Below are 111829 nucleotides of genomic sequence, written 5' to 3' on the forward strand. Positions count from 1 at the left end.
GGTCGGCGCATTGCGGCGTAACCAGTACAGCGTCGACACCGATCGCCGCAGCTGACCTGAAAACGGCACCAACGTTCGTATGATCGGTCAAGTCCTCCAGGACCGCGATTCTCGACCGATGCGGTGTCTTGGAACACCCCACGTTGGTGGGGTCCACAGTGTCCTCCGGGGCCGCCACGCCCCGGGCGCCCGCAAGCAGTTCCGGCAACGGGACCGGCGCCGGGCGGTGCATGGCTGCCATGGCGCCGCGGTGCAGGTGGAATCCGGTGATTTCCTCCAGAAGGCCGGCGCTGCCGATGTACGCGGGAACGTCCGGGTACTGCTCGAAGATGTCCGTGAGGTCCGCAACCCACTTCTCGGCCAGGAAGAAGGACCGCGGCCGGTGCCCGGCGGCGAGGGCCCGCCGCAGGACGCGGGAGGATTCGGCGATGTACATTCCCTCGGCGGGTTCGCGGAGTTTCCGCAGGTGCACGTCGGTCAGCTGCGTGTAGTCGGCGACGCGCGGATCCGCGGCAGACTCGAGGTAGTGGAAAGTCACCGGCAGTCCTTTTACTTATCCGTTGAGCAGGTTGGCAACCATGACGCCGAGCGCCACCAGTCCGAGGGTGAAGATCACGCCGCGCAGTACCGGGGGTGAGAGCCGGCGCCCAACCTTTGCGCCCACAAAGCCGCCAATGAGGGAGCTGACGGCGATGAGGGCCACCACGGTCCAGTTGATCCGGCCGAAGGCGAACAGCAGGTATGAGGCGGCCGCAAACAGATTTACGCCCAGCACCAGGATGTTCTTCATGGCATTGGCGTTCTGGATGGTGCCGGTCATGAAGACGCCGAGGATGCCCACCAGCAGGATGCCCTGCGCCGCGACGAAGTAGCCGCCGTAGACCCCGGCCAGGTAAACCAGCACCACCAGCAGGATGCCGTGGTGCTTGTCCCGCAGCGCGTGCTCGGGGTTTTCTTCGCGGTTCCGCACCCACTGCTGGAGCTTTGGCTGGAACACCACCATCAGCAGGGCCAGGACAATAAGCGCCGGCGCCGCGTAATGAAACACCTGCTCCGGCAGGTGAAGCAGGAGCCAGGCTCCGCTGATGCCTCCCAGCAGGGACGCCGGAAGCAGCCGCAGGAGCTGGCGGCCGCGGCCCTTCAGCTCGCGCCGGTAACCCCAGGCGCCAGCGGCACCGCCGGCAACGAGGCCCATGGCATTGCTCATGGAGGCCGTCACCGGTGCGATGCCCAGGGCGATCAGCACCGGGAAGGTGACGAGGGTTCCTGAGCCTACAACGCTGTTGATGGTGCCGGCCCAGAGGCCGGCAAAGAACACAATAATCCCGCTGAGAAACTCCACGCTGTGCAGGCTGCCCCGCTAGCGGCGGGCGGTTGCCGTGTAGCGGCCGGCGTTCACGGAGACGTCCAGGGGCAGGCCGAACGTCTCGCTCAGGTTGCCTGAGGTGAGCACCTCGTCGACGGGACCGGCAGCCACCACTTCGCCGTCGCGCATGAGCATTGCGTGGGTGAAGCCCGGCGGGACTTCCTCGAGGTGGTGCGTGACCAGCACGATCGCCGGCGCATCCTCGTCCATGGCCAGCTGGCTAAGGCGGTGCACGAGGTCCTCGCGGCCGCCAAGATCCAGGCCGGCGGCGGGCTCGTCGAGCAGCAGGAGTTCGGGGTCGGTCATCAGGGCCCTGGCGATCTGCACGCGCTTGCGCTCACCCTCGGAGAGCGTGGAGAACTTGCGGTTCAGGAGAGGGCCCATCCCCCAGTCGTTCAGGAGGGCGAAGGCGCGGCGCTCGTCGTCCTTCTCGTAGCCTTCGCGCCAGCGGCCGGTCACTCCATAGGCGGCAGTGACCACCACGTTGAGCACGTTCTCATATTCCGGGATCTGGGTGGCCAGTGCGGCGGAAGACAGGCCGATCCGCGGCCGCAGTTCGAAGACGTCCACCTTTCCGAGGCTTTCGTCCAGGATGCCGGCGATGCCGCTGGTGGGATGGAGCCGGGCGGCGGCAATCTGCAGCAGAGTGGTCTTGCCAGCGCCGTTGGGGCCGAGGATGACCCACCGTTCGCCTTCCCTGACCTGCCAGTCCACCTTGCTCAGGAGCGTTTTGGCTCCGCGCACAACGCTGACGGCGGCCATTTCAAGAACATCACTCATAGAAGTAGACACTAGGACAAAACAGGGTGTGACTGATAACTGGCCTGGCCGCCGTCGCGGGGCCCTCCTGTTTGTGTCATTATATGCGTATGAACGCAGATAAGAAGGCTTGCAGGCTCGACGTCGATAGCCAGTATGTGGAACTGGCGGTGGAGATCTTCGCGATGCTTGCGGACGCCACGAGGGTGCGGATCATCCTGGCGCTGCGTGAGGGTGAAATGGCCGTCGGGGCGTTGGCGCAGGTGGTGGGCAAGTCGCCGGCAGCCGTGTCACAGCATCTGGCCAAAATGCGCCTGGCGCGCATGGTTTCCACCCGCCAGGAAGGAACCAAGGTCCTCTACCGGCTCGAAAACGAGCACGCCCGCCAGCTCGTCGCGGATGCAATCTTCCAGGCCGAGCATGCGCTTGGCGGCCAGCCGGCCCACCACCGCACGAAGGGAACGGAATCATGAGTGAGCGCACGCAGACAACCGGACTGCCAGGGGGCGGAAACGCTCCGGAACACCATGACCGCGACCAGCCGCACGGCCACCACGGGCATGTCCATGACAATGACTACGGGCACGAAGCCCATCATGACCATCACCACGGCGACCACGGCCACGGCCATGGGCATGACCACTCACATGACCATGGGCGCACGCATCACAAGGGCCTGAAGGGCTGGCTTTACGAGCTGTTCATCCCGCACACCCACGATGCGGCCGACTCTGTGGACGATGCCCTGGAGGCAAGCTCGCAGGGCATCCGGGCCCTGAAGATCAGCCTGCTCATGCTGCTCGGAACAACGGTCCTGCAGTTCCTGGTGGTTCTGGTGAGCGGTTCCGTCGCATTGCTGGCGGACACCATCCACAATTTCTCCGACGCGCTGACCGCCGTTCCGCTGTGGGTGGCGTTCGTCCTGGGCCGGCGCGCGGCTACCCGCCGCTACACGTACGGCTTCGGCAGGGCGGAGGACATGGCGGGGCTGTTCATTGTCGCCGTCGTGGCACTCTCGGCGGTGGTGGCGGCGTGGCAGTCGGTGGACCGGCTGATCCACCCGCAGGCGCTCCAGAATCTTGGCTGGGTCATGGCCGCGGGACTGATCGGCTTTGCCGGAAACGAAGCAGTGGCGATCTACCGCATCCGGATCGGGCGCCGGATCGGTTCCGCTGCACTGGTGGCCGACGGCGTTCACGCGCGGATGGACGGTTTCACCTCCCTGGCTGTGGTCCTTGGCGCCGGCGGCGTCATGCTCGGCTTTCCCCTGGCGGACCCGATCGTTGGCCTGCTGATCTCGGCGGCCATCATCATGCTGCTGTGGGGCACGGTCCGCAGCATCGGACGCCGGCTGATGGACGGCATCGAGCCCGAACTCGTGGACCGTGCACGCGGCGCCCTTGAGGGAACGCCCGGTGTTGTGGAAGTGAGGCGCGTGCAGCTGCGGTGGGTCGGGCACCGGCTCCAGGGCGCGGCCACCATCGGGCTCGACGGCGGCAGCAGCCTGGCCTTGGCAGAACAGACCATGCGCGAGGCCCAGCACCGGCTTCGGCACGCCCTGCCCAAACTCGACGACATGGCTCTCACGCCCACGGCCGCGCTCAAGCGCCCGTCAGCTCAAGCGCGCCCCGCCCGGTAGCGCCGGACTGCGTCAGCGTTGCCGCACCGGGCTGAACAGTATGTCCGGTTTCCGCCGCGGCTCGTGTCGGCGAAGACGCGGTGGCGGTCCCGCCAGGCGCAGACGCCGAGCCGCTCGCCGGCGGCCTCGGTCATGAAGATGGCCAGTCCGCCGGCAGTGACCGCGCGCACCCTTTCAACCAGCGTTTCGCTGGCGTCCGCGAAGTGAAGGTGCGGGAGCATGTCGTCGTGGGTGGTGAGGAACACGCGCCGCACACCCGCCGCCAGCAGGGCGTTGACCGCTGAGCAGCGGGCCGCCTGGTCCCCGGCGGCGAAGACTGTCTGCAGCCGGACTGTCCACTCCCGGAGCTCGTTCCGGGACGCGGGTGTGACCCGGGGCGAGCGGAACAGGTGGTTTGCCAGGAGCTCCTGCAGCGCGTCGCTGCCCCACTGGCCGTCGGCAAGCATGTTGACGAGGGATTCCGCCAGCCGCACGCCGTGCATGTTGTCATGGTTGAACTGCATAAACCCATGACATCACAGTTGTCCTGTGGAGCTTTCCACAACGAGGACCTGCCCGAGGGGATCACACAAGTTGACCAGCACCGCCGAAGCAACCCGTTCCATCCAGCGCCGCATGGTGCGGACCTTGTCGGTCGCACAGATTTTCTCCGGCCTGGGCAGCGGCTCAACCCTTGCCCTGGGCTCCATCCTGGCTGTGGAGCTGTCAGGGTCCGAAGCATGGGCCGGCTCCGTGAACACCGCCCTGACCCTGGGCACCGCGGCCACGGCGATTCCGCTGTCCCGGCTGGCTCTGCGACGGGGACGCCGGGTTGCCCTCACCACCGGTCTGGCCGCGGCGATCGCCGGCACCTTCCTGATGGTCAGCGCCGTGACTTCCGGACTGTTTGTGCTTCTGCTCGGCGGGGCCTTCCTGGTGGGACTGGCGTCCGCGGTCAACCTGCAGGCCCGCTTTGCTGCCACCGACCTGGCCGAGCCGGAACACCGCGGACGGGACCTGTCGCTGGTGGTGTGGGCCATCACCATCGGCGCTGTCGCGGGGCCCAACATGGTGGCTCCGGGGGCAGTCCTGGCCGGCTGGCTGGCCATTCCCGCGTCTGCCGGGCCGTTCCTGATATCAGCGCTGGGGATGGTGGTCGGGGCCGCTATCGTGGTGCTGGCCCTGCGCCCGGATCCGCTCCTGACCCGGCGCGCGCTCGACGGCGGGAACCCGCTGCCGGGTGCACAGCGCTCCGGCACTTGGCGGGAAGGATGGCAGATCGTACGGCAGCACCCCAGCGCCCGCGCAGCGGTGATCGCCGTCGTCGCGGCCCACGCGGTGATGGTCGCCGTGATGTCCATGACGCCGCTGCACATGCAGCACCACGCCGGCCACACCGCGGGTAACCCGGACACCATCGCCCTGATCGGCCTGACCATCTCGCTGCACATCGCGGGGATGTACGCCCTCTCGCCGCTGATGGGCGTCCTGACCGACCGTCTCGGACCGCGGACCGCCGCGCTCGCGGGCCTGCTGACTTTGCTCGGCGCCGTTGCCCTGACCGGACTGGCATCGCAGAGCATGGGTTCGGTCACGGTAGGCCTGGTCCTGCTCGGGCTTGGCTGGTCGGCCACCACCGTTGCCGGTTCCACCTTGCTCGTCGCCACGCTCACCCCCGCTGAGCGCGTCCCGGTCCAGGGGTTCTCGGACGCCACCATGTCCCTGGCCGGCGCGGTGGGAAGCGCGCTGTCAGGACCCGTCATGGGCCTCACCGGCTACTCCGGCATCAGTGCCTTCGCGGCTGCAGTCATCGCTGCGGCGGGCGTGGCGTTGCTACGCCTGCGCGTCCGGAGTTGACGGATCAGCATCCGCCGAACTGCTGGGTGGCAGGCTTTCGGACGTTTTTTGATGCAGCCTCGCAGAGCCGTGCCGGGCCACATCGGTGAACATTGCCACCGCTGCCGCAGCGAGTGCCACGCCGAAGGACGCCACGACGTCGGTGAGCCAGTGATAGCCCAGATACAGCCGGCTTAAGCCGACCAGCGCCGTAACTGCAAGGGCCCCGGAGAACCCAAGCACCGCCGTCGTACGCGTTCCTGAGCGTGACACCACAAGGTAGGCGAGCACCACCGTGATCACGCCCACTCCCACGGTGTGCCCCGAGGGGAACGAGAGGGCATCGTCCGGGCCGAGCAGGAAGTCAGCAGCGGGCGGACGTGACCGGCTGACGAGCTGCTTGATGAGGGTGGTGAGGACCACGGCCAGCACGATGGCCCCCATGAGCACAGCAGGGCGCCACAGCTCACGCTTCCAGACGGCCCATGCCAGGGCGAACGCCGCACCGGCGACGGAAAGCACTTCCGGCGCGGTCACGGCGGACACGACCGAAAACAGCGCGGTGGCGGCAGGATTGCGCGAATCCACCAGCAGGCTGTGCGCAGTGCCGTCCATTGCTGCCAGCCCCGAGTGCGACTGGACGGCTGCGAACATGAGCCAGAAAACCGCGTCACCAACCACCAAAAGAGCCCCGGCCCAGCAGAAAAGTACCTGCTGCGACGCCCGTGGCAGGGGGCCCGGGCGCAGGCGGGCAGTCAGGGCAGAGATCATCAGACCATTCTGCCGGAATCCGCTCCCCGTTTGCCGGATGTCTGCTGGGAGCCGGCTGGGAAGGGTCGGGCGCAATGGATTCGGGAGGCGGGCCCTCGCTCGATAAGATTGTAGTCATGACTTCGAACGTGACTGCGGTCAGCTATGGCCCGAAACTGTCCCCCTCGGAACCGGAGAACCTGCGGTCCCTGCTGGCGGACTCCGACGCCGCCTTCGGAGAAACCTCAACCGCCGGCGACGGACGGTTCGAAGTCTGCACCTTGGACTTTTCCGTTCCTTCGGGGTCAGCCGCGGATATCGCGCGCCTGCGGCACGTGATTGCCGCCGCCAAGGAGAACGGTGGGCGCGCAGGAGTGGACACCGCCATTGTTCCCGCAGAACTGCGGCAGGCGGAGCGCAAGCTGCTCATCATGGACGTCGACTCCACCCTGATCCAGCAGGAGGTCATCGAACTCCTCGCCGCCTACGCCGGCAAGCGCGACGAAGTCACAGCCGTCACGGAGGCCGCCATGCGCGGTGAACTCGACTTCGCCCAGAGCCTGCACGCCCGGGTGGCCGTCCTGGCCGGGCTGCCTGCCGACGTCGTCGACTCCGTTTACTCGGAGGTGACGCTGAGTGAGGGAGCCGCCGAGCTGGTGGCCGCGTTCAAGGCCGCAGGCCATCCCGTGGCAGTGGTGTCCGGCGGCTTCAACCAGATCCTGCGCCCCATCGCCGAGGACCTCGGCATGGACTACTGGATCGCCAACGAACTGGAAATCGTGGACGGCGCACTCACCGGAAAGGTTGTCGGCGACGTGATCGACCGCGCCGCCAAGGAAAAGTACCTCCGCGAATGGGCCGCCGCTGAAGGCATCGCACTGGAGCACACCATCGCGGTGGGCGACGGCGCCAACGACCTGGACATGCTCGGCGCCGCGGGCATCGGGGTGGCCTTCAATGCCAAGCCCGCCGTCCTCGCCGTCGCCGACGCCGCCGTCAACATGCCGTACCTCGACGCGGTGCGGCACATCGCCGGCGTCTGATTTGGGCTAAAAACCCGACGGCGGCGTGAACTGGCTGGCCGTGAACACAGCCCCGCCGGGGTCCCGGATGAGGGCGGTCCGTGTCCATTCGGTGTCCTCCTGTCCGAGGACGTGGCCGCCGAGGCGCTCCGCCTCCCGGACAGCCACGTCGCGGTCGGCAACCGTGAAGGTGACATGCCAGTGCGGCCGCTCGCCCTGGGCGGCCGGGGCAAGCCAGCCCACAGCATCCTCAAAACCTGCGGGCACGGCGTCTCCCGATTGGCGGGCGCTGATGCCGGGGTCGATGGTGGCTTCCAGATGGTCGCCGTATCCGGGCCGGCGGATCATGGTGCCGAAGTCGAGCCGGTCGAACTGCCAACCAAAGGCCCTGGCGTAGAAATCTGCCGCCGCATCCGTGTGCGCTGTATGGAGGTCGCTGAAGTTCCAGCCGCCTGGCACATTAACCGCCTGGGCGCCCGGCCTCTGCAGTGGCTGCCAAAGGCGGAACTCCACTCCTTCGGGGTCGGCCAGCACGGCCCGGACCCCTCCGGCCCCGGTATCGGCAGGAGCGGATTTCAGGGTTGCGCCGGCGGACAGCAGGTGCCGCACCGCGGAGTCTGCATCCTCGACGGCGATGTACGTGTTCCACGCGGGCACGCCGTGGATGCCGGTTCCCAAACCGGTGATGGCGCCGGCCTCCTGGCCGGCGAGCCGGGCAATTACGTAACTGCCGCCGTCCCCCGGCGGTGCCGTACCGGCGTCGAACTCCCACCCGAACAATCCGCCGTAGAACCTCGTGGCCGCTTCGACGTCGGGTTGCTGGCTGTCCACCCAGCACGGCACGCCGGCCGGATAGGTCCGCTTCGGTAGCGCTGAATCCTCTGCCATGGCTATGACCCTAGGCGTCACGGGCCGCCCGGACAACGCCTGCGCGGCCTCAACTTGCGTGCTACTAGGGGACAGCGAAGGCCCGGCGCTGCTGCACACCGGGCCTTCGGAGATTTGCGGCAGGACCGCGGACAACTGCTTCAGTAACTAGCCGGCGTTCTTGCCGAAGTAGTCCGAACCGCCGGCGTATTCCGTGTGGCCGGACTCGACGTCTGCGGTAGCCATGCTGGCGACCACGGCGGCGAACTCCTCCACCGAGTACAGCTTGCCGGCCTCGGCGCGGCGCGCCTCGATGGCGCCCGGGTTGGAGCGGTCGAGCAGGGTGGCGGTCACGGTGCCCTCGATCATGTCGCCGGACACGACCACTAGGGAGATGCCCTTCTCAGCCAGGTTCGGCAGCAGTTCGCGGAGAGCGTCCTCGCCGGCGCGCTTGCTGCGGGCCACGGGCTCGTACTCGGGCATGGTGGGGACCGAGTTGATGAAGTGCGCCTGGTGGCTGGTGACGAACACCACGCGGGAGCCTTCCTTCATGAGGGGCACGGCGGCGTTAAGCATGTTGACCTGCGCGTCGCGGTTGAGCTTGAGGGCGTAGCCCTCCTCCATGCCCGTTTCCATGCCGCCCGAGGCGTTGAGGACCAGGATGTCCAGCGAACCGAAGTTCTCCATGGCGGCGCTGGCCAGCGCCTGCACGCCTTCCTGGGTGGTCAGGTCAGCACCGACGGCGACGGCACGGCCGCCGTCGGCCTCGATGCCGGCCACCACTTTGTTGGCGCGCGGCGCCTTCTGGCGGTAGTTAACGACGACGGCGGCGCCTTCGCCGGCGAGGATCTTGGCAACTTCGGCGCCGATACCGCGCGAAGAACCGGTGACGATGGCAGTCTTATTGTCGAGCTGTCCCATGTGGGCTCCCTATTCTCAGAGTCAAACTCTGTCTTGTTCTCAGAGTCAAACTCTGTCTTGAAACCTGTTGTTTTGTTCGAAACGTCTAATGCTTGGTGGCCTGCAGTCCATCATGCCAGCGGGAATGCCGGTTTCCTTTGTCGGAAGGCGACAAAGAAGCCGGTGCGCGCCGGAGGCGGAAGCAGGCAGGGATGGTGCGGGAGCCTAGTGGCCCATGCCCAGTCCGCCGTCGACCGGGATGACGGCGCCGGAGATGTAAGCAGCCTCGTCGCTGGAGATCCAGCGCACCACGTTGGCCACTTCCGAGGCGTCGGCGAAGCGTCCGGCGGGGATGCTGGCCAGGTAGTCCTTCTGCGTGGCCTCTGGCAGCTCAGCCGTCATGTCCGTGTTGATGAAACCGGGGGCCACGACGTTGGCCGTGATCCCGCGCGATCCGAGTTCGCGGGTCAGCGAGCGGGCGATGCCCACGAGGCCCGCCTTGGATGCGGAGTAGTTGATCTGGCCGGGTGCCCCGTACAGGCCGGAGACGGAGGAGATGAGTACCACGCGGCCCTTGCGCAGCCGGATCATGCCCTTCGACGCGCGCTTGATCACGCGGAAGGCTCCGGTCAGGTTGGTGTCGATGACGGACGTGAAGTCGTCCTCGCTCATGCGCAGCAGCAGCATGTCCTTGGTGATGCCGGCGTTGGCCACCAGCACCTCAACGGGACCGTGGGCGGCCTCCACCTCGGCGAATGCAGCATCAATGGAGGCTTCATCGGTCACATCGGCCTTGACCCCCAGGACACCGTCCGGCAGCTTGGATTCGCTGCGGTAGGTCACGGCCACCTTGTCCCCGTTGGCCAGGAATGCCTCCGCGATGGCCAGGCCGATGCCGCGGTTTCCGCCGGTGATGAGGACGCTGCGGGCCGTGGTTGCTGCTTCAGACATGTGTGCTCCGGATTTCCGCGGAGCATGGCTCCGCTATGGTGGCTGGATTTTGAACTGCCTCCGATCTTATCGTCCGATTGGGAGCCTCCTTCGGATGGTGAGAGAATTGGGGTAGCCATTGGAGCGTGATGAGACAGTCGTGACACCTGAAATCCAGCCCGGACCGCAGACGCCCGGGAAGCGTGACTCCACCGCCGGCCATCCGGAAGTCATCAGCATTACGGATGCCGCCGCAGCGCATTCCGAAGATATGCGGGAGCGCATGATCAAGTACGCCCTCGCCATGGGCATCCGCATGGTGTGCCTGATCCTGATCTTTGTGGTGGACGGCTGGTTCAAGCTGGTTGCGGTGGCGGGGGCGGTTTTCCTGCCGTGGATCGCGGTGGTGATCGCCAACGGTTCGGACAAGGCGGAGGTCCACAGCGAGGCGCTGCTCGACTACACGCCGTACGCTGAACTGGGAGCGGCTGGGGATTCCCGAACCGCGGAAAGCGGCGACACCGCGGATGAACCAACGGTGCTCCAAGGCGAGCTCATTGCTGATGACGAAGAAGACGACGACGGCCGGGGACAGAAAGCTTCATGAACATTTTCAACCTGGGTGGCGGCAGCGGGGATTTTGCCGGGCAGGCCTCCGCGGCCACCTGTTCCCGCAAGGCCTGCCGGGCTGACGCCTCGTGGCAGCTGCTCTGGAACAATCCCAAGATCCACACGCCCGAGCGCCGCAAGGTGTGGCTGGCGTGCGGTGAGCACAAGGCGTGGCTGGAGGACTACCTGCAGACCCGCGGGCTCTGGAAGGAAACCGTGCCCTTCGAGGCGGCGGAGCCAGGCGGGAACGGCTGAATGTACAAGTTCCTGTTTTCCAGCAAGTGGCTGGGCTACCTGCTGCTGGCCGCAATCTTCGCCACCGGCTGCGTGTTCCTGGGCCGCTGGCAGATGGACCGCCGGGCCGAAACGCTGGCGGAAATCCAGCGGGTCACGTCCAACTATTCGGCCACTCCGATCACATTTGCCGAGGCCCGCGGCCAGTTCGACCAACTGGACCCGTCCCGAGAGTGGACCCAGGTCCGGCTCCAGGGCACTTACGACGTCGACGGGCAGCGGATCGTGCGCAACCGCCCCCTGAACGGGCAGCCCGGCTATGAAGTGGTGGTGCCGTTCAAGCTCGCATCCGGCGAGACCGTGGTGATCGACCGCGGCTGGCTGCCGATCGGCAACAAGACGCCCGGCCGCCCGGATTCCGTTCCTGCACCGCCGTCCGGGCAGGTCACTGCAGTGGTGCGGCTCAAGCATAGCGAACCCACGCTGCAGCGCGGCGCACCGGAGGGCCAGCTGGCTTCCATTGACCTGCCCGCTTACGCTGCCGAACTCGGCTATCCGCTGCTGACGGGCGCCTACGGGCAGCTCGCCTCGGAGACACCGCCAGCCGCGGTCACGCCGCAGCCGTTCCCCGTGCCCTCGATGGACGAGGGGACGCACCTGTCCTATTCACTGCAGTGGTTCGCCTTTGGCATCCTCATGTTCGTGGCCTTTGGTTACGCGGCCCGGCAGCAGGCGCGCAACGCCGCGCTGGATGCCGAGGACGCTGAAGCGGCGGACGGCGAGCTTGCCCACACCGCCGCGGGAGCCCGCCGTCGTCCGCCGGCACCCCGAAAGCGCAAGCGGCCGACGGCGGAAGAAGAGGAAGACGCGATCCTGGATGCCCAGGGCTACTGACGACAGGAGCACGGAGATGCTTGCCGACCCCGTGGCCAACGTGCGCCGCGCCCTGACCGCAGCCGGTGCCCGTGACACAGTCACGGTTCTACCCGGAGCGGTTCCGACGGCGGCTGCCGCGGCTGACGCGCTTGGCTGCGACGTCGCTGCCATCACGAACAGCCTGGTGTTTGAAGTGGACGGCACTCCCCTGCTGATCCTCGCCAGCGGTGCTGCCAAGGTCGACGTCAGGCTGGTCGCCTCCCAGCTGGGCACGGGGCGGATCCGCCGTGCCGCGCCTGAGTTCGTGCTGCACCATACGGGCCAGGAAGTGGGCGGCGTTGCACCCGTCGGGCATCCGGCCAGGATCCGCACGCTGCTGGACGCTTCGCTCGAGGAACACGCAACGCTCTGGGCCGGGGCCGGCGACCACCACTCCATGTTCTCCATCAGCTACGGCGAGCTGCAGCGCATCACGGACGCGCACGCGCTTCGCGTGCGGTAGGGGCACAGGTCCTGGTCCTCGCCTGCGGATGGAGTCAGGCGTGAAGGGTGGGCCGGTAGATGAGCTCCTGGGTGTGGCCGTCGAGCGTCCGGCTCTCGATCAGCTCAAGGTCGAAATCGGCGGCGCCTTGGAAGATTGGCTCTGCCCCGGTCTGACCGGTGATTACAGGGAAGACGGTTACCTGGACACGGTCGACGAGTCCGGCGGCCATCAGTGCCCGGTTCATTGACAGGCTGCCGTGGGAGCGCAGCGGCACCTCTGACTCTTCCTTGAGCCGGGCGACGACGTCGACCGCGTCACCACCTACGAGGGTCGCGTCCGGCCAGTCGAGCGGTTCCTGCAGTGTTCTCGACACCACCGTTGCCGGCAGATTCGTCATCCGGGTGACCCATGGATCTCGGACCTCGGACGTTTCGCTGCTCGCGGCCAGCATCCGCTCGAACGCCCGGTATGTGTTGGCCCCAAAGACCATCCGCTGCTCCTCGCCGTACAACGCGAGGCGGCGCTCGAGCAGTTCGGGGCCTTGCTTGCCCCAGTAGCCGCCCCAGTTGCCGGTGTGGGAGCCGAAGCCGTCGAGGCTGCAAAAGACGTCGAAGGTGTAGGTAGCGGCCATGGTGCTCTCCTCGATTGCGTCAGATCGGGCTTGGAAATGCTGATGTCACAGCGGGACGAGCCTAGCCACCGAATCCATGGCTGGCCACCACGCTCGGTCAAGGTTTACGACAGGCGCAGCATCGGGCCCCTGGGATTGCCCTCCAGCCAAGGCCACCCCCTAGGGTGCCGCCACGCTGCAGTCCACCGGCAGGGTGGTACTGCGGCACAGATCTGACCCCCGATTTCGGGGAGTCGCCAGGCGACAGCCCCTGCCAGCCCGATTGCCTGGCGGCCGATCTAAGTCTTCCCCGCTCTGGCTTCGAGGAACCCATCTGTGAAGCCAGCAGGAAGCTCAGTCCCGGTGGGGTCGTGAGCGGAAGTATTGGTTGCGGCGGGGTTTTCGTCCCGGGTCGAGTTCTGGTGGTGGTTTGAACCAGGGGACTTCGTTGGTGACTTCGATGGTCCAGTTTTCCTTATGGATCAGGTGGTGGTGATAGCTGCAGAGGAGGACGCCGTTGCCGGTGCTGGTGGGTCCGCCGCGTGACCAGTAGGTGATGTGGTGGGCTTCGCACCAGGGTGCGGGCATGGTGCATTGCGGGAACGCGCAGCCTTGGTCGCGGGCCATGATGGCTTTGCGGATGTGGGGCGGGAAGATCCGTGAGGCGCGGCCGACGTCGAGGATGCGGCCGCCGGTGCCGAGGACGACGGGGATGAGGTCGGCGTCGCAGGCGATTTTGCGGATCGTGGCCGGGTTCACCGGCCCGCTGAACGCGAACAGGGCTGTGCCGTCGCCGGTTCGGGCGGCGTTGAGCGGACCGGCGGAGGCTGGCTGCAGATCCTGATCGCCTTGGGCCCACTGTGTGTCCAGCGCTCCTTGGAGACTGGCGGTGCTGGGCTGGCCCAGCCATTGCTCGACTCTGGCGAGCAGGTCGCGGTAGTCGATGGTGACCAGGATCTGCGGGCGGTGCCGCCGTTGGCGGGCAGGGCGTCGGTGGTGAGGGCGGTTTGGCAGGCGCCGACGAGCCCGTCGAGGCGTTTCTGCCCCTGCGACCGGTGATCCAGGTCGATTTCCGGTACACCCGGGCTGTCCCACCGGGCAAGGACAGCATCAGCATCCGCCGCCCGCTCCCGTCGCCGCCAGCACCGTGGCCGCCATCGCCGTGGCCCCCGTTCCCGCCATCGCCGTCGCTGCCATTCCCGTCTGCGTGTTCCGGGGCCGGGGTGCGGGGGTTGGTGGCGGTGTTCATGGCGGTGGTGAGGGTTTCGAACTGTTCGGGGGTGGCGAAGATTTCCAGGTGGTGCAGGCCGTGTTTGGGGCGGCGGATGAAGGCGCCCTGGATCTGGCGGAGCGCGGGTTCGGAGGGTTCGGGGCCGTCCTGGTCGATCGCCTCGGCCCAGTGCCGGGCGACGCGCGTGACGAAGTCGGCGTCATTGTCGATCGCCGTTTGAGTGAGTTCGTGTTCCATCGCGGCGGTGCGGGCCGGGGTGGTGAAGTGCCGGGCCCGGTCCAGGGCGAGGGTGATCGTGGTCGCGGCACGGGAGCTGACCTGGGCGGTGCTGACCGCCGTCGCGAGTTCCCCGTAGCGGGGCGGTAGCTGTTGGCCGCCGAATCCTGCCCTGGGAAGGATGGAGTCGGCCAGGGTGAGGCGGCGGCGGGCCTCGCAGGCGCTGATGCCCAGCCTGGTCCGAAGGAAATCCACGGTATTCCGGGAACCATCAGCATTGGGGTCCGCATCCGGGACGGGAACGGCGTCGGGGACCAGGGGTGCCGCGGCGGCGGTGAGGGCCGCGGTGCGGGACCTCTCCACGGCACCGGCGGCGACTACCTGCAGATGCTCCACCCTCCGGGAGAGCCGCTCAACCCGGTCCGCGAAATCAGCAGACCGGCCAAAGCTCCACAAGGCGGTGTCCTCGGCGGTGATCGTTTCCGAGTCCAGCGCAGCTATGGCCTGGTCAACCGCGTCCAGCTCAGCAGGGACGCTTTGAAGGGCGGTCGCGCCAATGGAAGCCGGCCCAGGGCTTTGGGCGGAAGCGAACCTGCGGGCGCCGGGCTGCTCGGCCCGGTCTGCGGCGAATCCCCCAATGGCTTCCATAAACCCATTCTGATCGGGGGGTCTGACATTAATAGACCCGCCGTCCGGCGCCCAACCGTCGGGTGAACCGCCGTCGGAAGCCCCAGCAGTGAGCCAGCCACCGCCGTCGTTCCCCGAGACGGAAGCGAACGCACCGGCACCGGGCCCTAAGGCCCGGTCTGCGGTGAATCCCCCAACGGCTTCCATAGAAACAGTCTGATCCGGGGGTCTGACATTTAAGGGCGCAGCGTCAGTCCCGCCACTGCGAAGGCTACGCCAGCGTGATGAGGTCCAGGTAGTCCTCGTTCCACAGGTCCTCAACGCCGTCGGGCAGCAGCACCACGCGCTCGGGGTTGAGTGCCTCGACGGCGCCTTCATCGTGGCTGACCAGGACGACGGCGCCGGTGTAGTTCCGCAGGGCGCCCAGGATCTCGGCGCGGCTGGCGGGGTCGAGGTTGTTGGTTGGCTCGTCGAGGAGGAGCACGTTCGCACTGGAGGCCACGATGGTGGCCAGGGCCAGACGGGTCTTCTCACCGCCGGAGAGCACGCCGGCGGGCTTGTCGACGTCGTCGCCCGAGAACAGGAACGAGCCCAGGATGCCGCGGACCTCCGCGTCCTTCATGTCCGGCGCGGCGGAGCGCATGTTTTCGAGGACGGTGCGGTCGTGGTCCAGGGTTTCGTGCTCCTGGGCGTAGTAGCCCACCTTGAGTCCGTGGCCGGGAACGATGTCGCCGGTGTCCGGCAGGTCCACGCCGGCGAGCATGCGCAGCAGGGTGGTCTTGCCGGCACCGTTAAGGCCGAGAATGACCACCTTGGAGCCGCGGTCGATGGCCAGGTCCACGTCGGTGAAGATCTCCAGCGAACCATAGGACTTGCTCAGTCCTTCGGCCGTGAGAGGCGTCTTGCCACAGGGCGACGGATCCGGGAACCGCAGTGCTGCCACGCGGTCCTGCTCGCGGACGGCCTCCAGGCCGCTGAGCAGACGCTCGGCGCGCTTGGCCATGTTCTGCGCGGCAACGGCCTTGGTGGCCTTGGCCCGCATTTTGTTGGCCTGGTCCATCAGGACCTGGGCCTTCTTCTCGGCGTTGGCGCGTTCGCGCTTGCGGGCGCGCTCATCCGTCTCGCGCTGCTGCAGGTAGCGCTTCCATCCCATGTTGTAGAAGTCGATCTGGGCCCGGTTCGCGTCCAGGTGGTAGACCTTGTTGACGGTTGCTTCCAGCAGCTCTACGTCGTGGCTGATCACGATCAGGCCACCCTGGTGGTTCTTAAGGAAGTCACGGAGCCAGGAGATGGAATCGGCGTCGAGGTGGTTGGTGGGCTCATCCAGGAGCATGGTTTCCGCGCCGGAGTAAAGGATGCGCGCCAGTTCCACACGGCGGCGCTGACCGCCGGACAGTGTCTTCAGCGGCTGGTTGAGGATGCGCTCCGGCAGTGCGAGGTTGGAGGAGATGGCGGCCGCTTCGGCTTCCGCCGCGTACCCTCCCCCGGACAGGAACTCCGCCTCGAGCCGGTCGTACCGGCCCATGGCCTTGCGCTGGACCTCCGGGTTGTCGCTGGCCATGTCGGCCTGCGCCTTCTTCAGCTTGCCGACGACGACGTCCAGTCCGCGGGCGGACAGGATCCGGTCCCGCGCCAGCTGCTCCATGTCCGGTGTGCGTGGATCCTGCGGCAGGTAACCGATCTCGCCGCTGCGGGTCACCTTGCCGGCGGCAGGCAGGCCCTCGCCCGCGAGCACGCGGGTCAGCGTGGTCTTGCCGGCACCGTTGCGGCCCACCAGTCCGATCTTGTCACCCTTGTCGATCCGGAAGCTCACCTGGTCCATGAGCAGGCGGGCGCCGGCACGGAGTTCAAGTTCCTGAACGGTAATCACAGCAGGTAAGGCCTTTCACAACAGGGAATGCCGCAGCACGGCGGGTTGCATGCCGCGGGCCACAAAGCAAGGAACACCGGGGATGCCGGCCGGAGAACGGCCCGTTCAAGTCTACCGGCCTGTGCAACACGCCCAGAACCGGATTCCGTGAGGAGGGGCGGAGTAATTGTGCCCACGGCTAGACCCGCGGCGGTCCCTCTTGTAGAACAGCAACAAAATGCACCTGTTGGCGGACCAGTAACGTCGACAGGAGCCGATAATTGTTTGTACCCCTTCGACAGGACTTCCCATGACCCAGACACCCTCCGCCGGCGCCCTGCACCCGGCCAAGCGCCGCCGCTGGAACGCCACCGACCTCGGCCTCATTGCCGTCTTCGCCGCGCTCGTGGCAGCCGCAGCACTGGTTGCGGCCATCCCGGTGGGTGGCCTTGGCGTTCCGATCACGCTCCAGACCCTCGCAGTCATGCTGACCGGGCTCGCCCTCGGCCCCGGCCGCGCGTTCGCCGCCGTCGGCCTCCACACCCTGCTTGGGCTCGCCGGACTTCCGATCTTCAGCGGCGGACGCAGCGGCCTGGGAATTTTGGCCGGACCGTCGGCCGGCTACATCATCGCCTTCCCCCTCGCTGCCGCGGCGGTGGGCTGGCTGGCCGCCGTCATTATCCGTCGCACCGTGAAGTTCCGTGCCGCCCTGCTGTTTGCAGCCGCCATGGTGACCAGCATTGTGCTGATCCACGGCCTGGGCATCGTAGGCATGATGGTCAACGCCAAGCTGGACTTCGCCAAGGCGTTCCTGGCCGATCTCCCCTTCTACCCCGGCGACATCCTCAAAAACGTGCTCGCCGTCGCGGTGGCCATCGCCCTGCACAAGGCCTTCCCCGACCTGCTGGTCCGCCGCGTCCGGCCGCTCCCCCAGACGCCGGTTACGCAGCCCTCCGCAACGCAGCCGCCGGTGACGCAGAAGCCCGAGGCACAGAAGGCCGAGACGCCGGAAGCCTCCACCCAGCAGTGAGCACCATCTCTCTGAGGAACGCAGGGGTCAGCGTGGCCATCGACGGCCAGGCTGACCCCAAAGTTCTGCTCCAGGACATCTCACTGGAACTCACCGAGGAGCGCATCGGTGTGATCGGGGCGAACGGTTCCGGCAAGTCGACGCTCCTGCGCATGCTCAACGGCCTCGTTGCCCCGACGGCAGGGACCGTGACCGTCAACGGTGCCGACACTGTCCGCAACGTGCGCGCGGTGCGGCAGCAGGTGGGCTTCGTCTTCACCGACCCCCTCTCCCAGCTGGTCATGCCCACGGGGCGGGAGGATGTTGAGCTGTCCCTCCGGCGTTCGGTGCGGAACGGGAAGGAGCGGCGCGCGCAGGCAACCGCCGCCCTCGACCGGTTCGGGCTGCTGCCGCTGGCGGACCAGAGCATCTACGAGCTCTCCGGCGGTGAGCGTCAGCTCCTTGCCCTGGCGTCAGTGCTCGCGGTGGAACCCGATGTGCTCGTGCTGGACGAGCCTTCCACGCTGCTGGACCTCCGGAACCGCGAGCTGCTGCGCCGCACCGTAGCCGGCCTCAGCCAGCAGGTGATTATGTCCACGCATGACCTGGAACTGGTGCTGGACATGGACCGGGTACTGGTCGTTGAGTCCGGAAAGATTGCGTACGACGGCGGTGCTGCCGCCGCCGTCGAGCATTACCGCTCGCTTTCCGTTCGGAGCCTGTCTGGCGGGGATTTTCTGTGAGGGGTCACGGCTTCCTGCTCGCCAACTATGTGCCGGGCACTTCCCTGATCCACCGGATGCCGCTGTGGCTCAAGTTCCTCCTCGTCCTGGCCTGCGGAGCCGCCTCGTTCCTCATTGTCGATTGGCGGCTGGCGGCCGCAGCACTCACCGTTCTCTGCGTTCTGTTCCTGCTCAGCGGCGCCGGGGCTGTGCGCCTTTACCGTGCCGTGAAACCGCTGCTTCCCATCCTGCTGGTGATCGGGGCCTTCCAGTGGTGGCAGCTGGGCGCGCCCGTTGCCGCGCGGATCGTTCTGAACATTCTGCTGTGTGTCGTGGCGGCGTCGCTGCTGACCGCCACCACGCCACTGCACCGGCTGCTCGACGGCGTCGTCTCCCTGGCGCGCCCGTTCCGGCGCTTTGGCGCTGATCCCGAACGTTTCGCCCTGACCATTGCCATCATGCTCCGGAGCATTCCGTTCATTGCCGGGGCCTTCGCGGATGTCCGGGACTCGGCCCGGGCACGCGGACTGGAACGCAACCCGCGGGCCCTGGTCCTGCCGGTGTTCATCACCACCGTGGCGTATGCCCGGCACACGGGCGAGGCGCTGGCCGCCCGCGGACTGGGCGAACCGGAGGACTGACGGGGTCATCCCCCAACTGGGTCGCAGCACAGGGCGTTCCGAGCGCTCAGAAACCTCACAGCTGCGACCACGTTGGTTTACCGCCGGGCAGGTCCGGTGGACTGCCCTTCCTCGAACCGGCAGATCACCACGGCCTGGCGCATCGGTTCGCCCCGTTCCTCGAGCTGGTCGACGAGGGTCTCCACGCCCATCCGCCCCAGCTCAGTACTGGGCAGCGTGAGGACGGTCATCCTCGGATCCGTGGCAGCCACGTCCGGCGTTGAGCCGATGAGCAGGACCGACATATCCCCGGGAACGTCGATGCCGTGCTTCTCCAGGCCATTGATGAACCCGAACGACGCGTTGTCGTTCATGAGGATCACGGCCGTCGTGTCCGGGGCTGTGGCAAGGAGCCTTTCGGCGGCGTCCTGGCCGGATACTGGCGACTCCTCACACGAGATGTGGATGGATTCCAGCCCGCGGCGCTCCACCTCCGCGGCAAAGGTCGCCCGGCTCCGCACGACCGGACCGTAGCCGCTCAGTGCATGCTCGGCCCCGCCGCTGTCCACGAAGCAGAACCTGCGGTGGCCGAGGCCCTCAAGGTAGGAGACCGCCTCGACCATCGAATTCTCAAAATCTACGTCCACGTAGGGCAGCTGCTCCGGATGCCGCGTCCGCCCAATCAGTGCGAACGGCATGCTGGAACGCTGCAAAGTTGGATCCGAAGCCGCGATGAGAGGAATTAGGCCACCCCTGATCCGCTCAACGTTCCGCACATCGGCAGGGACAACGTCCTATCGGTGTACTACTCGAACGTGCCGGCCGTCCTGGTCGGCGCAGCGTCCCCGGTAGTCAGCGGCGGCCCCAAGAATCGCCTGTGGGCGGATTCGTTCTCAGATAGGACCCCCAACGGACGCAATGCCCTGTTGACTTCGGTCATGCAAGAATCGCCGCATGGATGAGGATGAGCGGCGGATAAGGGACCACTTGATGATCGTCGATGCCCTGGTGCGGGCGGTGAATCGGCGTGACGAGGTCTTTCAGGTTATTGAGGATTCAGAGGACGTGGACGAAGCAAGACGTCGGGTGGGTCAACTGTTGGGTGTGGGAGAGTTGGGCAGCCGGGCTGTCCTTGACATGCAGGCTAGAAGATTCACCCGCGACCACCGTCAGCTGCTCGCTGCCGAGGCAGAACAACTTAGATCAAGGTTGCCTGATGGCCGCTGAGGACCTCCTGTTCTCCCTCGATCACTGGTTCCTCGTCCTCCGACATAGATGCTGCGGCTCAGCCATTCGACTTCCCGCTTCCCCCTTTTGGAGTAGACCAAGGAAACTGGACTGGTTGAGGTTAAACAGTGGACGCCCGGCCGTGACCGAGGGCCTGGCTTACCTGGGTCGGCCTCGCCGCCCAGAACAATGTGCCTGAAAATGGAGGTACCACCATTGCCCACTCAATCCCGTCTTGCCTCTCTTGAAGGTAAGGAATGAAGGGAACAGATATGGCGAAATGTAAGTGGCATGACGACTGGGTGCTGTACCTGATACCGCCAACCCTCTTCGCGATGTTCCTGGTTTGGCTCATGAGGGACGTCTGGCGCTGGTTCTGACAAGGGTCCATAAAAGGTCTAGTTCTCGGCTGGCGGAGCGGATACCGCTTCCCGGACCTTTTCCAGCGTGGCAGGACTTGCGGCGATTTCGATGGTGCCGGCGTCAGAGCTCAACCTCATGGCTTGGAACAGGAACTGCGTCACATGTTTCTTGTCCTGGCGGTTGAGGCTCCTTGGCACGGTTGTAACCTCAAGCCCCGTGAGGACAGTGCTACGCCCGGAGGGTTCGAGGGTGTCGTAGACCGACGGCTGAAAATGAATGGATCCCGGTGCAAGCGTTGCAGTGCCCATATTCCAGATTCCGCTCAATGATCCGGGGCGGCTTCAGGATACCGGAGGTACATCAACACCTGCCCTGCTTCCGCCAGCCTCTCCTCGGTCTTCTTCCGTCTCCTTACGAAGACGTACCCAACGGCCGCTACGCTGATCGCCCAAAACGTAGCACTCACGGCCGCCTCATCAAACGGGTCCCCAAAGGCGAGCTGGACCATCAAGACAAAACCCCATCCCAAGGCCAGTACGAGGATGGTGAGCAGAATGGGATGCTTGTTCCACCAGGCGATCATGATGGAAATACTAAGTGCCAGGGAATCCCCGTTCCTGCTGCCAACGTGGTGATAATCGACAAATTGGCGTGGGTCCGAACCATCTGTATATATAAACGTGATTCAAGACTGCTACGACGGCTTGGATTCACGACCACCCCAAGGTAGAGACAAGGGCTCACCGCGAATCCATGCGGGTTCCTTGCGGTATCCTGTCGGTCAATTGTGGCGACTGGTTTCCCCCCGATACCTCTTGTGCCAGATGCGAGTAGAGATGCTGAAAACCACGAAGGCCAGTACCGCCAGAACAAATGTCAGCCAGTAAATTACTACGTTGAGCGGCCCTCCTCCATGAAGCACGCTGGACAGCAGGGCCCAGCCGGTAATCCCGGAAATCGCCATCAGCACAAGGAACCACCAGGATGGCAAGTTCGAAAAGCGTCCCAACATGCCCAAAGCATATGGCCCTTCACGTCGACAATCTATGGTTCGGGTGGAGGTGCCGATCGTCTGCTAAACGACCGCGGACGTCCGCGGACATCCGCGGTCGTGGGTGCACTGGTAGTTGGCTACTGCGTGCTATATCTTCTGCAGTAGAACGTGCGACTGCTGATCGGTCCCACGCTGACCAGGGGACACGCACAGTGAATAATTCTTCTATCCTGCCCGGACGCTCACGGCAGGTAATCGCTGCTTTTTGCACCGTTTTGACGACGCTAATTTTCTTCTCGCCGACGGCTCCTGCCGCCGCCACCACCGCAAACGCTCCGGCGGTCAACGAGACCTCCGCAGCGCCGTCGATGAGGTTCGAGGGCGAGGCTGTGGTCGGACGGACCCTGAAGCTCGTCGCGGACGTTGACTGGAGCACGCACTGGGAGAGGATCAGCTACGAATGGCTGGTGGACGGCCGGTTCTACGCCCACGCCGGCGCTTCAACAATAGTGTCGGAGTCGCATTTCGGGCGCCGTATCTCGGTTCGTATGACGATGAAGGAGTTCGGCGCTGATCCGGTCGTATACGTGTCTGAGGAAACACCTCCCGTCCGTGGATCCTTCTACGCTTCAAGGGGTTACGCTGCGGAACCCGTGTTGGGTCGAGCCATTTCCGCCAGCCTTAGCCAAATGATTCCACAACCTGCTCTTGCCTCCGGGCCGGAGCGATCTTACGTGTGGTCGCGGAACGGACTTCCGATCCCGGGAGCGGTTTCAGCGTCGTACACCGTCACCGAGGAGGATTTGGGGGCAGAACTCACCAGCACGGTTACCCTATCAGCGCCGGAATACCTGACTTGGAGCCGAACAGAATCACATGGTGCAGGTTTCCGCGGACACCTGGAACTGGCATCAGATCCAACTATCACCTGGAACCGCACAGCACCCTCCAACAACGTTCCCACCGGCACCGTGCTGCAGGCCTCCGCCCCGCCGGTCACCGGTACCGCGCCAGCTGACCTGACCTATGCGTACCAGTGGTATGCGGGCGACTGGATGACCGAAGCGATTCCCGGCGCGACAGGGTCGACGTACATCGCTGCCCCGGAGTACATCGGCAAGACCATTAATGTCGGCGTCACACCAGTCGCTGCTCATTACAAGGGCCGGGAAAGGGGCGTCGCATCCAACCTGCGACCATACGTCTGGGGCAAGTTCACAGGAGTCACCGCCCCGACTGTCAAAGGCACGGCCCTACCCGGTGAAGTCGTCACCGCCGTTCCTGGGACCCCCAGTCCTGCCGCTGAGACCGTCATGTACGAGTGGTACCGGGACGACGAGAGGCTCACCGGCTGGAGTGCCGACCCGACGTATATGGTCACCCGGGATGATCGAGGACATAGGATTTCGGTGCGCGCCCGATACCACCGTGCCCACTATTACGACAGTACGACGGCCATATCCAGGCCGATAGCACCGACCTTCGACGCCCGGGCTTTCATGGACTTCACCGGCGACGATAAATCGGACATCCTGGCGCGTGACAAAGCCGGTGTTCTGTGGGTTTACCCTGGCAACGGGACCGGCGGATGGAAACCCCGTTACCAGCTTCAAAACGGACACGAAGGCTACCTCGGCCTCATCAGACCGGGCGACTTCAACGGTGACGACATCCCTGACTATCTCGCCCAGGACGTCTGGGGAAAGTTGTGGATGTCCGACGGGCCATCCGGCTCGTTCGTCGGAACCGGCTGGAACGGATTCACCATCATCTCCCCTGACGACTTCAACGGCGATATCGAACCCGATGTCATGGCCCGGGACAAGTACGGGGCCCTCTACCTGTACCCCGGTAACGGGACAGGCGGCTTCAAGCCCCGGGTAAAGATCGGCTCAGGCTGGCAGAACTTCACCACCATCCTCGGTCCAGGGGATTTCAGCGGCGACGGGAAGGCCGACGTCATGGCCCGGGACAAGTACGGGGCCCTCTACCTGTACCCCGGTAACGGGACAGGCGGCTGGAAACCCCGGGTGAAAATCGGCTCAGGCTGGCAAAACTTCACCAGCATCAGCGCCGCGGGCGACTTCAACTGCGACGGGAAGGCCGACGTCATGGCCCGCGACAAGTACGGGGCCCTCTACCTGTATCCGGGAAACGGGACAGGCGGCTGGAAACCCCGGGTGAAAATCGGCTCAGGCTGGCAAAACTTCACCAGCATCTTCTAGCCGCGAGGCTTACCCAGCTTTCGAAATGATGCGACCGCTCATCACAAACCTGCCCCCGACACTGGTATAGATCGTTGCGGGAAGGACGTCCCGGTCCTCCGCCCCAAGCCACATCAAAACGCGGTCACGGTGATCAACAGCTATTCCCGTCGCACCCCTCGCGAGCAGTGCCCAGCCGAGAGCGGGACGACCGTCGACCCGCAGGTTATAGGAGCTGCCCTGGACCAAGGCGATGGACCTGGCGACGTCGGCAAAGCCTGAAAGTACCCGTGTTCCGGCGAAATCGGTCAATTCATCAGCTAAAGCCGTGATGAGGAATGCGGCATGATAAGGGCCGGGGCGTGCGGGCTTGAACGTCACCAGGCACTCGGATACTTCGGCGCCAGAAGCGGGTCCTGATGCTATGACAAAGTGGGCGATGACCGCCTGGCCGGCCGCAGCCCGCTTAGGCCGGACACACTGTTCGACTCGATCCCCTCCGTGCCTGTACGGGCGGCATAGGCTTCGAGCTCGGCCGAAATCCGCCCCGGCAGGGAAAGATCACCGGAGGTACCGGCCCTGCGAGCATACATAGATCCGCCCATGGCGCTATTCTCCGACCGTCTCCGTGCCGCGGCTATCCCCTCCCTGTCTCCCCCGGCAAACGGCTCTCAAATGACTCATCCCTGGATGAGTGTCAACGGCAGCCTAGAAATGACCGGTGGCGGCATGTTGGTTTGCCCGTTGGCGGCAGGTGATTGACCGGTGGCGGCAAGTATTTTTGGACAGCGTCAGGTGCCCCGGGCGTGCCGGGTTGGTGGGGGCGCCTGACCGGTTTTGGGTTAGTTCATGGGGCGGGTTCCTTTCCCGTTTTGGGCTTGCATGAGCCGGACGGACTCGCCGCTGGTTTGGCAGAGGTGGGCGTGGTGCATGAGCCGGTCCACGGTTGCGGTGGCGATGGTTTTGGGCATGAGCTCGTCGAATCCGGAGGGGTGGATGTTCGAGCTGATCGCCAGGGAGCGTTTCTCGTAGGAGGCCTCGACGACGCGGTAGAAGCCCTCGGCGGCGTCGGCAGAAACCGGCAAGAGGCCTATGTCGTCAATGCAGATCAGGTCGACGTTGGTGGCCCGGGTGATGGCTTTGTTGACGCTGTCATCGATGCGGTGCCGGCGGACAAGGGCGCCGAGGTCTTCCATGCTGAGCCAGGACACGGACATGCCTTGGTCGATGGCTTGCTGGCCGAGCGCTTCCAGGAGCAGGGTCTTGCCGGTGCCGGAGGGCCCGCAGGCAATCAGGTTTTCACGCCGCCGGACCCATTCCAGGGTCCGCAGAAACGATGTTGTTGCCGGCGGGAGGGTGGAGAGGGCTTCGTCCCAGACGTCGAAGGTCTTCCCGGTGGGGAAGCCGGCGCGTTTGCGGCGGGTGGCGAGCATCGAGGCGTTCCGGCCGGTGGCTTCGGCTTCGAGCAGGACGCGCACGACTTCGGTGGGGTCCCAGCGTTGGGCTTTCGCGGTGGCCAGGACGTCGGCGACGACAGCGCGGGCGTGCGGCATCCGGGTGGTGCGCATCAGCGCGATCACGTTCTCTACGGACGTGTCGGCCAGGGGCGGGGTCATGGTGTTAGTGCTCATCGATGGCTCCTTCAAGGTCTTCGTCACTGGTGGCGGCGATGGGTGTGGTGCCGAAGCTGGCCCATGCGCTGGTGCCCTGGCTCAACCACCGGTCCTGGTCTGTGACGGTGTGGGTGGTGCTGGTTGTGTGGCCTGCCGCGCTGCCGGTGTTGACGATGGAGAGCAGGTCCTCGTGGGTGAAGCGCTGATGCACTGCTGCCGCGCCGAGGCCTTTGTCGACCTCGTCGGCGCCGAGGACCTTGGCCAGGGTGACGGCGCGTTCCATTTTGTGCCTGATCTTCTGGGTTCCGGCGGCGGCGGCTTCCTTGAGCCAAAGCGCGGCGCCGGCGCCGAGGGCCAGGAATTCTTCCTCGGCAGTGTTCGTCGGGCGGATCACCCGCTCCAGGGCGCCGGCGGGGGCGGGCGGGAAGTGGTCGTCGATAATCGCGGGGGTTCCGGGACGGGTGAGCTTGTGGCGTGCGACCTCGACCGGTCCGGTCGCATCTACGTGGACGATGATCACTTCGGTGTCGGTGCCGCGCACCCACACCATCTGCCCCATCAGGGTGTGCGGGACCGAATACCGGGACTGGGCGAAGGTGATCATGGGCGTGTTCGGCGGAACCTGACGGGTCTGGCCGAAACTCGCGGTCACCGGGGTCGCCGGGACCGGATGCAACCTGGGGCCTTCGATCACCTGCAGCATGTCCTTCGGGATCTCCAACGTGGCCCGGTGCACCCGCGAGTTCACCTCCTCCATGAATGCCTCACATGCAGCCTCCAGCTCGCCGAACGACCGGTATTCGGGCAGCAGGTTGGTGTCTTTGGGGACGAGATCGGCCTTGGCGATCTTGACCGCATTCTCCACCCCGCCCTTGGAGGCAGGGTCTGCCGGCAGGCAGGTCTGCAACGACGTCGAGTAATGCCTGGTGAACGCCACGATCTGGTGGTTGCGGACAGGGATCCCGGCGACGTGCTCGACCGTGACGGTCTTCTCGTTATCGGTCAAAATGTAGGTCGGAACCCCGCCGATCAGGCGGAAGGTCCGGTCGAGGGCGGCGAACACACTCGGCATGGTCTTATCCCGCAACGCGATCACGACCCGGAACCGTGAGAAGGCCAGCCAGGCCACGAACAAAACCGTCTTCACACCACCAACGACGGGCCCGTCGCCGTAGTCATACTCGAGCCAGAGACCCGGCTCCGGCGTCCACGGCCGGTGCACCCGCACGCTCCGGGCCCGGTATTTCGCCTTCAACTCAGCAAGAGTGGTCCTGGTCGTCCGCTCACACCCGGTGAACCCCAAAGCCCGGAGCTTCTCATGCACGACATCCCCGCGGATCTTTCCGCGGGACTGCTCAACCCAAGAGATCATCTGAGGCAGGAACGGGTCGGTCATCCGGCCGCGTTGCCGGGCCACCGGCGCCTGCGCGCCTTCCTGACGGGCTTTCACGTAAGAGCGCACCGTGTTGTGTGAGACGCCGCAGATTTTCGCGGCATCCCGGTATGACCGGGTCAGATCGTAAGCAGCTAATATTTCCATGAACTCTCCTGGAGACTTCACAACGAGCCCCCTCCTTCCCGCAACGGGTGAAATACACGATTGGCATCGCCATTTCACCGCGGAAGGAAGGGGCTCTCCCCGTAACGACACGAGGGATGGACAAGAGGAATCCCAGCACGCCCAGCCACCCACGGGTGGCCCGCTACTGTCCAAAAATGCTTGCCGCCACTGGTCAAAACCACTGCCGCGAACGGTCAATCAAATTTGCCGTCTCCGGTCAGTTTAAAGTTGCCGCTTACAGATGAGCCCAATCTGTCCGGGGCCGGGTTCGGTTGATGACTCAGCTGGCCCCGCGGCTTAGATGATTCCAATTTCAAATGTTGAACTTGAGGGCCAGCAAACCGTGCCCATCCGGCGCCCGGTCCGGCCAGGCTCCACCTTTCTCGGGCGCTGCCGACACCACACCGAGGGTTTGCCCTGTTCAGGCAGGAACTGGCTGTGTAACACTTCAGCATGGATGATCCCAGAAGCCGGATTCTGCCACTCCTTCGCCAGGGCGAACGGCTCCTCTGGGTTGGTCAACCCGACCCCAGGGTTCGTTTTACAGGCGCTGATGCGTTTCTCGTGCCTTTCAGTATTCTCTGGGGTGGATTTGCCGTCGTTTGGGAAATCATGGTCATCACCAGATCCGAGTCACCTTTGTTCGTTATTTGGGGAGTTCCATTTGTCCTGGTGGGCCTCTACTTCATTTTCGGCCGTTTTATTGTCAAAAAACGGCGAAAGGCCGCCACAGCGTATGGACTGACAGACAGCCGGGCAATCGTTTGCACAGGCAACAGGTCAGTCGCTGATACTCCCGTCAGGGCTATGCCAACCAAGGTGGACAGGTCCAAGGATGGCCGGCATGTGAGCGTGACTTTCGGGCATCAGGGCGCCATGGGCATGTTCGGCACGTACCAGAACACGGGGTTGGACTTCTTCAGCCTGGGCCTGGGTCAGAGTGTCGCTTTTTTTGACGTTCCAGACGCCGACGGCCTGCTGAGGGCTTTGGACCAGGTCCATGCGGGACGGGGTGCAACCGATCCGTCGGGCTAGAGCATGCGGGGGGACCTGTCGTCGTGGCAGACGATTCGGCTCACGGGAAGATGAAGGAATGGGTAGTTTCAATGCGATGGTTCGCTGTGCACAAGTCGTCCTCCGGGAACGGGCCACGTAGCAAAGAGGATTCTCAGATTGGGACACACTCATGTCGCGGTCGGCAAGAATAGTCATGTGCCTCCGATCCCCGAGTCTCACCATGCAGCTTTTGACGGCTTGGTGACCCGTGCACGGCAGCTTTTCGGCAATGCGGTTGAGGAAAAACTGATCGCTCCCGATAGCTATCGGCTTCCAACGTTTAGAGTTGGCCAGCTGTCCATGATTGGTGAGCAATGGCTCGTCGTTGAGGTCGAGCCTGGTCCGTACTCGCGGCACGGCCACCAGCGGTGGGAACTTGATTGGAACGCTGACCTCGAGAAAGCAATGGCGCTGCTTGAGAAGTACCACGCGCGGCAGATGCTCGCTCCGGGTTCAAGTGACGTTCTCCTTGCCCGGCTCATCGCCCTAGTGGGAGACGACGGTGACGTCACCGTCTCAACCGAGCGAGCTGAGTTCGACCGGACCGCCACTGTCACGCCTCATCATCACGGCACACTGCCATTCGACGTCCTCATCACCAGCGGCTACGTTGTCGTCATCAACGGACCCGACTTCGGATGGTGGACCTTTGGCGGGGACTACGAAGATGACGGAGTTAACGAGGCGCAGACAGTGCTAGAGCACCTGATAATCCGGGGAGGAACCATCCATATCACCCGACGCAGCAGTCAACTCCTCGACATCGACGGCGGCATTGTCAGCGGCCCCCACCGAGATGCAGTCCGCACACGCCGTACCAACAACCTGCGCTTCCTGCCCTATCGTCAGCCGGTCTGATTCTCAGCCCAAATACGGGGACCACTACTGCAAACTTGAGCGACGACGAAGCGTCCGTAGGAGCAGGTTCCTTGGGCACTCCAGTGGCGGCCAAGGAGGTCAGCGGCCTCTTGCTCTGGTGCTGGCGGGGCTGACGTCGTAGGCTCTGAGCAATCGCGCCAGCCAGCGGTGAAAAGAGGGATCACCACACCAGGACACGGTCCCCGCAGGCCGGCCCTGAACGATCCGAACATCGTCGGCGTGCGCGATGCTGCGCCCGCCAGCTCGCGGCCTGGCGGCTCAGTTTCCGGAACGAGCCCGCGAAAACCCGCGGGCAGGCCGGCACAGCTGAACGGGATCCAGCCATGAAAAGTAGCAACACTTCAGCCGCCCTCACCATCGCAGCAGTTCTTACTCTCACAGGCTGCGGCGGCTCCGACCAAACAAGCACGACCCCGCCGCCCGAGGCCGCGTCCTCATCCACGTCGGCCGCCTCAGCGCCGGCCAAGGCTTACAGCAACGAGGACCTCAACGCAATTGTCGCCGGCCTTAAAGATGCCCAGGGAAATGCCCTGACCGTGGTCCCGGCCGCCCAGATCGACCAGGGGTTGATAGCAGCCCGGGAAATGCTCAAAACCGCCGTCATAACGCCCGAGGCCTGCGGGGTGCTGTTTGATAACAACACCCAAGTTCCCGAGGGCAGCACCTACGCTGCCGGGGCGAGCCTGGCGGGGAAGGCCCAAACGGCGACGGTCATGACGGTGTTCGCGGTCAAAGACCCTTCAGTGATGACAGCCCAATTCGAGAAGAGCGCAGCGGCGCTGAATGACTGCTCGACCTACACTGTCGAGTTGAAGGGGAAGAAGATCACCAACGAATTGAAACCGGTGAACGTCGCGGTTCAGGCTGCTAAGTCAATGGGTGCACTGACCATCCAGACCACCCCCGAAGGGCAGAAACAGGTCTGCAATCTCACCGTCTTCGGAGTCAAGGGGAACCTGGCGGTCACCGTTATGAAGAACGGCCCCGTCGGTGCAGTCACCGCGGCCGACGCACCCGAACTCGCGAAACTCGTCAACGCAGCCCTCGCCGCAGGATGACGATGCCCCGACCGGATAAGGACAGCCGGGTCCGGCTAGGAGACTGCTGAACTAATCGGCGGTTGTGGGGCGCGTCGGCTGGATTCGTGGGTCTGTTGGTTAAGACTGGTCTTATGCAGGGTCGCGAGGATGCGCAGCGTGGGTATTTGGATGTGGAGGCGCTGGCCGGGGAGTTGTTGGCTCCGGGCAGCGTTTTCGCGTTTCTGGCCAAGCATCGGGGGCGGTTGTTTCCGGATTCGATGATGGAGGACCTGTTCCCGTCGCGGCGGGGGCGTCCTTCGGTTCCGGCGCCGGTGATCGGCTCGGTTCTGGTGTTGCAGGCTTTGCAGGGCCTTTCTGATCGGGAGACCGCTGAGGCGTTGACGTAAACAGCGACGGGGCCGTCGGCGCCCGGCTGATCACGAAGGACTCGACGATCGCCGGCACGACCGTTCAGGTCTTGGCTGACTCGGCCTACGGCACGGGGAACATGCTCGCCGCCCTCGCGTCCACCGGTCATACCCCGGTGATCAAGCCCTGGCCACTGCGCCCCACCGTTGAGGGCGGATTCAGCCTCGATGACTTCACCGTCGATGAGGCAGCAGGGACCATGACCTGCCCGAACGGGCTCACGCGCAGGATCACCCCCAAGCGACGGGTCACGTTCGGTGCCGCCTGCACCGCCTGCCCCCTCCGGGCCCGGTGCACTGCCTCACCACAGGGACGCAAAGTGGAACTGCACGAACACGACGCGCTGCAGCGAGAACACCGCCAACGCGCCAAGAACCCGGCATTCCAAGACGACTACCGCACCCACCGGCCCATGGTCGAGAGATCCATCGCCTGGCTCACCCGAGGCAACCGCCGCGTTCCCCACCGCGGAGTCAGCCGCAACAACGCCTGGCTCCACCTACGAATCGCCGGGCTAAACCTCAAACGCCTCCTGAAGCTCGGACTCACAACCGAACAGGGCTCCTGGGCCATCGCTTGAACCCGGAAGCCGGTAACAGCCAGCCAAGACACGACCCAGTACCCGGCCAACAGGCACTAAAGCCCGGAACGGCCGCACAACGCTTCGATCCCAGAAGCCCAACCCACAAAAGAAGGGCCGGCCCTAGACATACAATCGCCCAGGACCAGCCCTTTGAAGCACTTAGTTCAGCAGTCTCCTAGGCTGGGCGGTCTGATACTGCCCCGTGAATGAAGGAAGGGCGCAGTTTCCTGGTTCTCATTAAGCTGCGCCCTTGTCTGCCATTCATTACAGAACACGCGCGCACAGTCGGACACGGCAACTCAACGTGATAACGACCGCCGACTGCGTGGAGCGAGCGAGCTGCGTTTCACGATCCTTTCCGTGTCTCAAAGCCTCTGTGCCTCAAAACGCTAACGATATGAGGCACTACGACGACGACGGGAAGGCTTCGAGCTGAACCTCTGAGGCAGCCTCGAGCGCGTCGTTCAGGCGTTGCCCGCTCCTGACTGGATCAGAAGACCAGGCTTCCGCTATCAAGACCAACTCCGTAGCTTCCCCTGATTTTCAGGGTTTGTGCAGAGGGCTTGTGACCACTAGCTACCCAATACTCCTATGCACAAAGTTCACTTTCGCTCGGTACTCCTATTCACGAAGGCACAGACTGCCTCGAAACCCTAGGCACGCACGACGGCTGGACTGTGCAACGGCCCGCCGGCCGCTGAGGGATCGGCCTTCGGTACTTATGCGCACCGAGCGATCACAAAGCCCCGCCATGTAGCGGTCAAATTTACGCATGATGGGAGACAGCGCAAAAGTCTACTGCCGCTGCTAGATAGCAGAAGCGGCTGCTACGCCATCGCCGGGTCCATGCTCGACGAGGGGGCCTAACGTGCCACTGATGCGGGTACCCTGCTCAGTCGTGGCGCCCATTACCAGCACACCAAACTCGAAGCCTGAATACCGCGATCGCTTAAATAGGCCGGCCTTCGGTTCAGCGTGCGCGCCGGGTCCGACTGCCGATACGAAGACGTCGCTGTTCTCGTCACCACTGGCGATGAAGGTCACCCGGCGGTCGAATATTTCCGACTCGAAGCGGGCGCGTAGCTCAATGACGAATTCGCCACCGACTTCCACATCAGGATGCAGAACACCTAAGTCGCCCAAGGTAATTTCGCCAGCGGGCTTCAGAGTTCCGTCAGCTTGGGGGACCAATATCGTCGCGCGACCTTCCCGAACCTTGCCATCTTTCACCCATGAGACGTCATCACGCGGGTAACACCCCAAGGTCACCTCGTCTACCTTCACAACACCCACTCCTTTCCAAAGCTAAGGGCACAACGTTACGACGATATTGGAGGGGACTGCCGGGTTTGGTTGACGCGTTCAAAGTCGCACGGTGACCGAAGCGTCCGGTGAAGGATCCGCCGAGGAAAGATGGACTAGACCTAGTAGCCTGTGCCGGTAGCGGTTCCTGCGATAGACGCTCGCGCCTGACTATATTGAGGAAGGTGACCACCGATAGCGTTCTGAGAGAGCCCACTTCCTCCGGCCGCGCAGGTTCGCGGATGGTGTGGTCAGCGGCTGCAGTGGCCTGGCTTATCGGGTTCGTTTCCAACTTCCTGATTGCTTCGACAAACACGGGGATGGGTGTTGGGGACGCGTATGCGTCTTTCCAAATTGAGTCCAACTTCGGCAATGTGGTGGCTTTGGTCCTCTGGTCCGGCACAGCTCTCTTAGCTCTATGGCTTACCCTGCGTTGGTCCGGGGCGACATGGATCCGGGCCCTCGTCGCATACGGGGTACCCGCAGTCCTGTCGCTCTACCCCTCGGCGGTTGTCAGCAACGCTGTTGCCCATGTAGTTGCCGTCGAGGATTCATTCGTCTACCACGATTGGCTCGCATGGCCATTGATCCTGTCTGGCGTTGTGGCGCTTGTGGTTGCGTTGATGGCCCGCGTACTGCACGCGAACGGTGGACGTGGAAAGCGCGGGCAGGCCCACCGTTGAAAGGTCCGGTAGAGGTTCCTCAAACGTGTGCTTCAGGGTTACTTCCCAGTGACATTTTCACCGACAACCGAAATTGATCGCTCAGGCATCAGGGCGGCGGCTGCTACTGTAGCCATGCGTACATGAAGAACGAGGCAATGTCAGCCACACACAGTGCGATGAGAAGTGAGTAGTGTCCCCGCGACATCGACTTCTTTTCCCGGACCAATTGTCGAAGAGCGACCCCGAGGACGGCCACGACACCCACAGCCAGCAGGATTCCAAGGTAAAAGAACAAATCGGCCATTAGTTCCTCTCATTGCGGGTGTGCTTGCCCACGATACAGGGACATCGAATTGTCAGCCGTGTACAGAACACCCGGTGTCCCGCTCGTCGTTCGTCTAGGGTGCTTGAATCGCCGGACACGAGCATCGGAACAGGAGATGGACCGTTGGTCGCGGCAGATTCGCCGGCCGCTAAAGTGCCCGTCCCCGCCGGTTCCACTCAGCTCTGCGGGCTTCTTCTTCGTCCCAGAAGGGCCTGTCATTACGGCGTGCATAGAGCAGAAATGCGAGGCCGCCCAAAGCGACAAGAATCGTGGCGAGCCAAAGATAGCTGGCCAATTCCCACGGTTTCCCTGCCACCCAAAAGAGGATCAGCACTACCAGCTGAAATAGAGCTGTGACCGTCCAAGCGACGAATAAGAAGCGAAAGCCGCCGCGGGTCATCCTGGGCTGCAACCTCCTGGGCCCCTTAGCCTCGTTCATGAGCTGAGGCTATAGCCCTTGACTATGCTTGGGAACCTGATTGTCAGCGTCCCCTTGGCTACGTCCTTGAATTCTTGACGCACGCACCGCAGAGGGTTCTGTTTAGTTGGCAACCGCGCCACCTAAACAGAGGAGGCATCTCTCCTTAGTCGTCGTCCCATTCATCGCGAAGCGACTTGCGTAGTACATCCGCTTGCACGGTTAGCGCTCCAAGCAATTCCTCACGACTGAGCCGATTAGTGGTTCGGTAGGACCAGGAAATGTCACCATCACGGTCCAGAACTTTGAGGAGGATGAAGGTCTCCAGCGCTGTCTCGCCCTGTTCGAGCGGATGCACTTCCAACCCATTGAGTACTTGCTCGACCGGTACTCTTTGCTCTCCTCCAGCAGGAGCTCCTGAATGACTGCCCATGAGGGGGAAGACTACAGGTGGAAAAGGAAGAGCTGCCAATTAGCTCCAAGCAACCACGTGGCTTTCAAAAGGGTCCGATCTCCCGCATGCCGCTCATGGCGCCCGTCGTACCGAAGACAGTCCCCGTCCAAAAATGGACTAGACCTACCGACCTGTGCCGTGAAGGGTTACTGAGCGGGAGCCCGCCCGTAACCGGATCCTGCATTATTGGGGAATGTGGAAATGGCGGAGCGAGGGGTTCCTAATTCCGGCTATGCGGTTCCACGCCGTGATCCAACTGCGCCCACAGGCGACCACGTTGGGTCCCGTTACGGCGGCTGCCTCGAAGGTTGCTTCCTGGCTGGTTGAAGGATCGAGGGTGACAAAGTGCCCGCGTCGCAATTCCTCTGCGACATGCCATTCAGGACCGTAGTCCTCTTCGAGGTACTCGTGCTCACCGCTCAGCCAGTGCACCTGCGTCCACATGCACTCCTCCCTGAGCCAGAGGAAGGGGAACGATCGCATTGGAGCGACCCCGGTGGTCACCCACCCCATGGGCTCACCGTCCAGGGACAGCTCCCACACAGCATCCCGAAACTCGTCCAGGCGCGGGTCCTTTGGCCAATCCGTGTCGTCGAACCACTTATTCAACCATTCCATTCGAGCTGGACCCTTCGGAGGTCGTTGGCCAGAGCGGTGATTCTGGGCGTGGGTTTCTTGCTGTCGCCGAACCACTTGTGGCAGACGCCGGCGACTACCTCCGGAGTCATGGGTTGACCTTTGGCGATTAGGCGCGTGAAGTCTTCGATTTCAGGGTCGTATTCGTCGGGAGGTGCATCGTCCAAAACCCCGAGCAGGTCGTGGGCATTGACGCACTCAGTGACCGCACGCCGCAGACGTCGGTAGTCCTGCGTTCTGGCGTCCATTCGGTCATTCTAGGGCCAGACAGGTCCGGTGGAGGTTCCTGAAGGATTGAGCGCCAAGTGACCATCCTGAACCGACGCAATGCCCCAATGACTTCCGTCGTGCAAGAATCACCGCATGAATGAGGATGAGCGGCGGACAAGGGACCACTTGATGATCGTCGATGCCCTCGTACGGGCGGTGGATCGGCGTGACGAGGTCTTTCAGATGATTGAGGATTCAGAGGACGTGGACGAAGCAAGACGTCGGGTAGGTCAGCTGTTGGGTGTGGGAGAGTTGGGCAGCCGGGCCGTCCTTGACATGCAGGTTAGAAGATTCACCCGAGACCACCGTCAGAGGCTCGCTTCCGAGGCAGAAGAACTTAGATCAAAGTTGCCTGATGGCCGCTAAGGACTCCGTGTTCTCCGTCGATCATTAGGTTCCTCGTCCTCCGACAAGGTGCTGCGGCTCAGCGATCCGACTTCCCCTTTTGGAGTAGACCAAGGAAACTGGCCCGCTTGAGGCTCGGCTAGCGGAGGGCACGATTTGCCGTAGTCCAACCTCGTAAAAACGGTGGTGCGCCAAAGTCTGATTAGCGGTTTACGGACCCGAACAATTCTGCCTCGAACTGGTCCAACGCCTCTGGGTATCCGGCCACATCGATGGGTCCATATGTTGTCTGGAGGGAGACCACTCGGAGCCCCGGACCGAAGTTGACCGCCAAGTAATCCCGCACCTCCAACTGTGTACGGTCTGGAGACATTCGGCCGTTGACAAGGAAGCTCGCAGGCTTGATCCAGGCTCCCTCCCGGGACTCATCCGTCACGAAGTCCACGAGCGGTGCGCGCACTGAAATCAGTCCCCGCATCCAGCTATTGACCAGACCGCCAGGCAACGGCTCAGGCGAACGAACCCAGACTTCCGTCCATCCCCGCCGCCGCCATAGCTTGAATGAGCCGGTTGACTATCAGGATGGCCAACAGCCAAATCACCCACATGGCCAGGAAGGTGACAAAGAATAGGGGAAGCGAGTCGGGTTGGCGCCCATTAAGCACCATTAGGAAGATTGAAGCCACAGCTGCGGTAATAACACTGCCAAGGCCGAGCGATACCAAACGCCTGATCCTCGATCTCCGTTCAGCCACGCCACACTCTAAGCCCGAATCACTGCCGCTGTCTGCTGCTGGCTCTCACGCCCATTGGTTACGGGGTGCAATTCGAAATGACCTTTCAAAAGCCCTAAGCATGGCCGCTAAACCCCGGGCAACAAGTCTCGCGGCATCAGCCATGGTCTAGACCTAATGCCTCGTGCCGCTAGGGGTTAGTCCGGCGATCGCTCAGCGGGCCACGAAAAGCACAAAAGCACCCTCATGTCCGTAAGCCGGACGCCTCAGTTATATCGGCTTGGGACCAGCCCAGTAGTTTTGACCCAAGCGCCATTCGAAGCCGTCCACCTCAATCTTGAGAACGAACGTGTTACCGCGCCCGAAGAGACGACGCCGCGTCGTTACATGCCCACCTCCTTGAAGATATGCACGCATGACACGGCAAAGCTTCATCAGTTCAGCCTCCCTGTAGGCCTCCAACTCGTCATCGTCCTCTTCTTCGCCGTCGTCTATTAGCAGGGCCGTTTGAACATTCAGTTCGGGAATAAACCCCTCCACCCACACTGGATCGACTCGAATGACTGCTTGACGATCCTCATGGGAACGGCTGCTCACCTGGACACTGGGTGAGCGGGCTGGCTCGTCGGAGCTCTGGTTCACGATGGCGAAGTCTTCCTTGAAGACCTCGTGCACGACGCGATCGAGCATGGCCTTGATGTCACGGGTCATGTTCAGAGTCTTTCAGAGTCGGGTGAGGGAGAAGGGGTAGCGCATTGAACCGCCGCGCACCACGTTTCGAACGTTGAGGTGTCTATCAGCGGTCTCACGGCCCGGAAGGGTCAAACTGCAGACGCTGCGTCGCTAGTGAGCCCTAATGGACTGGACCAAGGAAACTGACCCGGTTGAGGGTTCCTCAGCCGTGCTCCCGTTACCTGCATATGGTCGCTGTTTCCGGCAGCTAAATCGGGGTATGGGAATACCTGCTGCAGCGAAGATCGTTTCAGGAGTCAGCTCGGGTGCGGACCTGACTGTGGAAGTCGGCGGCGCGCGAAGACATCAACAAGCTGATCAACCTCGTTCAAGCACTCGCGTTGAGCGGTCTCGTCACCTGACTCCCAGGTCCATTCCTGGTACTCAACGTCGCCTGACACGAACACGTCATGATCGAGGTTGTCGTACCAAACCTCCATCACCTTTCCAGGGTCGGCTAACAAGGCAATCTGGGTCCGCCAACCGTTGACGGTTTCATGGCCAGCTTCCCAACCGTCGTAGTAATGGGCTGCAACGACAGTGGCCTTATTCCGAGCAACTGCGGAATCAATAGTCGCATGAAGATCGACCAAGAATTCCGGCCTGACAGGCTCGCCCAGCGCGCGGCTCTTTCTAGGACGCTTGCTCATCCTTTGAGGCTCGGTTCGTTCGTTCACGGAGTCAGTCTGCCAGCATCCCGGGGCGCCCCCAATAGGCCATCTCGTTACCCGATAGACGTTCGCTGGCGGCACCAAAGGCCGGGCCATCACCGGCTTACGAGCGCCGGGCACGCCTTGCTTACTGCAGTTCGTGCGAACGCAATACGCGGTGTGCTGTCTGTAGGGTCTGTCATGCTTGACCCGTGACTCAAGACGCTTCCGCAGAAGATGACCAGGCGCCATTCGTCGAACCCATCCGTCTCATCGGCGGCATCAACTTCACGACCTGGCCCGACCTCAAGTGGACTCGGGCGAACTCGCACGTTGCCCTCCTCCAGGCCAAGTTCGTTGAGTGGCAAGCAAGCGCCCCGGTTTCGATAGACGCAGTCTTACGTGAGGACCGCCTGGGAATCGACCTCATTGCCCGAGCACCCAGAGGAATCCCAAAGCACGATTGGGCGCTCGATGTCGGTGACGCCCTGCACAACCTTCGAAGTGCCTTCGATGCTGTTGCGTGGGGTATGGCGCACTTTAAAGACACCGAGCCCACACGCCCCAAGTCGGTGTACTTTCCAATCTGCATTGACGAGAAGCAGTGGAAAAGGGCTTTCAACGACTGGGTGGGCGAGATAAATCTTGAGTTCCAGGAGCGGCTCCGGATTATGCAACCGTTCACCTACATGCAATCCGGAGGGGTGTCGGTACTCTCGATGCTTCACGAACTCGACATCCAGGACAAGCACCGCGACATCCTGACTGTCTCGGCTGACATTCACGAGATTAACCTCGGAGGCTCCTTTGAGTATGAGGACCACGATCACCAGGCCGTCCCCCGTATTGAAATGTTCTCCGACGTTAGATTCAGCGACGGTGTGGTGCTCGGGACACTTCACGCGGGAGCTCCGATCCGAACGATCGGTCAAACAATCCTCCGCCCAGCCATGAAGGTGCAACTCACATACCGGGATACCGTTTATGACGTTATGCCAATGCTGCAGCAATTCGTGACCGAGTCCCGGCGTTGCCTCGACGTCTTGCTGTCCGGGCTGGTGGGACCCGATGAGTCGGACGAAGCGGAGTGGTCCCCGATGGGTTCCTCAGTCAGATGGGTGAATGAACGCCGGGGTTAGCTTTGCTGGCGTTTTCTCAGCACAAACAGCCCAACTAGGTTAGCTAACGTGAATGCGACGCTTAGAACAATCACCACTGCGTTGACGGCAGCCCAGAATGGCTGAGGGTCAGAAAAATGCGCAATGATCCCCATGACTAAAACGAGGATCCCGGCATACACACCGCCAATAGTCGGGAACTGACGCTTTTTCCGGGGGCAGGCTCTGACTCGCTTAGATCCGACATGCTCGGAGCATACAACCGCGAGCGATAGATGTCTCCGTTACTACTCCGCGGCCTTCCCGCCCTGCTGAGAAGAAAGCCCCACTAGACGTTCCCGGGAGGCACAACGAATCCAGGTGATCACCGGCATACGAGACGATTGTTAGCGGCCATGAAAAACTGCCCGTAGGCGGCCACGAAAGTGCCCACTGACGGCCAGTAGAACTGCCCACTGGTGGCCATGAGATCTGCCCACTTCCTTACTTGTTCTGCCGCGTCTTAAGCGGCGGGGGCCTCTCCCCGGGATTTGATGACGGTGTCTAGTCGCATCGAATGTCGCCCAGGAAGAGGCCCTGTATGAAGTCTGACGGAGAAATCATGGAAATTCTTGCTGCCTACGATCTGACGGGGTCGTTGCGTGCAACCGCAGAGCTGACGGGCTGTTCCCATCACACTGTTGCCAGGCATGTTGCGGCGCGGGATGCTGGCCGGCCGATCGCTGAGCCGGCGCCGCGTGACCGTGTCACGGACGCGTTCCTGCCCAAGATCGAGGAATGGGTGGAGGCGTCCAAGGGCCGGATCCGTGCTGATAAAGCCCACGAGAAGCTCCTCGCCTTGGGTTATGAGGGCTCGGAGCGGTCCACCCGCCGGGCGATCGCTCAGGTCAAAGCGGCTTGGCGGCTGGGCCATGTGCGCGTGCACCGCCCTTGGATCGCGGAGCCGGGGATGTGGCTGCAGTACGACTTCGGTGACGGGCCGCGTATCGGCGGGGTGAAGACAGTCCTGTTCGTTGCCTGGCTGGCGTTCTCGAGGTTCCGGATCGTGATCCCCTTGCGCGACCGGACCGCGCCGAGCGTGTTCGCCGCGCTGGACCGGTCCTTCCGGATCCTGGGCGGGGCACCGACCTATGTCCTGACCGATAACGAGAAGACGGTGACTACCGCGCACGTGGCCGGGGTGCCGGTGCGGAACCAGCAGACCTTGGATTTCGCCCGGCATTACGGTGTCACCGTGCTCACCTGCCAGCCGGCTGACCCTGCCACGAAGGGCGGGGTCGAGGCGTCGGTGAAGCTGGCCAAGGCTGACCTGGTGCCGACGGATACGAATCTGCGGGCCGAGTACTCCACATTCGCTGAGTTGGAGAAGGCGTGTGAGGCGTTTATGGACGAGGTGAATAACCGGGAGCACCGTGCCACGCGGCGTAAACCGGCTGCCGTGCTCATTGAGGAGGCGCCTCGGTTGCACCGGGTTCCGGAGGCCGCGCACACGGTCGCGTTCGGGCTCGCCCGCACGGTCCCGGAGAACACCCCGATGGTGACGTTCGAGAACGCGCAGTATTCCGTCCCGGCGCACCTGCTCGGGGCCAGGGTATTCGTCCGCGCCCACGGCACCGGCCCGGGCGAGCAGGTCATCATCGTCCACCACGGCCCCGGCGGTCCGGTCGAAGTCGCCCGGCACGAACGGGCAAGGCCCGGCAGCCCTGCCATCAACGATGAGCACTTCCCCGGGACCAGGACCCGGATCCCGGGCGATTACACACCCAAAGCCCGCACCGCCGACGAAGCCGAATTCCTCAGCATCGGCAATGGCGCCGCGACCTGGCTGGTCGAAGCCGCCGCCGCCGGGACCGGGCGGATGAACGTGAAAATGGCCGAGGCCGTGACCCTGGCCAAAATCGCCGGGACCGAACAGGTGGACCGGGCCCTGGGTGACGCGGCACTCTATGGCCGCTTCGCTCACGGCGACTTGGCCTCGATCCTGAACGCGAACGTCAGACGCACCACCACCCACGCCGCGGACGAGACCCGCTCCCTGACCCAAGGCACGAGCGCGTGGGCAGGCCTGGGCGCCGCGCCCTCCACTACCACAAGGGAGCAGAACCGATGAGCCCGGTCAGCACCACGAACACCACCGCCCCGCCCCTGCCGGCCGAGCTCGAAGCGCTGATGCGGCAGCTGAAAATGCCCCACGCCCGCGCCCTGGCACCGGAGCTGATCGCGACCGCCCGCGCCCAGCGCTGGGAACCGGCCGAGATCATCAAGGCACTCTTCGCCGAGGAAGCCGCCGGGCGGGCCCGGTCCATGCTCGCCACACGGCGCAAGGCAGCAGGCTTCCCGACCGGGAAAACCTTCGACGCCTGGGACCCCGCCGTCTCCTCCATCCCGGGCCCAACCCAGCAGGCCCTGCGCACCCTGGAATGGATCACGCGCAGGGAAAACCTCGTCGTCTGCGGACCCTCCGGCACCGGGAAAACGTTCTTCCTCGAAGCCCTCGGCCAGCAAGCCGTCGAAGCCGGCATGCGCGTGGCCTGGTTCCGGCTCGAGGACCTCGGCGCCCTGATCCGCGCCCACCGCACCGACGACAGCGTCACCCGCGCCGTGACCAGAATCCTGCGGGCCGAGCTCGTGGTAATCGATGACATTGGACTGTTACCGGTGGCCACCGACGCGGCCGAAGGACTCTACCGGGTCGTGGACGCCGCCTACGAAAAACGCTCAGTTGCGATCAGCTCGAACCTTCACCCGGCCGGCTTCGACGAACTCATGCCCAAAACCCTGGCCACAGCAACCGTCGACCGGCTCCTACACCACGCCCACGTCTGCCAGACCAGCGGCGACTCCATCCGCCTCACCCAGGCCCTCGCCGGAAAAGGAGTCACCCAACTGAACTAACAAGACCCGACGATGGCCAATCCCGCCGAACCAATCAGTGGGCAGATCTATTGGCCATCACCGGGCAGTTTTACTGGCCACCAGCGGGCAGTTCTACTGGCCGCCCACGGGCAGAAACTAATGGCCATTGACAGACGATAAGCGGACAGGCCTCTTACGGACCTTTTTTATCGCTCGAGTATGGACGGTTTTTATCGCTCGAGTATGGACGGTCAGGAAAGCCCCGCATCTTCTTGACGCATCCTGACTATCCCTTACAGACAGACTTGTTCCCAGGAACTTTGGCCTGCGGCTTCGGACCTGTCGGGGAGGTCAATCAGTCGAAGTGAGGCGCGCGCCAATCACAAACCTGCCGCTGTCGCTTGTATAGATTGTCGCGGGAATAACGGTTCGGTCCTCCGCCCCGAGCCACATCAAAACGCGGTCACGGTGATCGACCGCTACTCCTGCGGCGCCCTTCGCGAACAACGCCCAGCCTAGAACGCGGTGGCCGTCGACGTGCAGGTCATATGGGATGTCCTGGGCCAAGGTGATGGAGCTAGCGGTGTCGGCAAAATCTGAAAGCACCCGTGTTCTCGCGAACTCGGTCAACTCTTCGGCGAGGGCCGTGATGAGGAAGGCGGCGTGATGGGGACCGGGGCGCGTGGGCTTGAACGTCACCAGGCACTCGGATACTTCAGCGCCGGAACCTGGCCCTGATACTATGACAAAGTGGGCGATGACCGCCTGGCCAGCCGCAGACCCCATGGGGACGGACACACCGTTCAACTCGATCCCCTCGGTGCCTGTGCGGGCAGCATAGGGTCCGAAGGCTTCGAGCTCAGCCGACGTCCGCCCCCGCAGGGAGAGATCACCGGAGGTATCGACCCTGCGAATATACATAGATCCGCCCATGACGCTATTCTCCAGCCGCCTCCGCACCAGGGCTATCCCCCGGTTCCTTTCCCCTTGTCAGACGGTTCTCAGGCGGGTCGTCCCTTAGTAGGCCTATCTTTCCCGGTCCCGGGTTCCCGAAGGAAAAGGACTAGACCTAGCGACTTGTGCGGCGAGGGGGTTAAGGTTCGTCGCGGTGCTCGCGCTCACTACCGAAGAAGAAGATGGCTACGAAACCTAGGCCGAGTAGTGCCAGGATGACAACGATCCAGTTGGACGCAGTAAAAGCGAAGTAGATTCCAATAATAAACATGCCTATGAATCCCAGGCTCCACAGGAGACTCAGGGATCTAGCTCTTTCGCGATACGTCCAGACCTGTCCTTTTTTCGGAAACATGGGATCTCCAATTCATAGGATGACACCGTACGGCGAGACTAGGCTGGCCGTGAGTTCACATCAAGAGACTGCCGGCTTCCCCTTTGGAGTAGACCAAGCTAACCGACCCGGTTGAGGTTCGGCTCCCGGCAACGACCAGCGCGAAAGGGGTGCGCTTAGGATGAGCCACATGACCAGCTCAGAAGAACCCCTGCAGGAACTGCCAGCGGGAATGCCGAGAAGGTACGCAGAATATAAGCCAGTCACTTCGGATGCTGTACCCCCGCCAACCAACGTCGGCGGATACGACGACCTCCTCAGCTATTTCCAAGTGCGAGGCCAAACGCTGCTACGCAGAGCAGAAAGCCTCGCCACTCTTGATGAAGCCATCAATGATGGTTTGCCGGCCGATCTTGCCCGGCCTGTCGGGATGTTCTACGGAGACCTCCTCACGCACACTATTCCCGCAGCCCACTGGGAAGTAGTCGAGGAGGAATACCCCTTGGTTCGTGTCAGCAGAAAAGTTGCCGTTGACGTCGTCCGAGTCGCGCTACGGCGCCTGGCTACCCCGGAGCCCACCCTCGAACAAAACTATGCCCACGTCCTCGAACTCGTCAGGCAAGAAACGTAGAGGGAACCCCGACGGAGCCGGATGCGTTTACAGGCGAATTAACCGCGAGCATTGTTAAGGCACGGCTCCGCTCGGGCCGTTCGTCGAATCGGGGGTAGTGCGACATGCAATGGAGCAAGCTGGTACCGGGAAATCCGTGGCCGCACGACATGGTGATCCGAGTGAATGATCTTCCGCACCACCTGACGCTCTTGCTCTTTGTCCGGGAGGCATGGTCCCTAGCCGGTGACATGGACATCCCTCCATTGCAGCCCGCACCCGATTGTGGACGTTCGCAAATGCCTCACTCAGCAGATACGTCCACGTGGGATAAGCGCTGGAAAACGACGTGGAACCAAGCATTGAGTTGGTATGAGATCGAAGAGAGGGAACATCACCCCACGCCTGCCGAGATGCGCGATTCCCAGGATCCAAGTCAGGGCTTGAACCCGTTCATCCCGCCCTTCTGGACGCAGCAGTACGAATGGGAGGGCCTTGACCGAGACGCTTACCAGGCTTGGGAACAACGCCTGATGCCCAATTTTCCGCAAGATGCCGAACGCAGGAGTCTTCAAGCACTTATCCCTGCATGGAAGAGCGGGATCGATACCATTATCGTCCTGCCATACCGCGGCTATTTTGCCCATCGCCTCAGCCACCAGCACCTCGTCGTGTCTGCGGACACCAGGAACAACGAAGCCGACTACAGCCGGGCCTTGAGGGAAAGCACGCTGTAGATGTGCCACCTGGGGTTCCTTCCAGGCATCGTTCACGTCACACGGGATGTCCCTGATGCCTTACTCTTCGGGGAATTTCCTGACGATTTCAGTCGGAAAGACGCCGAGCAATTTGCGTCGGAGTTTCTTGCTTTTCTTCCAGTCGTCGGTGTGGATTTCGGTGCTTCTTCCGCGCCGGTCCAGCAATGACACGCAGCCGCAGCTGCGGTCACCCGCGAGGACGATGTCGGCAAGCTTGATGGACTTAGTTTTGCCTGATTCCAGCTTCAGTAGGTGGGTTTCTGTCAGTTCAAGGGCTGCCTTGGATGTCTTGTTTAACCACCTGCTCTGCCCATCGGGGGAACTTTGCGGCTTTGGATCTCCGTTGTTGTTGTGTCGCTGCCAGATGTCGTAGGGGTCCAGGGTCAGTCCCAGTGCGGAGGCGTCCGCGTGGCGGATTTTGGTGCTCTTGTCCACAGCGACGATGAGCGATGCCAAGCCCGCTGCCAGGGTTGCTGTCAGCTCAGGGGAAGTTATCGCCATGGCGCGATCTAGGACTGTCTGCCTGGTTGGAGTGGTTCGTCCGAGCAGGCCGTTGACTGCTATTTGATCGACGTAATCGGAAGCGTGGCTGTCGTCCCATGTGAGTGCAGCCTGCAGGGTGCGGATCGCGGCCTGCATCGCGTCCTGCCTGAATCCAGTTGCCGCCACGTCCCTGACAGCGGTAACACTGGCGTGCAATGCCTTGGTGATGTTCGCCTCGAGTGGGTCAAGAACGAGGTCGAGCTGGCAGCACTGGTTATCGATTTCGGTCGTGAAGATCACGACCGAGTAGATGAGGCCGCTGGTGTGCCGGAGTCTCGTGAGGAGCTCATATCGCAGCGCCTCTCCGAGGAAGGTCGAATTCCTCAACGGAACGAGGAGAGACAGTGCTATCCCCTCCTTCTGGGATCTGATCAGGGTGGGCGTGGTGATGACGGGAGCCGAGTGGTGCCGCGTGACGCTGTTGCCCGCCGGCAGGCAGATATTCAACGAGTCGGGTACGGGGCCGGTAAATGTTATGGCCGCGTTTTCTGCCGTAAACCATTGCCTGGCCCATTTAATCGCTTCGTCACGGCTCAGACTTGTGATTGTTGGAGAACCAAGGTGCCCTGCGCCAAGCCCGTTCGTTCCAAACCGGTTGGTCAGCAATCCACTGGAAATTGCAGTGAATCCTCGAGGGTCTTCTGCTGCGATGATCGATTTCTCCAGTGCGAGATCTTCCTCGGTAACAGCCGAAAAACCTGAGACGGCGGCTGCGATGGCGTTGAGGTATTCGGCAACGTCGTCGGGATCGCCTGAGGCATAGAACTCGACGGAGTCCATTTGGACCGCGCCGCCGTGGGACATGGTAACCGGTTGCACCATGCGGAGAATGGCATGTTCGACCAGGTGAGTAATGCCCGCCAGCGTCACCGGCTCATTGCGAAAGCCGACGCCGAACACCAGAGTCCCCGTGCTAACCCCGCCCGTGTCCACGGAATGCGTCGGAATGCCATTGTGCGAACTCGTGGTCACCTTGGGCCTCATGCGTTACAGTCTCGCAGAGATGAACACCGTCCCCCTCCCAACACTCATCAGGCGATGAACGTCATTCAACGGCACCTTTACTCGCCCGCGTTCCGTGCATAACCGTTCCCGAATGGGACATGTGGACTAGACCTGACGAACTGTGCCGCGAAGCGTTCGCATTCTGAGATGCCTCCGTCACGCCCGCGCGAAGATGCCATCCGGCTAGCGGGGGAAGTCTCCCGTTCTGGAGAACAGGTCGTTCTCATCACCGGCAACTGTTGCAGGTCTGACAATGATGTCTTCGCCGAGAACCTCATGTGCCAAAGCGGCCTTCTCCTCGGTGTAGTCCCGCAGGGAGATCCCCACCGTGTTGTTTTTCTCGTCCGGGCCCCATTCCAGCAAATCCAGGCCATGCGTCTTGAGCGTTTCCATTTGTCCTGAAATTGAGTTCACGTGTGACACAAGGTCTTTGTAGGAGAATTCGACTTCATCGAGCACGTGTTCTCCCTTTGGGCGTTCCTCGAGGGCTTTTGCGAAGTCCCGGGTCTTCCCGTGCTGCACGGCAACGTGGGTTATGCCTGCTTCATCCACCCAAATTCCGCCGAATCCTGGCATCTCTGAGACGATCGCCGCGATGGCATCCGATTCCTCATTCGCTCTGTTTTCCTCATTCGTCGTAGGATCGGGCAACGTGACCGCCGATCCAGTGGGCGACTTCGTTGGGAGGCTAATATTCGGATCCGAAGTGGCGTCCTGTATGCCCGGCAGGGCGGCAGCAGCAGTAAAGCCTTGAGAAGTGAGCAGAGACGGCGACTGAGCGAAAGCTGGTGTTTGGGCGGTGCTTGACGGGGTGCTGAGCCCCGTCAGAACGACGGCGGAAAGAACCAGACCTGACAGAAGAAACCGATAGCCAGCCACGCTACGCCCCTAGATCACATGCTCCCAGCGAGCTACTTCGCTCCCCTTGCACACGTGATGATCATCAGACCAGCCCACTGAATAAACAAGCACCGAACGAAAGAGTTCGTCAGAGCCTGTCGCAGAACCCTAGAATTCTGCGGCTAAATGGACATCCAGCGCACTTCCATTGACCCCGAGCCGGCCACATGCAGTGGGGCCGGATTCCAGCGGGGCTAAACGACCTAGCGTATCGTCAGAGTGCTTCGCTGCCCTGCCGGCCGGTCGCCGGCTTCCCCGTGTCGGCCGCCTCGAACCAGGCCCGGCCGTGACGGTATCGGTAGGCCGTCCCGTTGTACCCTGCGGGTTGGAGGTCAATCATATCGAGCACGCCCGCCGCGGGACGTTCCGACTTGTCCCAGTCGGGCACGACCTTCCCCGGCTGCGTTTCGCGTGCCTGCCCGATTTCCGGGAAGGGCGCGTCGATGCAGTCCGCCCTCGCTTTCAGGGGGATACCGGTGAAGGCATGCCCGGCGAACCCGTACAGCAGCAGACGCCGATTGTCCGGGCCCACCCGTTCAGGCGGACCCGACTGGGAATCCCACAGCCACGACTCCCCCGCCAGCGCACCAAATTCGCCCGCAGACAAACCATTGATTCTGTCGATCCCGTGGAGCGGGCAATACTCTGAGGCATAGATGCTCTCGTCCTCGGGGAGATCGCCATCGGTGTCCGGAAATGCCCGTCTGAATTCGGCCAGGCACACGCACTCAGCGAGGCTGAGGGCGTCGCCTGGGGCCAGACCGGATTCCCTCATGACGAGGGGCCACTGCGAGGCGAGACCCGCATTCACAGGGATCTCCCACACGAGGCGCGTTCCCACGCGGTGCGTGGCGTATATGCGCCACATCTGCCGGATGACCCCGGCGAGGCCCGTGACGCTGAGCGCGGCGGCAGCCGTGGCGAACATGGTGGAGGATGATTCCTCGCCCAGTTCCGCATAAGTCCGGCCCAGTTCGGCGGGTAAAACTGCGAAGGCGGCCGCCCAGGCCACGACCGCTGCCAAGGGCAGGACCAGAGCGGCAACCATGCCGCGCCGCAGCGCCCGTTGTCTGGCCTGCGCAGCGACGGGACCGACCGCCACTGATCGTCCCGACAGCGAGGATTTGGCCAGGGAATGTACGAGGTGCAGCTCGTGGCATGACTTCCAGGCCGCGGCCAAAGCCAGCGCGCTCCCGACGGCTGCGGCCGCCCACCACAGCGGCGCCGAGGCGTAGCCGTCCAAGGTATGGGGCACGGCGGCAAAGGCCAGGACCAAGGGAGCGGCCGCGACGCTAAACCGTCCGAGCATCCACCCGAAGACAGCGAAGGCGACGGCGAGAAGGATGCTGGCGCCGCCTATCATGTCGATGAAGCGGTAGCCACCGGTCCAGGCCGGATCATCCATGGCCTCCCATCCGCGGTCCGCAATGAAGGCCCCGACAGTTCCAGACAATCCAGTCAGCCAGCTGAAGAGCTGACGCCTGCGGGAGATTTTCCGGTTCCAGACAGCCGCCCACACTTGGACGTCCGGGCGCACTACTGCGCTGGCGGATGTCATCAAGCATTCCTTTCCGTCACATGATTCACGGTGTCGATCCTTCCATGCACGCGGAAGATGAGTGGCGCTGGGGATATCGGGATCTTCCGAACCGTCTTACCACCGGGGTCACGGCCATGAGGGATTCCTCGTGGAGGGTGCAGCGTTGCCAAGCCGTACTGCTTGTACGTCAACCTGCCGCATGCTTAGGTGAATTAACGGCGGCACCAGCTGCCCGTAGTGGGGGGGAGAAATGGCTAAAACAGGAACTTCCGTGATGTACCGGCGAACGCTGCGGGCAGGAATTATCGTGGGCATTGCCGGTATCGTCATCATGCTCTTCACGAATACGTTCATGCAGAATATCGGCACGTTCACCTACAACGGTGCCAACGTCGTCTTTTACGTCATAACGCAGATTTACTTGCTCGTCCCGGTGGCCTGCATGCCCTTTTCGGCGGGCCTTGTTTCAGCTGCTCTGGTAATGCGTCATTTGGACACCTGGGATGTGGAGCGGATCAGGCGGGAACCTGCAGACGAAAACCCGACCTAAGCGGTTGCTGGCGACGGCCCACTGATGAGAGCGGGAACTCTTGGCTCACCCCTGCCAAGTAACTCTCAGAAGTGCTCAACCATTTGCGACACACTTAGGCAGGTGGCGGACAGGTATAGGGTATGAGTCATTTATCGAGGGCCCATGACAGGGCGGACGCCTTCCGGTCGCTATACGAATCCTCATACGCCGACCTGCTGAAGTTCGTTCAGCGTCGAACGGAGCCGGCGAATGCTGAGGATGTAGTCGCTGAGGCATTCCTGGTCGTCTGGAGGCGCTTCTCTGAAGTGCCCGCGGATGAAAACAATGCCCGGGCTTGGGTCTTCGGAATCACGCGGAATCTCATGCTGAACGCTCAGCGTGGAGAACAACGACGTCAAGCGCTAGGCGTACGGCTCGCTGAAACAACACCGGAATGTTTCAGCACTTCCCATGCTGATCTGGTCAGCAGTCGCATCGATCTAGGCCGCGCCTGGGCGCTTCTTTCTGAAGTCCATCAAGAAGCCCTGGGACTCGCCGTCTTTGAGAACCTTGCCGCGCCGCAGGCAGCCAAAGTCCTAGGAATCTCGCCCGTGGCTTTCCGTCTGCGACTGACCCGAGCAAGACGGGCCTTGCGGCTCCTCCTTGACCACCTCCCTCACCATGCTTCCGACATTCCGGCGGCGACACCCGAAAAGGCATCAACGCTATGACAAGTGACCAGAACCTCGACACACTGCTCCGCTCGATGGACGCAGCAGAGCAAAGCCCGCCGTCGAACCCTGCCCGGGCGCAAGCCGACCTGAACCGCATACTGAGCTGCCGGCTAGCTCCCGCTGCATCCAGCAGCGGGTGGGGATTCAGCCGCGAGTTGGCCAAGGCGAACCGGCGACGACGGGCTGTCACACTTGGCGGTCTGGCAGCAGCCGCCACCGCCGCGTTACTGGTCATGCCGGCGATCTCAGGAGAAGGTGACCCGGCCTTCGCCACCTGGACAGCAGTCCCTGGGACACTTATCGGCTCAGAACGTGACAACGCCGTCTCAGACTGCCGCAGATCAACACAACGTGTGGGCGGAGGCATGTACTCAGCCGAGCATTCAGCAGCGGAAGTAGCCATTGCCGAGCGGCGGGGAGCCTGGGTGACGGTTCTCCTCAGCGGTCCTGACGGTTTTGAAGCAACATGTACCACGGACGCCACGGCACCGTGGTTCGAGAAAGGGTCGTTCGGCTCTGTCGGAAAACCAAATAACGTGGCGGCACTGTCTGCACGAGCTATTGCTCCGACCCAACTCGGAACCGGAACAATCGCAGACAAGCCCATCTCCCTCGCGTCAGGTCGCGTGGGAGCCGATGTCGCAGCGATTACCTACACCAGCGCTTCCAAGGAAGAGGTGACCGCAACCGTCGCGAAAGGTCACTTCGCCTTTTGGCTGCCGGGCAACGACCTGCAAAACGCTTCCGATCAGGGAGTGCCAGTCAAAGTGACCTACAAAAATGGTTCCACCGAAAAACAAATACTCGACTTCTGATTGATGTCGGCACGACACTCCCCCGCGTGTGCCGCCAAGCCTTTGGGAAAATTGGTTCCCCGAATCATGGAACCGAATGCGATGGCCGGACACTATGAGGTATGGGTGGGGAATCGGATGTTTCAGATGAGGTGCTGTGGCGCCAGGTTATCAACGGTGATGGTGAAGCTTTCGGGCTCCTTTTCGACCGGCATCATGAACGCGTGGGGCGTCACGCTCTGAAAATCCTGGGCGTTCCCCACTTGGCGGAAGAGATAACTGCCGTTGTTTTTTATGAGGCGTGGCGTCGGCGCGCCAACATCCGGATGGTCAGTCACTCGATGCTTCCCTGGCTGTTAGTAACCGCCAACAACATCGTGCGTAACCACGTCCGCCAGCAACGGCGCTACAGGCACTTCCTCAGTCAGCTTCCGGCCCCGGAGGACGCGGCCGATATTGCAGACGGCGTGGCGGAAGCGGATGACGCGAGAATCATGTCTTCTGCCGTTCGGGAAGCCTTCGCGCAGCTCAAACCCCGGGAACGCGATGTGCTGACACTGTGTGTGATTCAGGGCTTGGGAGCACGGGAAACCGGCGTTGCGCTAGGCGTAGCCGAGGGAACCGTGAAGTCCAGGCTTCATCGGGCGAAATTACGGCTTGGGGCTCTGTTCGGCGAGATAGTGCGTGAGCAAGAGCCAGAGGCCCAGACAATTCTTGGACGGAGAACACCATCATGAACACTTTCCGGTTCCAAACAGACCGTCAGGAAGCCCTGCGCCAGCAGCTCGTCGAGCTGCCAACCCTCGCCGGCGCTGAAGACCCTGCCAGATACAGGCCACACAGAGAGCCGCACCCCCTGTCCAGGAGCCGCGAGTCGAGCACTGCGCCCACGGACCATGCACGTGCCCGTGCCCGGCTGCCCCGGCGTATCCTGCTCACGGCAGCTGCGGCCGCTATCGGCTCCATGGTCGTCGGTCACACCGCCGTGATCGCCCAGAGCGCCCATGCGGCTGGCGTTTTGCGGGACGCTGCCGAACGGACGATTAGCTTTGTCGACCCGAAACCGAAACCAGGGCAGTACCTCATGGTCCGCACGCATGCGAACTGGCTCGTCTCCGGGATTGACGCGGCGGGAAACCAGACAAACTCGATGAACGTCCAGACCATCGACGTCTACGTTCCCGGAAACCGTGCCGAGGAATGGGTGCTCCGGCGCGACTGGGGCGACGCCGGCCCCGTGCCGACGGACATAGAAGTCATCAAAAGCAGGGACGGGAATTTCTATGGAGGAGGTCCCTGGTCGCTGCTCTCCGCGGAGGAGATCGCCGCATTACCCAGGGACGGCCAAGCCCTCTACGACCACTTCAACTCCCGATACACAGGAGGGTCGGCCTCCCGGGACGAAGACAACTTCGTCCGGATTACCGACCTTCTGAGGACAGGACTCATTCCCGCTGACCTGCGCGCCGGCCTCTACAAAGCCTTGGCGCTCATCCCCGGTGTCAACACCAGCGAGCAAACCAACTTCGACGGCAAAACGGGCATCGCCATCGGACGAGCAGAAGCGCTTCGCGCCGGACAAAGAGCAGAAATCATTATCGACCCCAGCACGGGCCTGGTCATCGGTGAACGAACCATCATGACCTATGCAGCCTTCGGTTTCGGAGCCAACGAAATCGTCGGGCACACCGCCGTCGACTACACGATCGTTAACTCAGCCCCAAAGTAGACGGAACCCGAACTGCTTCTTCCAGTTACCGCGTCAGCGCCATGGCGACTTCGCCACCGAGGGCCACGTTGCCGCGGTAGACATCGACATTGACATTCAGGCTGCGCCCGTTCGTAGCGCGCTGAATAAAGTCCAGAAGGAGCGGTGTGGTGTCCTTGCCGTTGATCCCCTTCTCCTCTGCCTGTGCCCACGCCCGGGAGAGAACGACGTCGAGCTCGGCCGGAGGGAACTGCTTATCCTCTGCGATCGGGTTTGCCAAGAGAATGGCCGCTTCAAGGCGCAGGTCATCGCGTGCCCTGCATATTGCCGCAACCTCCTCAGGAGTTTCGACCGCATACTCGATCTCAAACCCCGAGTCGGCAACATAGAAGCCGGGGTACTTCTTGGTCCTGTAGCCGACGACGGGGATGTTGAGCGTTTCAAACCGTTCCAGGGTGGCCGCTACGTCCAGGACGGACTTCACGCCGGCGCTGACGACGACGATCGGGGTACGGGCCAGCGTCGTCATGTCGGCAGACTCGTCGAAAGATGTTGCCGCACCGTGGTGAACTCCACCCAAGCCGCCGGTTGAAAACACTTTGATGCCGGCCCGGTGGGCCAGAAACGCCGTCGCTGCTACCGTGGTGCCGCCGTGGAGCTGAAGAGCAGCAGCGACAGGAAGATCCCGGAGGCTGACTTTCCTCACTCCCCCGTCATGGGAAAGCGACGAGATCTGCTCGTGGCTGAGCCCCACCGTCGGAACGCCGTCGAAAACACCGATCGTTGCAGGAACGACTCCCTGGCTACGGAGGCGATCCTCCGCCTCGACAGCAACGTCGAGATTGCGTGGACGGGGAAGGCCGTGGGTGAAAATGGTCGATTCCAAAGCGACGACAGGACGCCCTCCGGCAACGGCTGCGGCCACTTCCTCCGCTACATGGATGGCGGCGTTGCTGCGGGCCGATGACATAGCTGGTCTCCCTGTGGCTACTGATGACTCGATCTTCTGCTCGCTCACTGGACTCCCCACTGCGCCCGCCCGGTTATTCCTGCGGCGCACGCCGTCCATCAAGCAACGCGCTGGTGCTGCTCTGCGGTACCAGGATGTGCACGGCGTTGCGCTGGATGGTGAAGTCGGTCGGCGTGGCAGTCGCCAGCTCGCCGTCGAGGTTCACCGGCAGGGAGGGTTCCGTGGCCACCCGGACACTTCGGGTGGTCAGGTGGTGTACCCGGTCATTGTTGATGAAGCTTCCGTCCTTGAGCATCCGCGCGATCTTCAGATGCTCCCACGGCGGTGCCGCCTCGATGGCGTAGATGTCGAGAGTGTGGTCGTCTATCCCTGCCGTCGGCGAGACCATACTGCCGCCCCCGTAGTGCCTGCCGTTGCCGACGGCCACCTGCAGCAGGTTATCGAGCTCCAACGGCTCGCGGTCCCCCTCGGGGAACTCGAGCCGGGCCCGGAACGGCCGGTGACGGCCGTAGGCGCGCAGGGTGGCGACGCCGTATGCCAGCGGCCCCATGCGCTTTTTCAGGGCGGGACTGAGAGCCTGGGTAACACCGGCCGACAAGCCAACGGAGGCGACGTTAAGAAACGGCCGACCGTTCGCCCGGCCCAGGTCGATATCGACCACCTTTCCGTCTGAGACGGCCGAGCATGCCCCAGCCAGGTCATTCGGTATCTCCAGCGTGCGGGCGAGGTCGTTGGCGGTGCCCAGCGGTAGGACGGCGAGCGTGACATCGGTGCCGGCAACCCGACCAGCGGCGCAACTCACCGTCCCGTCGCCGCCACCGACCACGATCAGGTCGTGGCCATCGTCAACCACGCGATCGAGCGTCTCGGCCAGCTCCGCCCCCGACACCACCTGATGCACGGAACTGATCGGCACTCCTGCTTTTTGCATCCTGTCCACCGCGGGTCCGTGCACAGCCGCGCCCCGGCGTGATCCGGCATTAATCACCACGGCAGCAGAGCGCGCGTCTCGGGCAACCTTCATGCCGGATATGTTAGACCGCCCAACTGAGAAGTCCCTGCGAGCGTCGAGCAACTTCTGCGAGGCCTTCGAGAGAACTACCGGAAGGGAGGCTCTTTCCCCGGCGGGAGAGGTAAGACTCCTTGGGCAGGCGTCATGGTGAACCACCCATTGTCCCGCTGGGTCGCAAAAATGATGACCCGTTGATCGGTTTGAAGCGGGTCGCCTTCCGGATATGACTCGCCACCAGTGCAGGTCTGTGGAGTGGATGAGATGCTGAGGCGTCCGTCTCCAGGGTCGCCTTTGAGGACCCGCTCAACTTCTATGAGGTGGGTCGTGGCCTCGTAACCGTAAATGCTCGTTTCGCCAACCTCGCCCACGGAACTGCCGATCAGCACCATGGTGGCGTTGTCGTATTGTGCTTGCGGGGTCTCAAACCAAACCCAGTCAACGCACGTTTCGGCACCACTGACTGGAATGAGATCGCACCCGGTTCCAAGCACACCCGCCACGAGCACTGCCGTCGCCAGCGATGTAACTTTCCCCATGGCTATGAAGCTACGCGCAGTCGGACAACCGCACTACTGAGTTCGCCCAGTTGCAATTGAAGCGAGACCGACCTGCAGGGAATGAACACCATCCTGTGATGCAACGCTTGACCGGGTCCCTGCCCTATGGACCAACAGTGCTCGCCTCGGTAGCGTGCAACCCATGACCATCAGACTTGAGAACGTCGGCATCGCCGTTCGCGATCTCGAAGCGACCATCGCCTTTTTCACCGACCTCGGTCTCACCGTTGTCGGCCGTGACACCGTGAGTGGTGAATGGACCGACACCGCCGTCGGCCTTGACGGCAATCACGCCAAAATTGCCATGCTCCAGACGCCTGACGGCCATGGCCGCCTTGAGCTCTTCGAGTACATCCACCCGGAAGCGATCGAGACCGAGCCCACTCGTCCCAACGAGATCGGCATGCACCGCGTGGCGTTCTCAGTCGATGACATCGACAAAGCCCTGGAGATAGCCGCCAGGCACGGCTGCCATGCGCTTCGCGGCGTGGCGACCTACAAGGATTTCTACAAGCTCACGTACGTCCGCGGACCTAGCGGCATCCTCGTGATGCTCGCCCAGGAACTGAAGAAGAACTGATGGCAGGATCGCGCCACCAACGGCATCCCACGGCCGAGGCATAGCGCCAGTTGGTTCGGGCGCGCATCATTGGATGGTGCGGATCGTCGACTACACGCCGGAGTATCGGGAAGAAGTGCTCGCGCTTTCATTGCGGGCCTGGGAGCCGGTATTTCCTTTGGTTCGCAATGCTGTACCCGGCTTTGTCTATGAGGCCTTTTATCCGAACGGGTGGAAGGAACGCCAGTACCGCGACATGGCAGCTGTGCTCGATACTGAGCCGGAGAATATAGCGATCGCTCTTGAGGGGAACCAGCTGCTGGGTTGGGTTTGTACCCGGCTGCACCCGGAGGACAGCATGAGTGAGGTGCATGTCCTGGCGGTGGATCCCGCTCACCAGCGGAAGGGAGTTGGCCAGGCCCTCATGGAGCATTCTTTCGATGCAGGCCGCAGGGCCGGCATGAGCATGGTGCTCGTAGAGACGGGTGATGATCCTGGCCATAAACCTGCCCGGCGCGCCTATGAAGCAGCCGGTTTCGAGCGATGGCCGGTAGCACGCTACTTCAAGAATCTTGCCGAATGACGTCAATCGGCGCTTAGTGGACTGAAGAACCACTCCACGCCAAACAATAAATCGCCCCGTATCCCGAGGAGGCATCCGTTGAACGAACAGGCTGGTCAGCCCGACCAACCAGACCCCGAACCGCCACTGGCCGGCGACGAGACCGCTACCCTGTTGGGATTTCTGGAGCGGCAGCGGGCGACCTTCGCCTGGAAGACCAGAGGGCTCGACGCCGCCGGTCTGCGGGCTACCCTCGGCCGTTCCTCGCTGACGCTGGGCGGCCTGCTCAAACACCTGGCCCGCTTCGAGGACGACATGTCCACCGAATGGCTGCATGGCCGCAGGCAGCTCCCGCCATGGAACGCCGTGGACTGGGACGCCGACCCCGACTGGGACTTGAACTCGGCCAGCGAAGACTCGCCCGAACAACTCTATGAAAGGTGGCGCGACGCGGTGACCCGCTCCCGCGCCCTGTTCGCGGAGGCACTGATGGAGGGCGGCCCGGGACGTCAGGGCACGGTTGCCTCCAACCCCAGCATCGAGCTTCCCAGCCTGCGCTACATCCTGCTCAACATGATCGAGGAATACGCCCGCCACAACGGCCACGCCGACCTCATCCGCGAGTCGGTGGACGGCCTCGTGGGACAGGACCCGCCGGGTTGAATGTGTCCACCGTGGTGCCGGGTGAAGGCCGGTCCCGCCACCGACCATTGATTGCTACCTCCGAGTGATCCTTGCCAGCACCGCATCCAGGCCGGTCTGCACAGCATCGTAGGTTCCCGCCGCTTCGAGGTGGCGTGCGAACTGCTCGTTGAGCCCGCCGGGTGTGGTGTGTGCCTGCGCCAGGGCTGCGAAGTCGGCCCCGGGTGACTCGAGCTCGCCGGACAGTGCGGCGAAGGTGTCGGCGACGTAGCGGCGTGCGGCTGCTGACGGGACGCCCCGGTCGGACAGCCAGCCTGCGATCGTTCCGAGGTAACGAAAGTATGCCGCGACCGTGCCCGATGCTGCCGAGACCGATTCAAATGCCAGCTCGTCGTCGATCTCCATGCTCCCGCCAAGCCGGTCGTAAAGCCCCGTTGCCGCGGGCGTTGCAGGGTGTACCGGTGTCAGGCTTCCGCGGGTGGCCACGGCGGGGAGCGGGATGCTTCGTGCGATGTCCGTCGCTGGATCAACCAGACCGGCCAGCTGCCCGACGGGGAAGCCTGCTATCGCACTGACGACGGCGTGGTCAGCGCGGAACTGCAGTCCAGCCAGTACCTCCGCGGCGTGGTTGGGCAACAGGCAGACCACCACCACGTCGCTGCGGTCCACGACCTGCTGGTTATCCGTCGCCACCCGCACCGAGGGGAACCGGGCCGCGAGTTCAGCCGCACGTTCGGCGTTCCTGGGGGAAAGCATGATCGACGGCGGCTCGGCCGCTCCGTCGCAAAGTCCGGTGACGATCGCCGTCGCGATTGATCCAACTCCAAGTACGCCATATGAGGTCACCGGATGACCTTACCCCAGGACCAATGACGGCGGCACGGTCCTAAATTTGAAGCTCAACGGCACAGTCAGCGGACACGGCGATAGCGGATGTGGGTGGCGAGCGGTGAGTGAAGCACTTCGGCGGGTTCGAACCCGAAGGATTCAACGCCGTCGAAGATGCGTTCACCTGCACCGAGCAGGACCGGTGCGATGTCGAGGGTGAGCTCGTCGATCACGCCGGCGATAAGAGCCTGCCGGACTGTCGAGGCACCACCGGCGATGTCCACACCCTTGTCCCCGGCGGCCTGGCACGCTGCCGAATAGGCCGCGTCGAAGCCGTCGGTGACGAAGTGGAAAGTCGTCCCGCCGTCCATCTGAATCGGGTCATGTGCGTGGTGGGTCAGCACGAACACCGGCGCGTGGTACGGCGGTTCGGGGCCCCACCAGCCCGTCCATTCCTCGTCCCAGTCCCCGCGGATCGGGCCGAACATGTTGCGGCCCATCACATACGCGCCCCGCGGGCGCATGAGCCACTCGTTCGCGAGATTGTCCGCATCGTTCGCCCGCGGGTCGCCGATGTGCCAGGCGTGCAACTCCAGTCCCCGCTTGCCCAGGGGGTTGTCGCGGCTCTGGTCCGGCCCGGCGACGAAGCCGTCCAGCGAGATCGACATGTGGCAGGTAGTATCCGGCACCGCAAACCTCCTGATGAATGCGCGACATTGCATCGGTCGTGAAGGGATTCTGGGGAGTTTAGCAGTTAACTGGCGGGATCGTATTGGAAGGCCCGCACCTCCTGCGCGCAGCGGCAGGCCGCGGCGATCTTCGCGGCCCATTCCAGGGCCGCGTCGTACGAGGGCAGCTCCAGAACGGAGTAGCCGCCCTCCAGTTCCGCCGTCTGAGGGTAGGTGCCGTTCTTCACCGTTCCATCGGCGTCCACCAGCACAGGCGGGATGCTCTCATCGATGCCTCCGCCGAACACCCAGACGCCGGCGTCCTTCGCTTCCTGAACCACCGCGTGCGCCGCATCCGAAACTGCCGGCAGCTCTTCGTCCGGGACGATCATGGCGGCACTCGGAAACGAGATCAGGTACTTCGTCATGGCGTCGACTCCTTCTTCATGGCAGGCGGTTGGATTCACCAACCGCCGCGGGTTGGCGTGTGTCCCTTTCGGGCGTCGTCGGGCATGGTCATTTCGGCCCGCAGGCCCAGCAGCCGGATCGGACGGCCCGCCTCGATTCCGCCAGCCAGGTCCAGGGCCCGTGCGAGGATCTCGTCCCGGTCGAAGGTCTCGGGAATCTTCCTCGCATGGGTCTTGGTGAGGAACGGCGCGTACCGGACCTTCAGGGTCAGCCCAACCACAGGCCGCCCTTCAGCCACAACGTCCTCAAGTACGCGCGCTGTGAGTTCCCGGACGGCGTCGTCCACCTGGGCAGGTTCGGTCAGGTCGCGCTGGAAGGTGGTCTCGCGGCTATGCCCGCGAGCAACCCACGGGGTGTCGTCCACAACGCTGGCGCCATCCCCGCGCCCCAGCTCCGCATACCAGGGACCCATCTTGGGACCGAACTCCGGGACCAGGTCCTGGGGGTTGCATGCGGCGAGCTCGGCGACCGTCTTGATGCCGAGTTTGGCCAGCCTCCCCGACACCTTGGTTCCGACGCCCCACAGGTCCTTGGTGGGCCGGGTGCCCATGACGTCGAGCCAGTTCCCGGAGGTCAGACGGAAGACGCCGGCCGGCTTGCCGAAACCAGTGGCGACCTTGGCCCGCACAAGGGTGTCGCCGATGCCCACGCTGCAATGCAGCTGCGTTCGCTCCAGGACGGCGGCCTGCACCCGCCGGGCATAGGCTTCCGGATCCTCCGTCTCAGTGCCTACAAAGGCTTCATCCCAACCCAGCACCTGCACGGTGGCACCGGGCTGCTCGCGTAGGGTGGTCATCACCGTTTCGGACGCCGCAAAGTAAGCCTCGTGATCGACGGGCAGGATCACAGCGTCGGGCACCTTCCGGGCCGCGACGCGCAAAGGCATCCCGGAACCCACGCCGAAGGCCCTGGCTTCATAGGACGCGGTGGACACCACCGCCCGTTCGGTTGGGTCGCCTCGGCCGCCGACGATGATCGGCTTGCCCGCAAGCTCCGGCCGCCGCAGCACCTCGACCGCCGCGATGAACTGGTCGAGATCGACGTGCAGCACCCACCGGTTTCCGCCCACGCCACCAGTCTGCCCCTAAACATCCCCGAAGGCCCATAGAGACCCGTCGTGGTTTACTGGGAAGACGGCGTTTTGCCCGTCTGGGCTTGGAAACGCCACTCTTAAGTTCTTTGGGGGAACATGAGATCGCTTCGGTTGTCCATGTCATTGTTGCTGTTGGCGGGTGCACTGTCAGCATGCACCCCTGCGGGCGCGCCGGAAGGCCAGGGCGGCGCCGCTGCCACCTCCTCCCCTGCCGCATCGGCGTCAGCAACAGGCCACTGGACAGAGGTCTTCGAAGGCGAATTCGTCTCGCAGGCGGTCACGACCCGCGGCAGGGCGGTCCTCACGGTCACCCCCGGCAAGGTCGAGTTGAAACTGGCCAACTTTTCAACGGGGGCGGGCGGCAACCTGCATGTGCATCTCAATCGGGGCAAGTTGGGTCCCAAAGCCGGCGAAATGGGACTGAGTTCCTCAAACACGTTTGTGGTGGCGCCGCTGAAGGCACGGCGTGGCGCCCAGTCCTACGACCTGACCGCCATGTGGAAAGAACTGCCGGAGGTCCAGAGCGTCACCATTTATCAGTACAGTGCGCGGGCACGGCGCGCCTACGGTACCGCCAACCTGGTCAGACGGTACTAATTTCCGGTTGCCCGCCGGTATTCACCCGCTGCCCGCGGCGCCGGTGCCCGAAGCCACCACCGTGCCGGCGCTGCCGTCCACAATGACCCGCTGCCCCTCGGCCAGGGTGCCCGTGCCCGTGCCGGTTCCCATCACCGCCGGAATTCCATATTCCCGGGCAACAATGGCAGCATGCGAGCCGAGCCCTCCCATATCGACGACGACGGCGGCCGCGCGCTGGAACAGCGGCGTCCAGGAGGGGTTCGTGTAGGGGCAGACAAGAACGTCGCCGCTGCGTAGCCGGCCGAACTCGTCCGGGCCCCTGATGATCCGCACCGGTCCTTCTGCACGGCCGCGGCTTGCCGGAGTGCCGGCGACCAGAACGCCCGTTGCCCGACGCCGGTCCCTGAACAGGCGGTCCCTGAACAGCAGCGCCGCATCCAGCAGCGGTACCCCCTCGAGTTCGCGGCGCCTGGCCGCCCTGGCCAGCACGAGCGGCCGGTAGTGCTGCCGGACGGAAGCCGGCAGCGCACCGCCGTCGTCCGTTATTGCCTCCAGTTCCTCGAACCGCAGGTGGTAGACGTCCTTAACGCCGTCAATCACCCCGGCGGCAACAAGGCGGCGGCCGAGCTCGCGGTACGCGCGGCGCATGGGCGGAATGACCTTGGTGGCGTAGAAGTGGCTGTCCTCACGGAACGCCATTCCCGCCCGGGCGGCGTCGACGGCGGCGAGCACCTGCCGCCGGACGGGCCCGAAGCGGAGGAGGGGGTGGCGCTTCAGCTCAGCCAGTGCGGCGCCGGTCTGGTCTGCCCTGCCTGGCGGCTGGCCCATGAGCGCCTTCACCAGCCCCAGCACCACCTCGGGGGCATCGGACCAGGTGGGTGAACTGCTCAGCACCGGGCTGACGGTTTCACGGTTCCCATATTCGCGCAGGAAGCGGTCAAACGCCTCGCGGAAGGCTGCGTGTGCCGGCTCTTCAAGAAGCCGCGGCAAGGCCGCCCCGTCGGATCCATCGAAGGCGCGGGCCAGGCCCGGATCCTCCCGGACCATCACGGCCAGCTGCTCCAGCGAGCGGTTCGCCTGGCTGGTCCGGGTGTCCGCGCCCGCGATCAGTGCGGAAGCCAGGCCCGTCCTGCCCAACAGCAGGAGCATCAGGCGCAGCCTCAGCAGGGGAAGGAATATGCCGGGCATGTAGGAGATCCGCAGGTCTGTGATGCCCCGCATCGCGGCAAAGCAGTCCCGCGCGGCGCCCACAACCTCTGGCCAGCGCAGCGTTTCCAGGTGCCGTCCGTTCAGCCGGTCCACCTGCTCCAGGAAGGCGATGAACCTGGGGTCGTTCTGCCAGTCGGCCATCCTGTACTGCCTCGCGCGGCGGGCCAGGCTGAGCGGCGCGGCCAGGGCGCGGATCGTCAGCCGCGGGGACGGCGGCACGAGCTGGACCACCACACCGTCCTCTTCCGGCAGCAGCTCCTCGACGGTGGGGAACCGCGCACCGACGCTGCCGCCCATCCTCTGCAGCATCGCCAGGATCCCCTGCTTCATCCAGCCGGACACATCCAGCGGGTAGGGCCGCTCCTGGAACATTTCGATGAAGAACGGCACCACCCGCCGCTGCACCATATTGAGCCGCAGCGGCTGGGGCGGCAGCGCGGTCATGGGCCGCGACTGCAGCACAAACATCCGGCCTCCGGCCAACGCCCACTCCATGTCCTGCGGCCGGCCGAAGTGCTCCTGAGATTTGCGGCCCAAGCCAGCCAGCCCCCGGAGCTGGTCCGCGGTCAGGGAAGGATCCGGGCTGCGGCTGCCGGGCTGTTCCCTGATTCCGCCCTCCGCGGCCAGGCCAATCACCACCTCGCCGCCGCCGGGTGTGAAGCTGCGGATCCTGCCCCTCCGGTCCAGCACATAGTGTTCCGGTGTCACCCGGCCGGACACCACCGCCTCGCCCAGGCCCGGGCTGGCATCCACTACCGTCTCATTGCGCTCACCTGTGACCGGGTTCGCGGTGAACATGACACCCGCGGTGTCGGCCGGCACCATCTTTTGAACGACGACGGCGATCGCCACCTCCCGCGGGTCGATCCCCTGCCGCTCTCCGTAGGCCATGGCCCGGTCGGTCCAGAGGGAGGCCCAGCAATCGGCAACCGCTTTGGCCAGCGCCGCCTCGCCGATGACATTCAGGAACGTGTCCTGCTGGCCGGCGAAGGCGGCTCCGGGAAGGTCTTCGGCAGTGGCGCTGGAACGGACAGCCACCGCCCCGCCTCCCAGGGCCGCATAGGCCTCGGCAATCTCCGTCCAGACGGCCGGGGGCACGCCAAGGCGGGCGATCAGCGCGCGGAGGGCGCCGCCGTCGTGCTTGTTTTGATCAATCGCCTCCAGCGCCGCCCCCAGCTCTGTTCCGGCGAGCAGCGAACGGTAGGCCTCCGTGGTGATAGTGAACCCCGGAGGCACCGGAAAGCCTTGCCGCACCAGTTCGCCCAGGGCTGCTCCCTTGCCGCCGGCGTCCGCGAGATCTGCCATGCCGAAGTCACCAAGCGGGCGGACTGTCCTTCGAGTCATCCGGGACTCCTTCTGGCAGGCATCAGTGTGGTTGGTGCTGTCGCCGCACGTCGGGGCGTGTAAAAAGTACTCCACTCCCGCGTCCCCGGCATAGTGTTTGGGCACCGAGAAAGCCCTTCCCCGCCGGGTTGCGTGACGTTACGCATGCCTCTTGACCCCTCCCGGCATCGGTACCAAACTCTTACTGATTACCAATTTAGAGTTTCGTGAATTCCTGTACGTGGGCTGTGTGTTGGGCGGTTTCTGCACGTCGCGCGGCGCCGGGAAATCCAAATCCGGCTGCCGCAGTCAAGTTATGTAGGGTCTCAAATCCGAGGAGCACCTGATGGGCCAGCGGCCGATTGTTGAGTGGTGGGATGAGCTGGATGAGGTCACGAAGAAGTGGCTCGTTGATAATCCCGGCTGCGTAGTTCTTCCGCGGACGGTGGCAAACGTGGTTCACCAGGTCTCGGGGGGCAGCGTCGCCCAGGACCAGCACGGCGAACACCTGCTGTCAGATGCGGAGCAGTCCTTTATCCGGGCGAAGTGCAAGGCTGCCGCGGGGTCTGCCCGTAAGCATTGGTAGGTCCGCAGGACCTTCTCCGCCGGCTATTCCGCTTCGAAGCCGAGGCGGTCGCGGACAAGCTTCGCCACGACGGCGGCGTGCTGATCCTTGTCTGCGCGGGTCCCTGATTTCAGCATCGCCAGATATGCGACGTATGCCGCAGTCCGGGTGTCATAGGCCGCGGCGCGCGTCTCGAATGCCAGCGCCAGGGTGGCATGGGCCTGCGCCAGCCTGATCTGCAGTTCGGCATCAACATCAGCGCCGGAGAGTGCTTGCTCTGCGGCGGAGAGAAGGGACTGTGCGACGTCGGCGTGCTCGTTCGCGGCGCGCTGGCCAAGGTCCGGCTGCATCGGCTCTGCCTCTCTTTGTTCAGCCCGCGACTGGCGGACGCGCGCTGTGGAGTAAAGCCTAAAACAGGTTGCCCACTTCTGTTACGCCTCCCGACCGTCCACCCGGGACAGCCCGTCCGCGATTTCTTCGACCGCGCCGACAAGCGCGGCCCAGCACTGCGGCCCGCCATGCCCTTCGTTCTCGATGACGGTGAGCCGGCTGCCGTCCCAGCGCTGATGAAGCATCCAGGGCGTGATGACCGGCCCACTTACGTCTTTCCGCCCGTGAATGAGGTAGCCGGGAACTCCGTTGAGTTGGTGGATTCTTTCCATGATGGTCTGTCCCTCCGGGAGGAAGGCGTCACGGGACCAGTAGTGGGTGACGAGGATGGCCATGGTCATCCGCTCGCGATCGTCGTCGAACATCGGGCCGGGTTGCCAGAGCGGATCCAGGGAGACGTGCGTCGATTCCCACCGGTCCCATGCCAGGGCTGCGGTTTCGGCGTCGTCCCGGTCAGTTCCCGCGAGGCGGCGGGCATACGCATCCACCACGCGCTCCCCCGGCCTGCACCTGGCGGACTTCGCGAACTCCGCCCATGCTTCCGGGAAGATCCGCCCCACGCCCTCGGTGATCCACTCAACCTCCTTGCGGCTCGTCGTTCCCACCGCCATCAGGGCTAGCCCATGCACCCGGTCCCGGTGCTGCAGGGCATAGGCCAGGGCCAGCGTGCTCCCCCAGGACCCACCCGTGACGATCCACTTCGCAATTCCGAGGTGCCGGCGAACGGCCTCGATGTCCTCGATCAGGGCCTGGGTGGTGTTGGCCGGCAGGGAGGGCAGATCGTCCTGGACAGCCGGTTTGCTTCTCCCACAGCCGCGCTGGTCCAGCCCGATGGTCCAGAATTTCGAAGCATCGTGGCGGGTCTTGTATCGGGGACCCAGGCCAACACCAGGGCCGCCGTGGAGGTAGAGGACGGGGACCCCGGCCGGGTTGCCCGATGCCTCCCAATAGATTTCTGACCCGTCGACGTTTACCAGCCCCGCACTCTCGCCCGTCATTCAACAAACGCTACGGGACGGGCCCCAGCAGGGGTAGGGTCGCCGTCGGGATCCCTGCAGTCCCGGCGGCGGTCATGCCAGCGCTGAGGTAAGGTCCACGTTGACCAAAACGACGTAGACTGCGGTGCCGACGCCGACGCTCAGGAGAGTGCGGCGCCCGGCCAGGAGGTGGGTGGCGGCGGTAACAGCCACAGCCAGACATGCCACAGCCGCCGTGTCCGGATCAGCCAGGATGGCGCCGCGCAGGGTTGAGGCGGCCAGGATGCCGAGGATGCCCACGGGCATCCACACAGCCAGCGCCTTCACCAGGGCGGACTGCCGGAGCGTCTTGAGTGCAGCAAACGGTAGCGCGCGCAGGCCGAGCGTGATGGCGAACACGACGCCACAGACGGCAAGGATGTAGCCGGTATCAGGCATCGGTGGTGCCCCTTCGATCATGGCCGGGCCGGAGGACGAAGCGGGCCAGCAGGAGGATCAGAAACAGTGCCAGTGCCGCGAAAAGGGCTTGGGACGGCAGGAGAACCGCGGCGACAGCGAAGCTCAGTCCTGCCAGCAGGAACGACGGAAGGTGCTGGCGTGTGCGTGCGGCGTCGAGCGTGAGCGTGACGAACAGTGCACACAGTGCGAAGTCGAGCCCTTTAACTGGCCCGGGCATCAGCGATCCGACCAGTACTCCGGTGAGGCCGCCCCCGAGCCAGTAGCAGTGGAACGCGGCCTGCATGCTGACCAGCCGCCAGGGTGTCCAAGTGTCGCTGGAGGCGGCCGTGACCGCGTAGGCCTCGTCGATCAGCGCATACACGGAGTAGGCCTTCGCGAACGGGCTCTGCACCACATGAAGGGGGAAGGAGAACGAATAAAACACGTGGCGGAAGTTCACCATGAACGTGGTCAGGGCGATGGTTGCCAGCGGTGTGGCCGCGACGATCATGCCGACGAGCAGCAGTTCAAGGGACCCGGCGAAGCCCGCAACCGACAACGCGGGCGCCACCCACCACGGCAGGCCAGCCTGAACAACCAGCAAGCCGAACGCGATGCCCAACGGATACATGCCCAACCCTGCTGCGAAGGAGTCCCGCAAACCCCGGGCGGTCTCACGCCGCGGGGAGTTCGGGGCGGTGTCCGCGGGGACGATTTGTGTCGCATGTGCCATGACCCAATCGTTTCAGTTTTGGCCTGGCACGCGATTGCCAATATTGCAGTTTTGACGCGCTTAAGAGCAACATATTGATATGGATAAGCTCGATGCAGCAATAATCGAAGTGCTGGAGCACGACGGGCGGATCTCCAATACGGACCTGGCCGCCGCTGTGGGGCTCACACCGGGACCCTGCCTGCGCCGGGTCCAGCGGCTGGAATCCACCGGCGTCATCCGCGGATACCGCGCGGAGATCGACCCGAAGGCGGTGGGCCGCGCCTTCGAGGTGATTCTCGACGTCGAGCTCACCAACTTCGACCGGAAGAGCGTGGAGCGCTTCGAGAACACCATGGCCGCCTTCGATGAGGTCACCGAAATGCACCGCCTCTTTGGCTCGCCGGACTACTTTGTGCGCGTCAAAGTCGCCGACCTTCCGGCCTACGAAGCCTTCCTCAGCGACCGCGTTATGACCATCCCGGGCATCCAGAAAGTCAGTTCCCGGTTCACCATGAAAACCATCAAGGGCTGAATCCGCAGCTCCGGAAAAAGGCCACGTAGGCTGGAGCCCGATCGTTTACCCCCTTGCCCGAGAGGAACAACATGGCCCACGCTGAAAACGAAGTCACCATCAACAGACCCGCGTCGGAGGTGTACGCATTCCTGGCGGACGGCCTGAACAATCCAAGATGGCGCTCCGGAGTGCAGGGCATCGCTCTCAAGGAAGGCTCCGCCGGAGAGCTGGGGGCCATCTACAGCCAAACGCTGACCGGGCCGAAAGGCCGGCCCATCCAGGGCGACTACAGAATCACCGATGCTGGGCCAGGAAAGCTTCTGGGCTTTCAGGTGGTGGCAGGTCCGGCACGCCCGACCGGCAGTTACACGCTGACCGAGGAGGGCAACAGCACCCGCGTCCGTTTCAGCCTGGACCTCAAGCTTCCGCTCCTCATGCGCGTTTTCGACTCCCTGGTGACCAAAACCATGGAATCTGAGGTAGCCCAGCTGACGAAGCTCAAGGAAGTCATCGAGGCCGGCTAGGTCAATATAGCTAAGCCCGAGCGGCCCGGGCGATCAGGACTACAGCCGGACGTGGCGGAACAGCGCGGCGGTGCCCATGCCGCCGGCGATGCTGATCATGGCCAGGGCGAGCTTTCCCCGGGCAGTGCGCGCAGGTTCCCGCCTGGCCTGTGCCAGGAGCCGGGTGACCAGCACCGCGCCGGATGCGCCGTAAGCATGGCCCAGGGCCAGGGCGCCGCCGTCGGCGTTGGCACGGGCCGCGTCGATCCCCAGATGGTCCAGGCATGCAAGGGTCTGGGAGGCGAACGCCTCATTGAATTCCACGAAATCCACGTCCCCGGCAGCCACGGAATGCGCCGCCAGCAGCTTGGACGCAGCCGCCGCGGCACCGATGCCCAGGAGCTGCGGCGCCACGCCGGCGGTCCCCGTGCCGAGGACGGCCAGGCCGTCGCCAGCACCCAGTTCCCGCGCCCTGGTCAGGGACGTAATAACGACGGCGGCTGCCCCGTCCGCGTCGAAGCATGAGTTTCCGGCGGTGACAGTCCCGGACTCCACGAACGCCGCGGGGAACCGCGCCATCAGGGCCTCGCCGAGTTTGGGGCGGGGACCGTCGTCGGACGTCACTGTCGCCTGCACCGCCCCGGGTGCCGCGGGCAGCTCGACCGTTTCCCTGCCAAAGGTCCCGCTGCCCTGCGCAGCCACGGCCCTGCGGTGGCTGCGCAGGGCGAACTCGTCCTGCCGGTCCCGGCTGATGCCGTACTCCCGCGCAACGTTCTCGGCGGCGACACCCATGTCCGGATCTCCATGGGTGTGCGGCGCGAACTGGGCGCGGCTGAAAAAGGCGGGTTCGCCGTCGTCGTTCCGGTGCGCGCGCAGCGGCGCAGTACTGATGCTCTCGACCCCGCCGGCGAGGTAGGTGCCGCCGCCGGCGGCGACGAGCCGCGAGGCGAGGACAATGGCGTCCAGGCCGGAGCCGCACTGCCGGTCCACAGTGAGCCCGGGAACCGTGACCGGCAGGCCCGCTTCCAGTGCCGCCAGCCGCGCGACGTTGCCGCCCGCACCCACGGCATTGCCGATGACGACGTCCGCCACCTCGGCCGCCTTCGCACCCGATTCGTGGAGTAAGGCCGCGAAGACCGGTGCCAGCAGTTCGTGGGAGCGCAGGTGCTTCAGCGCACCGTTCGCCCGGCAGATGGGCGTGCGCAGCGCGGCGATGATCACCGGCTGGCGCTCGTCGGGCAGCACCAGGTCCCCGCTGCCGGCCACAGCGCTGCCGGACCCCGAGCTAGACAAGGTGCCGGACCCGGCTGTCGCGGGCCGCGATCCAGTCGAGGAGCAGGCGCCGGCTGACCTTTCCGCGGTCCGTCACCGGGAGCTCATCGAGCGCGAAGTACTGCAGCGGCCGCTTGTCCTTGGCGAGGACGTCCTCCAGGCCGGTCTTTAGCTGGGTGGCCGTGACCCCGCCGTGGGAAGGAACGATGCCGGCCACCACGCGCTGGCCCCTGAGGTCATCATCCATGCCCGCGGCAATCGCCGAGGCAACCCCGGGGACGGACGACAGCGCCAGCTCCACCTCGTGCGGATAGACGTTCTTGCCTGCGGTGATGATCATGTCGGCGCGCCGGCCGAGGATGTGCAGGACGCCGTCGGCCAGGTAGCCCTGGTCCCCCACGGTGAACCAGCCGTCGAAGCAGCGCAGCGCCTGCCCGTCGTCGCCCCAGAGGTAGCCGTTGCTCACCATGCCGCTTTTGACGCTGATGTTGCCTGCGGTGCCGTCCGGAAGTTCCGCGCCGGAATCGTCCAGGATCCTCACTTCCACGCCGGGGAACGGCCTGCCGATCGCGGTGCTTCCGGCGGCGGAGGGCTCGCCTGCGGCCAGGCCGGCGCCGGAGACGAAGCTCAGCTCGGACGCGCCGTAGTACTCGAAGATCGTGGCATGCGGTGCCCAGCGGCGGGCGGCCTCCAGCGTGCGCGCATCGAGCTTCGAGCCCGCGCAGATGATGGTCCGGATGCCGGAGGCATCCACGCAGCCCAGCAGCCCGCGTTCGCTGAGCAGCCGCAGCATGGTGGGCACCAGCACCAGCCGGGTGATGCCGTCGTGCGCGATGGCGGCGTGGACGTCGCCGACGTCGAACGTCTCCAGCGTGTGGAACTCCGAACCGGCGTAGAGGCACTCGGCCAGGGCGTACAGGTTGAGGCTGGCGGCCAGCGGTCCGGGCGCCAGGGTCCTGTCGTCCTGGGTGAGTCCGAAGAACTCCATGGACGCGTCGAAGGACTGCTGCCAGGAACGGCGCGAGCGGGTAAACGCCTTGGGCACGGAGGTGGTGCCCGAGGTCAGGCCGATGAGGAACGAGGCCTCAGGGTCCCCGTCTGCCAACTCAATGCCGGCGCCACCGGGCACCGGGTCAACGCGGCCGCCCAGCCGCTGGACGATCTCGTCCTGCAGCGCTTCGGGCCAGGTAGGGTCCAGGACCGCGCACTCGCGGTTACCAGCGACGGCGGCAGCGAAGTCAACCGCGAACCGGGTGGAGTTAGGCTGGGCGAGCACCGTGACGGGCGCCATGCCGCGGTTTGCCGCATCTTGCGCAGCGTCGCGCAGTTCTGCCCAGCTGAGCCGTCTTCCGGCGACGACGACGGCGGTGTCGTCGGGGCGTTCATCGGCCCAACGCTGAAGGTTGTTGAGAAAAGGCATCGGACCAACTTTACCGGCCTGAACCCGCCACTGGCGTGCGGCGGCGGCTATTGTGACAACATGAGCTTCAATGACGGGGTCGAACTGGACCCATCCCAGGTGGAAGACCGCCGCGGCAGCGGAATTGGCCGCGGCACCAAGATCGGCGGAGGCATCGGGGGCGGCGTTGTGTTGCTCCTGGCGGCCCTGTTCGGCATCAACCCGCAGCTGCTGGAGGGGCTCGTCGGCACAGGCCAGGAACAGCCTGCCCAGAGCACGGGAACGCCCCTCACCCAGTGCAAGCTCGGCAGCGACGCAGACAGGGACCTCGACTGCCGGATTGCCGGAACGGTGAACAGCCTCAACGCGTTTTGGCCGGCATATCTTGCCGACTACAGCGTGAAGTACCCGCGGCCGAAGGCTGTGCTGTTCGAAGGCGCCACCCGCACCGGCTGCGGCACGGCCTCATCAGAGGTGGGTCCGTTCTACTGCCCGGCGGACACCACGGCCTACTTCGATCCCGGGTTCTTCCAGGACCTCGTGACCCGCTTCGGTTCATCGGGCGGCCCGCTGGCCCAGGAGTATGTGGTGGCCCATGAGTTCGGCCACCATGTGCAGAACGTGCTCGGCGATCTGGACGAGGCGCAGAAGGATCCGCAGGGTGCGGAGTCCGGCGCCGTCCGCGTGGAATTGCAGGCGGACTGCTATGCCGGCCTTTGGACCCGCTACGCCACCACCCAGAAGGACCCGAAGACGGGCAAGCCCTTCCTTGAACCGCTCAAGCAGCAGGACCTGAACGATGCGCTTTCGGCCGCCTCAGCCGTCGGCGATGACCGGATCCAGAAGGCCGCCACAGGACGCGTCTCGCCCGAGGGCTGGACGCACGGGTCCAGCGCCCAGCGGCAGAAGTGGTTCTACCAGGGCTACAGGACCGGTGACATCAACCAGTGCGACACGTTCAGCGCCACGACGCTGTAAATCCCCCTCGATTGCTCCGTAGACGCCCTTTTGACTGATGAAAAGGGCACCTTTGGAGCAGTCGATGGTGGGAACGACGACGGCCGGTCACCTTCGCTGGGAAGGTGACCGGCCGTCGTCGTACTTGTGTGTCAGATGTTGAAGCCGAGGGCCCGCATCTGGTCCTTGCCGTCGTCGGTGATCCGCTCCGGACCCCATGGCGGCATCCATACCCAGTTCAGGCGCCACTCGTCCACGACGCCGTCAAGCGCTTTGCCCACCTGCTCCTCGAGCACGTCGGTCAGCGGACAGGCGGCGGTGGTGAGGGTCATGTCGATCAGCAGGGCGCCGTCTTCATCCGAGTACCGCAGGCCGTAGAGCAGGCCCAGGTCCACGACGTTGACCCCGAGTTCGGGGTCGATGACGTCCTTGAGCGCCTCTTCGACATCCTCCAGGGCGGTGCGCCCTGCGTCGATTTCGGTCATGGTCAGTCAGTCCTAACTAGGCCTGGACCGCAGCCGCCGTGGCGGTTCCGGCAGCACCGGCGTAGCGGTCGTAACCTTCTTCTTCCAGACGGTCGGCGAGTTCCGGGCCGCCCTCTTCCACAACCTGGCCGTTCACGAAGACGTGGACGAAGTCAGGCTTGATGTAGCGCAGGATCCGAGTGTAGTGCGTGATGAGCAGCGTGCCCATGTTGCCGGTGGCGTGTGCGCGGTTGACGCCTTCGGAGACCACCTTGAGGGCGTCAACGTCGAGGCCGGAGTCGGTCTCGTCCAGGACGGCGAACTTCGGCTTGAAGAGTTCCAGCTGCAGGATCTCCACGCGCTTCTTCTCACCGCCGGAGAAGCCTTCGTTGACGTTGCGCTGGGCGAAGTCGGCGTCGATGCGCAGCTGCTGCATCGCGGCCTTGACGTCCTTGGTCCAGGTGCGCAGGGCCGGGGCTTCGCCGTCGATGGCGGTCTTGGCGGTCCGCAGGAAGTTGGTCATGGTGACGCCGGGAACCTCCACCGGGTACTGCATGGCGAGGAAGACGCCGGCGCGGGCGCGCTCGTCAACGCTCATGGCCAGCACGTCTTCGCCGTCCAGCGTGATGGAACCGCCGGTGACGTTGTAGCGCGGGTGGCCGGCGATGGTGGAGGCCAGGGTGGACTTGCCGGAGCCGTTGGGGCCCATGATGGCGTGGGTCTCACCGGTGCGGATGGTCAGGCTGACGCCCTTCAGGATTTCCTTGGTGCCCTGCTCGGTGTCGATGCTGACGTGCAGGTCCTTGATCTCAAGAGTAGACATGTGTCTTGTTCTCCTCTGCACCGTGCCGTTCTGTCGGCGGTGCGGTCTCTGGTCTGGAAGTTGTTAGGTTCTGGGACAGGCCCGGCTGGCTTCTGCGGCCGTTGCCGGATCAGTTGAAGTTCGGCGTTTCGGCGCCGTTCAGGACGTTGGTGAAGTCCACGTAGACGTCGTCCCCGTGGATCTCCACCGCGAACACCGGAACGGGGTCGTAGGCCGGCAGCTGCAGGGGTTCGCCGGTGCGCAAATCGAACTGGGAGCCGTGCCCCCAGCACTCGATGGTGCAGCCTTCCACGTCGCCCTCGGAGAGCGAGATGTCGGCGTGCGAGCACGTGTCACCGATTGCGTGGATTTCTCCCATGGAGTCCTTGACGATCGCGACGGGGTAGTCGTCGATCAGGATCCGCAGGGCCTGCTTGAGCTGGATCTCGTGTGCCTTGCAGACGAGTTCGCCCTTGGGCTGTTCAGTCATCCGTTGTCCTGTGCTGTAGTTCCGGCCGGTTGGGCCGGGCCTGTTTCCGTACGGTCAGTTCTCGTTGGCGGCGAGCTCGCGCTCGACTTCCTCGGTCAGGCGCTCTTCGAGGGCCGGAACCTTGATCTGCTGGATGATCTCGTTGAGGAAGCCGCGCACCACGAGCCGGCGGGCCACGTCTTCGGGAATGCCGCGGGCCATCAGGTAGAACAGGTGCTCGTCGTCAAAGCGTCCCGTGGAGCTGGCGTGGCCGGCACCCTCGATGAGGCCCGTCTCGATTTCGAGGTTGGGCACGGAGTCTGCCCGGCAGCCGTCGGTGAGCACCAGGTTCTGGTTCTTCTCGTACGAGTCGGTTCCCAGCGCCTGCTTCTGGATCAGGACGTCGCCAACCCAGACGGTGTGCGCGTTCTTGCCCTGCAGGGCGCCCTTGTAGAGCACGTTGGACTTGCAGTTGGCCACGTTGTGGTCAACGAAGGACCGGTGCTCCAGGTGCTGGCCGGCGTCGGCGAAGTACAGGCCCAGCAGCTCGGCCTCGGCGCCCTCGCCGGAGAAGCGGACGTTGGAGTTCAGGCGCACCACGGAACCGCCGAGGGAAACGGCGATGTGCTTGTAGACGGCGTCCTTGCCCACCTGGGCGTCGTGCTGGCCCAGGTGGCGGGCGTCGTCTTCCCAGAGCTGCACGGAGATCACGGTCAGCTGCGCGCCCTCGCCAACAATCACTTCCAGGTTTCCGTTGTGGTCGGCGGCACCGGTGTGCTCCACGATGACCACGCTGCGGGAGTTGGCACCCGCCTCCAGCACGAAGTGTGCGTTGGAGCGGCGGCCTGCGCCCGCCCCGTTGACCAGGATGCGGACCGGCTCAGCCGGCTCTGCCTCGGCCGGGATGACCACGTGCAGGGCCTCATCCGTGTTGGCGGAGGCGACGACGGCGGCCCGGTCGGCCGGGGTCAGGACCGAGCCGCGCGGGGCGGCACCCTGTGCGAGGGTTCCGCGGACGTAGCCTTCGGGAGCTTCCACGGTGAACGCTGCAGCGTCGCCGTCCGTTGCGGCGTCGGACAGCAGGTTGGCCAGTCCGCGGACCGGGGTGAAGCGCCATTCCTCTTCGCGGCCCGTGGGCAGCGCGAAGTCGGCGACGTCGAAGCTCGTGAGCCGCTCGGCGCGCGAGGACATGACGGTGACGCCGTGGTTGTGGCTGTGGTCCACCTTCGCGGGGACCAGCGCCTCGCCTTCCTCCGTGAACCCGGCGATGGAAGGAGCTCCGATGCGGGCCTTTTCAGTAGTAATTTCGGCAGTCATTAACCGACGGATCCTTCCATCTGGAGTTCAATGAGGCGGTTCAGCTCGAGGGCGTATTCCATCGGCAGCTCGCGGGCGATCGGCTCGATGAAGCCGCGCACGATCATGGCCATGGCTTCGTCTTCGCGCATGCCGCGGGACATGAGGTAGAAGAGCTGCTCTTCGGAAACGCGCGAGACGGTGGCCTCGTGCCCCAGCTGCACATCATCCTCGCGGATGTCGATGTACGGGTAGGTGTCCGAGCGGCTGATGGTGTCCACCAGCAGAGCGTCACAGCGGACCGTGTTCGCCGAGTGCTTGGCACCCTCGCGGACCTGGACCAGGCCGCGGTAGGCCGCGCGTCCGCCGCCACGGGCAACGGACTTGGAGATGATGGAGCTCTTGGTGTTCGGCGCGATGTGCACCATCTTGGAACCGGTGTCCTGGTGCTGGCCTTCGCCGGCGAACGCGATGGACAGGGTCTCGCCCTTGGCGTGCTCACCCGTGAGGTAAACGGCCGGGTACTTCATGGTGACCTTGGAGCCGATGTTGCCATCGATCCACTCCATGGTGCCGCCCTCTTCGCAGATGGCGCGCTTGGTCACGAGGTTGTACACGTTGTTGGACCAGTTCTGGATGGTGGTGTAGCGGACGCGGGCGCCCTTCTTGACCACGATCTCGACGACGGCGGAGTGCAGCGAGTCCGAGGTGTAGATCGGCGCGGTGCAGCCTTCGATGTAGTGGACGTAGGAGTCCTCGTCGGCGATGATCAGCGTGCGCTCGAACTGGCCCATGTTTTCCGTGTTGATGCGGAAGTAGGCCTGCAGCGGGATGTCGACGTGCACGCCCTTGGGCACGTACACGAAGGAACCGCCGGACCATACGGCCGTGTTCAGCGAGGCGAACTTGTTGTCGCCCACCGGAATGATGGTGCCGAAGTACTCCTGGAAGATCTCCGGGTGCTCGCGCAGCGCGGTGTCGGTGTCAAGGAAGATGACACCCTGGCTCTCGAGGTCCTCGCGGATCTGGTGGTAGACAACCTCGGACTCGTACTGGGCGGCGACGCCGGCCACGAGGCGGGCACGCTCGGCTTCCGGGATGCCCAGCTTCTCGTACGTGTTGCGGATGTCCTCGGGCAGGTCCTCCCAGGAAGCGGCCTGCTTCTCGGTGGAACGCACGAAGTACTTGATGTTGTCGAAGTCGATGCCCGACAGGTCCGCGCCCCAGGTGGGCATGGGCTTGCGGTCGAAGTACTTCAGACCCTTCAGGCGGAGGTCGAGCATCCATTCCGGCTCGTTCTTCTTGGCCGAGATGTCGCGGACCACGTCCTCGTCGAGGCCGCGGCGGGCGTTAGCGCCGACGTCGTTCTTGTCGGCCCAGCCGTACTCATAGTTGCCGATGCCGTGCAGCTCGGGATTCTTTTCCAGAATCTCAGCGATAACACCAGGCTCGGCAACCTTCTTCTCTGATAGTTGGTCCGTCATCACGGCCTTTCTTGCAGATGGTTGGATACTTCGTCCAGGGTGTCCGGCGTGTCACCGGCGGCCGAAGCCACCGTCAGGGCCGGACGGCCTGTGGGTATGTGGGTGGTGCAGACGTGTCCCCCGCGGGCGAGCGTGGAAAGCCTGCGGACATCGACACCGACGAGGCGCGAAAACATTTCTGTTTCCGCGTCGCAGAACACGGGAAACTGGGTGGCCAGCTGCTGGATAGGGCAGTGCCCCTGGCACAGCTGGACGCTGGACAGCGCCGCGGGCAGCGGAGCCTTCGCTTCAATGGTGGCCGTGGACGCGACGAAGCCGTCCCGCGACAGGGCGGCGGACAGTGCCTGGGCACGGGCGGTGATGTCGGTTCCGGCCGCCTCTACCTCGGGGGCGTAGCGGCGCTCCATCTCCGCAAAACGCTCGACGGCGAACCGGCGGACGGCTTCGTCCCCCGCCACCGCGCCGAGCTGCTTGAGCGCCAGCGTGGCAATGTTCAGGTAGTCATCGCCCAGTGAGGACTGGCCCTGGGAGCTGAGGACGTAGCGGCGGGCGGGTCGGCCGGCTCCGGCGCCTGCCCGGGCAACACGCTTGACCTCGATCACGCCTGCACGGGAGAGGTGGTCCAGGTGGCGGCGGACGGCGGCCGGAGTGAACCCGAGCAGGTCGCCCAGTTCCGCGGCGCTGACCGGCCCGTGTTCCAGGACGGCGCTGAGGACGCGGTCGCGCGTGCGCTCATCCGAGTCGGCTGCGGCCGGCACCGACGCCAGGGCAGCACGTTTTCCACCGCGCAGCGCACCGGTAGGCGCGCCCTGCCCGGCCAAAGGCGCGGAAGTGGTGCTGGTCATGGAATACACAACACAATAATGTCGTAATTTATTGCGGCCTTCCAGTAAGGCAAGGCTGACCTGAGCCCGGCACCCCGGCTCGAGCGTGAGAGTACTACTTCCCGTAGAATACTGGGGTGCGATCCCCCAAATCCCCCGTCCTGACCATCGACGGGCTCATCAAGGACGTCGGTCCGCTCCCCGCCCTCGATGGCAAGATGCTCAGGGTGGTGAGCGACGTCTCACTCGTCGCCGGCCGCGGTGAAGTCACGGCGCTGCTTGGAGCCAACGGTGCCGGCAAGACTACCACCATCGAATGCGCGCAGGGGCTGCAGAAGCGGACGGGCGGATCCATTACGCTGCTCGGTGCCGACCCCGGCACTGCCAGCGCGGAACTGCGCGCCCGCGTCGGCGTCATGCTCCAGGACGGCGGCCTCCCGCCGTCGGCCCGTCCCATTCCCCTGCTCCGGCACATTGCCGGCATGTACCGCAATCCCAGGCCCCTGGACGAACTGGTGCAGCGGCTGGGCATCGACACTTTCAGCGGGACCAACGTCCGCCGGCTGTCCGGCGGGCAGAAGCAGCGGCTGGCCCTCGCCGCTGCGCTGATCGGCAATCCGGAGGTCCTGTTCCTGGATGAGCCGAGCGCCGGGCTGGACCCGCAGTCCCGGCAGTTGGTGTTCGACCTGATCGGGGAACTCCGGGACAGCGGCATGGGGATCGTGCTCACCACCCACCTCATGGATGACGCGCAGCGGCTGGCCGACTACGTGTACATCATCGACGCCGGCAGGAACGTTGCGGAGGGCACCGTTGCCCAGCTGCTGCAGCACAGGATGCCGGAAACGCCGCACAAGGACCACATCCGGACGCTGCACTTCGAAGCCCTGCCGGGACTGGATTTCACCGGCGTCCTGCCTGCCGAGGTCGAGGTCCGCGAGACGCGTTCCGGCAGCTACACCGCCACGGGCGCGCTGACCCCGGAGGACCTTGCCGCGCTGGCCGCATGGTGGGCGCAGCACGGCATCATGCCGGGCTCCCTGAGCATGGAGGCCCGGAGCCTCGAAGATGTATTCCTTGACATTTCCGGAAGGGAAATCCGATGACGACAGCCACGGGCAGCACCCCCGCTCCCCTGCTCCGCCGGATCCTGCTGCAGGGCAAATACGAGGCAGCGACCATGCTCCGGAACGGCGAGCAGCTCATCCTGGCCGTTGTCCTGCCGCTCCTTGCCCTGGTCGGGCTGACGGTTACTCCGCTGCTGGACGGCATCGGGGACAGCCGGATCAACGTTGCCGTTCCGGGCATCCTCGCGCTCTGCGCCATGTCCACGGCGTTCACGGGCCAGGGCATCGCGACGGGCTTTGACCGGCGGTACGGCGTGCTGCGGTTCCTGTCCACGACGCCGCTGGGCCGGACCGGCCTCATCGCCGGAAAGATCCTGGCGGTGCTGGCTGTCCTGGTAATCCAGGTGGTCATCGTCGCCGCCGTCGCCTTCCCGCTCGGCTGGCGGCCGGATCCGCTGGGCGTGGTTCTCGGCCTGGGCCTGCTTGTCCTGGGCGCGGCGGCGTTCACGGCCCTGGGCCTGCTGGTGGCCGGCACCGTCCGGCCCGAGGCCACACTGGCCATCACCAACCTGCTATGGATCCTGCTGGGTGCCCTCGGCGGCATCGTGATCCCCATGCAGCGGCTGCCGGCACTCGCCCAGAGCACTGTCCACCTGCTGCCGTCCGGGGCCCTTGGTGAAGGGTTGCGGGACGCGTTCCTGCACGGCGCCGTGAACGGCAATGCTGTCCTTGTCCTGCTGATGTGGACGGTCCTCGCCGGCGCAGCAGCCATCCGCTGGTTCAAATGGAATTGAGAATAAAGTGAGCACGGCTTCACGCCTCCCCCAGTTCGTCGGCCGCCTGGCATCCAAGCTGCCCGTCACCGTCGATTCGACAGTCCGCCGCCTCGCTGTGCTGTCCCTCATCGGGCAGACGGTCCTGGTGGTGACCGGCGGCGCTGTCCGGCTGACCGCCTCCGGTCTGGGCTGCCCGACGTGGCCCCGCTGCACGAACGAGTCCCTCGTGAACACCCCGGAAATGGGCATCCACGGGTTCATCGAGTTCGGCAACCGCCTGCTGACGTTCGCCCTCGCCGCCGTCGCCGCACTCATGCTCGTGTACCTGTGGAACCTGCGCAAGGAGCGCAAGGACCTCTTCCTGCTGGCGCTGGGCCTGCTGGCGAGTATCCCGGCGCAGGCCATCATTGGCGGCATCACCGTGCTGACGCAGCTGAACCCGTGGGTGGTGGGCCTGCATTTCCTGGTCTCGATGGCCCTGGTGGTCTTCGCCACGCTGCTGGTCAACCGGGCCTACGGGAGGACAGGCAGGTTCCGGACCCACTCCCTGGCCGCGCTGCCGGGCACCCTGCGCCCGGTGATGACCGCCGTCGCGCTTTTCTCCGCCGTGGCCGTGATGCTGGGCGTCGTGGTGACCGGAGCCGGACCGCACGCCGGCGATGCCGACGCGCCGCGCAACAACCTCGACTGGGACCTCTTCTCGCACATCCATGCCGTGCCCGCGTACCTCGTCACTGCCGGCACGCTGGTCGCCGTGTACTTCGTGTTCCGGCGCGGAATTGCGGGGATCTTCCGGACGGCTGTGCTGATGCTCCTCGGCGTCACCGTGCTCCAGGCCGCCATCGGCTTCACGCAGTACTACAACGGCATTCCGGCGCTCCTCGTCGGGGCGCACATGCTGGGCGCGGCCCTGCTGATGAGTGCGGCAACCAACGCAGCCGACATCGCCCGCTCCAGCCCCGTCAGCTAGCCTTCACGCCCGCTCATTCCCTGCCGCTTCTTCCCCGACGCTCTATCACTTCCTGTCGCCTCTTTCCCGACGCTCTATCAGTTCCTCTCGGGGTCTTTTCAACGCTCTATCAGTTCCGCGTCCCCAGGTCCTGCGGGAATTCTCGAGACGTTTGATCACTGTCGCCGCCATGAGTGGCGGGCTCTCTCCCGCAAAGAGACCGCACGACGTCGTTGGCGCTGGGCGACCGGCGATGGTGTTTGTCCACGTTCTGCGGTCCGAACCGCCAGCCAGCTTCGGGGAGGGTGCCTCGATCTGAACTGGTCCCATGATGCTCCACACGGTCTACGAGCGCTTACCGTTGCAGGAGTTGGCGGTCCTGGACAGGCCGCGTCGTGCATTTCCTCTGGCGCCAGGCAGCACCGCGCGGCGCGCCTTGGTGGACCCACGGCATTCAGACACTTCGTATGCGACGAGTAATGCTCCCTGACATTGGTCAGGGAGCATTACTGTCTTCAGTGCAGGATCTGATGGGGCGGCGGGGGAAAAGCCTGCAGGATCTGATGGGGCGTTGGGGGAAAGCCTGCAGGATCTGATGGGGCGTTGGGGGAAAGCCTGCAGGATCTGATGGGGCGTCGGGGGAAAGCCTGCAGGATCTGATGGGGCGTTGGGGGAAAGCCTGCAGGATGTGAGGACGCGTTTTAGCCCATGATCGGCGTGCCGACGAACGGGTCGACGGCCAGCGCGATGAAGAGCAGCGTCAGGTAGCTGATGGAGCCGTGGAAGACCTTCATCGCGCCCTTGTCCGAAAGGTCGCCGCCCTGCGCCCGGTTGTACAGGGCGTGGGACTCGTAGAGGAACCAGGCGCCGGCCAGCACGGCCACCGAGGTGTAGACCCAGCCCGCGCTGCCCGCGGGGATCATCAGCAACGAGCACGCGACCATGGCCCAGGCGTACAGAACCACCTGCACGGAAACGACCCTGGCGCCGGCGATGGCACCGAGCATCGGCACGTTGGCGTTGCGGTAGTCCTCGCCGTAGCGCATGGACAGCGGCCAGTAGTGCGGCGGGGTCCACAGGAAGATCACCATGAACAGCACGAGGGCCGGCCACTCGACAGTGTTGGTGACGGCGGACCACGCAATCAGCACTGGGAAGCAGCCCGCAGCGCCGCCCCAGACGATGTTCTGGGCAGTGCGCCGCTTGAGGATCATCGTGTAGATGACGACGTAGAAGACGATGGCACCGAGTCCAAGCCATGCGGAGAGCGGGTTGGCGCCGAACCATAGGATGGCTATGGCCGCCGCGCCCAGCAGCCACGCAAACACCAGCGCCTCGCGTGGCGTCACCTCACCGGTAACGAGGGGGCGGTTCTCCGTACGGTGCATCAGCTTGTCGATGTCACGGTCGATGTAGCAGTTGAATGCACCGGCGCTGCCGGCGGCAAAGGCGCCACCGACAAGGGTTGCCATGATGAGCCCCAGGGACGGGAAGCCGCGCTGCGCGTAGATCATGGTGGGCAGGGTGCTGACCAGCAGGAGTTCGATGACCCTGGGCTTGGTGAGTGCAAGGTACGCCTTCGCCTTGCGGGCTAGTCCGGCTCTTCCGTGGACCCGGGAAGAGGTCAGCGGCGTATCTGTTGTGCTCACGTGGCAGTCACTCTGTTTCTGTCTGGCTGTTCGTCTGACCAGTCCGTCTGGACGTATGGTCCGGACTGATCCCTCAACGGCGGTCGGCAGGGCTGTCATGTGGGCGCTTGAGCCCGCCCTGTCCGCCGGTGGCCTCCCGATATCATACCGCGGTCCCGCATGGATCGCTGGCATCGGCGTGTGACGGCAAATCACTGAAAATGATTCGTTCGAGCGTGCTTCGATCACATTAACGCAGCCTCACGGCACGAAAGATTCATAAAAGAGAAATTGCGTCCAACTGGTGAGATTTTGACCGCTCGAAGTGTGGAATAGAGCTAAGCTGTCTGCAGATCAGCGCACGCTGGAAGACGGGCGAGAAACCGCATTCCATCCCGTCGGGCGACTGAATGAAGATCAACGTTTCAATGGTGAACGGCTGGTACACCTAAATGCAGCGGGCACCAATTATGCCCTGCCGCTGTGTGCCATTACCGTCTGCCGTTAACACAGAGAGGGGCCCGGTTACGTGGCACATTTGACAGAGCAGGAACTGACCTGGACCGACCTCGACAAGCGCGCCGTTGACACTGTGCGTGTCCTGGCCGCCGACGCCGTGGAAAAGGTGGGCAACGGCCACCCCGGCACCGCGATGAGCCTGGCTCCCGCCGCATACCTTCTCTTCCAGAAGCTCATGCGCCATGACCCGAAGAACCCGGACTGGATCGGCCGTGACCGCTTCATCCTGTCCCCGGGCCACTCCTCGCTGACCCTGTACATCCAGCTGTTCCTCTCCGGCTACGGCCTGGAACTGAAGGATCTCGAAGCACTGCGCACCTGGGGCTCCTTGACCCCGGGCCACCCCGAGTACAAGCACACCGCCGGTGTTGAAATCACCACCGGCCCGCTGGGCCAGGGCCTGGCCTCCTCGGTCGGCTTCGCCTACTCCCAGCGCCGCCAGCGCGGCCTGTTCGACGCCGATGCTCCCGCCGGCGAGAGCCCGTTCGACCACACCATCTGGGTCATCGCCTCCGACGGCGACCTCCAGGAAGGCGTCACCTCCGAGGCTTCCTCCCTCGCCGGGCACCAGGAACTGGGCAACCTCGTGGTCATCTACGACGAGAACCACATCTCCATCGAGGACGACACAGACATCGCCTTCACCGAAGACGTCCTGAAGCGCTACGAGTCCTACGGCTGGCATACCCAGCGCGTTGACTGGACCAAGACCGGCGACTACGTCGAAGACATCCAGGAGCTCTACTCCGCACTGCTGGCGGCCAAGGCGGAGACCTCCAAGCCGTCCATCATCTCCCTGCGCACGATCATCGGCTACCCGGCCCCCAAGAAGCAGAACACCGGCAAGATCCACGGCTCCGCCCTCGGATCCGAAGAAGTGGCAGCACTGAAGAACGTCCTGGGCTTCGACCCGGAGAAGTCCTTCGAGGTTGACCAGGAAGTCCTGGCCCACGCCCGCCAGGTGGTGGACCGCGGTGCCCACGCCCGCAAGGAATGGGAAGAGTCCTTCTCCGCCTGGCAGTCCGCCAACGCGGAAGCTGCCGCCCTGCTGGAGCGCATTGAAACCCGCCAGCTGCCCGCCGAGCTCGACGGCGCCCTCCCCGTTTTCCCGGCCGGCAAGGACGTTTCCACCCGTGCCGCCTCCGGCAAGGTCCTGAACGCGATCGGCCCGGTCATGCCGGAACTCTGGGGCGGTTCCGCTGACCTCGCCGAGTCCAACAACACCACGATCGAGGGCTCGCCGTCGTTCATCCCGGCATCCCGCTCCACGGAAGCGTGGAAGGGCAACCCCTACGGCCGCGTCCTGCACTTCGGTATCCGCGAGCACGCTGCCGCGTCGATCGTGAACGGCATCAGCCTGCACGGCAAGACCCGCGCGTTCTCCGGCACGTTCCTGATCTTCAGCGACTACCAGCGTCCCGCCATCCGCCTCTCTGCCCTCATGGGCGTGCCGTCCCTGTACGTCTGGACGCACGACTCCATCGGCCTCGGCGAAGACGGCCCCACCCACCAGCCGGTGGAACAGCTCGCCTCGCTGCGTGCCATCCCCGGCCTTGACGTCGTCCGCCCGGGTGACGCCAACGAGGTGGCCGTAGCGTGGAAGACCATGCTCGAGAACCACGAGAACCCGGCCGGCATCGTCCTCACCCGCCAGAACATCCCCACCTACGAGCGTGGCGAGGGTGCAGCCGAAGGTGACACCTTCGCGTCGACCGCCGGCGTCGCCAAGGGCGGCTACGTGCTGGCCGAGGCATCCAAGGACGGCAAGAGCGTCGACCCGCAGGTCATCCTGATCGGCACCGGTTCCGAAGTCCAGCTCGCCGTCCAAGCCCGCGAGGCACTGCAGGCCGAAGGCATCGCGGCCCGCGTGGTCTCCATGCCGTGCGTCGAGTGGTTCAACAAGCAGGACGCCGCCTACCGCGAGGCTGTCCTGCCCGCAGCCATCAAGGCCCGCGTTTCCGTTGAGGCTGGCCTGTCGCAGGGCTGGCGCGAGTTCGTCGGCGACGCCGGCCGCTCCATCAGCCTCGAGCACTACGGCGCATCCGCCGACTACAAGCGTCTGTTCCAGGAATTTGGCATCACGGCAGAAGCAGTTACCGCCGCCGCCAAGGAATCCCTCGCCGGACTCCAGTCCTGACAGCACCCCCACAGTTCAAGGAGATTAGAAATGACTAGCACTCCCACCCAGCAGCTCTCCGACGCCGGTGTTTCCATCTGGCTCGATGACCTCTCCCGCGGCCGCCTGAAGACCGGCACGCTGCAGAAGCTGATCGAAGAAAAGAACGTTGTTGGTGTCACCACCAACCCGTCCATCTTCCACGCGGCCATCACCACCGGCCACGACTACGACGCCGTCATCGCCAAGGAGGCCGCCGCCGGCGCCTCCATCGAAGACACCATCTTCGAAATCACGACGACGGACGTCGCCGACGCCTGCGACCTCTTCGCTCCGATCGCCGCCGCCACCAACGGCGTCGACGGCCGCGTCTCCATCGAGGTGGATCCCCGCCTGGCCTGGGACACCGCCGGCACGATCGCCGAAGCGAAGCACCTGTACAAGAAGGTCAACCGCGACAACGTCCTGATCAAGATCCCGGCCACCCTTGAGGGCCTGGAAGCGATCACGGCTACCCTGGCCGAGGGCATCAGCGTCAACGTGACCCTGATCTTCTCGCTGGAGCGCTACCGGGCTGTCATCAACGCCTTCCAGTCCGGCCTGGAGCAGGCCAAGGAAAACGGCCACGACCTGTCCAAGATCCACTCCGTTGCCTCGTTCTTCGTCTCCCGAGTGGACACCGAAATCGACAAGCGCCTGGACAAGATCGGCACGGACGAAGCCAAGGCCCTCAAGGGCAAGGCCGGCGTGGCCAACGCCCGCCTGGCCTACCAGGTCTACGAGGAACTTTTCTCCACCGAACGCTGGGCAGTCCTCGCCAAAGCCGGCGCCCGTCCCCAGCGCCCGCTGTGGGCCTCCACCGGCGTGAAGGACCCGGCCTACCCGGACACCCTCTACGTCACCGAGCTCGTCGCCCCCGGCGTCGTGAACACCATGCCGGAGAAGACCCTGGACGCCACGTTCGACCACGGCGTGGTCACCGGCGACACCGTCACCGGCGGTTACGATGAAGCCAACGCCACCCTTAACGCCCTTGATGCCCTCGGTGTCTCCTACAACGAGGTCGTCGCCCTCCTGGAATCCGAAGGCCTCGACAAGTTTGTTGCCAGCTGGAAGGAACTGCTGGCTGACGTTGAAGGCGCTCTCGCCACTGCACGGAAGGCTTCCTAGTCCACAATGAACACACTCAGCTACGACGCCACCGGTGCCGCCCGGAAGGCTCTTGAGCAGCACCTGTCCGCCCTCGTTGAAGACCGGGTTGCCACCCGTATTTTCGCGAAGGACCACACTTTGTGGGGTCCGGATGCGGAGTCCGAGTCGGCTATCCGCCTGGGCTGGGTCGAGGCGGCTACTGTCTCCCGGTCCCTGGTGGACGGCATCCTGGAGCTCCGGGATGCCCTGAAGGCCGAAGGGGTGACCCGGATTGTGCTGTGCGGCATGGGCGGGTCCTCGCTGGCTCCTGAGGTCATCGCCGGCACCGCAGGCGTCGAGCTGACTGTGCTGGACAGCACCGACCCCGAACAGGTCGGCGCTGCCCTGGCGGACCGTCTTGCGGAGACCGCGATCGTGGTGTCCTCGAAGTCGGGTTCAACCCTGGAGACCGATTCGCAGCGCCGGATCTTCGAGCAGGCCTTCACCGATGCCGGCATCGATGCCCGGAGCCGGATCATCGTGGTGACCGATCCGGGTTCCCCGCTGGATAAGGCGTCCCGTGACGCCGGGTACCGGGCGGTGTTCAACGCGGACCCGAACGTCGGTGGCCGGTACTCGGCGCTGACCGCTTTCGGGCTTGTCCCCTCCGGCTTGGCCGGGGTGGACATCGCGGCCCTGCTGGACGAGGCGGAGGAAGCCGCCGAGGTCCTGAACGAGGACGCACCGGAGAACATTGGCCTGGTCCTGGGGGCCGCGCTGGGCGGCACGAGCCCGCTGCGGAACAAGATCGTCATTGCGGAGGACGGCTCCGGCATTGTCGGTTTTGCTGACTGGGCCGAACAGCTCATCGCCGAATCCACGGGCAAGCTCGGCACAGGCGTCCTGCCGGTGGTCGCCGGACCGAACGCCCCGGAAGTTACCTCCGGCGCTGAAGACGTCCTGGTGGTCCGGCTGGTCAGCACGGACGCCGACGTCGAACTTGGCGAGAACGAGATGGCCATCGCCGGCGGGCTCGCCTCGCAGCTGCTGGTGTGGGAGTTCGCCACGGCCGTGGCCGGGCGCCTGCTGGGCATCAACCCGTTCGACCAGCCCGACGTCGAGGCCGCGAAGGTCGCTGCCCGCGGGCTGCTGGACGCGCAGCCGGAACCGACGCCGGCCAACTTCACCGACGGGGCGATCGAGGTCCGCGGCGGGGAATGGCTGGGTGACGCGGCGACCGCGGCCGACGCTGTTGCGGCGCTGCTGGGACAGCTGGGTGCCGACGGGTACCTGAGCGTGCAGGCGTACTTCGACCGACTGGCGTTCTCCCAGCTTGAAGGTGTCCGGGACGAACTGGCCGCCGTGAGCGGCCGTCCGGTCACGTTCGGCTGGGGTCCCCGGTTCCTGCACTCCACCGGGCAGTTCCACAAGGGCGGCCCCGCGATCGGCGTGTTCCTGCAGGTCACCGCGGCGTCCGCCACGGACCTGGCCATCCCGGAGCGCCCGTTCACCTTCGGTGAGCTGATCGCGGCGCAGGCCGCCGGCGACGCCCAGGTGCTCAGCGAGCACGGCCGGCCCGTCCTGCGCCTGCACCTGACCGACCGTGCGGCGGGCGTGGCCCAGCTGCAGGAGATTGTTTCGTCGCTGGCCAGCAAGGCAGCATCCGCCACTGAGAGCTAAGGCACCGATATCACCATGCCAGATACTTTGAACGGCAAGAGGCCAGCGGGCCGGTCCGGGAACCCGTTGCGGGATCCGCGGGACCGGCGGCTGAACCGGATTGCCGGACCGTCCTCGCTTGTGCTCTTCGGAGTCACGGGGGACCTTGCCCGTAAAAAGCTCATGCCTGCCGTGTATGACCTCGCCAACCGTGGCCTGCTGCCGCCCAGCTTTGCGCTGGTGGGTTTCGGGCGGCGGGACTGGGACAACGAGGACTTCGCCGCTGAGGTGAAGGACGCGGTGACGTCCTACGCACGCACGCCGTTTGACGAGGCGGTCTGGAACCAGCTGTCCGAGGGCATCCGGTTCGTGCAGGGCGCGTTCGACGACGACGCCGCGTTTGAGCGGCTCGGCGAGACAATCAAGGAACTCGACGAGAACCGCGGCACGCGCGGGAACCACGCGTTCTACCTCTCGATCCCGCCGAAGGCTTTCGAGCAGGTCTGCCGGCAGCTGTCCAAGCACGGGCTGGCGCAGGCCGAGGGCGAGAAGTGGCGGCGCGTGGTGATCGAGAAGCCGTTCGGCCATGACCTCGAATCGGCCCGGCAGCTCAACGACATTGTCGAGTCGGTGTTCCCGCAGGATGCGGTGTTCCGGATCGACCACTACCTGGGCAAGGAAACGGTCCAAAACATCCTGGCGCTGCGTTTCGTCAACCAGCTGTTCGAACCGCTCTGGAACGCGAAGTACGTGGACCACGTCCAGATCACCATGGCCGAGGACATCGGCACCGGCGGCCGTGCGGATACTACGACGGCGTGGGCGCGGCCCGCGACGTGATCCAGAACCACCTGCTGCAGCTGCTCGCCCTGACCGCGATGGAGGAACCCATCTCCTTCAACGCCGATGACCTGCGCGCGGAAAAGGAAAAGGTCCTCGCCGCGTCGGGCTGCCGGAGGACCTCTCCACCCACTCGGCCCGCGGGCAGTTCGCCGGCGGCTGGCAAGGCGGGGAACAGGTGCAGGGGTACCTGGAGGAGGAAGGCATCCCGGCCGACTCCACCACCGAAACCTACGCGGCGATCCGCGTGGACATCAACACCCGCGCTGGTCCGGAGTGCCGTTCTACCTGCGCGCGGGCAAGCGGCTGGGCCGGCGGGTCACCGAAATCGCGGTCGTGTTCAAGCGTGCACCGAACCTGCTGTTCCAGACTCCGGGGACCGTTGACCACGCCGGTGACGATTTCGGGCAGAACGCGGTGGTGATCCGGGTCCAGCCCGATGAGGGCGCCACCATCCGCTTTGGCTCCAAGGTCCCTGGCACCCAGATGGAAGTCCGGGACGTGACCATGGACTTCGGCTACGGGCATTCCTTCACGGAGTCCAGTCCCGAGGCGTACGAGCGGCTGATCCTGGACGTGCTCCTGGGCGAGCCGCCGCTGTTCCCGCGGCACGAGGAAGTGGAGCTGTCCTGGAAGATCCTGGATCCCTTCGAAGAGTACTGGGCCAGCCTGGGCGAACAGCCCGAGCCCTATGCGCCCGGCAGCTGGGGCCCTGCCTCCGCTGATGAGCTGCTAGCCCGCGACGGACGCACCTGGAGAAGGCCATGATCGTAGACCTGCCCAACACCACCACCTCGAACGTCTCGAAAAAGATCCAGTCCCTGCGCGAGCAGGGCGGCGTGATCGCGCTCGGCCGGGTGCTCACCCTCGTGGTGGTCACCAAGTCCGGGCTCGAGGAAGAAGCGATCGAGGCTGCCAACGAGGCCAGCCGCGAACACCCCTGCCGGATCATCGTGCTCGCCGACGCCGGATCGTCCGCGCCGAACCGGCTCGACGCCCAGATCCGGGTCGGCGGGGACGCCGGCGCGTCCGAGGTCATCGTGCTGCGCGGCTACGGCGAACTCGCCGAGGAAAGCGAATCCCTCGTCGCAGCGCTGCTGCTGCCCGACGCCCCGATCGTGGCCTGGTGGCCGCACGGCGCACCGAAAAACGCCTGCGAAACCTCGATCGGACGCATCGCCCACCGGCGCATCACCGACTCGGCCAACGAAGCCGAACCGCAGGTCGCGCTGGAAAACATCCGGAACACCTACAAAGCCGGCGACACCGACCTCGCCTGGACCCGCCTGACCAACTGGCGGATCCAGCTCGCCGCCGTCCTGGACCAGGTGGACTCCTCACCCGTCACCGCCGTCGCCGTCGAGGGCGCCTCGGACTCCCCCAGCACCATCCTCCTCGCGGCCTGGCTGACCCTGACCCTGGACGCCCCGGTCACGATCGTGGCCGACCCCGCCGGAACCGGCATCCGCCGCGTCCGGCTCACCCGCGCCAGCGGAGACGTCCAGCTCTTCCGTCCCGGACTCTCCGTTGCCGAGCTGACCCAGCCCGGGCAGCCCGCACAGCGGATCTCGCTCCCGCGACGCAGCCTCCGCGACTGCCTCGCCGAGGAACTCCGCCGCCTCGACCCCGACGAAGTCTTCGGCGAAGTGATTACTATTGGACTGCCACGTACCAATCTAAGGAGTGTCCGTCCCAGTGAGCGCTGAGCCCAGAGTAAGCATCCATCCTGACTCTTCCGTACTCATGGCCGCCATTGCGGCCCGCCTGATCACCAAGCTCGTGGATGTGCAGGACCGATTCGGTGAAGCAACGGTGGTGCTGACCGGAGGCACGGTGGGCATCGGCACGCTCAAGGCGGTGGCCGATTCGCCCGCCGCCCCCGCGGTGGACTGGGGCAAGGTCAATTTCTGGTGGGGTGACGAGCGCTTCGTCGGTGCCCAGGACCCGGACCGCAATGCAGTTCAGGCGCATGAAGCGCTGCTGAAGCACATCGACGTCGATCCTGCGCGGGTCCATGTTCCCGGGTCCACGGATGACTTCGAGACACCGGAACAGGCCGCAGAGGATTACGCACGCCGCCTCAGCGAGGCTGCGGCGGCCGAGCACGCCGCTGACGCTTCGGATGACCGTCCCGAGGAGCCGGGCCGGCTCCCCCGGTTCGACGTCGTTCTGCTGGGTGTGGGTCCGGACGCGCACGTGGCGTCGCTGTTCCCCGAGCAGGGCGGTATCCGCGAGAAGCAGCTGACTGTTGTGGGGGTCCGCAACTCCCCGAAGCCGCCGCCCGAGCGCATCTCCCTGACGCTGCCGGCGATCAACACTTCCGCTGAGGTGTGGATGGTGGTCGCAGGCGAGGATAAAGCCGGTGCCGTGGGCCTGGCCCTGGCCGGGGCGAACCCGGTGCAGGTGCCCGCGTCCGGTCCGGCGGGCCGGTCCCGGACGCTGTGGCTGATCGACGAGAACGCAGCCTCGCGCGTTCCTGAGCAGCTAGTCAGGAAGGCGCCGGCCGGCTCTTAGCCGCTGCAGCGCTCCAGCCAGAACGTCCTCGGCGTCCTGGCTGGAGCGTCTTTCTTTAACGTATTCCAGGTGGGTCTTGAAGCCTTCTTCCGGCGCTGCAACGGGCAGTCCGGCACCAGGATTGCGGGAAGCCGGGCGACCGCAGTGGCGGCAGTCCCAGATCTCCGGAATCTCGTTGTCCGGCAGCTTAAGAAAAACAGGCCGCGTCTCATGCCCCATGGCGCACCAATAGGAGACACAAATACGCGGCAGGGGCTCCCCTAGAGGATCATCGCCCTGGTTCTTCAATCCGGCTCCCTGAATGACACCCACGCGGGTGCCACGGAATCCTGAAGAGGAATGCACCATGGGAACTCCTCGCTACTAATGGCGGCGCTGCCGTTAGATCCGATAGCGACAGTTTAGTGCGGAGTTCCTCCTGGCGGCAGGGAAAAGCCCGGCCCAATCAGGAACGGATCCTGACCGGGCCGGGCTTTTTGGGCTCGGAGCGTGGGCCGGCGTTAGGAGTCGGACGCGCCCATGAAGCGCATCAAAAGGCCCAGGGCGATGATCACGAGGCCCCACGTGACACCGAGGATGACGGTGAACCTGTTGAGGTTGCGCTCGGCAACACCGGAGGACGCCAGCCCCGAGCTCATGCCGCCGCCGAACATGTCCGACAGGCCGCCGCCGCGTCCCTTGTGGAGCAGGATGAGCAGGGTCAGCAGAAGGCTGGTAATGCCCAGCAGGATCTGCAGAATCACATGAAGAACGTCCACGACGGCCTTTCCAAAGTTGGTGGATACGGGAGCGTGCCAGTTGAACGGATTAGTCCGTGACGAGGTGGCTCTCGAACTTGACAATATTAGCAAACTCGGCGGGATCGAGGCTGGCACCGCCCACCAGGACGCCGTCGACGTCGCGTTCCTTGAGGATCGCGGCAGCGTTGCTGGCCTTGACTGAACCGCCGTAGAGCAGGCGTGCCTTGGCGGCCACGTCGGCGTCGAAGAGTTTGGTGAGTTCGGCACGGATGGCCGCGCACATTTCCTGGGCGTCCTCCGGACCCGCAACCTCACCGGTGCCGATGGCCCAGACGGGCTCGTAAGCGACGACGAGTTCGGCTGCCTGCTCCGCAGACAGGCCTTCAACGTCGGCGCGGAGCTGGTCCAGCGTGTGCTCAACGTGGGTTCCGGCCTGGCGGATTTCCAGGCCCTCGCCGATGCAGAGAACGGGGATCAGGTTGTGGCGGTAGGCAGCCTTGACCTTGGCATTGAGGACTTCGTCCGACTCGCCATGGACAGTGCGGCGTTCGCTGTGTCCCACGAGGACGTACTTGCAGCCGAGCTTGTTGAGGAACTGGCCGGAGATGTCGCCGGTATACGCGCCGGAGTCGAACTGGGACAGGTCCTGGCCGCCGTAGGCAATCTCGAGTTCGTCGCCCTGGACGAGGGTCTGCACACCGCGGAGGTCCGTGAAGGGCGGGAAGACGGCGGCTTCCACGCGGTTGTAGTCGTGCTTGGCGTCGGACAGTGTCCAGGCCAGCTTCTGCAGCAGGGTGATGCCCTGGACGTGGTCCATGTTCATCTTCCAGTTGCCTGCGATCAAAGGCGTGCGGTCAAAGGTGCCGTTGGTTGACGTTGTCACGTGTTCTCCAAAAGTGCCGGTCAAAGGTGCTGATGATGTGAGCAGCCGGCAGGGCGCCTCCCCCGTACGTCCAAGTGAAGCACGGTGCGGAAGGTACCCTGCCGGCTGGTGTCCTGTTAGCGGTCCAGAACGCTCAGGCCGGGAAGTTCCTTGCCTTCAAGGTATTCCAGGCTGGCGCCGCCGCCGGTGGAAATGTGGCCGAACTGGTCATCGGCGAAGCCGAGGGTCCGGACGGCAGCCGCGGAATCGCCGCCGCCGACGACGGTGAACGCGTCCGTCTCCGTCAGCGCCTGGGCGATGGCCCGGGTGCCTGCGGAGAACGCCTCGAACTCGAACACGCCCATTGGTCCGTTCCAGAACACGGTCTTGGCGCCCTTGATCTGCTTCGCAAACGCCGCGGCGGATTCAGGTCCGATGTCCAGGCCGATGCCCTGCGTGCCGAAGCTGCTGCTTTCGATGGCGTCGGCGCTGACCGTTTCATGGTCGGCGTCGGCCGCGAACTTGGCGGCGACCACCACATCCGTGGGGATCACGAAGTCCGTGCCGGCGTCCGCTGCGCGCTTGAGGTAGTCCTGGACGACCGGGATCTGGTCCTCTTCCAGCAGGCTGCCGGCCACCTTGTGGCCCGCCGCTGCCAGGAACGTGAACAGCATGCCGCCGCCCACCAGGATGGTGTCAGCCTTGCCGAGCAGGTTGTCGATGACAGCGAGCTTGTCCGATACCTTCGACCCGCCCAGGACCACGACGTAGGGACGCTGGGTGTCTGCGGTCAGCTTGCGGAGGACTTCCACTTCGGTTCCCACAAGGTCGCCGAGGTAGGACGGCAGCCGGGTGGCGACGTCGTAAACGCTGGCGTGCTTGCGGTGCACGGCGCCGAAGGCGTCGTTTACAAACGCGCCGTTGCTGCCGGTGAGTCCCACCAGCTCGTCCGCGAAGGCGCCGCGCTCGGCCTCGTCCTTGCTGGTCTCGCGTGCGTCGAACCGCACGTTCTCGAGCACCAGGACCTGGCCGTCCTGCAGCGATGCTGCCTGCTCCTTGGCCGAGGGTCCCACCGTGTCCTCCGCGAGGGAGACCGGGAAGGAGGCCAGCTCGGCCAGGCGGGTCACCGCCGGCTTGAGGGAGTACTTGTCTTCAGGGGCGCCCTTGGGGCGGCCAAGGTGGGCTGTAACCAGCACGCGGGCACCGGCGTCCGTGAGCTTTCCCAGCACTGGCAGTGAGGCCCGGATGCGGCCGTCGTCAGTCACTGTAGAGCCGTCGAGCGGCACATTCAGGTCACTTCGAACCAGAATGTACCGCCCGCGGACACCTTCAGCGATCAGTTCGTTGAGGGTGTGAGATGTCATGTAGCTAACCCTAGCCCAGCTTTGCGGCGACAAGCTCCGTGAGGTCCACAAGGCGGTTTGAGTAGCCCCATTCGTTGTCATACCACGACACAACCTTGACCTGGTTGCCAATGACCTTGGTCAAACCGGAGTCGAAGATGGACGAGGCGGGGTCCCCGACGATGTCGGAGGAAACGATCGGGGCGTCCGTGTAGGTCAGGATGCCCTGCCACTCGTCGGACTCGGCAGCCTTCTTGAGCGCGGCGTTGACTTCTTCGACGGTGGTCTCGCGGGAGACGGTGACGGTGAGGTCGGTGGCGGAGCCGGTGGGGACGGGAACGCGGATGGCGTAGCCGTCCAGCTTGCCCTTGAGCTCCGGCAGGACCAGGCCGATGGCCTTGGCGGCACCGGTGGAGGTGGGAACCATGTTGATGGCGGCTGCACGGGCACGGCGGAGGTCGTTGTGCGGGCCGTCCTGCAGGTTCTGGTCTGCGGTGTAGGCGTGCACGGTGGTCATCAGGCCGCGTTCGATGCCGAAGTTGTCGTTGACGATCTTGGCGAGCGGGCCGAGGCAGTTGGTGGTGCAGGAAGCGTTGGAAATGATGTGGTGCTTCTCGTTGTCGTACAGCCCGTCGTTCACGCCCATCACGATGGTGATGTCCTCGTCCGAGGCAGGGGCGGAGATCAGGACCTTCTTGGCGCCGGCCTCAATGTGCTTCTTGGCGGCAGCGGCCTTCGTGAAGAATCCGGTGGACTCGATGACGATGTCGACGCCGAGGTCCTTCCAGGGGAGGTTTGCGGGGTCACGCTCGGCGAGGACCTTGATGGCGTTGCCGTTGACGACCAGGTTGCCTTCCTTCACCTCAATGGTTTCGGTCAGGCGACCGCCGACGGAGTCGTACTTGAGCAGGTGGGCCAGCGCTTCGGGGCTGGTGAGGTCGTTGACGGCAACGATCTCAAGGTCCGCACCCTGGGCCAGTGCTGCGCGGAAGTAGTTGCGGCCGATCCGGCCAAAGCCGTTGATACCAATACGGGTCGTCACTTTTCAATCTCCTTTGTGCTTGGGAAGCACAACTAGTTGAGCGGGCTAAAAGCCAACTAACAGATCCCGCACGCCATTGGGCAAGATATTTTTCAGATCGGAGGGCGACCAGCCTCATTGCTGAAGGCTAACCGCCTTCCGTGATCTATCTTACGTTTAAGTTGGTCCGCCCCCGCAAGTGCGGGGGCGGACCGTCCATGATTTGAGCCTAATGACGCCGAATGTGAGATTTGTTACTGCAATATGTACTTCGGGTCACACATTCGGGTATCGCGCTTAAAGCGTGATGAGGCCGGTTGCGTTGGCGCGGGCCGCGGCGAAACGGGCCGAGACGTCTGCCCAGTTGACGATGTTCCAGAACGCCTTGACGTAGTCGGCCTTGACGTTGACGTAGTCCAGGTAGAAGGCGTGCTCCCACATGTCCAGCATCAGCAGCGGCGTGGTGCCCAGCGCGACGTTGCCCTGCTGGTCGTAGAGCTGCTCGATGACGAGGTTGCCGCCGATGGGCTCGTAGGCCAGGAAACCCCAGCCCGAACCCTGCAGGCCGAGGGCGGCTGCGGAGAACTGGGCGCGGAAGGCATCGAACGAACCGAAGGCGTCGTCGATGGCGGCGGCGAGCTCACCTTCAGGCTTGTCGCCTCCGTCCGGGGAGAGGTTGTTCCAGAACACGGAGTGGTTGACGTGGCCGCCGGTGTGGAAGGCCAGGTCCTTGGAAAGACGGTTGATGTTGGCGAAGTCGCCCTTTTCGCGCGCCTCGGCCAGCTGGGCCAGCGCGTTGTTGGCGCCCGTCACGTACGCGGCGTGGTGCTTGCTGTGGTGCAGCTCCATGATCCGTGCAGAGATGTGGGGCTCGAGCGCTGCGTAGTCGTAGCTGAGTTCGGGCAGAACGTACTCGGTCACAAAATCCTCCAATGTCGTGGACAGGTTGTCCGGTTTTGCTAACTCTCGGATTGTGCATCCCGGATGACGGGTCATCCGGAAAACTCCGGTGGCGGCAGCGATGTCCCCCACCTGGTCTTGATTCTATGGGCGCCGTTTACTCGTCCAGCATTTCCGGCGTCACATTGGCATCCGTGCCAGGGATGCCGAGATCCGCGGCGCGTTTGTCCGCCATCGCCAGCAGCCGGCGGATGCGTCCGGCGATGGCGTCCTTGGTCATGGGCGGGTCGGCGAGCCGGCCAAGTTCGTCAAGGCTGGCCTGTTTGTGGGCCACCCGGAGCTCGCCGGCGTACTTGAGGTGGTCCGGGACGTCGTCGCCGAGGATTTCTAGGGCCCGGTCCACGCGGGCGCCGGCTGCCACGGCGGCCTGCGCGGAGCGGCGGAGGTTGGCGTCGTCAAAGTTGGCGAGCCGGTTCGCGGTGGCCCGGACTTCCTTGCGCATGCGCCGCTCTTCCCAGACCATGAGGGCGTCGTGAGCGCCCATCCGGGTGAGCAGCGCGGCGATTGTATCGCCGTCGCGGATCACCACGCGGTCCACTCCCCTGACCTCACGGGCCTTGGCCTGGATCCCGAGGCGGCGCGCCGCGCCGACCAGCGCGAGGGCCGATTCCGGCCCGGGGCAGGTGACCTCCATGGACGAGGACCGCCCGGGTTCGGTCAGGGAGCCGTGCGCCAGGAAGGCGCCGCGCCACACCGCTTCGGCGTCGGCGGCTGAACCATTGACGACGACGGACGGCAGCCCGCGCACGGGCCGGCCCCTGCCGTCCAGAAGGCCGGTCTGCCGGGCCAGCGCCTCGCCGTCGCGGACGACGCGGACCACGTAGCGGCTGCCGCGCCGCAGCCCGCTGCCGGACACGACGATGATCTCGCTCTGGTGGCCGTAGACCTCGGCGATCGCGGCGCGCAGGCGCCGGGCGGTGGAGGCCAGGTCCACCTCGGCTTCGATGACGATCCGGCCCGAGATGATGTGCAGTCCCCCGGCGAAGCGGAGCATGGCCGAGACCTCAGCCTTGCGGACTGATGACTTCTTGATATCCAGGCGGGAGAGTTCTTCCTTGACTGATGCTGTCAGTGCCATGGCACCTTTCCTAACTGTTCCCGAAAATATCCTGGTAGGCCGTAGCCAGCCGCAAGGGATCGTGGACCGGACCCCGGCCCGAAGCCCCTACTCTACCCAAGACAACCTCGGCGCCGATCATCCCGGCGGCCCGCTCGAACTCGGCCAGGTCCGAAACCGAGGCCGGGTCCGCAAGCACCACGTCCGCATTGAATTCCGGGGCATACTCGCGCAGGACGTGAAGGTGGTCCGCGGCGGACATGCCGGAGGTTTCCTTGGTGTCCATGGCGAGGTTCATGGTGAGGCAGCGCTTGGCCGGCGTATCGCAGAGCGCCTGCCGCATTTCCGGCAGCAGCAGGTGCGGAAGCACGGAGGTGTACCAGGAGCCCGGGCCGAGCACCACCCAGTCGGCGAGCTCGATCGCGGTCAGGGCCTCAACGCAGGCGGGGGCCTGGCCCGGCAGCAGACGGACGCTTTCCAGCGACCCCGCCACGGCACAGCGTGCCTGCCCCGTGATGGTGGTGACTGTGCTGGTGCCATCCGGGGCTGTTACGCGCACATCGCCTTCGATGGTGAGCGGAACGGTGGACATGGGCAGCACCTGGCCGCGGGCGCCGAGCAGGGCACCGGCCCACTTCAGGCCGGCCACCGCGTCCCCGAGAAGCTCCCAGAGCGTGACGATGAGCAGGTTGCCCATGGCGTGCTCGTCGAGGGAGGCGCCGCCGCGGGCGGACTGGAAGCGGTGCTGCATGACGTCGCGCCAGGTGCGTCCCCAGTCGGTGTCGTCGCACAGGGCGGACAGGGCCATCCGGAGATCACCGGGCGGAAGGACGCCGTACTCCTCGCGCAGGCGGCCGGAGGAACCGCCGTCGTCCGCCACGGTGACCACCGCCGTCAGTTCGGAGGTCAGCAGCCGCAGCGCCGAGAGGGAGGCCGACAGGCCGTGGCCGCCGCCGAGCGCGACGACGGTGGGTCCCTTGGCCTGTTGGGAACCGGTCAGGCCGGCCGGTGGAATCAGGGGCAGCGGGCCGGTAAGAACACCCATTACTCGCGGCCCAGGTCCCGGTGCGTCGTGGTCACGGTCACCCGCGGATATTGCGCGAGCCGCTTGGAGAGCTCCATGGCCACCGCCACCGAGCGGTGTTTTCCGCCCGTGCAGCCGACGGCGATCGTGGCGTAGTGCTTGTTCTCCCGCCGGTACCCCTCCAGGACGGGTTCCAGGGCATGGACGTAGCGTTCCACGAAGTTGGGCACGCCTTCGGCGCCCAGGACGTAGTCGCTGACGTCCTGGTCCAGGCCGGTGTGCGGCCGGAGTGCCGGCACCCAGTGCGGGTTCGGGATGAACCGGACATCGGCGACGTAGTTCGCGTCCACCGGGAGGCCGTACTTGAAGCCGAAGCTCATGATGTTCAGGCGAATCGCGATGGGGCCGGTCTCGGTGAACAGCTCGGTGATCGCCGTGGCGAGCCCATGCACGTTCAGGGCTGAGGTGTCCAGGACCAGGTCCGAGGAGTCGCGGAGCTCCTTGAGGACCTCACGCTCCGCGGCGATGCCGTCAAGGATCCGGCCACCGGCCTGCAGCGGATGCGGGCGCCGGCCCTGCTCGAAGCGGCGCACCAGGACGTCGTCGCTGGCATCGAGGAACAGGACCCGGAAAGTGACGCCGCTGGCTTCGAGGGCGCGCAGTGCCGCCCGGATGTCCGCGAACAGGGCCTTGCTGCGCACGTCCATGACCACGGCGAGTTTGGGTATGGACTGCGGGGCGTGGGAGACGAGTTCGGCGAGGGTTCCCAGCATCTGCGGCGGCAGGTTCTCGACGACGTACCAGCCGTGGTCCTCCAGCGCATCGGAGGCGGTGCTGCGGCCGGCGCCGGACATTCCGGTCACGATGAGCAGTTCCGCTTCGGCGGGCTTGACCGGTGTCAGGCCGTCCTCTTCCGTGCTGGACTCCGCCGTCGACTCTGCCATTGATTCCAGCCTCATTCCTGCTGTTGCCTCCCGCGTGCAGTTCCTGCGCGGTTGCTGTTTGCGGCACACGCCGATTTCCCGTACTTACCCTAACCAAGTTTCCGGGTGCGGGCTAAGTTTCCAGCACTTCACCGGTGGTCATGTTGATCGCCGGAACGGCGTCTTCAGGTGCACCGCCGGCTCCTGCGGGACTGAAGTGCGTGACGATGGCCGCGGCCAGAGCCGGCCCGACGCCCTTGGCAGCCGTCAGCTCCTCTGCCGTTGCGGCCTTGATCTTCTTGACGGAACCAAAATGCGCGAGCAGGGCCTTCCGCTTGGAATCGCCCAGCCCGGGTACGCCGTCGAGGGCGGAGACGGTCATCGCCTTGCCGCGCTTTTGCCGGTGGAACGAGATGGCGAACCGGTGGGCCTCGTCGCGGATGCGCTGGAGCATGTAGAGGCCCTGCGAAGAGCGCGGCAGAATGACGGGGAAGTCGCTGTCCGGCAGCCAGACCTCCTCAAGGCGCTTGGCGAGGCCAACGACGTAGACGTCGTCGATGCCCAGAGCTTCGAGGGCCCGGGCGGCTGCGTTGACCTGGGGCTTGCCGCCGTCGACCACCACGAGGTTGGGCGGGTAGGCGAACTTGGCTTTGGGTGCGGGTGTGGTGGTATCAGCCAGCGCAGCGTCCGCGGCGGCCCCGGAAGCCGAGGCCGAGCCGTTGGCCCCGGCCGCCGGGGTGGCCACCAGTTCGGCAGTCTCAACCTGGGCGGTCTTGTCCACGAGGTAGTGCCGGAAGCGCCGGGTCAGCACGTCATGCATCGCAGCCGTGTCATCCGTGGCAGCGGCCCCGGTGATGGAAAACTTCCGGTAGTCGGACTTCTTGGGCAGCCCGTCCTCCACCACCACCATGGACGCCACCACGTTGGTGCCTTGGACATGGGAGACGTCGAAGCACTCGATGCGCAGCAGCGGGACGGGCAGTTCCAGCGCTTCCTGCAGTTCCTGCAGCGCCTGCGACCGGACCGTCAGGTCACCTGCCCGGCGGGTCTTGTGGAGCCGGAGCGCGTGCTCGGCGTTATCCCGGACCGTGGACATGAGCGCGGCCTTGTCACCGCGCTGCGGAACGCGGATGTCCACCTTGGCGCCGCGGATTCCGCCGAGCCACGCCGCAAGATCCTGTGCGTTGCTCGGCTCAACGGGCACCAGGACTTCGCGCGGAAGCCGGCCCTGGATCTCGGCGTCCTCGCCGTAAACCTGCTGGAGGAGGTGTTCGACGAGGTCGGGGGTGGTGAAGTCCTCCACCTTCTCGACAACCCAGCCGCGCTGGCCGCGGACCCGGCCGCCCCGGACATGGAACACCTGGACGGCCGCTTCGAGTTCGTCCTCGTGCAGGGCGAAAACGTCGGCGTCGGTGTCTTCGGCGAGCACCACGGCGTTCCGTTCGAAGACCTTCTTGAGGGCGGTGATGTCATCCCGCAGGCGGGCGGCGCGTTCGTAGTCAAGGATGGCGACGGCGGCCCCCATCTCCTTTTCGAGCCGCGCGATGAACCGCTTGGCCTCGCCTCCCATGAAGGCGCAGAAGTCCTCGGCCAGGGCGCGGTGTTCCTCGGGCGTGACGCGGCCGACGCAGGGGGCCGAGCATTTGTCGATGTAGCCCAGCAGGCAGGGCCGGCCGCTGGCCTGCGCCCGTTTCAGTACTCCCGCGCTGCAGCTGCGCACGGGAAAGACCCGCAGCAGGGTGTCCATGGTTTCCCGGATGGCACCGGCCGTGTAGGGGCCGAAGTAGCGGGTGCCCTTGCGCCGCTCGCCGCGCATGACCTGCACGCGCGGCAGCTTCTCGCCCATGGTGACGGCAAGGTAGGGGTAGGTCTTGTCGTCCCGGAACACCACGTTGAACCGCGGCTTGAATTCCTTGATCCAGGTGTATTCCAGCTGCAGGGATTCCAGCTCGCTGCCCACCACGGTCCACTCGACGCTGCTGGCCGCGTACACCATGGCATGGGTCTTGGGAAGCAGCCCGGCCGGGTTCGCGAAGTACGAGTTCAGCCGCGACCGGAGGTTCTTGGCCTTGCCGACGTAGATGACCCGCCCGTGGGGATCCCTGAACCTGTAAACACCCGGATTGGTCGGAATCTCACCCGTCTGGGGCCTATAACTCGATGGATCTGCCACGTTTCCAGTCTACTGAGCCGGGGAGGTGCCAATTGCCGCCGGCAGGTCGCCAGCGCCTACTCGATGACCTTGCTCTGGTTGTAGCTGGTGGAGCGCTGCTGGCCGCTGAGCTCGGCGATGGCATCCATGATCTTGTCGGTGACCTGGCGCCGCGCGGGGAGGGAGTGGTCGGGGCCGGTCCTGTCGAAGTAGAGCGGCTCCCCCACCTTCATGGTGAAGTGCTGGGGCGAGACGGCGTTGCGGCCGGCGGGCTGCAGCTTTTCGGTGCCGATCAGTCCCACCGGAATGACCGGCGCCCCCGTGGTGAGGGCCAGCCAGCCGACACCGGTCCGGCCGCGGTACAGGATCCCGTCGCGGGACCGGGTGCCCTCGGGGTAGATGCCGATGCCCCTGCCGTCCTCGAGGATGTCCAGGAGCGTCTTGAGGGCCTGCACGCTCGCCGCCTGCTCGCCGCGTTCGACGGGAATGGAACCGACGGCGGTGAAGAAGGACTTCATCACGCGCCCTTTGAGGCCCTTGGTGGTGAAGTATTCAGCCTTGGCAAAGAACGCCACGGGCCGGGGCATGAGCGCCTGGACGATCACGCTGTCCAGGAAGGACAGGTGGTTCGGCGCCACAATGAACGGCCCGCTCTTGGGCACATTCTCGAGCCCGATGACGGTGGGCCGGCAGGTGCCGGAGATGAGGGTGCGCGTGGTCCAGCGGACTCCGTCAAACAGCTCCATCGTTGCGCACCTCGCTCATGGCTGCGGTACGGACGTTCTCCAGTTCCTCGACCTTGGCGCGCAGGCTGTCGGTGCTGTGCACGACGGCCACGGCTCCCGCTTCCTCCAGTTCGCCGTCGGGCGCAAAACCCCAGCTCACGCCGATGCAGTCGAGTCCGTTGGCCAGTGCTCCTGCCACGTCCTGGGCACGGTCGCCCACCATCACGGCGTGCTGCGTGTGGAGGGACGCCATGGCAGCGGCGATGATGCCGGTCTTGCCAACCGGGCCGGCTGCCGCTGCGGTCTCGTCCGCGGCCGAGCCCCTGATAGCGAGGAACTGGCGTGCGATCCTGTGGTGCTCAAGCACGATGTTCGCGAGACCTTCAGGCTTTTGCGTCGCCACTGCCACGGGGCGTCCCGCTTCCACGTACTCGTCCAGCAGCTCAATGATGCCCGGGTACAGGCGGCTCTGGGCGATGCCGACGTCAAGGTAGTGCATCCGGTAGGTCCGGATGACCGCCTTGAGCATGGCCGGCGGAACAGCCGCCACGTTCAGCAGGGAGTCGCTCAGCTTGGGGCCTACCATGGCATCCAGCAGGTCCTGACTCGGAACGGGAAGACCATGTTCTGTGAGGGCCGCGGCAATTCCGCCTGTAATCCCGCCGGCCGGATCGACAAGAGTGCCGTCCAGGTCGAAGATCACGGGCACTGTTGTTGAAGTCACCGGCTTAGTTTCTCATGGCGGCACGCCTGCTCAAACTCGTATGCCATCCAAGGCATACTTCCGCCGCTGATGAAGAGTTTCGGAGAACGACGGCGGGACCCGGGAAACAGCGATGGCCCGCCAGTCGATCTGGCGGCCATCGCTGTGGCTGGAGCGCCCGACGCGCGCCTTAGCCGAGGATCTCGGCCAGGAACTTGGCGGTGTGGCTTTCGGACGACTTGGAAACCTGCTCGGGCGTACCGGAGGCCACGATGCGGCCGCCGCCGGAGCCGCCGTCGGGGCCCAGGTCCACGATCCAGTCGGCGCTCTTGATGACGTCGAGGTTGTGCTCGATGGTGATGACCGTGTTGCCCTTGTCCACGAGCCCCTGCAGCACCATGAGCAGCTTGCGGATGTCCTCGAAGTGGAGCCCGGTGGTGGGCTCGTCCAGGACGTAGACGCTGCGCCCGTTGGACCGTTTCTGGAGTTCGGCTGCCAGCTTGACGCGCTGCGCCTCACCGCCGGACAGCGTGGTGGCGGGCTGGCCCAGCCGGACGTATCCGAGGCCGACGTCCACGAGCGTCTTGAGGTGGCGCGCGATCGGGGAGAAAGCCGCGAAGAACTCGGCACCCTCCTCGATGGGCATGTTCAGCACGTCCGCGATGGTCTTGCCCTTGTAGTGCACCTCGAGGGTTTCGCGGTTGTACCGGGCGCCGTGGCAGACCTCGCAGGGAACGTAGACGTCCGGCAGGAAGTTCATCTCGATCTTCAGGGTGCCGTCACCGGAGCAGGCTTCGCAGCGGCCGCCCTTGACGTTGAAGGAGAACCGTCCGGGAAGGTAGCCGCGGACTTTGGCCTCGGTGGTCTCGGCGAAGAGCTTCCGGATGTGGTCGAACACGCCCGTGTACGTGGCCGGGTTGGACCGCGGGGTGCGGCCGATCGGGCTCTGGTCCACGTGGACCACCTTGTCGAGGTGCTCGAGGCCCTGAACGGTGCGGTGGCGGCCGGCCACCTGCTTGGCGCCGTTGAGCTTGTTGGCGAGCACCTTGTACAGGATCTCGTTGACCAGGGTGGATTTGCCGGAGCCGCTGACGCCGGTCACGGCGGTGAACAGGCCCAGGGGGAAGGCGGCATCGACGTTGACGAGGTTGTTTTCGCGCGCGCCGACCACCTTCAGTTCGCGCTTCTTGTCGTACTTGCGCCGCTTCTTGGGGACGTCGATGCTCTTCCGGCCGGAGAGGTAGTCGCCGGTGAGGGACTTCGTGTTCTCCAGGAGTTCCTTGTAGGACCCGGAATGGACCACCTGTCCGCCGTGCTCGCCGGCGCCCGGGCCGATGTCCACGATCCAGTCCGCTTCGTGGATGGTGTCCTCGTCGTGCTCGACCACGATGAGCGTGTTGCCCAGGTCCCGCAGCCGGGTGAGGGTTTCGATCAGGCGCCGGTTGTCCCGCTGGTGGAGTCCGATGGAGGGCTCGTCCAGGACGTAGAGGACGCCCACGAGGCCCGAGCCGATCTGGGTGGCCAAGCGGATGCGCTGGGCTTCACCGCCGGAGAGCGTGCCGGAGGGGCGTTCCAGGTTCAGGTACTCCAGGCCCACGTCCAGCAGGAAGGTCAGGCGGGCCTGGATCTCCTTGAGGACCTGGTGCGCAATCTGCGCCTCCCGGCCGGTCAGCACGAGGTTGTCCAGGAATGCTGCGCATTCACGCATGGGCAGTCGTGCGACGTCGGCAATGGACTTGCCATTGATGAGAACCGAGAGCGACGCCGGGTTCAGCCGCGCACCGTCGCAGGCGGGGCAGGGGATCTGCCGCATGTATTCCTCGTACCGGTCCCGGGCGTAGTCGGACTCGGTTTCGGTGTGCTTGCGGTGCACATACTGCACCACGCCCTCGAAGCCGGTGCTGTACTTGCGCTCCCGGCCGAAGCGGTTGCGGTACTGCACTACAACCTTGTGGTCTTTGCCGTGCAGGACGGTCTGCCGGACGTCCTTGGGCAGGTCCTGCCACGGCGTGCTCATGGAGAACCCGAGCTCCAGGGCGAGTCCGCCGAGCAGCCGGTTCCAGTATTCGGTGGTCGCGGTGCCGAGGGACCACGGGGCGATCGCTCCGTCCTCCAGCGCGAGCTCCGGGTTGGGAATGATGAGTTCCTCATCCACTTCCAGCCGGGTGCCGATGCCGCTGCAGACCGAGCAGGCGCCGAAGGGGTTGTTGAATGAGAACGACCGGGGCTCGATCTCGTCGATGGCCAGCGGGTGCTCGTTGGGGCAGGCCAGGTTCTCCGAGAAGGCACGCGTGCGGTGGGGATCGTCGGCGTCGAGATCCACGAAGTCAGCCAGGACGCGTCCCTCGGCGAGGCCCAGCGCTGTCTCGATGGAATCCGTCAGTCGCTGGCGGATGCCTTCCTTGACCACGAGCCGGTCCACCACCACCTCGATGGTGTGCTTGAACTGCTTGCCAAGCTTGGGCGGATCGCTCAGCTGGATGAGGTCGCCGTCCACCCGGGCGCGCGAATAGCCCTTGGCGGTCAGTTCCTTGAAGAGGTCCACGAACTCACCCTTGCGCCCGCGCACAACCGGGGCGAGGATCTGGAAACGGGTGCCGGCCTCCAGCTCGAGCAGCTGGTCCACGATCTGCTGCGGGGTCTGCTTGATCACGGGCTCGCCGCACACCGGGCAGTGCGGCCGGCCTACGCGTGCCCACAGGAGACGCATGTAGTCGTAAATTTCAGTGATGGTGCCCACGGTGGAGCGCGGGTTCTTGCTGGTGGACTTCTGGTCGATCGAGACCGCCGGAGACAGGCCCTCGATGAAGTCGACGTCGGGCTTGTCCACCTGGCCCAGGAACTGCCGGGCGTAGGCCGAGAGCGATTCGACGTAGCGGCGCTGGCCCTCGGCGAAGATGGTATCGAAGGCCAGGGAGGACTTGCCGGAGCCGGACAGGCCCGTAAAGACGATCATGGCATCGCGCGGCAGGTCGAGGTCGACGTTGCGCAGGTTGTGCTCGCGTGCGCCCTTGACCACCAGCCGGGAAAGGTCCGGGCGCGCCGGTTTGGCGGGGCTTAAGGGGACGACGGCGGAGGGGGCGACAGCGGTTTCTTCAGCTACGGCTTTAGGCACCCACTAATGCTAGTCGAAAACTTCTTCGAATATCCACGCGGGTGTGCTACGCCACGTCCGCTAGTCGGCGTCGTAGGCGGCCGCCAGCAGATGTACTGCCTGCGCGAACGTGGCTCCCTGTGATTTTGCCGCTGCCGCATATTCTGCTGCGGCCTCGGACAACGCCCCCCACCGTTCGTCGCGGGCGCAGACAACCGTTCCGTTACGGCCCTTCGTGGCGACGACTCCCGCTGCTTCGAGTTCCTTGTACGCCCGGGCCACGGTGTGGGGTGCGACGCCGAGGGTCCCGGCCAGGGTCCGCACTGCGGGCAGCCTGGTGCCCGGGGCGAGCTTGCCCTGGTCCGCCTGTTCGATCACGTAGAGCCGCAGCTGCTCAAAGAGTGCCACGGAGCTGCCGGTGTTCGGCTTCCACTGCCCGGGGAAGGCATCTCCGCCGGTCACAGGCCCAGCTCCCGGTAGCGCTGCTGGCCGGCGGCGTGCCGGCCGCGGGGCCGGCGGATTGCCCCGAGTTCGCGGTCCACCCCCCGGAACTGGGCTTCGTACAGGTGCCTGTAGTGGCCGTCCACGGACAGCAGGCTGCTGTGCGTCCCCTGTTCAACAATGCGTCCGTGATCCATGACGAGAATTAGATCAGCGTCGCGCACGGTGGACAACCTGTGGGCAATGATGAAGCTCGTCCGGCCCTGCCTCAGCCGGTTCATGGCAAGTTTGATCTGCACCTCGGTGCGGGTGTCCACCGAGCTTGTTGCCTCGTCCAGGATGAGGACGCTGCGGTCGGCGAGCCGGGCCCGGGCGATGGTGATCAGCTGCCGCTGGCCCTGGCTCAGCGAATCGCCGTCGTCGCCCAGGACCGTTGCGTAGCCGGCGGGCAGCGACCGCACGAAGTGGTCCACATGGCTGGCCTCGGCCGCTGCCAGGATGCGGTCGTCGTCCGCGCCCGGCCAGCCATACTCGATGTTTTCGCGCACGGTGCCGCTGAACAGCCACACGTCCTGCATGACCACGGCGAAATTGGACCGCAGTGAGTCCACCGGCACGGTGGCGATGTCCGTGCCGTCGATGGTGATGCGCCCCGAATCCGGTTCGTAGAAGCGCATGAGGAGGTTAACCACCGTGGTCTTGCCGGCACCGGTGTGTCCCACGATGGCCACGGTCTGTCCCGGGAGGACGGAGAAGGACAGCCCGCTGACCGCCGGAGCCCCGGGGGTGTAGGCAAAGGTCACGTCCTCGAACTCAATCCGGCCGCGCAGGCTCCCTTGGGCGGACAGGTTCCCCTGGCCGGATGGGGGCACCTGGCCGGCCGGAACGCCGTCCTCGCGCGGGATCTCGGGCTCGTCAAGCAGGGCGAACACACGCTCGGCCGAGGCGGCGCAGGACTGCATCAGGGTGAGCATGCCGCCGATTTGCCCCATGGGCTGGGTGAACAGGCGGCTGAACTGGATGAAGGCCTGGATGCCGCCGATCGTCATGGCTCCCGCCGCCACCTGCAGGGCGCCGACGACGGCCACCGCCACGTAGTTGATATTGGCGACGAAGACCATGAGCGGCTGCACCGCTCCGGACACGAACTGGGCACGTGCGCTGGTGCGCGCCAGCCGGTCGTTGCCGCGGCCGAATACGGCCGACGCCGCGTCCTGCTGCCCGAACGCCTTGATGACCTCGTGCCCGGTGATGAATTCCTCGACGTGGGCGTTCAGCTCCCCGGTGGATGCCCACTGGGCCGCGAAGTAGGTCTGCGACTGGCGGGCCATGTACACCGTTATCAGCGTGGAAACCGGAACCGAGATCAGGGCGATGGCGGCCAGCAGCGGCGAGATCCACAGCATCATGGCCAGCGAGCCGCACAGCATCAGAACGGACATGATCAGCTGCGTGAGCAATTGGGTGAGCGCCTGGGAGATGTTGTCGACATCGTTGGTGGCCCGGCTGAGGACATCGCCCCTGGCCTGCTCATGGAAGTGCGACGACGGCAGCCGGTGCAGTTTGTCCTCGACTGCGGCGCGGAGGCGGAAGACAAGCCGCTGCACCGCCTGTGCGGTCAGGGCTCCCTGGACCCAGTTGAAGATCGAGGTGCCGACATACATCAGCGCGACCACGCCAAGCAGGGCCGCCAGCTTCCCGGCGTCGAATGTGCCGCGTATGAAACCGTCCACGACGACGTCGGTGGCGTCACCGAGAAGCTTGGGAGCCGTCACGTTGAGGGCGGCGAAACCGCAGGTGGCCGCGATCGCCACGGTCATCCTGCGCCTTGAGGGGCGCAGGAGTCCCAGGAGGCGTTTGGCCGCCGGCACAAAGCTGCCGGTGGTGCGCTTGGCTGCGTGCGTGCCCTTCATGGGCGCCCGCTTTTCACGGCTGTTCATCCAGGGCCAGCTGGAATTCTGCGGTTTCCCGGTAGGTGGGCGACACTGCGAGCAGTTCGGCGTGGGTCCCCTGTGCCACCAGCCGACCTTCCTCCAGTACCAGGATCCGGTCCGCGTCCATGATGCTGGGGATGCGTTCGGCCACCATGAGCACCGTGGCTGCTTCCAGCCTGGATGCCAGCGCCTGCCGGACCGCGGACTCGGTGGCATAGTCCAGGGCGGAAAAACTGTCGTCAAAAAGGTAGACGTCCGCACTGCGGAGCACCGCGCGGGCGATGCATAGGCGCTGCCGCTGCCCGCCCGAAAGCCCGGCCCCGCCCTGCGCGACGGCGGCCTGGAGACCGTCCGGGAACGCGCGGACGAAGTCCTCGGCCTGCGCCAGCTGCAGGGCCTGCCAGAGGTCGTCCTCGGTGGCGTCCGGCGCGGCCATCCGCAGGTTGCTCGCCACGGTGCCTGCGAACAGGTAGGAGTGCTGCGGCACCGCCGAAATCCGCTGGCGCAGCCGGCCGGGCTGAAGTGTCCGGACATCGGCGCCGCCGAACCGGACCTCACCGGTTGTGGCGTCGAGGAACCGCGGCAGGAGGTTCAGCAGCGTGGTCTTGCCGCTGCCTGTCTGACCGATGATGGCCGTGGTGGTGCCCGGCCAGGCTGAAAAGGAGATGTCGGCCAGGACGGGTGACTCGGCCCCGGGGTAGGCGAACCAGACGTGGCTGAACTGGACTCCCCCGCCGGCTGCCGGCTCCGGCGCTGGCTCCGCCCCGGCGGCCACTGCCGAGCCCGGCACGGCGGAGGAGGCCGGCGCCGCTGCCGAGGCGGGCGGCGCTGCCGCCGCCCCTGTGGCCACTGCCAGAGCCGGCGTCACGTCCAGGACGTCCTGGATCCGTTCGGCGCAGACGGCAGCGCGCGGCGCGGTGCTGAACACGTACATGGCCATCATGATGGCCAGCAGGATCTGCAGGATGTAGGCGATGAAGGCCGTCAGGGCGCCCACTTCCATCCTGCCGCTGCTGATCAGGTGCCCGCCGAACCAGACCACCGCCACGGACGAGAGGTTCACCACGATCATGATCATCGGAAGCATGCCCGCGACCAGGAGCGCCGACTGGAGGTTGTTCCGGGTCAGCCGCCGGTTCGCTTCCGCAAAGCGCGCAACCTCATGCTTTTGCCGGACGAAGCCTCGGATGACGTTCGCGCCGATGATCTGTTCGCGCAGGATCCGGGTGATGTTATCGATGAGTGCCTGGCCCTGGCGGTAGAGCGGGATGAGGCGGCGCACGATCAGGTACATGATGAGCACCAGCACCGGGACTATGACAATCACGACGGCGGACAGGGCCGCGTTCTGCTGGACGGCCAGGATGATGCCGCCGATGCCCATGACCGGCGCCGCGGCGAGCATGGTGAACACCAGGACGGCGAAGGTCTGGATTTGCTGGACATCGTTGGTGGTCCTGGTGACGAGGCTGGGCGTGCCGAACGTCCCGATCTCCTGCGAAGACATGGCCTGGACCTGGGAGAACAACTCCCGCCGCAGGCGGTGGCCGATCTTCATGGCGACGCCGGCCCCGAGGTACCCGGCGCCCAGGGCTGCGGCGGCCTGCATGGCGGTCAGCACCAGCATCCAGCCGCCGAGCGCCAGGATCACCCCGGGCTGGCCGGCGAGGATCCCGTCGTCGATGATGCTGGCATTCAGGGTCGGCAGCAGCAGGTTTCCCGCTGTCTGCACCACCTGCAGCACGATAATCGCCCAAACAGCGGCCCGGTGCTCACCGAGGAGGCGGAGCATTAAGCCAATCAGCACCGCACCTCCTCCATCGCCAGGGCGTAAGGGAGCCTAGGCCGGTCCCCAATAACCGCTTGGCCATTGTAAGCCAGATCACATGGGACCGCGCGGGTGTGGCCCGCGCGGCGGGAGCAGCTGCCCTAAAGCTTCCGGGCTACCGCGAAGATCCTGCGGAACGGATATACCGTGCCGTGCGCTGTGGCCGGATAGGCGTCTGCCAGCCGGGCGCCGTATTCGGCCTCGAACCCGGCCACTTCATCCGGGGACAGCGCTGCCAGCACGGGCCGCAGGCCTGCGCCCCGCACCCAGTCCAGCACCGGGTTTTCACCGGTGAGCACCTGCTGGTAGGTGGTCTCCCACGCATCCGCTGCACATCCGGCGTCGAGCATGATTTCCAGGTAGCGGGCGGGCGGCGCCACCGCTTCGTCGTGGCGGAGCACGCCGGCGAGCTTGCCGGCCCACTTTGGCGACTCGGCAACCTCCCGCATCAGGGTGTGGGACGCCGCAGTAAAGTTGCCCGGCACCTGGAGGGCGAACCACGCGCCCGGTTTCAGCGCCTTCAGCCAGCCGGCCAGCAGCTCCGGGTGCCCGGGAACCCACTGCAGGGCAGCGTTGCTCACCACCACGTCCGTGTCTTCGGAGGGCAACCAGGAAGCGATGTCCCCGAGGGTGAACTCCAGTCCAGGCGCGGACTGCCGGTGCTGTTCGGCCGTGGCCAGCATCTCCGCGGAGGAGTCGACTCCCACCACCCGCGCGGATGGCCACCGTGCCGCGAGTGTGGCCGTCAGGTTGCCGGGGCCGCAGCCCAGGTCCACCACTTCCCGCGGGGCATCGGCGAGGACCCGGCCCGTCAGGTCAAAGAAGGGGCGCTGCCGGTAGTCCCCGAACTGAACGTATTGGGCGGGATCCCACACATGGCCTCCTCGGTCGAACGGTCCGGACAGGTGCATTGTCCTGGCAGTGCGAGCCTAGCGCCGGGCCGGCACGAAACCGTTCAGGGACGCGCTGGCACTAAGCTGGAAAGCAATGAAACTCGTTGAACAGCTCCCCGCCCCGTCCGCACGGATCACCACCGGGACCGGCGCGGACCCGGACACGCTGTACGAGCGTTTCGTGGAGTGGACCGAAAGCCGCGGCCTGCAGCTCTACCCGGCCCAGGACGAGGCCATCATGGAGCTGGCCTCCGGCGCCAACGTGATCCTCGCAACGCCCACGGGCTCGGGCAAGTCCCTGGTTGCCATAGCGGCCCATTTCCAGGCGATGGCCCGCGGCGAACGCAGTTACTACACCGCCCCCATCAAGGCCCTGGTGTCCGAAAAGTTCTTTGCCCTCTGCGAGATCTTCGGGGCGGAGAACGTCGGCATGATCACCGGCGACTCCGGGGTTAACCAGGACGCCCCGATCATCTGCTGCACGGCCGAAATCCTGGCCAACACCGCCCTGCGTGAAGGTGCGGCGGCCGAACTGGGCGCCGTCATCATGGACGAGTTCCATTTCTACTCCGATCCGCAGCGCGGCTGGGCCTGGCAGGTTCCGCTGCTGGAGCTTCCGCAGGCACAGTTCCTCCTGATGTCTGCCACGCTGGGCGACGTCAGCCGCTTCGAAGCCGGCATGACCGAACTGACGGGCCGGACCACCACTACTGTCAGCTCGGCCGAACGCCCGATCCCGCTGCACTACTACTACCGCGAGACGCCCGTCCACGAGACGCTCGAGGAGCTGCTGGGGACCAGAGAAGTCCCGGTCTACGTGGTGCACTTCAGCCAGGCGGAAGCCATTGAACGCGCACAGACGCTGATGAGCATCAACATGTGCACGCGCGAGGAGAAGGACAAGATAGCAGAGCTCATCGCGAACTTCCGTTTCGCCGCGGGCTTTGGCAAGACGTTGAACCGCCTGGTCCGGCACGGCATCGGCGTCCACCACGCGGGCATGCTGCCCAAGTACCGCCGGCTCGTGGAACAGCTGGCCCAGGCCGGCCTGCTCAAGGTCATCTGCGGCACGGACACGCTGGGCGTGGGAATCAACGTGCCCATCCGCACCGTCGTGCTCACCGCACTGAGCAAGTACGACGGCGTACGCACCCGCCTGCTTAACTCCCGTGAGTTCCACCAGATCGCCGGAAGGGCCGGCCGGGCCGGCTACGACACCGCCGGCACCGTGGTGGTCCAGGCTCCCGAACACGTCGTGGAGAACGTGAAGGCGATGGCCAAGGCCACCGCCAAGTTCGGCGATGACCAGCGGAAGCTGCGCCAGGTGGTGAAGAAGAAGCCGCCCGAGGGGTTCGTGTCCTGGGGTGAGCCGACGTACAACAGGCTGGTGGAGTCGGTTCCGGAGCCGCTGAACTCCAGCTTCACCGTGACCCATGCGATGCTGATGAACCTTATGGAGCGGCCGGGCGACCCGTTCCCCGCGGCGCGCCGCCTCCTCACTGAAAACCACGAAGGCCGGCCCTCGCAGCTGCGCCTCATGAAGAAGGCGCTGGGCATCTACCGGGAGTTGCTGGCGGCCGAGGTTGTGGAGCGCATCCCGGTTGCGGAGCAGGGGACGGACGGCCGTACGGTGCGCCTGACCGTCCACCTGCAGCCGAACTTCGCGCTGAACCAGCCGCTGTCCCCGTTCGCTTTGGCCGCCCTGGACCTGCTGGACCCCGAGTCGCCGTCCTACGCCCTCGATGTGGTTTCAGTGATTGAGGCCACGCTGGAGAAGCCGCGGCAGATCCTCTCCGCGCAGCAGAAGAAGGCACGCGGCGAAGCTGTGGCTGCCATGAAGGCGGACGGCATCGAGTATGACCAGCGGATGGCCATGCTCGACGAGGTCACCTATCCCCAGCCGCTTGCGGAAATCCTCGGCGAGGCCTTCGAGGTGTACCGGAAGGCGGCGCCGTGGGTGGGCGACTTCGAACTGGCACCCAAGTCGGTCATCCGGGACATGTACGAGCGCGCCATGAACTTCGGGGAGTTCGTGCAGTTCTACGGCCTGGCCCGGTCCGAGGGCATCGTGCTGCGGTACCTTGCGGACGGTTTCAAGGCACTCCGGCAGACCGTGCCGCAGGACGCGCTGCGGGAGGACCTCGAGGACCTGGTCGCCTGGCTGGGCGAGCTGGTCCGGCAGGTGGATTCCAGCCTCCTGGACGAGTGGGAGGAACTGACATCGGGCGCGGCACCCACGCCGCACGATGCACCGCCTCCGCCGCCGCCGTCGCTCACGTCCAACATCCGGGCCTTCCGGGTCATGGTGCGGAACGAAATGTTCCGGCGCGTGGAGCTTTTCGCCGACGAGGACGCCACTGCCCTCGGAGAGCTCGACGGCGACGCCGGCTGGGATGCCGACCGCTGGGAAGACGCGCTGGACGATTACTTCGACGAGCATGACGACATCGGCACCGGCCCAGACGCACGCGGTCCGGGGTTGCTCATCATCACCGAGGAGCCCGGTGTCTGGAAGGTCCGGCAGATCTTCGATGACCCCGCGGGCAACCACGACTGGGGAATCTCCGCGGAGGTGGATCTTGCGGCCTCGGACGAGACGGGCACTGCGGTGGTCCGGGTGACCGGAGTCAACCGGCTCTGAGACGGGCAGTGTATTGCCAACCGGCCAGAGCCGTAGATGACTTACGCGGGGCGTACCTCAGCAGCTTCAGGACCATGCTGGCCTGCTCCGGGGAGAAACGCTCCCCTGTGTCAGGATCGAGCCACGGTGCCGTGTCCTCGTGGTGTCCGGCAAGCTCCAGGACCGGCAAGGGCAGCGCGGGCGTCCCACCGTTCCCCGCGGATAACAGATCCGGCCTCGTTGCGGGATCGTAGTAGACCCGGCGCTTGCGTTCCCGTGTCAATTCGTCGGGACTGTGGCAGGTGTAACCGGCCCAGTGGACAGGGGTCGGCCAGGCATCAGGGCTTGGCCGGGCATTCTGGCGTGTATCCGTGTGCGGAATTGGCTGGGTCAGCGGCGCTTGAGTTACCGGCCTCTGATCCTGCGACGGCGGGGCGGACTTGACGTATTCCACCCACTGCCCGTTGACCTCAACGTAGAGCAGGTTCTGCTCGCCGCCCAGAAAATAGACTGTAACGCCGGCACGCACATTCGCAGCCGGATCGGTCTGCACGGCGGGCGGCATGCTGCCGCCCGCCGTCACTTCATGCATCTGACTGACCATCGTCGGTACCGGTTCCTGCTGAGGCGCCGAAATCAGGCCTTAACGAGAGCCGGCGCCTCAGCGACGGCGGTGCCCGCACTGAGGTAGCGCTCGATGCTGACAGGGCAGTGACCACGCCCGCCGTCCGGCCCCCGGCGGCGGAAGTTGATGACCTGGCCTGTTCTGCCGCACCCGCAGGTGCCGGTCTCGACGTCGCCCATGTCGTCGG

The 111829-nt window shown here is 64.8% G+C and carries 113 protein-coding genes and 3 pseudogenes (2 of these 116 cut by a window edge); 46 read left to right on the top strand and 70 right to left on the bottom strand.

The window, feature by feature from the left end:
• The 3 genes in view from BWQ92_RS21330 to BWQ92_RS21340 are tightly spaced (at most 18 nt apart) and all read right to left on the bottom strand, a layout consistent with a single transcriptional unit that may run on beyond the window.
• Positions 1–538, bottom strand: partial view of a TrmH family RNA methyltransferase gene (locus tag BWQ92_RS21330; RefSeq protein ID WP_076803020.1) — the 5' portion only. Its footprint begins 332 nt before the window's first position; the window shows 538 of its 870 coding nt (coding positions 1–538); the start codon lies at positions 536–538; its stop codon lies beyond the left edge, outside the window.
• 15 nt (positions 539–553) lie between these two features.
• Entirely contained in the window at positions 554–1342 is a 789-nt protein-coding gene (locus BWQ92_RS21335) for a sulfite exporter TauE/SafE family protein (RefSeq protein ID WP_076803022.1), read from the bottom strand.
• A gap of 18 nt (positions 1343–1360) precedes the next feature.
• Positions 1361–2146 (bottom strand): ABC transporter ATP-binding protein, encoded by a 786-nt coding sequence (locus tag BWQ92_RS21340; RefSeq protein ID WP_076803024.1) that lies wholly within the window; start codon positions 2144–2146, stop codon positions 1361–1363.
• An 89-nt stretch (positions 2147–2235) separates the two neighbouring features.
• Between BWQ92_RS21340 and BWQ92_RS21345 the strand changes: the two genes are divergently transcribed.
• Positions 2236–2598 (top strand): ArsR/SmtB family transcription factor, encoded by a 363-nt coding sequence (locus tag BWQ92_RS21345; protein ID WP_083706388.1) that lies wholly within the window; start codon positions 2236–2238, stop codon positions 2596–2598.
• Positions 2595–3764: a cation diffusion facilitator family transporter gene (locus BWQ92_RS21350; RefSeq protein WP_083706389.1), complete on the top strand. Its 1170-nt coding sequence runs from the start codon at positions 2595–2597 to the stop codon at positions 3762–3764. The genes BWQ92_RS21345 and BWQ92_RS21350 overlap by 4 nt, the downstream gene beginning before the upstream one ends.
• Here BWQ92_RS21350 and BWQ92_RS21355 read toward each other — a convergent pair.
• Positions 3743–4267 carry a CGNR zinc finger domain-containing protein gene (locus tag BWQ92_RS21355; protein ID WP_076803028.1) on the bottom strand — a complete coding sequence of 175 codons (525 nt, stop codon included), beginning with the start codon at positions 4265–4267 and terminating at the stop codon, positions 3743–3745. The genes BWQ92_RS21350 and BWQ92_RS21355 overlap by 22 nt on opposite strands.
• Positions 4268–4337: 70 nt before the next feature.
• On the opposite strand from BWQ92_RS21355, the gene BWQ92_RS21360 reads away from it, so the two are divergent.
• Positions 4338–5600 carry an MFS transporter gene (locus BWQ92_RS21360; RefSeq protein WP_076803030.1) on the top strand — a complete coding sequence of 421 codons (1263 nt, stop codon included), beginning with the start codon at positions 4338–4340 and terminating at the stop codon, positions 5598–5600.
• Here the strand turns inward: BWQ92_RS21360 and BWQ92_RS21365 are convergent.
• Entirely contained in the window at positions 5577–6350 is a 774-nt protein-coding gene (locus BWQ92_RS21365) for a phosphatase PAP2 family protein (protein ID WP_076803032.1), read from the bottom strand. The genes BWQ92_RS21360 and BWQ92_RS21365 overlap by 24 nt on opposite strands.
• A gap of 116 nt (positions 6351–6466) precedes the next feature.
• Between BWQ92_RS21365 and serB the strand changes: the two genes are divergently transcribed.
• Positions 6467–7372, top strand: coding sequence for a phosphoserine phosphatase SerB (gene serB / locus BWQ92_RS21370; protein ID WP_076803034.1), 906 nt, complete (start codon positions 6467–6469; stop codon positions 7370–7372).
• A gap of 6 nt (positions 7373–7378) precedes the next feature.
• Here the strand turns inward: serB and BWQ92_RS21375 are convergent, their stop codons facing one another.
• From BWQ92_RS21375 to fabG, 3 genes are all read right to left on the bottom strand, one after another.
• Positions 7379–8239 carry a VOC family protein gene (locus BWQ92_RS21375; RefSeq protein ID WP_076803035.1) on the bottom strand — a complete coding sequence of 287 codons (861 nt, stop codon included), beginning with the start codon at positions 8237–8239 and terminating at the stop codon, positions 7379–7381.
• A gap of 147 nt (positions 8240–8386) precedes the next feature.
• Entirely contained in the window at positions 8387–9139 is a 753-nt protein-coding gene (locus BWQ92_RS21380) for an SDR family oxidoreductase (RefSeq protein ID WP_076803037.1), read from the bottom strand.
• Positions 9140–9343: 204 nt separating this feature from the next.
• Positions 9344–10069, bottom strand: a complete 726-nt coding sequence (gene fabG, locus BWQ92_RS21385) for a 3-oxoacyl-ACP reductase FabG (RefSeq protein ID WP_076803039.1) — start codon at positions 10067–10069, stop codon at positions 9344–9346.
• A 139-nt stretch (positions 10070–10208) separates the two neighbouring features.
• Between fabG and BWQ92_RS21390 the strand changes: the two genes are divergently transcribed.
• From BWQ92_RS21390 to BWQ92_RS21405, 4 genes are read left to right on the top strand one after another with little or no spacing between them, the layout of a single operon-like run.
• The gene (locus BWQ92_RS21390; protein ID WP_076803040.1) at positions 10209–10655 is read left to right on the top strand and encodes a DUF3099 domain-containing protein; all 447 of its coding nucleotides are present in this window, start codon (positions 10209–10211) and stop codon (positions 10653–10655) included.
• Positions 10652–10912: a hypothetical protein gene (locus BWQ92_RS21395; protein ID WP_076803041.1), complete on the top strand. Its 261-nt coding sequence runs from the start codon at positions 10652–10654 to the stop codon at positions 10910–10912. The genes BWQ92_RS21390 and BWQ92_RS21395 overlap by 4 nt, the downstream gene beginning before the upstream one ends.
• On the top strand, positions 10913–11785 hold the full coding sequence (locus tag BWQ92_RS21400; protein WP_076803043.1) for an SURF1 family cytochrome oxidase biogenesis protein: 873 nt from the start codon (positions 10913–10915) through the stop codon (positions 11783–11785).
• A gap of 16 nt (positions 11786–11801) precedes the next feature.
• Complete coding sequence (locus BWQ92_RS21405; protein ID WP_236783022.1) at positions 11802–12269, top strand: YbaK/EbsC family protein; 468 nt, start codon at positions 11802–11804, stop codon at positions 12267–12269.
• A 34-nt stretch (positions 12270–12303) separates the two neighbouring features.
• Here BWQ92_RS21405 and BWQ92_RS21410 read toward each other — a convergent pair whose 3' ends face one another.
• From BWQ92_RS21410 to BWQ92_RS21420, 4 genes and pseudogenes are all read right to left on the bottom strand, one after another.
• Positions 12304–12882 carry a dihydrofolate reductase family protein gene (locus BWQ92_RS21410; RefSeq protein WP_076803046.1) on the bottom strand — a complete coding sequence of 193 codons (579 nt, stop codon included), beginning with the start codon at positions 12880–12882 and terminating at the stop codon, positions 12304–12306.
• A 333-nt stretch (positions 12883–13215) separates the two neighbouring features.
• The gene (locus BWQ92_RS23690) at positions 13216–13620 is read right to left on the bottom strand and encodes an HNH endonuclease signature motif containing protein (protein WP_076799514.1); all 405 of its coding nucleotides are present in this window, start codon (positions 13618–13620) and stop codon (positions 13216–13218) included.
• A gap of 508 nt (positions 13621–14128) precedes the next feature.
• Positions 14129–15313, bottom strand: a pseudogene (locus BWQ92_RS24770) (DUF222 domain-containing protein); the annotation flags it as partial.
• Positions 15207–16805, bottom strand: coding sequence for an ABC-F family ATP-binding cassette domain-containing protein (locus BWQ92_RS21420; protein WP_076803050.1), 1599 nt, complete (start codon positions 16803–16805; stop codon positions 15207–15209). The gene BWQ92_RS21420 and the pseudogene BWQ92_RS24770, both read right to left, overlap by 107 nt.
• 289 nt (positions 16806–17094) lie before the next feature.
• Between BWQ92_RS21420 and BWQ92_RS21425 the strand changes: the two genes are divergently transcribed.
• From BWQ92_RS21425 to BWQ92_RS21435, 3 genes are read left to right on the top strand one after another with little or no spacing between them, the layout of a single operon-like run.
• Positions 17095–17814, top strand: coding sequence for a biotin transporter BioY (locus BWQ92_RS21425; protein WP_076803052.1), 720 nt, complete (start codon positions 17095–17097; stop codon positions 17812–17814).
• The gene (locus BWQ92_RS21430; RefSeq protein WP_076803054.1) at positions 17811–18536 is read left to right on the top strand and encodes an energy-coupling factor ABC transporter ATP-binding protein; all 726 of its coding nucleotides are present in this window, start codon (positions 17811–17813) and stop codon (positions 18534–18536) included. Before BWQ92_RS21425 ends, BWQ92_RS21430 begins: the two co-directional genes overlap by 4 nt.
• Positions 18533–19156 (top strand): energy-coupling factor transporter transmembrane component T family protein, encoded by a 624-nt coding sequence (locus BWQ92_RS21435; RefSeq protein ID WP_076803056.1) that lies wholly within the window; start codon positions 18533–18535, stop codon positions 19154–19156. The genes BWQ92_RS21430 and BWQ92_RS21435 overlap by 4 nt, the downstream gene beginning before the upstream one ends.
• A 77-nt stretch (positions 19157–19233) precedes the next feature.
• On the opposite strand, the gene BWQ92_RS21440 is transcribed toward BWQ92_RS21435, so the two are convergent.
• Entirely contained in the window at positions 19234–19833 is a 600-nt protein-coding gene (locus BWQ92_RS21440; protein ID WP_157365224.1) for a substrate-binding domain-containing protein, read from the bottom strand.
• Positions 19834–20089: 256 nt separating this feature from the next.
• Between BWQ92_RS21440 and BWQ92_RS21445 the strand changes: the two genes are divergently transcribed.
• Positions 20090–20362, top strand: coding sequence for a DNA gyrase subunit A (locus tag BWQ92_RS21445; protein WP_076803059.1), 273 nt, complete (start codon positions 20090–20092; stop codon positions 20360–20362).
• Between the two features lie 398 nt (positions 20363–20760).
• Here the strand turns inward: BWQ92_RS21445 and BWQ92_RS23700 are convergent, their stop codons facing one another.
• The 3 genes from BWQ92_RS23700 to BWQ92_RS23890 all read right to left on the bottom strand — a co-directional run bounded on the left by BWQ92_RS23700 (position 20761) and on the right by BWQ92_RS23890 (position 21737).
• Positions 20761–20922 carry a hypothetical protein gene (locus BWQ92_RS23700; RefSeq protein WP_157365225.1) on the bottom strand — a complete coding sequence of 54 codons (162 nt, stop codon included), beginning with the start codon at positions 20920–20922 and terminating at the stop codon, positions 20761–20763.
• Positions 20923–21047: 125 nt separating this feature from the next.
• Positions 21048–21308, bottom strand: coding sequence for a hypothetical protein (locus BWQ92_RS21455; protein WP_076803063.1), 261 nt, complete (start codon positions 21306–21308; stop codon positions 21048–21050).
• 198 nt (positions 21309–21506) lie between these two features.
• Complete coding sequence (locus tag BWQ92_RS23890) at positions 21507–21737, bottom strand: hypothetical protein (protein WP_172804323.1); 231 nt, start codon at positions 21735–21737, stop codon at positions 21507–21509.
• Between the two features lie 194 nt (positions 21738–21931).
• Between BWQ92_RS23890 and BWQ92_RS21460 the strand changes: the two genes are divergently transcribed.
• Complete coding sequence (locus tag BWQ92_RS21460; protein ID WP_172804324.1) at positions 21932–23944, top strand: FG-GAP-like repeat-containing protein; 2013 nt, start codon at positions 21932–21934, stop codon at positions 23942–23944.
• A gap of 9 nt (positions 23945–23953) precedes the next feature.
• Here the strand turns inward: BWQ92_RS21460 and BWQ92_RS23895 are convergent, their stop codons facing one another.
• The 3 genes from BWQ92_RS23895 to istA (BWQ92_RS21475) all read right to left on the bottom strand — a co-directional run bounded on the left by BWQ92_RS23895 (position 23954) and on the right by istA (BWQ92_RS21475) (position 27097).
• Positions 23954–24304 carry a hypothetical protein gene (locus BWQ92_RS23895; RefSeq protein ID WP_076803067.1) on the bottom strand — a complete coding sequence of 117 codons (351 nt, stop codon included), beginning with the start codon at positions 24302–24304 and terminating at the stop codon, positions 23954–23956.
• 461 nt (positions 24305–24765) lie between these two features.
• A complete protein-coding gene (locus BWQ92_RS21470) occupies positions 24766–25554 on the bottom strand; it encodes an ATP-binding protein (protein WP_076797998.1) in 789 nt (262 codons plus the stop codon).
• Positions 25544–27097, bottom strand: a complete 1554-nt coding sequence (istA, locus tag BWQ92_RS21475) for an IS21 family transposase (protein WP_076797999.1) — start codon at positions 27095–27097, stop codon at positions 25544–25546. The genes BWQ92_RS21470 and istA (BWQ92_RS21475) overlap by 11 nt, the downstream gene beginning before the upstream one ends.
• 453 nt (positions 27098–27550) lie before the next feature.
• Here istA (BWQ92_RS21475) and BWQ92_RS21480 point away from each other — a divergent pair, with 453 nt between their 5' ends.
• The 4 genes and pseudogenes from BWQ92_RS21480 to BWQ92_RS23270 all read left to right on the top strand — a co-directional run bounded on the left by BWQ92_RS21480 (position 27551) and on the right by BWQ92_RS23270 (position 31060).
• Positions 27551–28132: a hypothetical protein gene (locus tag BWQ92_RS21480; RefSeq protein WP_076803069.1), complete on the top strand. Its 582-nt coding sequence runs from the start codon at positions 27551–27553 to the stop codon at positions 28130–28132.
• Positions 28133–28309: 177 nt separating this feature from the next.
• Positions 28310–29011 carry a hypothetical protein gene (locus tag BWQ92_RS21485; RefSeq protein WP_076803071.1) on the top strand — a complete coding sequence of 234 codons (702 nt, stop codon included), beginning with the start codon at positions 28310–28312 and terminating at the stop codon, positions 29009–29011.
• 344 nt (positions 29012–29355) lie between these two features.
• The gene (locus BWQ92_RS21490; protein WP_076803073.1) at positions 29356–30090 is read left to right on the top strand and encodes a hypothetical protein; all 735 of its coding nucleotides are present in this window, start codon (positions 29356–29358) and stop codon (positions 30088–30090) included.
• A gap of 113 nt (positions 30091–30203) precedes the next feature.
• Positions 30204–31060: pseudogene (locus BWQ92_RS23270) on the top strand (transposase).
• 810 nt (positions 31061–31870) lie between these two features.
• On the opposite strand, the gene BWQ92_RS21505 reads toward BWQ92_RS23270, so the two are convergent.
• The 4 genes from BWQ92_RS21505 to BWQ92_RS21535 form a co-directional block, all read right to left on the bottom strand.
• Positions 31871–32347 carry a hypothetical protein gene (locus BWQ92_RS21505; RefSeq protein WP_076803079.1) on the bottom strand — a complete coding sequence of 159 codons (477 nt, stop codon included), beginning with the start codon at positions 32345–32347 and terminating at the stop codon, positions 31871–31873.
• A gap of 1156 nt (positions 32348–33503) precedes the next feature.
• Positions 33504–33794, bottom strand: coding sequence for a hypothetical protein (locus BWQ92_RS21520; protein ID WP_076803084.1), 291 nt, complete (start codon positions 33792–33794; stop codon positions 33504–33506).
• Positions 33795–34410: 616 nt separating this feature from the next.
• Entirely contained in the window at positions 34411–34845 is a 435-nt protein-coding gene (locus BWQ92_RS21530; protein ID WP_157365226.1) for a hypothetical protein, read from the bottom strand.
• Positions 34833–35111 carry a hypothetical protein gene (locus BWQ92_RS21535; RefSeq protein ID WP_076803091.1) on the bottom strand — a complete coding sequence of 93 codons (279 nt, stop codon included), beginning with the start codon at positions 35109–35111 and terminating at the stop codon, positions 34833–34835. Before BWQ92_RS21535 ends, BWQ92_RS21530 begins: the two co-directional genes overlap by 13 nt.
• A gap of 115 nt (positions 35112–35226) precedes the next feature.
• Between BWQ92_RS21535 and BWQ92_RS21540 the strand changes: the two genes are divergently transcribed.
• Positions 35227–35499: a DNA gyrase subunit A gene (locus BWQ92_RS21540; RefSeq protein WP_076803093.1), complete on the top strand. Its 273-nt coding sequence runs from the start codon at positions 35227–35229 to the stop codon at positions 35497–35499.
• Between the two features lie 488 nt (positions 35500–35987).
• On the opposite strand, the gene BWQ92_RS23900 is transcribed toward BWQ92_RS21540, so the two are convergent.
• From BWQ92_RS23900 to BWQ92_RS23705, 3 genes are all read right to left on the bottom strand, one after another.
• Positions 35988–36203 (bottom strand): hypothetical protein, encoded by a 216-nt coding sequence (locus tag BWQ92_RS23900; protein ID WP_076803096.1) that lies wholly within the window; start codon positions 36201–36203, stop codon positions 35988–35990.
• A gap of 279 nt (positions 36204–36482) precedes the next feature.
• A complete protein-coding gene (locus BWQ92_RS21555) occupies positions 36483–36923 on the bottom strand; it encodes a hypothetical protein (protein ID WP_076803098.1) in 441 nt (146 codons plus the stop codon).
• 278 nt (positions 36924–37201) lie between these two features.
• Positions 37202–37621 carry a hypothetical protein gene (locus tag BWQ92_RS23705; RefSeq protein ID WP_157365227.1) on the bottom strand — a complete coding sequence of 140 codons (420 nt, stop codon included), beginning with the start codon at positions 37619–37621 and terminating at the stop codon, positions 37202–37204.
• A gap of 185 nt (positions 37622–37806) precedes the next feature.
• Here BWQ92_RS23705 and BWQ92_RS21565 point away from each other — a divergent pair, with 185 nt between their 5' ends.
• The 3 genes from BWQ92_RS21565 (at position 37807) to istB (ending at position 41607) form a co-directional block, all read left to right on the top strand.
• Positions 37807–38733 (top strand): hypothetical protein, encoded by a 927-nt coding sequence (locus tag BWQ92_RS21565; protein ID WP_076803102.1) that lies wholly within the window; start codon positions 37807–37809, stop codon positions 38731–38733.
• Positions 38734–39292: 559 nt separating this feature from the next.
• Positions 39293–40822: an IS21 family transposase gene (gene istA, locus BWQ92_RS21570; protein ID WP_076797695.1), complete on the top strand. Its 1530-nt coding sequence runs from the start codon at positions 39293–39295 to the stop codon at positions 40820–40822.
• Complete coding sequence (gene istB, locus BWQ92_RS21575; protein WP_076797694.1) at positions 40819–41607, top strand: IS21-like element helper ATPase IstB; 789 nt, start codon at positions 40819–40821, stop codon at positions 41605–41607. The genes istA (BWQ92_RS21570) and istB overlap by 4 nt, the downstream gene beginning before the upstream one ends.
• Positions 41608–41919: 312 nt before the next feature.
• On the opposite strand, the gene BWQ92_RS21580 is transcribed toward istB, so the two are convergent.
• Positions 41920–42501 (bottom strand): hypothetical protein, encoded by a 582-nt coding sequence (locus BWQ92_RS21580; RefSeq protein WP_157365228.1) that lies wholly within the window; start codon positions 42499–42501, stop codon positions 41920–41922.
• Between the two features lie 160 nt (positions 42502–42661).
• Positions 42662–42793: a hypothetical protein gene (locus BWQ92_RS24505; RefSeq protein ID WP_257787657.1), complete on the bottom strand. Its 132-nt coding sequence runs from the start codon at positions 42791–42793 to the stop codon at positions 42662–42664.
• Positions 42794–43046: 253 nt separating this feature from the next.
• Between BWQ92_RS24505 and BWQ92_RS21590 the strand changes: the two genes are divergently transcribed.
• Together BWQ92_RS21590 and BWQ92_RS21595 are read left to right on the top strand one after the other, a co-directional pair.
• Complete coding sequence (locus BWQ92_RS21590) at positions 43047–43487, top strand: DUF6278 family protein (protein ID WP_157365229.1); 441 nt, start codon at positions 43047–43049, stop codon at positions 43485–43487.
• 161 nt (positions 43488–43648) lie between these two features.
• Positions 43649–44203: a hypothetical protein gene (locus BWQ92_RS21595; protein ID WP_157365230.1), complete on the top strand. Its 555-nt coding sequence runs from the start codon at positions 43649–43651 to the stop codon at positions 44201–44203.
• Between the two features lie 60 nt (positions 44204–44263).
• On the opposite strand, the gene BWQ92_RS21600 is transcribed toward BWQ92_RS21595, so the two are convergent.
• From BWQ92_RS21600 to BWQ92_RS21610, 3 genes are all read right to left on the bottom strand, one after another.
• On the bottom strand, positions 44264–45751 hold the full coding sequence (locus BWQ92_RS21600) for a hypothetical protein (protein WP_157365231.1): 1488 nt from the start codon (positions 45749–45751) through the stop codon (positions 44264–44266).
• Between the two features lie 204 nt (positions 45752–45955).
• A complete protein-coding gene (locus BWQ92_RS23710) occupies positions 45956–46651 on the bottom strand; it encodes a hypothetical protein (protein ID WP_157365232.1) in 696 nt (231 codons plus the stop codon).
• A gap of 235 nt (positions 46652–46886) precedes the next feature.
• On the bottom strand, positions 46887–48230 hold the full coding sequence (locus BWQ92_RS21610) for a hypothetical protein (protein ID WP_076803116.1): 1344 nt from the start codon (positions 48228–48230) through the stop codon (positions 46887–46889).
• Between the two features lie 232 nt (positions 48231–48462).
• On the opposite strand from BWQ92_RS21610, the gene BWQ92_RS21615 reads away from it, so the two are divergent.
• The 5 genes from BWQ92_RS21615 (at position 48463) to BWQ92_RS21635 (ending at position 51980) form a co-directional block, all read left to right on the top strand.
• The gene (locus BWQ92_RS21615) at positions 48463–48762 is read left to right on the top strand and encodes a hypothetical protein (protein ID WP_157365233.1); all 300 of its coding nucleotides are present in this window, start codon (positions 48463–48465) and stop codon (positions 48760–48762) included.
• Between the two features lie 122 nt (positions 48763–48884).
• Positions 48885–49454: an RNA polymerase sigma factor gene (locus tag BWQ92_RS21620; RefSeq protein WP_076803120.1), complete on the top strand. Its 570-nt coding sequence runs from the start codon at positions 48885–48887 to the stop codon at positions 49452–49454.
• The gene (locus tag BWQ92_RS21625) at positions 49451–50272 is read left to right on the top strand and encodes a hypothetical protein (protein ID WP_076803122.1); all 822 of its coding nucleotides are present in this window, start codon (positions 49451–49453) and stop codon (positions 50270–50272) included. The genes BWQ92_RS21620 and BWQ92_RS21625 overlap by 4 nt, the downstream gene beginning before the upstream one ends.
• 101 nt (positions 50273–50373) lie before the next feature.
• Positions 50374–50988, top strand: a complete 615-nt coding sequence (locus BWQ92_RS21630; protein ID WP_076803124.1) for an RNA polymerase sigma factor — start codon at positions 50374–50376, stop codon at positions 50986–50988.
• Positions 50985–51980 (top strand): CU044_5270 family protein, encoded by a 996-nt coding sequence (locus BWQ92_RS21635; RefSeq protein WP_076803126.1) that lies wholly within the window; start codon positions 50985–50987, stop codon positions 51978–51980. Before BWQ92_RS21630 ends, BWQ92_RS21635 begins: the two co-directional genes overlap by 4 nt.
• Positions 51981–52005: 25 nt before the next feature.
• Here BWQ92_RS21635 and BWQ92_RS21640 read toward each other — a convergent pair whose 3' ends face one another.
• Together BWQ92_RS21640 and BWQ92_RS21645 are read right to left on the bottom strand one after the other, a co-directional pair.
• Positions 52006–52977: a pseudouridine-5'-phosphate glycosidase gene (locus BWQ92_RS21640; protein ID WP_236783025.1), complete on the bottom strand. Its 972-nt coding sequence runs from the start codon at positions 52975–52977 to the stop codon at positions 52006–52008.
• 25 nt (positions 52978–53002) lie between these two features.
• Entirely contained in the window at positions 53003–53953 is a 951-nt protein-coding gene (locus BWQ92_RS21645; RefSeq protein ID WP_076803130.1) for a lipid kinase, read from the bottom strand.
• A 687-nt stretch (positions 53954–54640) separates the two neighbouring features.
• Between BWQ92_RS21645 and BWQ92_RS21655 the strand changes: the two genes are divergently transcribed.
• From BWQ92_RS21655 to BWQ92_RS21665, 3 genes are all read left to right on the top strand, one after another.
• The gene (locus tag BWQ92_RS21655) at positions 54641–55078 is read left to right on the top strand and encodes a VOC family protein (RefSeq protein ID WP_076803134.1); all 438 of its coding nucleotides are present in this window, start codon (positions 54641–54643) and stop codon (positions 55076–55078) included.
• A 73-nt stretch (positions 55079–55151) separates the two neighbouring features.
• Positions 55152–55640: a GNAT family N-acetyltransferase gene (locus BWQ92_RS21660; protein ID WP_172804325.1), complete on the top strand. Its 489-nt coding sequence runs from the start codon at positions 55152–55154 to the stop codon at positions 55638–55640.
• A gap of 78 nt (positions 55641–55718) precedes the next feature.
• Positions 55719–56282 (top strand): DinB family protein, encoded by a 564-nt coding sequence (locus BWQ92_RS21665; protein WP_076803136.1) that lies wholly within the window; start codon positions 55719–55721, stop codon positions 56280–56282.
• A 54-nt stretch (positions 56283–56336) separates the two neighbouring features.
• Here BWQ92_RS21665 and BWQ92_RS21670 read toward each other — a convergent pair whose 3' ends face one another.
• From BWQ92_RS21670 to BWQ92_RS21685, 4 genes are all read right to left on the bottom strand, one after another.
• The gene (locus BWQ92_RS21670; protein WP_076803138.1) at positions 56337–57107 is read right to left on the bottom strand and encodes an NAD(P)-binding domain-containing protein; all 771 of its coding nucleotides are present in this window, start codon (positions 57105–57107) and stop codon (positions 56337–56339) included.
• A 65-nt stretch (positions 57108–57172) separates the two neighbouring features.
• On the bottom strand, positions 57173–57778 hold the full coding sequence (locus tag BWQ92_RS21675) for a dihydrofolate reductase family protein (RefSeq protein WP_076803139.1): 606 nt from the start codon (positions 57776–57778) through the stop codon (positions 57173–57175).
• Between the two features lie 65 nt (positions 57779–57843).
• Complete coding sequence (locus tag BWQ92_RS21680; RefSeq protein WP_076803141.1) at positions 57844–58185, bottom strand: YciI family protein; 342 nt, start codon at positions 58183–58185, stop codon at positions 57844–57846.
• Positions 58186–58220: 35 nt separating this feature from the next.
• Positions 58221–59294: a DNA polymerase IV gene (locus tag BWQ92_RS21685; RefSeq protein ID WP_442856737.1), complete on the bottom strand. Its 1074-nt coding sequence runs from the start codon at positions 59292–59294 to the stop codon at positions 58221–58223.
• Between the two features lie 141 nt (positions 59295–59435).
• On the opposite strand from BWQ92_RS21685, the gene BWQ92_RS21690 reads away from it, so the two are divergent.
• On the top strand, positions 59436–59915 hold the full coding sequence (locus BWQ92_RS21690; RefSeq protein WP_157365234.1) for a DM13 domain-containing protein: 480 nt from the start codon (positions 59436–59438) through the stop codon (positions 59913–59915).
• A 21-nt stretch (positions 59916–59936) separates the two neighbouring features.
• Here BWQ92_RS21690 and BWQ92_RS21695 read toward each other — a convergent pair whose 3' ends face one another.
• Entirely contained in the window at positions 59937–62450 is a 2514-nt protein-coding gene (locus BWQ92_RS21695; RefSeq protein WP_076803145.1) for a PEP/pyruvate-binding domain-containing protein, read from the bottom strand.
• 325 nt (positions 62451–62775) lie between these two features.
• Between BWQ92_RS21695 and BWQ92_RS21700 the strand changes: the two genes are divergently transcribed.
• Positions 62776–63015, top strand: coding sequence for a hypothetical protein (locus BWQ92_RS21700; RefSeq protein WP_076803147.1), 240 nt, complete (start codon positions 62776–62778; stop codon positions 63013–63015).
• Positions 63016–63038: 23 nt separating this feature from the next.
• On the opposite strand, the gene BWQ92_RS21705 is transcribed toward BWQ92_RS21700, so the two are convergent.
• The 4 genes from BWQ92_RS21705 to BWQ92_RS21720 all read right to left on the bottom strand — a co-directional run bounded on the left by BWQ92_RS21705 (position 63039) and on the right by BWQ92_RS21720 (position 65532).
• The gene (locus tag BWQ92_RS21705) at positions 63039–63344 is read right to left on the bottom strand and encodes a hypothetical protein (RefSeq protein WP_076803148.1); all 306 of its coding nucleotides are present in this window, start codon (positions 63342–63344) and stop codon (positions 63039–63041) included.
• An 81-nt stretch (positions 63345–63425) separates the two neighbouring features.
• Positions 63426–64382 (bottom strand): alpha/beta fold hydrolase, encoded by a 957-nt coding sequence (locus BWQ92_RS21710; RefSeq protein ID WP_076803150.1) that lies wholly within the window; start codon positions 64380–64382, stop codon positions 63426–63428.
• Positions 64383–64454: 72 nt separating this feature from the next.
• Positions 64455–64799: a branched-chain amino acid transporter permease gene (locus tag BWQ92_RS21715; RefSeq protein ID WP_076803152.1), complete on the bottom strand. Its 345-nt coding sequence runs from the start codon at positions 64797–64799 to the stop codon at positions 64455–64457.
• Positions 64792–65532 carry an AzlC family ABC transporter permease gene (locus tag BWQ92_RS21720; RefSeq protein WP_076803154.1) on the bottom strand — a complete coding sequence of 247 codons (741 nt, stop codon included), beginning with the start codon at positions 65530–65532 and terminating at the stop codon, positions 64792–64794. The genes BWQ92_RS21715 and BWQ92_RS21720 overlap by 8 nt, the downstream gene beginning before the upstream one ends.
• A gap of 79 nt (positions 65533–65611) precedes the next feature.
• Between BWQ92_RS21720 and BWQ92_RS21725 the strand changes: the two genes are divergently transcribed.
• Positions 65612–66046: an Lrp/AsnC family transcriptional regulator gene (locus BWQ92_RS21725; RefSeq protein ID WP_076803156.1), complete on the top strand. Its 435-nt coding sequence runs from the start codon at positions 65612–65614 to the stop codon at positions 66044–66046.
• 71 nt (positions 66047–66117) lie between these two features.
• Complete coding sequence (locus tag BWQ92_RS21730; protein ID WP_076803158.1) at positions 66118–66552, top strand: SRPBCC family protein; 435 nt, start codon at positions 66118–66120, stop codon at positions 66550–66552.
• Between the two features lie 39 nt (positions 66553–66591).
• Here BWQ92_RS21730 and BWQ92_RS21735 read toward each other — a convergent pair whose 3' ends face one another.
• Both BWQ92_RS21735 and BWQ92_RS21740 read right to left on the bottom strand, forming a co-directional pair.
• Positions 66592–67824 (bottom strand): thiolase family protein, encoded by a 1233-nt coding sequence (locus BWQ92_RS21735; protein WP_236783026.1) that lies wholly within the window; start codon positions 67822–67824, stop codon positions 66592–66594.
• Positions 67817–69223 (bottom strand): class I adenylate-forming enzyme family protein, encoded by a 1407-nt coding sequence (locus BWQ92_RS21740; RefSeq protein WP_076803162.1) that lies wholly within the window; start codon positions 69221–69223, stop codon positions 67817–67819. The genes BWQ92_RS21735 and BWQ92_RS21740 overlap by 8 nt, the downstream gene beginning before the upstream one ends.
• A 60-nt stretch (positions 69224–69283) precedes the next feature.
• Here BWQ92_RS21740 and ypfJ point away from each other — a divergent pair, with 60 nt between their 5' ends.
• Positions 69284–70180 (top strand): KPN_02809 family neutral zinc metallopeptidase, encoded by an 897-nt coding sequence (gene ypfJ / locus BWQ92_RS21745; protein WP_076803164.1) that lies wholly within the window; start codon positions 69284–69286, stop codon positions 70178–70180.
• Between the two features lie 131 nt (positions 70181–70311).
• On the opposite strand, the gene BWQ92_RS21750 is transcribed toward ypfJ, so the two are convergent.
• From BWQ92_RS21750 to BWQ92_RS21775, 6 genes are all read right to left on the bottom strand, one after another.
• Positions 70312–70644 carry a metal-sulfur cluster assembly factor gene (locus BWQ92_RS21750; protein ID WP_076803166.1) on the bottom strand — a complete coding sequence of 111 codons (333 nt, stop codon included), beginning with the start codon at positions 70642–70644 and terminating at the stop codon, positions 70312–70314.
• 16 nt (positions 70645–70660) lie between these two features.
• The gene (gene sufC / locus BWQ92_RS21755; protein ID WP_076803168.1) at positions 70661–71446 is read right to left on the bottom strand and encodes a Fe-S cluster assembly ATPase SufC; all 786 of its coding nucleotides are present in this window, start codon (positions 71444–71446) and stop codon (positions 70661–70663) included.
• A 109-nt stretch (positions 71447–71555) separates the two neighbouring features.
• Complete coding sequence (locus BWQ92_RS21760) at positions 71556–71915, bottom strand: non-heme iron oxygenase ferredoxin subunit (RefSeq protein ID WP_076803170.1); 360 nt, start codon at positions 71913–71915, stop codon at positions 71556–71558.
• Positions 71916–71969: 54 nt separating this feature from the next.
• Positions 71970–73211: a Fe-S cluster assembly protein SufD gene (sufD, locus tag BWQ92_RS21765; RefSeq protein ID WP_076803172.1), complete on the bottom strand. Its 1242-nt coding sequence runs from the start codon at positions 73209–73211 to the stop codon at positions 71970–71972.
• Entirely contained in the window at positions 73211–74674 is a 1464-nt protein-coding gene (gene sufB / locus BWQ92_RS21770; protein ID WP_076803174.1) for a Fe-S cluster assembly protein SufB, read from the bottom strand. Before sufB ends, sufD begins: the two co-directional genes overlap by 1 nt.
• Entirely contained in the window at positions 74674–75528 is an 855-nt protein-coding gene (locus tag BWQ92_RS21775) for a helix-turn-helix transcriptional regulator (protein WP_157365235.1), read from the bottom strand. The genes sufB and BWQ92_RS21775 overlap by 1 nt, the downstream gene beginning before the upstream one ends.
• 107 nt (positions 75529–75635) lie before the next feature.
• Here BWQ92_RS21775 and BWQ92_RS21780 point away from each other — a divergent pair, with 107 nt between their 5' ends.
• Genes BWQ92_RS21780 through BWQ92_RS21790 form a run of 3 tightly spaced genes read left to right on the top strand, consistent with a single transcriptional unit; the run spans position 75636 to position 78311 of the window.
• A complete protein-coding gene (locus tag BWQ92_RS21780) occupies positions 75636–76604 on the top strand; it encodes an ABC transporter ATP-binding protein (protein ID WP_076803176.1) in 969 nt (322 codons plus the stop codon).
• Positions 76601–77359, top strand: coding sequence for an ABC transporter permease (locus BWQ92_RS21785; RefSeq protein WP_076803178.1), 759 nt, complete (start codon positions 76601–76603; stop codon positions 77357–77359). The genes BWQ92_RS21780 and BWQ92_RS21785 overlap by 4 nt, the downstream gene beginning before the upstream one ends.
• A gap of 7 nt (positions 77360–77366) precedes the next feature.
• A complete protein-coding gene (locus BWQ92_RS21790; protein ID WP_076803180.1) occupies positions 77367–78311 on the top strand; it encodes a COX15/CtaA family protein in 945 nt (314 codons plus the stop codon).
• A 680-nt stretch (positions 78312–78991) separates the two neighbouring features.
• On the opposite strand, the gene BWQ92_RS21795 is transcribed toward BWQ92_RS21790, so the two are convergent.
• Positions 78992–79939 carry a heme o synthase gene (locus BWQ92_RS21795; RefSeq protein WP_076803182.1) on the bottom strand — a complete coding sequence of 316 codons (948 nt, stop codon included), beginning with the start codon at positions 79937–79939 and terminating at the stop codon, positions 78992–78994.
• Positions 79940–80456: 517 nt separating this feature from the next.
• On the opposite strand from BWQ92_RS21795, the gene tkt reads away from it, so the two are divergent.
• The 6 genes and pseudogenes from tkt to pgl all read left to right on the top strand — a co-directional run bounded on the left by tkt (position 80457) and on the right by pgl (position 88697).
• The gene (gene tkt / locus BWQ92_RS21800) at positions 80457–82574 is read left to right on the top strand and encodes a transketolase (RefSeq protein ID WP_076803184.1); all 2118 of its coding nucleotides are present in this window, start codon (positions 80457–80459) and stop codon (positions 82572–82574) included.
• A 30-nt stretch (positions 82575–82604) separates the two neighbouring features.
• Positions 82605–83723, top strand: a complete 1119-nt coding sequence (tal, locus tag BWQ92_RS21805; protein WP_076803186.1) for a transaldolase — start codon at positions 82605–82607, stop codon at positions 83721–83723.
• A 6-nt stretch (positions 83724–83729) separates the two neighbouring features.
• Positions 83730–85364, top strand: coding sequence for a glucose-6-phosphate isomerase (locus tag BWQ92_RS21810; RefSeq protein WP_076803188.1), 1635 nt, complete (start codon positions 83730–83732; stop codon positions 85362–85364).
• A 15-nt stretch (positions 85365–85379) separates the two neighbouring features.
• Positions 85380–86951, top strand: a pseudogene (gene zwf, locus BWQ92_RS21815) (glucose-6-phosphate dehydrogenase).
• Complete coding sequence (locus BWQ92_RS21820) at positions 86948–87889, top strand: glucose-6-phosphate dehydrogenase assembly protein OpcA (RefSeq protein ID WP_076803190.1); 942 nt, start codon at positions 86948–86950, stop codon at positions 87887–87889. The pseudogene zwf and the gene BWQ92_RS21820 overlap by 4 nt, the downstream one beginning before the upstream one ends.
• Positions 87879–88697, top strand: coding sequence for a 6-phosphogluconolactonase (gene pgl / locus BWQ92_RS21825; RefSeq protein WP_076803192.1), 819 nt, complete (start codon positions 87879–87881; stop codon positions 88695–88697). Before BWQ92_RS21820 ends, pgl begins: the two co-directional genes overlap by 11 nt.
• Here the strand turns inward: pgl and BWQ92_RS21830 are convergent.
• From BWQ92_RS21830 to BWQ92_RS21910, 17 genes are all read right to left on the bottom strand, one after another.
• Positions 88668–89045: an RNA polymerase-binding protein RbpA gene (locus tag BWQ92_RS21830; RefSeq protein ID WP_076803194.1), complete on the bottom strand. Its 378-nt coding sequence runs from the start codon at positions 89043–89045 to the stop codon at positions 88668–88670. The genes pgl and BWQ92_RS21830 overlap by 30 nt on opposite strands.
• Positions 89046–89197: 152 nt before the next feature.
• The gene (gene secG, locus BWQ92_RS21835) at positions 89198–89455 is read right to left on the bottom strand and encodes a preprotein translocase subunit SecG (protein ID WP_076803196.1); all 258 of its coding nucleotides are present in this window, start codon (positions 89453–89455) and stop codon (positions 89198–89200) included.
• A 49-nt stretch (positions 89456–89504) separates the two neighbouring features.
• A complete protein-coding gene (gene tpiA / locus BWQ92_RS21840) occupies positions 89505–90320 on the bottom strand; it encodes a triose-phosphate isomerase (RefSeq protein ID WP_076803198.1) in 816 nt (271 codons plus the stop codon).
• A gap of 116 nt (positions 90321–90436) precedes the next feature.
• Positions 90437–91663 (bottom strand): phosphoglycerate kinase, encoded by a 1227-nt coding sequence (locus BWQ92_RS21845; protein WP_076803200.1) that lies wholly within the window; start codon positions 91661–91663, stop codon positions 90437–90439.
• A 10-nt stretch (positions 91664–91673) separates the two neighbouring features.
• Positions 91674–92684 (bottom strand): type I glyceraldehyde-3-phosphate dehydrogenase, encoded by a 1011-nt coding sequence (gap, locus tag BWQ92_RS21850; protein WP_076803202.1) that lies wholly within the window; start codon positions 92682–92684, stop codon positions 91674–91676.
• 276 nt (positions 92685–92960) lie between these two features.
• Positions 92961–93584 carry a superoxide dismutase gene (locus BWQ92_RS21855; RefSeq protein ID WP_076803204.1) on the bottom strand — a complete coding sequence of 208 codons (624 nt, stop codon included), beginning with the start codon at positions 93582–93584 and terminating at the stop codon, positions 92961–92963.
• Positions 93585–93720: 136 nt separating this feature from the next.
• Positions 93721–94701, bottom strand: coding sequence for a DNA-binding protein WhiA (gene whiA / locus BWQ92_RS21860; RefSeq protein ID WP_076803206.1), 981 nt, complete (start codon positions 94699–94701; stop codon positions 93721–93723).
• Between the two features lie 10 nt (positions 94702–94711).
• Complete coding sequence (locus BWQ92_RS21865; protein WP_076803208.1) at positions 94712–95725, bottom strand: gluconeogenesis factor YvcK family protein; 1014 nt, start codon at positions 95723–95725, stop codon at positions 94712–94714.
• Complete coding sequence (rapZ, locus tag BWQ92_RS21870; protein WP_076803889.1) at positions 95725–96648, bottom strand: RNase adapter RapZ; 924 nt, start codon at positions 96646–96648, stop codon at positions 95725–95727. The genes BWQ92_RS21865 and rapZ overlap by 1 nt, the downstream gene beginning before the upstream one ends.
• Before the next feature lie 112 nt (positions 96649–96760).
• A complete protein-coding gene (gene uvrC, locus BWQ92_RS21875; protein ID WP_076803210.1) occupies positions 96761–98800 on the bottom strand; it encodes an excinuclease ABC subunit UvrC in 2040 nt (679 codons plus the stop codon).
• 56 nt (positions 98801–98856) lie between these two features.
• The gene (locus BWQ92_RS21880; protein WP_076803212.1) at positions 98857–99525 is read right to left on the bottom strand and encodes a lysophospholipid acyltransferase family protein; all 669 of its coding nucleotides are present in this window, start codon (positions 99523–99525) and stop codon (positions 98857–98859) included.
• Entirely contained in the window at positions 99512–100228 is a 717-nt protein-coding gene (locus BWQ92_RS21885; protein WP_076803214.1) for an HAD hydrolase-like protein, read from the bottom strand. Before BWQ92_RS21885 ends, BWQ92_RS21880 begins: the two co-directional genes overlap by 14 nt.
• 169 nt (positions 100229–100397) lie before the next feature.
• Positions 100398–103322: an excinuclease ABC subunit UvrA gene (gene uvrA / locus BWQ92_RS21890; protein ID WP_076803215.1), complete on the bottom strand. Its 2925-nt coding sequence runs from the start codon at positions 103320–103322 to the stop codon at positions 100398–100400.
• A gap of 60 nt (positions 103323–103382) precedes the next feature.
• Positions 103383–103763: a GntR family transcriptional regulator gene (locus BWQ92_RS21895; protein WP_076803217.1), complete on the bottom strand. Its 381-nt coding sequence runs from the start codon at positions 103761–103763 to the stop codon at positions 103383–103385.
• Complete coding sequence (locus tag BWQ92_RS21900) at positions 103760–105655, bottom strand: ABC transporter ATP-binding protein (protein WP_076803890.1); 1896 nt, start codon at positions 105653–105655, stop codon at positions 103760–103762. The genes BWQ92_RS21895 and BWQ92_RS21900 overlap by 4 nt, the downstream gene beginning before the upstream one ends.
• Positions 105656–105668: 13 nt before the next feature.
• Positions 105669–107483 (bottom strand): ABC transporter ATP-binding protein, encoded by a 1815-nt coding sequence (locus BWQ92_RS21905; RefSeq protein WP_083706396.1) that lies wholly within the window; start codon positions 107481–107483, stop codon positions 105669–105671.
• Positions 107484–107605: 122 nt separating this feature from the next.
• Entirely contained in the window at positions 107606–108379 is a 774-nt protein-coding gene (locus BWQ92_RS21910) for a trans-aconitate 2-methyltransferase (protein WP_157365236.1), read from the bottom strand.
• A 112-nt stretch (positions 108380–108491) separates the two neighbouring features.
• Here BWQ92_RS21910 and BWQ92_RS21915 point away from each other — a divergent pair, with 112 nt between their 5' ends.
• Positions 108492–111038, top strand: coding sequence for a DEAD/DEAH box helicase (locus BWQ92_RS21915; protein WP_076803223.1), 2547 nt, complete (start codon positions 108492–108494; stop codon positions 111036–111038).
• Here BWQ92_RS21915 and BWQ92_RS21920 read toward each other — a convergent pair.
• Together BWQ92_RS21920 and BWQ92_RS21925 are read right to left on the bottom strand one after the other, a co-directional pair.
• Positions 111025–111609 carry a hypothetical protein gene (locus BWQ92_RS21920; RefSeq protein ID WP_157365237.1) on the bottom strand — a complete coding sequence of 195 codons (585 nt, stop codon included), beginning with the start codon at positions 111607–111609 and terminating at the stop codon, positions 111025–111027. The genes BWQ92_RS21915 and BWQ92_RS21920 overlap by 14 nt on opposite strands.
• A gap of 44 nt (positions 111610–111653) precedes the next feature.
• A protein-coding gene (locus BWQ92_RS21925) for a LuxE/PaaK family acyltransferase (protein WP_236783027.1) crosses the window boundary here: on the bottom strand, positions 111654–111829 show its 3' end. Its footprint extends 934 nt past the window's final position; only the last 176 of its 1110 coding nucleotides appear in the window; its start codon lies off the right edge, out of view; its stop codon occupies positions 111654–111656.

The organism is Arthrobacter sp. QXT-31 (assembly GCF_001969265.1).
Lineage (GTDB): Bacteria > Actinomycetota > Actinomycetes > Actinomycetales > Micrococcaceae > Arthrobacter.

Bases quoted from the DNA above. Each gene is read 5' to 3' on its own strand.
- BWQ92_RS21340 (WP_076803024.1), bottom strand. From the start codon at position 2,146: ATGAGTGATGTTCTTGAAATGGCCGCCGTCAGCGTTGTGCGCGGAGCC.
- BWQ92_RS21345 (WP_083706388.1), top strand. From the start codon at position 2,236: ATGAACGCAGATAAGAAGGCTTGCAGGCTCGACGTCGATAGCCAGTAT.
- BWQ92_RS21350 (WP_083706389.1), top strand. From the start codon at position 2,595: ATGAGTGAGCGCACGCAGACAACCGGACTGCCAGGGGGCGGAAACGCT.
- BWQ92_RS21355 (WP_076803028.1), bottom strand. From the start codon at position 4,267: ATGCAGTTCAACCATGACAACATGCACGGCGTGCGGCTGGCGGAATCC.
- BWQ92_RS21365 (WP_076803032.1), bottom strand. From the start codon at position 6,350: ATGATCTCTGCCCTGACTGCCCGCCTGCGCCCGGGCCCCCTGCCACGG.
- serB (WP_076803034.1), top strand. From the start codon at position 6,467: ATGACTTCGAACGTGACTGCGGTCAGCTATGGCCCGAAACTGTCCCCC.
- BWQ92_RS21375 (WP_076803035.1), bottom strand. From the start codon at position 8,239: ATGGCAGAGGATTCAGCGCTACCGAAGCGGACCTATCCGGCCGGCGTG.
- BWQ92_RS21380 (WP_076803037.1), bottom strand. From the start codon at position 9,139: ATGGGACAGCTCGACAATAAGACTGCCATCGTCACCGGTTCTTCGCGC.
- fabG (WP_076803039.1), bottom strand. From the start codon at position 10,069: ATGTCTGAAGCAGCAACCACGGCCCGCAGCGTCCTCATCACCGGCGGA.
- BWQ92_RS21395 (WP_076803041.1), top strand. From the start codon at position 10,652: ATGAACATTTTCAACCTGGGTGGCGGCAGCGGGGATTTTGCCGGGCAG.
- BWQ92_RS21400 (WP_076803043.1), top strand. From the start codon at position 10,913: ATGTACAAGTTCCTGTTTTCCAGCAAGTGGCTGGGCTACCTGCTGCTG.
- BWQ92_RS21405 (WP_236783022.1), top strand. From the start codon at position 11,802: ATGCTTGCCGACCCCGTGGCCAACGTGCGCCGCGCCCTGACCGCAGCC.
- BWQ92_RS21410 (WP_076803046.1), bottom strand. From the start codon at position 12,882: ATGGCCGCTACCTACACCTTCGACGTCTTTTGCAGCCTCGACGGCTTC.
- BWQ92_RS21425 (WP_076803052.1), top strand. From the start codon at position 17,095: ATGACCCAGACACCCTCCGCCGGCGCCCTGCACCCGGCCAAGCGCCGC.
- BWQ92_RS21440 (WP_157365224.1), bottom strand. From the start codon at position 19,833: ATGCCGTTCGCACTGATTGGGCGGACGCGGCATCCGGAGCAGCTGCCC.
- BWQ92_RS21445 (WP_076803059.1), top strand. From the start codon at position 20,090: ATGGATGAGGATGAGCGGCGGATAAGGGACCACTTGATGATCGTCGAT.
- BWQ92_RS21455 (WP_076803063.1), bottom strand. From the start codon at position 21,308: ATGATCGCCTGGTGGAACAAGCATCCCATTCTGCTCACCATCCTCGTA.
- BWQ92_RS23890 (WP_172804323.1), bottom strand. From the start codon at position 21,737: ATGTTGGGACGCTTTTCGAACTTGCCATCCTGGTGGTTCCTTGTGCTG.
- BWQ92_RS21470 (WP_076797998.1), bottom strand. From the start codon at position 25,554: ATGAGCACTAACACCATGACCCCGCCCCTGGCCGACACGTCCGTAGAG.
- BWQ92_RS21480 (WP_076803069.1), top strand. From the start codon at position 27,551: ATGGATGATCCCAGAAGCCGGATTCTGCCACTCCTTCGCCAGGGCGAA.
- BWQ92_RS21490 (WP_076803073.1), top strand. From the start codon at position 29,356: ATGAAAAGTAGCAACACTTCAGCCGCCCTCACCATCGCAGCAGTTCTT.
- BWQ92_RS21520 (WP_076803084.1), bottom strand. From the start codon at position 33,794: ATGAACGAGGCTAAGGGGCCCAGGAGGTTGCAGCCCAGGATGACCCGC.
- BWQ92_RS21530 (WP_157365226.1), bottom strand. From the start codon at position 34,845: ATGGAATGGTTGAATAAGTGGTTCGACGACACGGATTGGCCAAAGGAC.
- BWQ92_RS21535 (WP_076803091.1), bottom strand. From the start codon at position 35,111: ATGGACGCCAGAACGCAGGACTACCGACGTCTGCGGCGTGCGGTCACT.
- BWQ92_RS21540 (WP_076803093.1), top strand. From the start codon at position 35,227: ATGAATGAGGATGAGCGGCGGACAAGGGACCACTTGATGATCGTCGAT.
- BWQ92_RS21555 (WP_076803098.1), bottom strand. From the start codon at position 36,923: ATGACCCGTGACATCAAGGCCATGCTCGATCGCGTCGTGCACGAGGTC.
- istA (WP_076797695.1), top strand. From the start codon at position 39,293: ATGAAGTCTGACGGAGAAATCATGGAAATTCTTGCTGCCTACGATCTG.
- istB (WP_076797694.1), top strand. From the start codon at position 40,819: ATGAGCCCGGTCAGCACCACGAACACCACCGCCCCGCCCCTGCCGGCC.
- BWQ92_RS21580 (WP_157365228.1), bottom strand. From the start codon at position 42,501: ATGGGCGGATCTATGTATATTCGCAGGGTCGATACCTCCGGTGATCTC.
- BWQ92_RS24505 (WP_257787657.1), bottom strand. From the start codon at position 42,793: ATGTTTATTATTGGAATCTACTTCGCTTTTACTGCGTCCAACTGGATC.
- BWQ92_RS21590 (WP_157365229.1), top strand. From the start codon at position 43,047: ATGACCAGCTCAGAAGAACCCCTGCAGGAACTGCCAGCGGGAATGCCG.
- BWQ92_RS21600 (WP_157365231.1), bottom strand. From the start codon at position 45,751: ATGAGGCCCAAGGTGACCACGAGTTCGCACAATGGCATTCCGACGCAT.
- BWQ92_RS21610 (WP_076803116.1), bottom strand. From the start codon at position 48,230: ATGACATCCGCCAGCGCAGTAGTGCGCCCGGACGTCCAAGTGTGGGCG.
- BWQ92_RS21615 (WP_157365233.1), top strand. From the start codon at position 48,463: ATGGCTAAAACAGGAACTTCCGTGATGTACCGGCGAACGCTGCGGGCA.
- BWQ92_RS21620 (WP_076803120.1), top strand. From the start codon at position 48,885: ATGAGTCATTTATCGAGGGCCCATGACAGGGCGGACGCCTTCCGGTCG.
- BWQ92_RS21625 (WP_076803122.1), top strand. From the start codon at position 49,451: ATGACAAGTGACCAGAACCTCGACACACTGCTCCGCTCGATGGACGCA.
- BWQ92_RS21630 (WP_076803124.1), top strand. From the start codon at position 50,374: ATGGGTGGGGAATCGGATGTTTCAGATGAGGTGCTGTGGCGCCAGGTT.
- BWQ92_RS21635 (WP_076803126.1), top strand. From the start codon at position 50,985: ATGAACACTTTCCGGTTCCAAACAGACCGTCAGGAAGCCCTGCGCCAG.
- BWQ92_RS21645 (WP_076803130.1), bottom strand. From the start codon at position 53,953: ATGAAGGTTGCCCGAGACGCGCGCTCTGCTGCCGTGGTGATTAATGCC.
- BWQ92_RS21655 (WP_076803134.1), top strand. From the start codon at position 54,641: ATGACCATCAGACTTGAGAACGTCGGCATCGCCGTTCGCGATCTCGAA.
- BWQ92_RS21660 (WP_172804325.1), top strand. From the start codon at position 55,152: ATGGTGCGGATCGTCGACTACACGCCGGAGTATCGGGAAGAAGTGCTC.
- BWQ92_RS21680 (WP_076803141.1), bottom strand. From the start codon at position 58,185: ATGACGAAGTACCTGATCTCGTTTCCGAGTGCCGCCATGATCGTCCCG.
- BWQ92_RS21690 (WP_157365234.1), top strand. From the start codon at position 59,436: ATGTCATTGTTGCTGTTGGCGGGTGCACTGTCAGCATGCACCCCTGCG.
- BWQ92_RS21695 (WP_076803145.1), bottom strand. From the start codon at position 62,450: ATGACTCGAAGGACAGTCCGCCCGCTTGGTGACTTCGGCATGGCAGAT.
- BWQ92_RS21700 (WP_076803147.1), top strand. From the start codon at position 62,776: ATGGGCCAGCGGCCGATTGTTGAGTGGTGGGATGAGCTGGATGAGGTC.
- BWQ92_RS21705 (WP_076803148.1), bottom strand. From the start codon at position 63,344: ATGCAGCCGGACCTTGGCCAGCGCGCCGCGAACGAGCACGCCGACGTC.
- BWQ92_RS21710 (WP_076803150.1), bottom strand. From the start codon at position 64,382: ATGACGGGCGAGAGTGCGGGGCTGGTAAACGTCGACGGGTCAGAAATC.
- BWQ92_RS21715 (WP_076803152.1), bottom strand. From the start codon at position 64,799: ATGCCTGATACCGGCTACATCCTTGCCGTCTGTGGCGTCGTGTTCGCC.
- BWQ92_RS21720 (WP_076803154.1), bottom strand. From the start codon at position 65,532: ATGGCACATGCGACACAAATCGTCCCCGCGGACACCGCCCCGAACTCC.
- BWQ92_RS21725 (WP_076803156.1), top strand. From the start codon at position 65,612: ATGGATAAGCTCGATGCAGCAATAATCGAAGTGCTGGAGCACGACGGG.
- BWQ92_RS21730 (WP_076803158.1), top strand. From the start codon at position 66,118: ATGGCCCACGCTGAAAACGAAGTCACCATCAACAGACCCGCGTCGGAG.
- BWQ92_RS21740 (WP_076803162.1), bottom strand. From the start codon at position 69,223: ATGCCTTTTCTCAACAACCTTCAGCGTTGGGCCGATGAACGCCCCGAC.
- ypfJ (WP_076803164.1), top strand. From the start codon at position 69,284: ATGAGCTTCAATGACGGGGTCGAACTGGACCCATCCCAGGTGGAAGAC.
- BWQ92_RS21750 (WP_076803166.1), bottom strand. From the start codon at position 70,644: ATGACCGAAATCGACGCAGGGCGCACCGCCCTGGAGGATGTCGAAGAG.
- sufC (WP_076803168.1), bottom strand. From the start codon at position 71,446: ATGTCTACTCTTGAGATCAAGGACCTGCACGTCAGCATCGACACCGAG.
- BWQ92_RS21760 (WP_076803170.1), bottom strand. From the start codon at position 71,915: ATGACTGAACAGCCCAAGGGCGAACTCGTCTGCAAGGCACACGAGATC.
- sufD (WP_076803172.1), bottom strand. From the start codon at position 73,211: ATGACTGCCGAAATTACTACTGAAAAGGCCCGCATCGGAGCTCCTTCC.
- sufB (WP_076803174.1), bottom strand. From the start codon at position 74,674: ATGACGGACCAACTATCAGAGAAGAAGGTTGCCGAGCCTGGTGTTATC.
- BWQ92_RS21785 (WP_076803178.1), top strand. From the start codon at position 76,601: ATGACGACAGCCACGGGCAGCACCCCCGCTCCCCTGCTCCGCCGGATC.
- tal (WP_076803186.1), top strand. From the start codon at position 82,605: ATGACTAGCACTCCCACCCAGCAGCTCTCCGACGCCGGTGTTTCCATC.
- BWQ92_RS21810 (WP_076803188.1), top strand. From the start codon at position 83,730: ATGAACACACTCAGCTACGACGCCACCGGTGCCGCCCGGAAGGCTCTT.
- BWQ92_RS21820 (WP_076803190.1), top strand. From the start codon at position 86,948: ATGATCGTAGACCTGCCCAACACCACCACCTCGAACGTCTCGAAAAAG.
- BWQ92_RS21830 (WP_076803194.1), bottom strand. From the start codon at position 89,045: ATGGTGCATTCCTCTTCAGGATTCCGTGGCACCCGCGTGGGTGTCATT.
- BWQ92_RS21845 (WP_076803200.1), bottom strand. From the start codon at position 91,663: ATGACATCTCACACCCTCAACGAACTGATCGCTGAAGGTGTCCGCGGG.
- whiA (WP_076803206.1), bottom strand. From the start codon at position 94,701: ATGGCACTGACAGCATCAGTCAAGGAAGAACTCTCCCGCCTGGATATC.
- BWQ92_RS21865 (WP_076803208.1), bottom strand. From the start codon at position 95,725: ATGGGTGTTCTTACCGGCCCGCTGCCCCTGATTCCACCGGCCGGCCTG.
- rapZ (WP_076803889.1), bottom strand. From the start codon at position 96,648: ATGGCAGAGTCGACGGCGGAGTCCAGCACGGAAGAGGACGGCCTGACA.
- BWQ92_RS21880 (WP_076803212.1), bottom strand. From the start codon at position 99,525: ATGGAGCTGTTTGACGGAGTCCGCTGGACCACGCGCACCCTCATCTCC.
- BWQ92_RS21900 (WP_076803890.1), bottom strand. From the start codon at position 105,655: ATGAAGGGCACGCACGCAGCCAAGCGCACCACCGGCAGCTTTGTGCCG.
- BWQ92_RS21915 (WP_076803223.1), top strand. From the start codon at position 108,492: ATGAAACTCGTTGAACAGCTCCCCGCCCCGTCCGCACGGATCACCACC.
- BWQ92_RS21920 (WP_157365237.1), bottom strand. From the start codon at position 111,609: ATGCATGAAGTGACGGCGGGCGGCAGCATGCCGCCCGCCGTGCAGACC.